This is a genomic window from Melioribacter sp. Ez-97, assembly GCF_051488665.1.
GTDB lineage: Bacteria > Bacteroidota > Ignavibacteria > Ignavibacteriales > Melioribacteraceae > Melioribacter.
In genome coordinates, this window is sequence record NZ_JBPSEG010000009.1 from 1 (window position 1) to 115,343 (window position 115,343).

98 protein-coding genes, 2 tRNA genes and 1 pseudogene (1 of these 101 running past the window's edge) are annotated in these 115,343 nt (G+C 40.6%); 43 read left to right on the plus strand and 58 right to left on the minus strand.

Annotated elements, in window-relative coordinates; genetic code table 11:
- Window positions 1-326 precede the first annotated feature (326 nt).
- From ACSSWA_RS10565 to ACSSWA_RS10585, 5 genes are read right to left on the minus strand one after another with little or no spacing between them, the layout of a single operon-like run.
- A complete protein-coding gene (locus tag ACSSWA_RS10565) occupies window positions 327-1,577 on the minus strand; it encodes an asparagine synthetase B (protein WP_437356548.1) in 1,251 nt (416 codons plus the stop codon).
- 38 nt (window positions 1,578-1,615) lie between these two features.
- Entirely contained in the window at window positions 1,616-2,869 is a 1,254-nt protein-coding gene (clpX, locus tag ACSSWA_RS10570) for an ATP-dependent Clp protease ATP-binding subunit ClpX (RefSeq protein WP_437356549.1), read from the minus strand.
- A complete protein-coding gene (locus ACSSWA_RS10575; RefSeq protein WP_437356550.1) occupies window positions 2,862-4,709 on the minus strand; it encodes a tetratricopeptide repeat protein in 1,848 nt (615 codons plus the stop codon). Before ACSSWA_RS10575 ends, clpX begins: the two co-directional genes overlap by 8 nt.
- Window positions 4,687-6,156, minus strand: a complete 1,470-nt coding sequence (locus ACSSWA_RS10580; protein WP_437356551.1) for an FAD-binding oxidoreductase — start codon at window positions 6,154-6,156, stop codon at window positions 4,687-4,689. Before ACSSWA_RS10580 ends, ACSSWA_RS10575 begins: the two co-directional genes overlap by 23 nt.
- Window positions 6,157-6,173: 17 nt before the next feature.
- The gene (locus tag ACSSWA_RS10585) at window positions 6,174-6,389 is read right to left on the minus strand and encodes a Trm112 family protein (protein WP_437356552.1); all 216 of its coding nucleotides are present in this window, start codon (window positions 6,387-6,389) and stop codon (window positions 6,174-6,176) included.
- Window positions 6,390-6,473: 84 nt separating this feature from the next.
- On the opposite strand from ACSSWA_RS10585, the gene ACSSWA_RS10590 reads away from it, so the two are divergent.
- Window positions 6,474-7,208 carry a class I SAM-dependent methyltransferase gene (locus ACSSWA_RS10590; RefSeq protein ID WP_437356553.1) on the plus strand — a complete coding sequence of 245 codons (735 nt, stop codon included), beginning with the start codon at window positions 6,474-6,476 and terminating at the stop codon, window positions 7,206-7,208.
- Between the two features lies 1 nt (window position 7,209).
- Here ACSSWA_RS10590 and ACSSWA_RS10595 read toward each other — a convergent pair whose 3' ends face one another.
- The 4 genes and pseudogenes from ACSSWA_RS10595 to ACSSWA_RS10610 all read right to left on the minus strand — a co-directional run bounded on the left by ACSSWA_RS10595 (window position 7,210) and on the right by ACSSWA_RS10610 (window position 9,638).
- Entirely contained in the window at window positions 7,210-7,641 is a 432-nt protein-coding gene (locus ACSSWA_RS10595) for an RrF2 family transcriptional regulator (protein WP_437356554.1), read from the minus strand.
- The gene (locus ACSSWA_RS10600) at window positions 7,638-8,705 is read right to left on the minus strand and encodes a mechanosensitive ion channel family protein (RefSeq protein ID WP_437356555.1); all 1,068 of its coding nucleotides are present in this window, start codon (window positions 8,703-8,705) and stop codon (window positions 7,638-7,640) included. The genes ACSSWA_RS10595 and ACSSWA_RS10600 overlap by 4 nt, the downstream gene beginning before the upstream one ends.
- Window positions 8,706-8,793: 88 nt before the next feature.
- A pseudogene (locus ACSSWA_RS10605) lies at window positions 8,794-9,105 on the minus strand (septal ring lytic transglycosylase RlpA family protein); the annotation flags it as partial.
- A gap of 242 nt (window positions 9,106-9,347) precedes the next feature.
- Window positions 9,348-9,638 carry a hypothetical protein gene (locus ACSSWA_RS10610; protein WP_437356556.1) on the minus strand — a complete coding sequence of 97 codons (291 nt, stop codon included), beginning with the start codon at window positions 9,636-9,638 and terminating at the stop codon, window positions 9,348-9,350.
- Between the two features lie 178 nt (window positions 9,639-9,816).
- Here ACSSWA_RS10610 and ACSSWA_RS10615 point away from each other — a divergent pair, with 178 nt between their 5' ends.
- On the plus strand, window positions 9,817-11,298 hold the full coding sequence (locus tag ACSSWA_RS10615) for a glycosyltransferase family 2 protein (protein WP_437356557.1): 1,482 nt from the start codon (window positions 9,817-9,819) through the stop codon (window positions 11,296-11,298).
- Window positions 11,285-12,268: a DUF4922 domain-containing protein gene (locus ACSSWA_RS10620; protein ID WP_437356558.1), complete on the plus strand. Its 984-nt coding sequence runs from the start codon at window positions 11,285-11,287 to the stop codon at window positions 12,266-12,268. The genes ACSSWA_RS10615 and ACSSWA_RS10620 overlap by 14 nt, the downstream gene beginning before the upstream one ends.
- Here ACSSWA_RS10620 and ACSSWA_RS10625 read toward each other — a convergent pair.
- The 5 genes from ACSSWA_RS10625 to ACSSWA_RS10645 all read right to left on the minus strand — a co-directional run bounded on the left by ACSSWA_RS10625 (window position 12,265) and on the right by ACSSWA_RS10645 (window position 18,252).
- A complete protein-coding gene (locus tag ACSSWA_RS10625) occupies window positions 12,265-13,401 on the minus strand; it encodes a SpoIIE family protein phosphatase (RefSeq protein ID WP_437356559.1) in 1,137 nt (378 codons plus the stop codon). The two genes, ACSSWA_RS10620 and ACSSWA_RS10625, sit on opposite strands and share 4 nt — an antisense overlap.
- Before the next feature lie 16 nt (window positions 13,402-13,417).
- A complete protein-coding gene (locus ACSSWA_RS10630) occupies window positions 13,418-13,756 on the minus strand; it encodes an STAS domain-containing protein (RefSeq protein ID WP_437356560.1) in 339 nt (112 codons plus the stop codon).
- A gap of 12 nt (window positions 13,757-13,768) precedes the next feature.
- Window positions 13,769-15,148 carry a sigma-54-dependent transcriptional regulator gene (locus ACSSWA_RS10635; RefSeq protein ID WP_437356561.1) on the minus strand — a complete coding sequence of 460 codons (1,380 nt, stop codon included), beginning with the start codon at window positions 15,146-15,148 and terminating at the stop codon, window positions 13,769-13,771.
- Between the two features lie 3 nt (window positions 15,149-15,151).
- Complete coding sequence (locus ACSSWA_RS10640) at window positions 15,152-17,041, minus strand: PAS domain-containing sensor histidine kinase (protein ID WP_437356562.1); 1,890 nt, start codon at window positions 17,039-17,041, stop codon at window positions 15,152-15,154.
- 80 nt (window positions 17,042-17,121) lie between these two features.
- Entirely contained in the window at window positions 17,122-18,252 is a 1,131-nt protein-coding gene (locus ACSSWA_RS10645) for an MFS transporter (RefSeq protein WP_437356563.1), read from the minus strand.
- A 92-nt stretch (window positions 18,253-18,344) separates the two neighbouring features.
- On the opposite strand from ACSSWA_RS10645, the gene ACSSWA_RS10650 reads away from it, so the two are divergent.
- Window positions 18,345-19,556, plus strand: a complete 1,212-nt coding sequence (locus ACSSWA_RS10650) for a peptidase U32 family protein (RefSeq protein ID WP_437356564.1) — start codon at window positions 18,345-18,347, stop codon at window positions 19,554-19,556.
- Here the strand turns inward: ACSSWA_RS10650 and ACSSWA_RS10655 are convergent.
- From ACSSWA_RS10655 to ACSSWA_RS10690, 8 genes are all read right to left on the minus strand, one after another.
- Window positions 19,549-19,923, minus strand: a complete 375-nt coding sequence (locus ACSSWA_RS10655; protein ID WP_437356565.1) for an STAS domain-containing protein — start codon at window positions 19,921-19,923, stop codon at window positions 19,549-19,551. The genes ACSSWA_RS10650 and ACSSWA_RS10655 overlap by 8 nt on opposite strands.
- Before the next feature lie 265 nt (window positions 19,924-20,188).
- Window positions 20,189-20,986, minus strand: coding sequence for a hypothetical protein (locus tag ACSSWA_RS10660; protein WP_437356566.1), 798 nt, complete (start codon window positions 20,984-20,986; stop codon window positions 20,189-20,191).
- On the minus strand, window positions 20,983-22,269 hold the full coding sequence (locus ACSSWA_RS10665; RefSeq protein ID WP_437356567.1) for a T9SS type A sorting domain-containing protein: 1,287 nt from the start codon (window positions 22,267-22,269) through the stop codon (window positions 20,983-20,985). Before ACSSWA_RS10665 ends, ACSSWA_RS10660 begins: the two co-directional genes overlap by 4 nt.
- Before the next feature lie 43 nt (window positions 22,270-22,312).
- Entirely contained in the window at window positions 22,313-23,878 is a 1,566-nt protein-coding gene (locus tag ACSSWA_RS10670) for a serine/threonine-protein kinase (protein WP_437356568.1), read from the minus strand.
- Window positions 23,868-25,367 carry a sigma-54 interaction domain-containing protein gene (locus ACSSWA_RS10675; RefSeq protein WP_437356569.1) on the minus strand — a complete coding sequence of 500 codons (1,500 nt, stop codon included), beginning with the start codon at window positions 25,365-25,367 and terminating at the stop codon, window positions 23,868-23,870. Before ACSSWA_RS10675 ends, ACSSWA_RS10670 begins: the two co-directional genes overlap by 11 nt.
- 1 nt (window position 25,368) lies before the next feature.
- Window positions 25,369-27,321 (minus strand): hypothetical protein, encoded by a 1,953-nt coding sequence (locus ACSSWA_RS10680; protein ID WP_437356570.1) that lies wholly within the window; start codon window positions 27,319-27,321, stop codon window positions 25,369-25,371.
- Window positions 27,322-27,407: 86 nt separating this feature from the next.
- The gene (locus ACSSWA_RS10685) at window positions 27,408-28,190 is read right to left on the minus strand and encodes a PhzF family phenazine biosynthesis protein (protein ID WP_437356571.1); all 783 of its coding nucleotides are present in this window, start codon (window positions 28,188-28,190) and stop codon (window positions 27,408-27,410) included.
- Window positions 28,191-28,202: 12 nt separating this feature from the next.
- Window positions 28,203-28,715, minus strand: coding sequence for a hypothetical protein (locus tag ACSSWA_RS10690; protein WP_437356572.1), 513 nt, complete (start codon window positions 28,713-28,715; stop codon window positions 28,203-28,205).
- 133 nt (window positions 28,716-28,848) lie between these two features.
- Between ACSSWA_RS10690 and ACSSWA_RS10695 the strand changes: the two genes are divergently transcribed.
- The 3 genes from ACSSWA_RS10695 (at window position 28,849) to ACSSWA_RS10705 (ending at window position 31,898) form a co-directional block, all read left to right on the plus strand.
- Window positions 28,849-28,920, plus strand: a tRNA-Arg gene (locus tag ACSSWA_RS10695).
- A gap of 30 nt (window positions 28,921-28,950) precedes the next feature.
- Window positions 28,951-30,240 carry an MFS transporter gene (locus tag ACSSWA_RS10700; RefSeq protein WP_437356573.1) on the plus strand — a complete coding sequence of 430 codons (1,290 nt, stop codon included), beginning with the start codon at window positions 28,951-28,953 and terminating at the stop codon, window positions 30,238-30,240.
- A 5-nt stretch (window positions 30,241-30,245) separates the two neighbouring features.
- Window positions 30,246-31,898, plus strand: a complete 1,653-nt coding sequence (locus ACSSWA_RS10705) for a hypothetical protein (RefSeq protein WP_437356574.1) — start codon at window positions 30,246-30,248, stop codon at window positions 31,896-31,898.
- Between the two features lie 201 nt (window positions 31,899-32,099).
- Here the strand turns inward: ACSSWA_RS10705 and ACSSWA_RS10710 are convergent, their stop codons facing one another.
- The 4 genes from ACSSWA_RS10710 to ACSSWA_RS10725 form a co-directional block, all read right to left on the minus strand.
- Window positions 32,100-32,492, minus strand: coding sequence for a hypothetical protein (locus tag ACSSWA_RS10710; protein ID WP_437356575.1), 393 nt, complete (start codon window positions 32,490-32,492; stop codon window positions 32,100-32,102).
- A 108-nt stretch (window positions 32,493-32,600) separates the two neighbouring features.
- A complete protein-coding gene (locus ACSSWA_RS10715; protein WP_437356576.1) occupies window positions 32,601-32,975 on the minus strand; it encodes a response regulator transcription factor in 375 nt (124 codons plus the stop codon).
- Between the two features lie 115 nt (window positions 32,976-33,090).
- Entirely contained in the window at window positions 33,091-33,726 is a 636-nt protein-coding gene (locus tag ACSSWA_RS10720) for a response regulator (protein ID WP_437356577.1), read from the minus strand.
- 69 nt (window positions 33,727-33,795) lie between these two features.
- A complete protein-coding gene (locus ACSSWA_RS10725; RefSeq protein WP_437356578.1) occupies window positions 33,796-36,630 on the minus strand; it encodes a PAS domain-containing sensor histidine kinase in 2,835 nt (944 codons plus the stop codon).
- A 123-nt stretch (window positions 36,631-36,753) separates the two neighbouring features.
- On the opposite strand from ACSSWA_RS10725, the gene ACSSWA_RS10730 reads away from it, so the two are divergent.
- Complete coding sequence (locus ACSSWA_RS10730; protein ID WP_437356579.1) at window positions 36,754-38,079, plus strand: M16 family metallopeptidase; 1,326 nt, start codon at window positions 36,754-36,756, stop codon at window positions 38,077-38,079.
- Window positions 38,080-38,099: 20 nt separating this feature from the next.
- Complete coding sequence (locus ACSSWA_RS10735) at window positions 38,100-40,169, plus strand: insulinase family protein (RefSeq protein WP_437356580.1); 2,070 nt, start codon at window positions 38,100-38,102, stop codon at window positions 40,167-40,169.
- A gap of 50 nt (window positions 40,170-40,219) precedes the next feature.
- On the opposite strand, the gene ACSSWA_RS10740 is transcribed toward ACSSWA_RS10735, so the two are convergent.
- Both ACSSWA_RS10740 and ACSSWA_RS10745 read right to left on the minus strand, forming a co-directional pair.
- A complete protein-coding gene (locus ACSSWA_RS10740; RefSeq protein WP_014855920.1) occupies window positions 40,220-40,432 on the minus strand; it encodes a cold-shock protein in 213 nt (70 codons plus the stop codon).
- Between the two features lie 257 nt (window positions 40,433-40,689).
- Window positions 40,690-40,899, minus strand: a complete 210-nt coding sequence (locus ACSSWA_RS10745) for a cold-shock protein (RefSeq protein ID WP_437356581.1) — start codon at window positions 40,897-40,899, stop codon at window positions 40,690-40,692.
- A gap of 384 nt (window positions 40,900-41,283) precedes the next feature.
- Between ACSSWA_RS10745 and ACSSWA_RS10750 the strand changes: the two genes are divergently transcribed.
- From ACSSWA_RS10750 to ACSSWA_RS10850, 21 genes are read left to right on the plus strand one after another with little or no spacing between them, the layout of a single operon-like run.
- Window positions 41,284-41,904, plus strand: a complete 621-nt coding sequence (locus tag ACSSWA_RS10750) for a TetR/AcrR family transcriptional regulator (RefSeq protein ID WP_437356582.1) — start codon at window positions 41,284-41,286, stop codon at window positions 41,902-41,904.
- Window positions 41,905-41,931: 27 nt separating this feature from the next.
- Window positions 41,932-43,269 (plus strand): TolC family protein, encoded by a 1,338-nt coding sequence (locus ACSSWA_RS10755; RefSeq protein ID WP_437356583.1) that lies wholly within the window; start codon window positions 41,932-41,934, stop codon window positions 43,267-43,269.
- Between the two features lie 2 nt (window positions 43,270-43,271).
- Window positions 43,272-44,309 (plus strand): efflux RND transporter periplasmic adaptor subunit, encoded by a 1,038-nt coding sequence (locus tag ACSSWA_RS10760; RefSeq protein ID WP_437356584.1) that lies wholly within the window; start codon window positions 43,272-43,274, stop codon window positions 44,307-44,309.
- A 12-nt stretch (window positions 44,310-44,321) separates the two neighbouring features.
- On the plus strand, window positions 44,322-47,435 hold the full coding sequence (locus ACSSWA_RS10765; protein ID WP_437356585.1) for an efflux RND transporter permease subunit: 3,114 nt from the start codon (window positions 44,322-44,324) through the stop codon (window positions 47,433-47,435).
- Between the two features lie 10 nt (window positions 47,436-47,445).
- Complete coding sequence (locus ACSSWA_RS10770) at window positions 47,446-47,739, plus strand: PG0541 family transporter-associated protein (protein WP_437356586.1); 294 nt, start codon at window positions 47,446-47,448, stop codon at window positions 47,737-47,739.
- 12 nt (window positions 47,740-47,751) lie between these two features.
- Window positions 47,752-48,462, plus strand: coding sequence for a sugar phosphate nucleotidyltransferase (locus tag ACSSWA_RS10775; protein ID WP_437356587.1), 711 nt, complete (start codon window positions 47,752-47,754; stop codon window positions 48,460-48,462).
- Between the two features lie 7 nt (window positions 48,463-48,469).
- Window positions 48,470-49,225 carry an MlaE family ABC transporter permease gene (locus tag ACSSWA_RS10780; RefSeq protein ID WP_437356588.1) on the plus strand — a complete coding sequence of 252 codons (756 nt, stop codon included), beginning with the start codon at window positions 48,470-48,472 and terminating at the stop codon, window positions 49,223-49,225.
- Window positions 49,226-49,227: 2 nt separating this feature from the next.
- Entirely contained in the window at window positions 49,228-49,983 is a 756-nt protein-coding gene (locus ACSSWA_RS10785; protein WP_437356589.1) for an ABC transporter ATP-binding protein, read from the plus strand.
- A gap of 3 nt (window positions 49,984-49,986) precedes the next feature.
- Entirely contained in the window at window positions 49,987-50,946 is a 960-nt protein-coding gene (locus ACSSWA_RS10790; protein WP_437356590.1) for an MlaD family protein, read from the plus strand.
- Between the two features lie 17 nt (window positions 50,947-50,963).
- A complete protein-coding gene (locus ACSSWA_RS10795) occupies window positions 50,964-51,797 on the plus strand; it encodes a hypothetical protein (protein ID WP_437356591.1) in 834 nt (277 codons plus the stop codon).
- Window positions 51,794-52,633: a hypothetical protein gene (locus ACSSWA_RS10800; RefSeq protein WP_437356592.1), complete on the plus strand. Its 840-nt coding sequence runs from the start codon at window positions 51,794-51,796 to the stop codon at window positions 52,631-52,633. Before ACSSWA_RS10795 ends, ACSSWA_RS10800 begins: the two co-directional genes overlap by 4 nt.
- The gene (locus tag ACSSWA_RS10805) at window positions 52,620-53,975 is read left to right on the plus strand and encodes an aspartate aminotransferase family protein (RefSeq protein WP_437356593.1); all 1,356 of its coding nucleotides are present in this window, start codon (window positions 52,620-52,622) and stop codon (window positions 53,973-53,975) included. Before ACSSWA_RS10800 ends, ACSSWA_RS10805 begins: the two co-directional genes overlap by 14 nt.
- Entirely contained in the window at window positions 53,950-54,861 is a 912-nt protein-coding gene (locus tag ACSSWA_RS10810) for a CDP-alcohol phosphatidyltransferase family protein (RefSeq protein ID WP_041355947.1), read from the plus strand. The genes ACSSWA_RS10805 and ACSSWA_RS10810 overlap by 26 nt, the downstream gene beginning before the upstream one ends.
- Before the next feature lie 4 nt (window positions 54,862-54,865).
- A complete protein-coding gene (locus ACSSWA_RS10815) occupies window positions 54,866-55,888 on the plus strand; it encodes a Gfo/Idh/MocA family protein (protein ID WP_437356594.1) in 1,023 nt (340 codons plus the stop codon).
- Window positions 55,881-56,888 (plus strand): lysylphosphatidylglycerol synthase transmembrane domain-containing protein, encoded by a 1,008-nt coding sequence (locus ACSSWA_RS10820; protein WP_437356595.1) that lies wholly within the window; start codon window positions 55,881-55,883, stop codon window positions 56,886-56,888. Before ACSSWA_RS10815 ends, ACSSWA_RS10820 begins: the two co-directional genes overlap by 8 nt.
- Window positions 56,885-57,583, plus strand: a complete 699-nt coding sequence (locus ACSSWA_RS10825; RefSeq protein ID WP_437356596.1) for an HAD family hydrolase — start codon at window positions 56,885-56,887, stop codon at window positions 57,581-57,583. Before ACSSWA_RS10820 ends, ACSSWA_RS10825 begins: the two co-directional genes overlap by 4 nt.
- 29 nt (window positions 57,584-57,612) lie before the next feature.
- Window positions 57,613-58,950 carry an inositol-3-phosphate synthase gene (locus ACSSWA_RS10830; RefSeq protein ID WP_437356597.1) on the plus strand — a complete coding sequence of 446 codons (1,338 nt, stop codon included), beginning with the start codon at window positions 57,613-57,615 and terminating at the stop codon, window positions 58,948-58,950.
- Between the two features lie 46 nt (window positions 58,951-58,996).
- Entirely contained in the window at window positions 58,997-59,674 is a 678-nt protein-coding gene (locus ACSSWA_RS10835; RefSeq protein WP_437356598.1) for a DUF4956 domain-containing protein, read from the plus strand.
- Window positions 59,667-60,653 (plus strand): porin, encoded by a 987-nt coding sequence (locus ACSSWA_RS10840; protein WP_437356599.1) that lies wholly within the window; start codon window positions 59,667-59,669, stop codon window positions 60,651-60,653. The genes ACSSWA_RS10835 and ACSSWA_RS10840 overlap by 8 nt, the downstream gene beginning before the upstream one ends.
- Entirely contained in the window at window positions 60,647-61,783 is a 1,137-nt protein-coding gene (locus tag ACSSWA_RS10845) for a CotH kinase family protein (RefSeq protein ID WP_437356600.1), read from the plus strand. The genes ACSSWA_RS10840 and ACSSWA_RS10845 overlap by 7 nt, the downstream gene beginning before the upstream one ends.
- Before the next feature lie 43 nt (window positions 61,784-61,826).
- The gene (locus ACSSWA_RS10850) at window positions 61,827-62,447 is read left to right on the plus strand and encodes an HAD family hydrolase (protein ID WP_437356601.1); all 621 of its coding nucleotides are present in this window, start codon (window positions 61,827-61,829) and stop codon (window positions 62,445-62,447) included.
- On the opposite strand, the gene ACSSWA_RS10855 is transcribed toward ACSSWA_RS10850, so the two are convergent.
- Window positions 62,439-62,777, minus strand: coding sequence for an arsenate reductase family protein (locus tag ACSSWA_RS10855; protein ID WP_437356602.1), 339 nt, complete (start codon window positions 62,775-62,777; stop codon window positions 62,439-62,441). The two genes, ACSSWA_RS10850 and ACSSWA_RS10855, sit on opposite strands and share 9 nt — an antisense overlap.
- A gap of 86 nt (window positions 62,778-62,863) precedes the next feature.
- On the opposite strand from ACSSWA_RS10855, the gene ACSSWA_RS10860 reads away from it, so the two are divergent.
- On the plus strand, window positions 62,864-64,900 hold the full coding sequence (locus tag ACSSWA_RS10860) for a dipeptidyl-peptidase 3 family protein (RefSeq protein ID WP_437356603.1): 2,037 nt from the start codon (window positions 62,864-62,866) through the stop codon (window positions 64,898-64,900).
- Between the two features lie 54 nt (window positions 64,901-64,954).
- Here ACSSWA_RS10860 and ACSSWA_RS10865 read toward each other — a convergent pair whose 3' ends face one another.
- Window positions 64,955-67,105 carry a VIT domain-containing protein gene (locus ACSSWA_RS10865; RefSeq protein WP_437356604.1) on the minus strand — a complete coding sequence of 717 codons (2,151 nt, stop codon included), beginning with the start codon at window positions 67,103-67,105 and terminating at the stop codon, window positions 64,955-64,957.
- Between the two features lie 181 nt (window positions 67,106-67,286).
- On the opposite strand from ACSSWA_RS10865, the gene ACSSWA_RS10870 reads away from it, so the two are divergent.
- Genes ACSSWA_RS10870 through ACSSWA_RS10885 form a run of 4 tightly spaced genes read left to right on the plus strand, consistent with a single transcriptional unit; the run spans window position 67,287 to window position 70,168 of the window.
- Window positions 67,287-67,934 carry an HAD family hydrolase gene (locus ACSSWA_RS10870; protein WP_437356605.1) on the plus strand — a complete coding sequence of 216 codons (648 nt, stop codon included), beginning with the start codon at window positions 67,287-67,289 and terminating at the stop codon, window positions 67,932-67,934.
- Window position 67,935: 1 nt separating this feature from the next.
- Complete coding sequence (locus ACSSWA_RS10875) at window positions 67,936-68,682, plus strand: Mut7-C RNAse domain-containing protein (protein WP_437356606.1); 747 nt, start codon at window positions 67,936-67,938, stop codon at window positions 68,680-68,682.
- 49 nt (window positions 68,683-68,731) lie between these two features.
- Complete coding sequence (locus ACSSWA_RS10880) at window positions 68,732-69,538, plus strand: MOSC domain-containing protein (RefSeq protein WP_437356607.1); 807 nt, start codon at window positions 68,732-68,734, stop codon at window positions 69,536-69,538.
- Window positions 69,539-69,559: 21 nt separating this feature from the next.
- Window positions 69,560-70,168, plus strand: a complete 609-nt coding sequence (locus ACSSWA_RS10885; protein WP_437356608.1) for a DUF502 domain-containing protein — start codon at window positions 69,560-69,562, stop codon at window positions 70,166-70,168.
- Here ACSSWA_RS10885 and ACSSWA_RS10890 read toward each other — a convergent pair.
- Both ACSSWA_RS10890 and proB read right to left on the minus strand, forming a co-directional pair.
- Window positions 70,163-71,425 carry a glutamate-5-semialdehyde dehydrogenase gene (locus ACSSWA_RS10890; RefSeq protein ID WP_437356609.1) on the minus strand — a complete coding sequence of 421 codons (1,263 nt, stop codon included), beginning with the start codon at window positions 71,423-71,425 and terminating at the stop codon, window positions 70,163-70,165. The two genes, ACSSWA_RS10885 and ACSSWA_RS10890, sit on opposite strands and share 6 nt — an antisense overlap.
- Before the next feature lie 11 nt (window positions 71,426-71,436).
- A complete protein-coding gene (proB, locus tag ACSSWA_RS10895) occupies window positions 71,437-72,570 on the minus strand; it encodes a glutamate 5-kinase (RefSeq protein ID WP_437356610.1) in 1,134 nt (377 codons plus the stop codon).
- A gap of 212 nt (window positions 72,571-72,782) precedes the next feature.
- Between proB and ACSSWA_RS10900 the strand changes: the two genes are divergently transcribed.
- Both ACSSWA_RS10900 and ACSSWA_RS10905 read left to right on the plus strand, forming a co-directional pair.
- Entirely contained in the window at window positions 72,783-73,244 is a 462-nt protein-coding gene (locus ACSSWA_RS10900) for a DUF302 domain-containing protein (RefSeq protein ID WP_437356611.1), read from the plus strand.
- Window positions 73,245-73,534: 290 nt separating this feature from the next.
- A complete protein-coding gene (locus ACSSWA_RS10905; RefSeq protein ID WP_437356612.1) occupies window positions 73,535-76,159 on the plus strand; it encodes a valine--tRNA ligase in 2,625 nt (874 codons plus the stop codon).
- Window positions 76,160-76,223: 64 nt separating this feature from the next.
- On the opposite strand, the gene ACSSWA_RS10910 is transcribed toward ACSSWA_RS10905, so the two are convergent.
- From ACSSWA_RS10910 to ACSSWA_RS10965, 12 genes are all read right to left on the minus strand, one after another.
- A complete protein-coding gene (locus ACSSWA_RS10910; protein WP_437356613.1) occupies window positions 76,224-78,407 on the minus strand; it encodes a Tex family protein in 2,184 nt (727 codons plus the stop codon).
- Between the two features lie 98 nt (window positions 78,408-78,505).
- Complete coding sequence (locus ACSSWA_RS10915) at window positions 78,506-81,829, minus strand: type I restriction endonuclease subunit R (protein ID WP_437356614.1); 3,324 nt, start codon at window positions 81,827-81,829, stop codon at window positions 78,506-78,508.
- Between the two features lie 116 nt (window positions 81,830-81,945).
- Complete coding sequence (gene tnpA, locus ACSSWA_RS10920) at window positions 81,946-82,407, minus strand: IS200/IS605 family transposase (protein ID WP_437356615.1); 462 nt, start codon at window positions 82,405-82,407, stop codon at window positions 81,946-81,948.
- Window positions 82,408-82,997: 590 nt separating this feature from the next.
- Window positions 82,998-84,227: a hypothetical protein gene (locus ACSSWA_RS10925; RefSeq protein ID WP_437356616.1), complete on the minus strand. Its 1,230-nt coding sequence runs from the start codon at window positions 84,225-84,227 to the stop codon at window positions 82,998-83,000.
- Window positions 84,228-84,474: 247 nt separating this feature from the next.
- Window positions 84,475-85,974: an RNA-directed DNA polymerase gene (locus ACSSWA_RS10930; protein WP_437356617.1), complete on the minus strand. Its 1,500-nt coding sequence runs from the start codon at window positions 85,972-85,974 to the stop codon at window positions 84,475-84,477.
- Between the two features lie 9 nt (window positions 85,975-85,983).
- Entirely contained in the window at window positions 85,984-86,154 is a 171-nt protein-coding gene (locus ACSSWA_RS10935; RefSeq protein ID WP_437356649.1) for a hypothetical protein, read from the minus strand.
- Window positions 86,155-86,395: 241 nt separating this feature from the next.
- The gene (locus ACSSWA_RS10940) at window positions 86,396-87,553 is read right to left on the minus strand and encodes a restriction endonuclease subunit S (protein WP_437356618.1); all 1,158 of its coding nucleotides are present in this window, start codon (window positions 87,551-87,553) and stop codon (window positions 86,396-86,398) included.
- A complete protein-coding gene (locus tag ACSSWA_RS10945) occupies window positions 87,550-88,365 on the minus strand; it encodes a DUF1828 domain-containing protein (protein WP_437356619.1) in 816 nt (271 codons plus the stop codon). Before ACSSWA_RS10945 ends, ACSSWA_RS10940 begins: the two co-directional genes overlap by 4 nt.
- Window positions 88,362-88,883, minus strand: coding sequence for a DUF6978 family protein (locus tag ACSSWA_RS10950; protein ID WP_437356620.1), 522 nt, complete (start codon window positions 88,881-88,883; stop codon window positions 88,362-88,364). The genes ACSSWA_RS10945 and ACSSWA_RS10950 overlap by 4 nt, the downstream gene beginning before the upstream one ends.
- 88 nt (window positions 88,884-88,971) lie before the next feature.
- Window positions 88,972-89,235 carry a DUF1016 N-terminal domain-containing protein gene (locus ACSSWA_RS10955; protein ID WP_437356621.1) on the minus strand — a complete coding sequence of 88 codons (264 nt, stop codon included), beginning with the start codon at window positions 89,233-89,235 and terminating at the stop codon, window positions 88,972-88,974.
- Window positions 89,232-90,773 carry an N-6 DNA methylase gene (locus ACSSWA_RS10960; RefSeq protein ID WP_437356622.1) on the minus strand — a complete coding sequence of 514 codons (1,542 nt, stop codon included), beginning with the start codon at window positions 90,771-90,773 and terminating at the stop codon, window positions 89,232-89,234. The genes ACSSWA_RS10955 and ACSSWA_RS10960 overlap by 4 nt, the downstream gene beginning before the upstream one ends.
- Window positions 90,774-91,070: 297 nt before the next feature.
- The gene (locus tag ACSSWA_RS10965; protein WP_437356623.1) at window positions 91,071-92,117 is read right to left on the minus strand and encodes a CNNM domain-containing protein; all 1,047 of its coding nucleotides are present in this window, start codon (window positions 92,115-92,117) and stop codon (window positions 91,071-91,073) included.
- 335 nt (window positions 92,118-92,452) lie between these two features.
- Between ACSSWA_RS10965 and ACSSWA_RS10970 the strand changes: the two genes are divergently transcribed.
- The gene (locus tag ACSSWA_RS10970) at window positions 92,453-93,742 is read left to right on the plus strand and encodes a T9SS type A sorting domain-containing protein (RefSeq protein ID WP_437356624.1); all 1,290 of its coding nucleotides are present in this window, start codon (window positions 92,453-92,455) and stop codon (window positions 93,740-93,742) included.
- 300 nt (window positions 93,743-94,042) lie between these two features.
- Here ACSSWA_RS10970 and ACSSWA_RS10975 read toward each other — a convergent pair whose 3' ends face one another.
- From ACSSWA_RS10975 to ACSSWA_RS11015, 9 genes are all read right to left on the minus strand, one after another.
- Window positions 94,043-94,495, minus strand: a complete 453-nt coding sequence (locus tag ACSSWA_RS10975; protein ID WP_437356625.1) for a GNAT family N-acetyltransferase — start codon at window positions 94,493-94,495, stop codon at window positions 94,043-94,045.
- 387 nt (window positions 94,496-94,882) lie between these two features.
- Window positions 94,883-95,413, minus strand: a complete 531-nt coding sequence (locus ACSSWA_RS10980; protein ID WP_437356626.1) for an NAD(P)H-binding protein — start codon at window positions 95,411-95,413, stop codon at window positions 94,883-94,885.
- 509 nt (window positions 95,414-95,922) lie between these two features.
- Complete coding sequence (gene tnpA / locus ACSSWA_RS10985) at window positions 95,923-96,375, minus strand: IS200/IS605 family transposase (RefSeq protein WP_437356627.1); 453 nt, start codon at window positions 96,373-96,375, stop codon at window positions 95,923-95,925.
- 331 nt (window positions 96,376-96,706) lie between these two features.
- Complete coding sequence (locus ACSSWA_RS10990) at window positions 96,707-97,264, minus strand: hypothetical protein (RefSeq protein ID WP_437356628.1); 558 nt, start codon at window positions 97,262-97,264, stop codon at window positions 96,707-96,709.
- 653 nt (window positions 97,265-97,917) lie between these two features.
- A complete protein-coding gene (locus ACSSWA_RS10995; protein WP_437356629.1) occupies window positions 97,918-98,325 on the minus strand; it encodes a very short patch repair endonuclease in 408 nt (135 codons plus the stop codon).
- 6 nt (window positions 98,326-98,331) lie between these two features.
- Window positions 98,332-99,315: a restriction endonuclease PLD domain-containing protein gene (locus ACSSWA_RS11000; protein WP_437356630.1), complete on the minus strand. Its 984-nt coding sequence runs from the start codon at window positions 99,313-99,315 to the stop codon at window positions 98,332-98,334.
- Window positions 99,316-99,329: 14 nt separating this feature from the next.
- Window positions 99,330-100,496, minus strand: a complete 1,167-nt coding sequence (locus ACSSWA_RS11005) for a DNA cytosine methyltransferase (protein ID WP_437356631.1) — start codon at window positions 100,494-100,496, stop codon at window positions 99,330-99,332.
- A 530-nt stretch (window positions 100,497-101,026) separates the two neighbouring features.
- The gene (locus ACSSWA_RS11010; RefSeq protein WP_437356632.1) at window positions 101,027-101,494 is read right to left on the minus strand and encodes a hydrogenase; all 468 of its coding nucleotides are present in this window, start codon (window positions 101,492-101,494) and stop codon (window positions 101,027-101,029) included.
- A 332-nt stretch (window positions 101,495-101,826) separates the two neighbouring features.
- Window positions 101,827-101,899: transfer RNA gene (locus tag ACSSWA_RS11015), tRNA-Lys, on the minus strand.
- A 75-nt stretch (window positions 101,900-101,974) separates the two neighbouring features.
- Between ACSSWA_RS11015 and ACSSWA_RS11020 the strand changes: the two genes are divergently transcribed.
- A complete protein-coding gene (locus ACSSWA_RS11020; RefSeq protein WP_437356633.1) occupies window positions 101,975-102,898 on the plus strand; it encodes an ABC transporter substrate-binding protein in 924 nt (307 codons plus the stop codon).
- On the opposite strand, the gene ACSSWA_RS11025 is transcribed toward ACSSWA_RS11020, so the two are convergent.
- Window positions 102,852-103,082 (minus strand): hypothetical protein, encoded by a 231-nt coding sequence (locus ACSSWA_RS11025; RefSeq protein ID WP_437356634.1) that lies wholly within the window; start codon window positions 103,080-103,082, stop codon window positions 102,852-102,854. The genes ACSSWA_RS11020 and ACSSWA_RS11025 overlap by 47 nt on opposite strands.
- Entirely contained in the window at window positions 103,066-103,398 is a 333-nt protein-coding gene (locus ACSSWA_RS11030) for a hypothetical protein (RefSeq protein ID WP_437356635.1), read from the minus strand. Before ACSSWA_RS11030 ends, ACSSWA_RS11025 begins: the two co-directional genes overlap by 17 nt.
- Before the next feature lie 133 nt (window positions 103,399-103,531).
- Here ACSSWA_RS11030 and ACSSWA_RS11035 point away from each other — a divergent pair, with 133 nt between their 5' ends.
- Complete coding sequence (locus tag ACSSWA_RS11035; RefSeq protein WP_437356636.1) at window positions 103,532-104,575, plus strand: glycosyltransferase family 2 protein; 1,044 nt, start codon at window positions 103,532-103,534, stop codon at window positions 104,573-104,575.
- 1 nt (window position 104,576) lies between these two features.
- On the opposite strand, the gene ACSSWA_RS11040 is transcribed toward ACSSWA_RS11035, so the two are convergent.
- Window positions 104,577-106,010: a DUF5723 family protein gene (locus ACSSWA_RS11040; protein WP_437356637.1), complete on the minus strand. Its 1,434-nt coding sequence runs from the start codon at window positions 106,008-106,010 to the stop codon at window positions 104,577-104,579.
- Between the two features lie 3 nt (window positions 106,011-106,013).
- The gene (locus tag ACSSWA_RS11045; RefSeq protein ID WP_437356638.1) at window positions 106,014-108,050 is read right to left on the minus strand and encodes a hypothetical protein; all 2,037 of its coding nucleotides are present in this window, start codon (window positions 108,048-108,050) and stop codon (window positions 106,014-106,016) included.
- 239 nt (window positions 108,051-108,289) lie between these two features.
- Here ACSSWA_RS11045 and ACSSWA_RS11050 point away from each other — a divergent pair, with 239 nt between their 5' ends.
- The 3 genes from ACSSWA_RS11050 to ACSSWA_RS11060 all read left to right on the plus strand — a co-directional run bounded on the left by ACSSWA_RS11050 (window position 108,290) and on the right by ACSSWA_RS11060 (window position 115,004).
- On the plus strand, window positions 108,290-109,258 hold the full coding sequence (locus tag ACSSWA_RS11050; protein ID WP_437356639.1) for an isoaspartyl peptidase/L-asparaginase family protein: 969 nt from the start codon (window positions 108,290-108,292) through the stop codon (window positions 109,256-109,258).
- An 8-nt stretch (window positions 109,259-109,266) separates the two neighbouring features.
- A complete protein-coding gene (locus ACSSWA_RS11055) occupies window positions 109,267-109,683 on the plus strand; it encodes a DUF1761 domain-containing protein (RefSeq protein ID WP_437356640.1) in 417 nt (138 codons plus the stop codon).
- 158 nt (window positions 109,684-109,841) lie between these two features.
- The gene (locus ACSSWA_RS11060; RefSeq protein WP_437356641.1) at window positions 109,842-115,004 is read left to right on the plus strand and encodes an SdrD B-like domain-containing protein; all 5,163 of its coding nucleotides are present in this window, start codon (window positions 109,842-109,844) and stop codon (window positions 115,002-115,004) included.
- 81 nt (window positions 115,005-115,085) lie between these two features.
- On the opposite strand, the gene ACSSWA_RS11065 is transcribed toward ACSSWA_RS11060, so the two are convergent.
- Window positions 115,086-115,343: the end of a M28 family metallopeptidase gene (locus tag ACSSWA_RS11065; RefSeq protein ID WP_437356642.1), read on the minus strand. The gene runs 1,332 nt beyond the window's last position; the window shows 258 of its 1,590 coding nt (coding positions 1,333-1,590); its start codon lies off the right edge, out of view; the stop codon is at window positions 115,086-115,088.

Here is a 115,343-nt window from a genome sequence, read left to right on the forward strand (position 1 = left end):
TGTCTTTCTGAACCCGCCAACGGCGGGTGAAGAATCTCGAAAATCTGCAATGCAGATTCTTCGTCGTCCCGCTATCAGCGGGACTCCTCAGAAAGACAGATTACTCCATGAGTTTCACTAAATGCATTTGGATAATGCTGTAGTGTCTTTCTGAACACCGCCATCGGCTGGTGAAGCAAACTCTTATGAATACCAGTGAGATTACTTCGCTCCGCTGAAAGCGGGGCTCGTAATGACAAATAGCCAATAGAAATCGCCGGCTACGGAAAAAACAAACTCTAATTAACCGCAGAGATCGCTTTGAGGGAAGAAAAATAATAATTTCTTTATGTCTTCTGTTTTTTCTTTTTAGCTGCGGGGAAGAGAATGTTATTGAGGATTAAACGGTACCCCGGCGAGTTTTTATGAAAACTCAAATCCGTCGGCGGATCTCCCACCGCGTGCTGGTAATCTTCCGGGTCGTGTCCCCCGTAAAACGTAAATGTGCCCCTGCCGTAATTTCCGTGTATATATTTAACCTGGTCGGCGCCTTCGCGTTCGGCTAATATATAAACGGACTTTTTAATTAGACTTTTTCGAAACATTGTCGTCTGTCCCATAAATCCGTGAATCACGTTGACGTGATTTTGCGTGAGCATTGTCGGAACGGGGTCGTATTTGGCGGAGAAATCGAAGAGGGTAAAATAATCGTTCTGTTCGGGACCGACTTCCGCGGGTTGTATGTCGATGTCGCTGTACTCGTAAATCAACGGATTCATCTCGAGTTTAAAATTTTCGAAAGCGAGAGTTTCCGAAAAATCGAGCTTGTTCTGAGCGTCGGGATCGGGAGGGTCGCCGTCGTAAATTCTGTCTACTATATCGACCCGAAGAGCCGCAAGCGCAATATCGTATGAATCGGTAGCCGAACACATTGCAAACAGAAAACCGCCGCGCGCAATATAATTCCGGATTTCAAGAACCACGGCTTTTTCCATGTCGGATACTTTTTTGAAACCGAGTTTTCGCGCTTCCGATTCGTAAAGTCGCTGTTGTTCGATATACCACGGAGCGCCGCTGAACGAAGCGTAAAACTTGCCGTATTGACCCGTAAAATCTTCGTGATGTAGGTGCAGCCAGTCGTATTTATCGAGCGCTCCTCCGAGTATTTCGGCAATCCAGATTTTATCGTAAGGCACTTCGGCATAATCGAGCGCCAGAGTAACGGCGTCGTCCCAGGGCTTGAAATTCGGCGGAACATAAACCGCAATTTTCGGCGCTTTTTCGAGCCGGACTACGTCCATGTTTTGATCGGGACTCTGAACAAACGCATAAATCGAAACGGCTTCCTGAGAAGATATTTTTTCGAACGCCACGCCTTTTAATCTGCAGCGCAACGCCAATTCCTCGCTGTAATCGAACATGAACGAACCGCCTCTGTAATTCAAAAGCCAATCGCCCTGATAACCCTGTTCGAGTGCGTTGAATGCAATTCCGTAAGCTTTCAAATGGTCGGTCTGCGCGTTGTCCATATAGATTAAGATTTTCGGCTGGGCTGAAATCTGTAGCGAGACGATAAAAATTAAAAGCAGTTTTTTCATTTTATAAGAGAGGCTGTTCAAAGAACAGCCCGTTAAATCTATGCGGTTTTTCTGTCGGATTCGATATAAATCGGCTTTTCGCCTTTGAGCACCACGTCTTCGGTAATAAGGCATTTGTCGATATTGTCTAAGCCCGGCAGTTCGTACATAACGTCGAGCAAAATGCTTTCGACTATCGAACGCAATCCTCTGGCGCCGGTTTTTCTTTCGAGAGCTTTATTAACAATTGCGTCGAGTGCGCGCGGGTCGAATTCGAGTTCGACTCCTTCGAGCGCAAACAGTTTTTTATATTGCTTAATGATAGCGTTTTTCGGTTCCGTCAGGATATTTTTGAGAGCTTCGGCGCTCAATGCGTGCAATGGAGCTATAATCGGAATTCTGCCAACGAGTTCCGGTATCATACCGTATTTAATAAGATCCTCGGGCTGAACTTTTTCAACGAGATTGTCCCGGTCGAGTTCTTCGTTGCTTTCGATATTGGCGTCGAATCCGATAACGTTTCTGTTGATTCGCGACGCAATAATATTTTCGATTCCTTCGAAAGCGCCGCCGCAGATGAAAAGGATATTTTTTGTATTAACGTTGATGAGGCTTTGTTCGGGGTGTTTTCTGCCGCCTCTCGGCGGAACGCCTGCAATTGTGCCTTCCAGAATTTTGAGCAATGCCTGCTGAACGCCTTCGCCCGAAACGTCGCGCGTAATCGAAACGCTTTCGCTTTTGCGCGCAATCTTATCGATTTCGTCGATATAAACGATTCCTTTCTGTGCTTTTTCGAGGTTGTAATCGGCAGCCTGAAGAAGCCGCACCAGAACCGTTTCGACGTCGTCCCCGACATATCCGGCTTCGGTTATTGTCGTTGCGTCGGCTATTGCAAACGGAACGTCGAGTATTCTTGCCAACGTTTGCGCCAGGAGCGTTTTCCCGACGCCTGTCGGTCCGATTAACAATATATTGCTCTTTTCGATTTCGACGTCGTCAACATCGAAGAACGAAGCCGGCGCGTTTATTCTTTTATAATGATTATAAACGGCTACTGCTAAAATCTTTTTGGCTTTTTCCTGGTCGATTACGTATTCGTCGAGATTTTTTTTGATCAATTCCGGAGTAATCGACAGATTAACCGTTTCTTTCTTGTTGAAATTCGAAAGATTATTCTTCAGTATTTCAACGCTTGTTTTGATGCAGATATCGCAAATATAAACATCGGGTCCGGCAACCATACTCGATACTTCGCTTCCGTCCCTTCCGCAGAATGAACATTTAATCGTTTTGGGTTCTCTTTTGTTAGCCATCTTTGCCTTTTTTTGTTTGTATATAATTTAAATTTTGTATTGCCGTTTCAAGATATAATGAATCGGGATATTTCTCAAGAAAATTTTTGTATAAATCGCCGGCTCTGCTCTCGTCTTTCAAACCGTACTGATAAATTTGCGCCGTAAGTAAAAGAGCTTTGTCGCTTAAAATTCCGCTTTCCGATTTACCGGTCAATTCGTTCAAGTAGTCTATCGCTTCTCCGTATCTTTTCGTATAAATATGGATTTCGGCAAGTCTGTATAATGCAAAATCCTTTAAAATAAACAGATTATCGCGATTAATTAAATCTTTTAATAAAGCGACCGCTTCTTCGTACTTTTTTTGAAACGCAAATAAATCACTTTTTGCATAAATAGCAAGATTTAAAGAATCCCGTTTTAAAGCGGAAATCAGAGCCGAAAGCTCAATAGCGTCGTTGGCAAAAGCGGTCGACAGGTCCCCGGAAGCCGTTTTCAAATTCGATAGAGCGGATTCGAAATTATTCTGCCAGAAATCGATTTTGGCTTTCCGGTAATAAGCTTCGGCTTTTAAATCCGCCGCGGATTTGTTATTCAACAATATATTATCGAAAAAAGTTTTGGCTTGTTCAAGGTTACCGGAAAAAACAGCAATTAAACCCCGCTTGACGAAAGCTTTTGCTGAATATTCGGTTCCCGGAGCTCTCAGATTTATAATAGTGAAAATCGAATCGGCAAGGCGGTAATTTCGAAGGTATTCGAATTCAATTTCCGCTCTCGAATAGAGGGCTTGAATATAAATATTGCTGCCGGCATATTCTCCCGCAATCTTTTTATATTCTTCCGAGAGGCGTTTATATTCCGCGGTATCCGTATTTTCCGAATACGGCCAAATATCGTTTTTATGAGTTTCGGTCAGTCGGGAACGAAGCGCTTCAACATACGATAATTTTGCAATCGGAACTATATTCGAACCGGGGAAATTATCGATTATATATTTATAGCCTGTCAATGCCGCGTCGTAAGCTTTGCTTCTCAACGCGTTTTGAGACATCGAATAGATCGCCGCGCCGTTGCTGTTTATTATTTTTTCATATTCGATAGTATACTTTAAAGCCGAATCGTAATTGCCGTTGAGCATGTTGCAGTAGGAAATCAAATCGAGATAAATCGGCTGCGGGTTGTCTTTGTAATACGATTCGAGAGTGGCGATAATTTCGTCGAGCGCCTTCTTGTTGCCCGAATACGAATTGAATTTGGTCTTGATCAATCCGATCTGATCGGGTTTTAATGACAGAAGATAGCAATATTCAAGAGTCGCTTCTTTGTAACGCAGAGTTAAGGAATAAATGTTAGCCAGGTCGAGAGTGAAGATCGATTTATCGCTCGACAATTCCCGTCCCATTTTCAAATACTCGAGCGCGCGATCGAGCGCCCTGCTTTCGATAGCGTAATTTGCAATTATTCTGTAAGTTGAAATCGAAGCCGGATTTGTCTCGATTCCTTTATCCCAGTAAAAATATGCAGAATCGGACATCTCTTTCATAAAAAAGACCGACCCCATTAAACCGTAAAGCGAAGGATCGTTCGGAGAATATTTAAGCCGCGCGGATATTATATCGACAGCTTCGTCGTATTTCTTTTGTTTGATGTAGATATTGTAGAGAGCGTTGAAATAAGAGTAGTTCCACGGCTGCTGTTCGATCAGTTCGATTAAAAGGTTTTCGGCTTTTTCGAAATTGCCGGCGCTCTCGTAATTCTGTGCGAGTTTGAATTTAGTTTCGGCGTCCTGCCCTGAAATTACCGAACGTAAAACGAAAAAACTTACGAATAGGATTTTATATAAGATACTTCTCTTCAAAAATATTACCTATGTTTAATATGCGGTTCGGATCGAAAGCCAGTTTAATCAAAGCCATTTTCTTAATTACATTGTCGTCGTACATCAATTTGAGATACTCGCGTTTGAGTTTTCCGATGCCGTGCTCTGCGGATACAGTGCCTTTGAGTTTAACCGCATTGCCGCAGATTTCCCTGTAGATTTCCAAAGCCCGTTTGTGTTGCCCGGCGTCGTCCGGCAGCATATTCAAATGGATGTGCGAATCGCCCGCGTGTCCGTAAACAACGTAATTGAGTCCTGCGTCGGAAACCAATTTAATTGTGTCGAAATAAAATTTTTTGAACGAATCGAACGGAACGGCTACGTCGGTGCCGATTTTCTTGAGTCCTCTCTGCGACATATAGTCGTTAACTTTCAAAGCTATGGCGTGTCGGAAATCTTTGAATTTGTCCGTTTCTTTTCTGTCGTTTGCAATCCAGGAATCTTCTTCCATGCCGTTATGTCTTGAAATCAATTCCATCCATCCGGAAATTAACTCGTCTTCGTTGTCTTCGATTTCCTGTTCGAACCAGACGGCGGCTTCGGCATTTTCGGGAATATTGGAATAATCGCCGCGCAGAAATTTGAGCGTAAACTTGTCGAACAGTTCCAAACCGCGCGCCGAAATAATCGAATCGTCTTCAAAGCGCGAAAGCTTTGCCGCTTCTTCGATAAAGTTGAGAGCGTCTTCTTCCGATTCGAAGAATATTATACACGATAAAATATTTTTCGGAAGATCGATTAATTTCAACTTTATTTCGGTAATAATGCCGAGCGTTCCTTCGGAGCCGATGAAAAGGTCGATTAAGTCCATCTTTTCTTTGCAGTAGTATCCGGCTGCGTTTTTTGTAGACGGCATATCGTAACGCGGCAATTCGAATGAAATAATCGAGCCGTCTTCCGCCGGGAGGATTGCGTGCAAACCGTCCGCTATATGCTGTCCCCGTTCGATATTCAATTTTCTCCCGTCGGGCAGTACGATTTTTAGCCCGAGAACATAAGAACGTGTGGGACCGTATTTGAATGTTCTGGCTCCTGAGGCGTTGGTTGCGACTGTCCCGCCGATATAACAATTCCGCTCAGTCGGATCGGGCGGATAAAACAGGTCTTTGCTTTCCACTTCGTGTTGGAATTCGTTCAGTATTACGGCGGGTTGAACTACGGCGTATTTGTCCGTTGAATTTATCTCAATTATTTTATTCAGTTTTTCCATCGAAATAAGAATGCCTTCTTCGGGAACGCGCGCTCCCGTCAATCCGGTGCCGTTTCCCGCAACTGTAATCTTTGTTTTACCGGCGTTACACTTTTGGATTATTTCCGGAATTTCTTCTTCCGATTCGGGTATATAAACTGCGTCGCATTTTCCCGAATAATTTGAAGCGTCCGAAAGATAGTTCTGTATTTCGTCCGGATTCGATTTGATGATCATGCTGAAAATTCCCTCGTTTAATCGACAGATTTGCCGTGTCTTTCCATTATTTCTTTCCAGGTTTCGTAATCGAGCTGCTCGGATTCCTCGATTAGTAAAACCGGTATGTCGTTTTCAATTCGATAGCGTCTTCTGGTCTCTTTATCGGTCGAAACCAAAAATTCGCCGTCGAGAATCAAATCGGCTTTCGATTCCGGGCAGCAGATAATTTCTAATAATTCCTTGGAAATCATTTTTCCTCCAATGCTGGGAAACAGGTATGCAAAGATACGAAACTTAAGCGAAATCGTTATATTTGGAAATCCAAAGGGAACAATATGAAGACGGAAAAATTTTACGACGGCGTTTCTTCTTTCTACGACGATATGATTTCTTTCGAATCGAATTTAGCCAGGAGAGAAGATTTCTATAAAAAAATATTTAACGCAAGAGGAAAAACAGCCGACCTCGGATGCGGCAGCGGACTCGATTCGATAGCTCTGGCTAAATCGGGTTTTGACGTCACGGCGTTCGATCCTTCGGAAAAGATGATTGAATCTTTGAATAGGAAAGCGGAGTTGTACGGACTTGATATCGAAAGCCGAAAATGCAGAATGGAAAACATACCGGCAGAGTTCGACGGTAGTTTCGATTATGCGGTTTCGATGGGAAATACGATCACGCATCTGAACAAGAAAAATCTTAAAGAAGGAATAAAACGGGCTTATGAAATATTAAAGCCCAGAGGAATTTTCTTTTTGCATCAGCTCAATTACGATTACTTCATAAAAAATTCAATCAGAATAAACAGCATTAAAACGGGCGCGAGAATAATCGTGCGTTTTTATGATTTCAGCAGAAAAAAAGCGCGTTTTAATATTCTTGAATTCGCACCGGAGAAGCCGAAAGATTACAGGCTTTATTCGGTAACTCATTACATTCATAATCACGAAGAAATTAAGGCTGTCCTTTTTAAAGCGGGATTTAACGAGATAGCGTTTTATGCCGACATGAATTTGACGCCGTTCGAGAGGGAGTTTTCAAAAGAAATGTTTATCCTTTGCAGAAAGTAAATTAAAGGCTCAGAATTTTTCTTACGGTTTTTTCTTTCAACTGCGCCAGACTTTCTTTTGCAAACATTTTATAAGCTTCGTCTCTGAGCCGTCCCCATTTATCGTGAACAGGACAGGGATTATCATTGGAACATCCGGGAAATCCGAGCACGCAGCTTTTGAAAATTTTATCGCCGTCGATGGCTTCGATGATGTCGATGAGATAAACGTTGTTAGGGTTTTTTGCCAGATAAAACCCGCCGTTTTTGCCTTTCTTGGAACCGACAATTCCTTTGTATGTAAGAGTTTGCAAAACTTTCGATACAAACTCCTTCGGCACTTTCAATTCTTTCGATATTTCCTCGGCGTTGAAAACTACTTTTTCTTTTTTGATTGAAAGAAAAAGAACAGCCTGAATGCCTAATTCGCATGCTTTCGAAAAGAAGACGGTCATTGCCCGGTTCCCGAATCTGTGTTGTTTTCCTGATTGACGAATATTGTTTGAGTGGGATAAGCGAATTCGATTCTTTCCCGCTCGAAGAGTTTATAAATTTCTAGATTTATGCTTTGTTGTATGTCGAGATAAGTAACCATTTCCGGCGACAGAACAAAGTAGACAAATTCGAAATTGAGGCTGAAGTCACCGTAACTAACAAAATGTCCTCTGTCGTATTGAACAAGCTCGTGTCGCGTAATTATTTCTTTTACCATGTCCGGAATAGCTTTTAATTTTTCGTGAGGAGTTTGATAAACGACTCCGATTCTTAGAACGGCTCTCCTTTTTTCCATCCGTTTGAAATTGTGAACAGTTGCGGTTGTAAGCCGGGAATTGTTGACTATTAATTGTTCTCCGGAAAGCGCTCTTATTTTCGTAGTCTTAAGACCGATTTTTTCAATATTGCCCAATTGACCTTCGAAATTGACAAAGTCGCCGACTTCAAAAGGTTTGTCGAAGAATAGAACAAAATAACTAAAAAGGTCGCCGAGAATAGCCTGCGCCGCCAGAGCCACTGCCACGCCGGATATGCCGAGTCCCGTTACTACGGCGGAAACCTGAAAGCCGAAATTGTCGAGTAAAAATATTACGCCAACCGACCACACGATCAAATCGACCAGTCCAAGCAACGGTTGAATGCGGTTGTAATCGGATTCGCGGTCGCGCTGAATAAAATAACGTTCTATAAAATACTTGATGATAACAACCGTAAAGCGCACGACGAAATAAGTAATTAATACGGAATAGACGGCGACAACTATCTTTTCCGTTTCTTCGCTTAATTTAAGACGCTCTATTATCAGATAAAGTATGCCGAGATAAATTGCGGGAACAAAAAATTTATTTATGCTTTTGTTCAGGAAGTTGTATTTCGATATATAGCTCGACTCAAAACGTTCCTTCAGTCTTTGAAGTACGAATTTTTTAATAATCTTTATCAATATAAATACGGCGAGAAAAACTCCCAACGCCAGCAGGTAATCTTCGATTGTGTTGCCTAAAAATTCTTTCTTTAAAAACATTAATTCCTCTTCAAAATGGCGCAGATAAATATAAAAAAACCCGCATTAAAAAATGCGGGTTATATCTAAATTGTCAGATGCGTTCTTATTAATTCAGAGCGTAGACCGGCAAGACCTCTTCGCTCGGTTTTAGCTTTTCGATTCGCACTTTAATGACGCCCGGATGAATCATGCCGAGAGCCATCGCTGCGCCTTTCGATAAATCGATATCGCGGCCGTCGATATAAGGACCGCGGTCGTTAATTTTAACAACAACGCTTTTTCCGTTTCGTAAATTGGTTACGCGGAGATATGTGCCGAACGGCAATTCTTTATGCGCCGCAGTCAATGCCATCTGGTCGTAGATCTCGCCGTTTGCCGTTAGCCTGCCGTGGAATCCCGGACCGTACCAGGACGCTACCCAGTTGCCTACTGGTTCGTATTCCACAGCCGCTATTGCGGGACTTGAATCTATGCTTAGTATTACTTTCGAATCCTCGTCATTAACGCTTGCAGACGAGCTTCCGATGTCTACCAGCCCTATTACCAATGCAGCTGTCGTTATTATAAGTGTCGTTTTAATTATACGCAAATATTACCTCTGTTTGTTATACATAACTGTTAATTGAATGAGAATAAATCAGAATAGTAAAATCGGGGATACTATATTTTCAGGTTTCTTCTGAGCGCTCTTTGAGCCTCGTCTTTGTGAATGGAGTTGTTGAAGATGTTATTGACGTTTTGAGCTGTATGGATTGTTAACTCCGGTTTGAAGTCTGAGCATGCAATTCCGGACGAAACGGTATGAACGGTTTCGTCTGTAATTATATTTTCAATTACCGTCGTCGCAGAATTATTTTGAATCGCGTGTTGATGGGATGTAATTCCCGAATGATACGCGAATAATAAACCGGCAAAAGCTATAAAACTATATTTCCTGAATTTCGTTTTCATTATAGCCTACAAATATATGGCGTAAAGGGCAAAGAATCAACCATTGGTTAAAAATTAAATAATTTAACTGTGTTTTCGATTAATCTTTGCCGTTATAGTGACATATACGTTTCTCGCAATTTTATTTTATTTTGTATCTCTAAATTTATTTGAACTATTCAACAAAATAACGGGGCGTATGGTTTCAGTAATTTTTCAAAGCCTGTCGGAATCCGCAATAAGAAGTCTGATAAACGATTTCAGAAAATTAAACGTTGAGACTGAATTTATTTCCCTCGGCGCGACTTTTAACGACGAAAATGTAATAAACGTAACGGAAGCCGAACCGCTATCCTCTAAAGCGATAAAAAAAATTGCCGAAATAATTTCGAATAAATATGTAGTGTGGATCAGCCGGTACGAGAATAAGGAAATAAAAAGAATAGATTTTCGCGAAGGAGCCTTGCAAAAATTGATTGATGTTTTTTCAAAACAAAATCCGGCAATGGCATACTCGAACTTTGCGGAATATGATTCTTCTACCGGCAAGAAGCTTGAGCACCCGCTTATTCCTTATCAAATCGGGAGCATAAGAGACGATTTCGATTTCGGTATGGCAATTATGTTGAACGGCGGATTAATTAAAAAAGTAGCTGCAGAAATGAATGAGGATTATTCGTTCGGAGGTTTTTACGATTTGCGTCTGAGGCTTTCCGAAATCTCGGATTTGGTTCATATAGACGAGTATCTTTATTCCGCCGAGATAGAACGAAAAACCGAAAAGATGGAAGAACATTTTAAATATGTGTCCGCGGAAAAGAGAACAGTGCAAGTCGAATTCGAAAAAGCAGCCACAGAACACCTGAAAAGAATAGGAGCGTATATTAAACCCGGCAGAATATTGATCGATTTCGAAAAAATTAAAGTGAGTTTTCCTGTCGAAGCTTCCGTTATAATACCAGTTAAGAACAGAGTAAAGACGATCGAATCGGCGGTGAATTCCGCATTGTCGCAAAAAACCGACTTTGATTTTAACGTTATTGTTGTCGACAACCATTCCGACGACGGGACAACGGAGGTATTGGCAAAGATTGCCTCTTCAAATGACAAACTTATACATCTGATTCCGGAAGAAAAAAATCTGCTAATAGGCGGCTGCTGGAAATACGCTGTCAATAGCGTTAATTGCGGCAGGTTTGCTGTCCAGCTCGACAGCGACGACCTTTATTACGACACAAACACGCTGACAAAAATAATTAACAAGTTCTACGATGAAAATTCGGCGATGGTAATCGGATCATACAAATTGACCGATTTTAATCTCAACGAAATTCCGCCCGGCATTGTAGACCACCGCGAATGGACTGAAGACAACGGCGCCAACAATGCGCTGCGAATAAACGGACTGGGCGCGCCGCGTGCTTTTTATACGCCTCTTCTGAGGCAAATTGATATTCCGAACGTAAGCTACGGAGAGGATTATTATCTCGGCATTACTATCTCGAGGAATTATAAAATATCAAGAATTTATGAACCGGTATACATATGTCGCAGGTGGGAGGGCAATTCCGACGCCAATCTTTCTCAAGAGAAAATCAACAAGAATAATTACTATAAAGATTCGCTGAGAACAAAAGAAATTATCGAAAGACAAAAGATGAATAAACATGCTGACCAATAAAACCGAGAAAAACGATTTCAAATTAGCCGGGCAGGCAATCGAGCTGCTGGAGAAGCAGCTGGCAGAATGGGAATTTTTAAAAGAAAATTACGAAAAGCTCTCCGGTATTGTTTCCAAAGAAATTCGTTACGAAGATTATAAGTTTATCGCGCTGCATAATCCGGGAAGGATTAAATCGACCGCTGCGGATGTTTCGGATTCGGGCATCAAAAACAGAAAATGCTTCCTTTGCAAAGAAAACCTTCCGGAAAAACAAAGGGGAATCGTATACAATAAAAAATATAATTTGCTCTGCAATCCTTATCCCGTAGCAGGAAAACATTATACGATAGTTAAGCTGAAACACATGCCGCAGCAGATTGTGGGCAATATTGAGGATTTGCTCGATTTGACTAGGCAGATGAGCAAATATTTCACTCTCTTTTACAACGGTCCGAAATGCGGAGCCTCGGCGCCCGACCATATGCATTTTCAGGCGGTCGAAAAAATGAAAATGCCGTTGGAAAATGATTATAAAAAACTAATTAACGATTCGAGAAATTTCAGGATCGATAAATCCCGCATTTCAATTACCGCCGCCGAGACTTATCCGGCTAAGCCGGTTATCGTGGAGTCGGAGCATAAAGGGGAAATTCTGAAAGCGTTCAGAACAATTCTCAATGCATTAAAAAAAATATACGAACCGAAAGAAGAGCCAATGATTAATATAGTGTCCACGTACGAAGGGAATAAATGGAGTTTGTTTATTTTTCCGCGGAAGGAACATCGTCCGAAGGAATTTTATTCCGGCGAATTGATTGTAAGTCCCGCAGCTCTTGATATGGCTGGTTTGTTTGTGTTTCCACGCAAAGAAGATTTCGATAAAATCGACCGGGATAAATTGATCGATATTTACAAACAGGTTTCCTTTACGAAGGAATATTACGAATTCCTGAAGAAAAAGCTCTTCGAAAAATATATAGGCGTTTAGAGTATTTTTATTGAAATCACACTTACGTCGTCTTCCAGTTCGCCGCCTGTAAATTCCAATAATTTTTCGCGCAGCAAATCGACGGTATTGTCTTCCGGTTTGATGTTCCCGATAAAATCAAGCAGCCGCCGGTTGCCGAATAATTCTCCTTCCTTATTTCTTGATTCCGTTATGCCGTCGGTAAAAAGGATTATTTCGTCGCCGCTTTTAATATCGATAATCTTGTTCGAATATTGACCGTCCGGATTGAAGCCGAGAAGAAGTCCGGCTGATTCGATAAACTCCGCATTATTTCCGGTGCGATAAATAATGGGCAGGTCGCCCGCGCCGGAATATTTTGCAGTTTTATTTTTTGTGTCGATTATTACTACAGAAAGAGTAATGAATACTTCCGAAATGCGTTCGTCTCTGTAAACCGATTCGTTAATGCGTTGAAGTATAATATCCGGATTTAATTCGGCGGCTGATTCAAGCACGATTCTTGCGGCTGTTCTTACGTAGCCGGCGTACGCAACCGCAAAGTACCATGCGCCCCAACGTTTCCCCATTACGTCGCCCAGGATAACCGCTATGCTGTCGTCGTTGATTTTAATATAATCGATAAAATCTCCGCCGGGCACGTTTTTGTACGGAGCGTGCCATTGCAGAATTTTTAATCCTTTAAATTGAGGAGGCGATTCGGGAACCACTTTTGCCGCCATCGAATCCGCGGCTTTCTGCACTTCGTCCACAACCTTTTCTCTCTCTTTTTCGAGACTTTTGAGTATGGCTGATACTTTTGCTATTACAATTTTAGGACTGGACGTTTTTACGATATAATCTTCAATTTCAAGGTCGTAACCCAGAAGCATGTCCTCCTCTCCGCTTTTGGCGGTAAGGAATACAAACGGTATCGATTTATGTTCGGGATTGTTCAGCAATTCTTTTCTGAATTCGAAGCCGTCCATAACCGGCATCATAATATCGCTTATGATTAACGCGGGTTGAACTTCGTCGATTATTTCGAGCGCCGTTTTGCCGTTCTCGGCGTGAACGCATTCAAATCCCGCCTTTGTTAAATTGTGAATAAATAGCCTGGCGATATTCGGTTCGTCTTCTACGAGCAAGATTTTATTTGCAGATGAAGTTGCCATGTTTCCCGCGTTCCGATTATTTGAAACTGTTGATTGCAGAATTTATATCCGTATATACTTCGAATACTCTTTGAAGCCGCGTAAGTTCGAACATAGCGCGCACGTTCGGTCTCAAGCCGACGAGTTTTAGATCGCCGCCCTGATTGATGGTTCTTTTTAATGCGCTTACAAGCACGCCGAGAAAAGTAGAATCGATAAAGTCGACTTTGCTCAGGTCGATAATTACTTTTTTAAATCCCTGTTCAATTTTTGCGTAGATCATTTTTTTTAGCTGCTCCGCGTCTTTTATTGTGGCTCTGTCGATGTCGAGTTTGATCGATATTATATCGTCGAAAGTTCTTTCCTGAATATTCATGACTTACTCCGATTATTTTTTATAATCGATATTGTATTTTTCCATTAGCCTGTAAAGCGTGGCGCGTCCGATTTTTAATTTTTTCGACGCTTCGACTATATTGCCGTCGGTAACTTTAAGAGCGTGTTTTATGGCTTCTTCTTTCAATTTCTCGAGCGGAATTATCGGAGAATTGTCGTCGAATAAGATTCCGTTGGAAGGCAAAGAGGCTGTGACTTCGCCCGATGTTATCGAAGGCGGCAGAACATCGGTGTCAATTAAATCGCCGTCTGTGAGTATAATGCATCTTTCAATTGTATTTTCGAGTTCTCGCACGTTGCCCGGCCAGTCGTAATCGTATAGAAGTTTTAGCGCTTTTTTCGTTACGCCTTTTACATTTTTCCCGAGTTTCTCGTTGTTCTTTTTGATGAAGTGGTCTATCAATACCACTATGTCGCCTCTTCTTTCCCTGAGAGGAGGTATTGTGATTGGGAATGAGCTGAGGCGATAGTAAAGGTCTTCCCTGAATAATTTTTTTTCGACGCATTCGCGCAAGTCGCGGTTTGTAGCGGAAATGATTCTGACGTCGGTTTTGATAATTTCGTTGCCGCCGACGCGTTCGAATTCCTTTTCTTGAATTACGCGCAGAATTTTTGCCTGCAATGCAATATCCATTTCGCCGATTTCGTCGAGGAAAATCGTTCCGCCGTTGGCAAGTTCGAATTTCCCGATTTTTCTTTGGTGCGCGCCTGTAAAGGCTCCTTTTTCGTGACCGAAGAGTTCGCTTTCGAGCAATTCTCTCGGTATCGATGCGCAGTTGACAACTACAAAAGGAGCGTCTTTTCTGCTGCCGTTGTAATGAATTGCGCGCGCAATCAATTCCTTACCGGTTCCGCTTTCGCCCTGAATCAAGACGGTTATGTCGTTGTGCAGGACTTTCGAAACCATACGGAATGCTTCCTGCATTTTTTTATCTGCGGAGATTATGTTGTCGAAACTGAATTCTTTTCGGATGTCTTCTTTAAGATTTTTAAGCTCGCGCTCGAGGTCGTAATTTTTAATTGCGTTCCGGATGGCTGATTCAAGCCGGTTTTTGTCGATCGGCTTCGGAAAATAGTCGAAAGCTCCCAGGCGGATTGATTCGAGCGCCACTTCCACGCTGCCCTGAGCCGACAACATTATTACGGGCAAACTCGGTTCGTGCGCTTTCACTTTGGAAAGAATCTCGTTGCCGTTTATATCGGGCAACATTATGTCGAGCAGAACCAAATCCGGATTTTCATTTAAAGATTTCAAAAAATCCGTGCCGTTCGTAAATGTTTTTACATTGTAGCCCCACTGGTTTTTACACCAGTGCGTCAGCATCTTCAATATCGATTCTTCGTCGTCTACAATATAAATTGTTTTTTCCATAGTTCAATCTTTCTTCTTTGGAAGTCGTATTATAAAAGTGGAGCCTTTGTTTTCCTGACTGATTACTCGAATAACGCCTTTGTGAAGGTCGACGATTTGTTTTACGAGCGCAAGACCGAAGCCCGCTCCCGGCTGGAGCGCGCCCTGACGGTAAATTTTTGAAAACTTCTGGAACAATTTTGGAATTTCTTTTTCGGGAATCCCGATGCCCGTGTCGTTAACTGCAATTTCAATTTCCCTGTCGAAGTTTTCCACGATAACGGATATTCTGCCGTTGGGCGGCGTAAATTTAATCGCGTTCGATATCAAATTTCCTATAGCCTGCATAATCCGGCTTTTATCGGCATAGATTACAATTTTTTCTTCCGGGAATTGGACGGACAGGCTCAATTCTTTTGCTTTTATTTGCCCGCTGTAGGAATCGAGTAGTTCGTTTAGGGCGTCCGCCAGATCGAATTCTTCTTTTAATAATTTTTCTTCTCCCGATTCGAGCTTCGAGAAATCGAGCACGTCGTTTATCAACTTGGCTAATCTTTTGCCTTCGGTAAGGATAATATTGCTGAACTCCCTGATTGTTTCGGGAGGCAGTTCGTTGTCCGTGGATATCGTTTCGGCAAAACCTACAATCGAAGCCAGAGGAGTTCTGAGTTCGTGAGATATGTTCGATATGAATTCGCTCTTAAGTTTGCTTACTTCTTCGAGCACGTTGATTTTTTGTTTTGCCCTTTCTCGTTCGATTGAAATTATTCTGTTGGCTTCGATCAATTTTGAATTGAGTTCTTTAATTTTCTTTTCGTCGGCTTTGCGGGCTGAAATATTTCTTCCCACGCACACAATGCCAGTTACCTCGTCGTCGATTATCAACGGTTTCGCATGAACCTCGAATATGATTGGATTGCCGTGTTTGTCCATGAATTCCACTTCGAAAAATACTTTGTCGCGCGAATCGATAAGTTTCGAAAATGCGTCGGCTACGATGAATTCGTTGTCTTTGTTGACAAATTCGAGTATATGCTTGCCGGTCATTTCCTGAGGATTAAAACCGAGCGTTTTCGAGCCGTTTTTATTGATCGTGCTGATATATCCGAAACCGTTCAAGATGAATATCAAATCGTCGGCGGTGTCGACCAGAACCCTCAATTTCTCTTCGGAGTTTTCGAGCTTTAGCTGGTTTATCTTTTCTTCGGTAATGTCGATTATCATGCCGATTATTTTTACGACCTTCCCGTTTCGAATTATCGGAATTCCGTTGTGCCGTACCCAATGCTCTTTGCCGTAACGGTCTTTCATCTGATATTCAACGCAAGCCGTGTCGCCGCCGCGCAGCGTATCGATAAATTCTTTGAATCTGCCGAAATGTTCCTTCTTGATCGTCCTCAAAATCAAAAATTTGTTTTCATAGATTTCCCGGGGCGTAAAACCGAAAATCATTCTAACGGCGTCGCTTATATAATAATATTCGCTTCCGTCGTAATTGGTGGAGAATACAACCGCATTGAGGTTGTCGACCGTTTCCCGCAGGTTGTCGTCCCCGTGCGATTTTTCAGCGTCTCTGAAAATTGTCAGTAGTCGGGGTGAACCTTTGCCGCCCAGAAAAATCGAATCGACGTAAAAGGATTTTTCAATTTTTCCGTTTTTGTATCTTAAATACGAATTCAATGCGCTTTTGCCGCTTTTGAAAGCTTTAATAAAAGGCAGTTTGTCGAAAGAAATTTTTTCCCCGTTGTCGTCGTAAAACAGATCCGATTGAAAAAATTCTTTTGTCGGTTCCTTGCGAATTCCCAAAAGGCTTTTGAGTTTTTTTGACACGTATAAATTATCCGCGCTTTCAATAATCTCCAAAGCCGGTAAATTTAAGGTCTCGGTATATTTTTCGACTTTTGCTTTTGTCATTAACTGTTTGAAAAAATTATTATGAATGGTATAAAATAAATCTATTTTTGTTTAAAAACACATTTTTTGATGCGTCGAAGTCAAATTGCCGCTGCCTTCTTTTTGTTAAGACGCAAAATAAGAAGGAAGAATAAACAAAGGAGCGATGCAAAAATCCAGTAAGCGCTTCTTGCGTTGACGTCGATCATTAAAGAACCAACTACAGGTCCCGCAATAGTGCCTATGCCGTAAAACATTACATAATATCCGTTCGCTTCGGCAATGAAATGCTTGTCAACTTTTTCCATCGTATAATTAAGTCCCAAAGTATAATACGCAGGCACTATTCCTCCGATTAAAAAAAACAAAACGACCAGGAAAACAAAGTCCGTATGAAAAAGAGGAAACATGAATAGCGCGGCTAATATTAAAGATACGGCAGAGAGAAGATCGCTTTTGTTAGTCTTTTCCGCCATGTAACCGATCAGATAGAGCAGTATAATGCCTCCGACTACAAACGACGTCAAAAAAGAAGACACTTCCGTTGTATCGTAGAGACTTCTCAAACCGTAAATCGGAATAACTACCACAAGCGAAGATTCCATTGTGCCGTACACGGCAGACGAGACTAAACCGATGAAAGGCATGTCCGTCAGCCGCATTTTACGGTTGTTTGAATCCTCGCGCGCGAAGCGAAAATCTTCAAAGAACAAAAAATATAAAATCCAGACAATGAACATGACCGCAGAACCGATAAGAAAAGGCGCCCAATCGGAAATTTCCAATGTCCAGATTAAAAGGGTTCCCAGCGCTATTCCGATCGATAAAAGAACTACGTAAATGCCCGTATTTTTTCCGCGGTTTGTGTCGTCGCTGTAGTAATTAATAATGAATTCGGTCGAAACGAAAATAAGCGTGCCGCCGACTCCCATAATAAATTTAACCGTTAGCAAAACCGGATAATTGTACCAGTATATATGAGCAAGAGCTCCTGTTGTCCAGATAAAAAATCCGATTAAACCAATTTTTCTGATGCTGTATTTTTTGATCAACTTCCCTGCAAGCGGAGAAAAAATAACAATACTAACATATCCTGCTGTAGTTACAAAGCCGGTTAACAAAGCCGGAGTCTCTGCTTTTTCGAGAAGAATTACCGTAACCGGATTGATTAAGCCGAATCCGATGCCTCCTATTGCAATTCCGACGAGCGCCAGGTAGAAATTTTTGTGCATAAACGAATCCAATTTCCCCGGCAAAAATACGAAGAATAGATTAATGGATAATAATTATATAATTTTGTACGAACAGATTGAAAGGATGGTTAATGACCGATAAAAAACCGGAATTACTGGCGCCTGCGGGCAACTGGAGTATGTTAAATGCGGCAATCAAAGCCGGGGCGGACGCCGTCTATCTTGGCGTGGAAAGATTGAATATGCGAGCCCTTGCAAAAAATTTCGAACTGGACGAGCTGCCGGAAATAGTAAAGCATTGCAAGGACAAAGGCGTTGACGTTCATTTGACATTAAATACAATTGTATATGAAAACGAACTTAGCGAACTCGAGGAAATAATAAAAAAAGCTAAATCCGCCGGAGTAGACCTTATAATCGGATGGGACTTCTCGGTAATCCAGCTGTGTAAAAAATATAACGTTCCGTTTTGTATCAGTACTCAAGCCTCGGTGTCCAATTCCGTAAGCGCGGAATTCTTCCGCCGGCTCGGCGCCAAGCGAATTGTGCTAGCGCGCGAATGCTCGCTCGAACAAATCAAAGAAATAAAAAATAAAGTGGACGTTGAAATCGAGGCGTTTGTTCACGGCGCTATGTGTATTGCCGTAAGCGGACGCTGTTTTATGAGTCACGAAGTATTTAATAAAAGCGCCAACCGCGGCGAGTGCCTGCAGCCCTGCAGAAGAGAATACGAAATTAAAGACAGCGACGAAAAGTTTTCCATGATTCTCGGAGAAAATTACGTCCTCTCTCCTAAAGATTTGTGCACTATCGATTTTATTGAACTCCTGATTGAAGCGGGTATCGACTCTTTTAAAATCGAAGGCAGAAAAAGAAGCCCGGAATATATCTATAACGTAGTCTCCGTATACAGAAAAGCAATCGACCTTTATTATGAAAATAAATTGAACAGTGAAATTAAAGCGGAATTGAAAAACAAATTGTCCGAAGTGTATAACCGCGGATTTTCTGCCGGGTTTTATCTGGGCGCTCCCGGGCAAAAAGATTATGCGGAAGCATACGGCAGTTTAGCCGCTACCCGGAAAAGATTTATTGGCAGAGTGATTAATTATTATAAGAAGAACAAAGTGGCGCACATTGTTGTCGACGCCGACCGACTCGAAACAGGCGATCAACTCTACATTATCGGCAATACCACGGGCGTGGTGGAACTGAAGGTAAATTCCATGCTGAAAGACGACGAACCGAAAAACAAAGCGGTCAAAGGCGACGATGTTACGATTTATTGCGAAGAAAAAGTTAGAGAAAACGACAAAGTCTACAAAATAATCAAAGTTAATTAACCCAGTCGAGTCCGGGCTTCGACCTTTTAATTCCGAAACTGTCGAGAGCCTCGTCGAGCGTGTCGAAGATTTTGAACACTTTATCCATTCGTGTAATTACAAAAACAAGCGAAGGAGCTTCTTTGTTGTAAACCAATCGCAAGTCTCCCTGAATCGAATTGATTTTTTTCAATAACGAAACCATTGCTCCCAAAAATGTGGAATCGATATATTCGCAAATAGTCAGATCGATTATAACTTTGTGGCTCCCCTGATCAATTAATTCCATAACGAATTCTTTGAATTTTACCGCCTTGGCAAGCGTGGCTCTTTTGAGATAAACGTACACTACTGTGACGTCTTCGAACTTTTCGGATTTAAATTCCATAGTGTCAGACTTAATAATTTATTGCGCTAAATATAATGAAATTTATGTTAAGTGAGTAGAGTTAAAATTTATGTAATAAAAAAGGTGAAGGCAAGAAACCTTCACCTATTAAGGACGGAGCCCAATTTGCATTGGGTAAGTTTGTTTGTGTGCAATAAATTAATTGCAAATTTTATGCCGTCGGTAATTAAAGTTATTCGGGACGTTTATTTCGAAAGTCGGTGCGAAAAAAATGCGCACCTCGAGAAAAATATGCAGGGGGGATTTATAAACCGAAACTTATTCCCAGATGGACTGTGTTTGTATTAACATCGTAAGAGATCTCTTTATTGAAAGTCTCTTCTTCGTTATCGAAGATTAGCATGTCGATCTGGCTGTAAATCCAGAGAGCCGCGTATGATATTATTAGAGCGTTTCTGATTTTATATGCATTGTTGTAATCGTTGTAGCGCGCCGGAATTAAATTTTTGTTGGTTTCGTTTAGATATCTTTTTTCTTTTTGATTGGTGTCGTAAATAAAGTAAATCATCCCGGCAAGGTTCAACAACGATGCGGAACTCATAACAATTCCTTTGGCGGAGAACTCTTTGGAAAGGCGTCCCCAACCGGGCAATATCAGGTTTTTTAATCGGGCTGTATTTTGCGAATGTTTTATATCCGTTAATTCTTCGCCGCGCTTTATTGATGTTGAATCGGATTTTGCCGTTTGCTTCGGCGTAAAATTCAGTTTAACTTGATTGAAAAGCGATATTAATTTCGGGGAAATTATTAACGGGTCGGGTGAATAATCGGGATTAATATTTAAGATTTCCTCGAAGTTTTTTGCAGCCGAGTCTTCCCTCGCCGTAGAATAATAAGAAACCGCTCTCATCAAGTAGATGTCGATTATCAGCGAATCTGGAATGTCGTTATTGCTTTTCAATAAAGAATCGGAAAGCTGTATTACTTTTTCATATTCAAATGAATTGAACTCTTTTTTGACTGTTTCGTAGGAAATAACTTGGGCAAACAGCGACGACCGAGCGAAAATCAGCAATATGATAAAAAAGAATTTTTGTTTCATTTCATAAGAACGATTTTTCTGGATAATTGAAAATCTTCACCCGTTAATTTCAGCAAATAAATGCCTGAGCCTACTTTGTTTCCGAACCGGTCTGTTCCGCTCCAGATTAAATTATGTTGACCGGCATTCAATTCGCCCTTTTTCAAATTTATTACAAGCTCGCCTGTAGGAGAATAAATGTCGAGTGAAATATACGAACTTTTTCCAAGTTCAAACGTGATATTTGTTTCCGGGTTAAACGGGTTGGGATAATTTTGATACAGCGTGTTTTTATACGGTATTACTTCTTCGTCCTGATTCAGCGTAGTCGGACTGTTTACGAGTTTTTCGATTTGAGGAACTATATTGCCTTGAGCGTCGATTCCTCCGAAGACCAAAATGGTACCGTAGTAATTTACAGCCATCGGATAACGGCGCGGAATTCTCAGCGAAGCAAATTGGGAAATAAGAATCGAACCGCCGCTTAGAAATTCGACCGCTTCTACTTTGCCGAGTGCCGGTTCGGATTCGTTGTATCCTCCGATGATCAAGGCTTTTTTCAAAAAGCTGTTGTATATTGCGACGCCTCCGGCGCGGGGCGTTTGTAAAACGTTGTCGAGTTTTACGAATTCTTTTGTTTCCAAATCGAGTCTGTTTATTTGGTTTAATGCCCCGTGAAGTATTCCGCCGAAGATGTAGATGTATTTCTTGTAAAGAACAGTCATCTGCTGTTCGGGCAGGTTTGAGCTGATTGTGCCGTAGGTAAAATTAATTTCTTTGTTTTTCAAATCGTAGCCTACTATATAAGGCATTTCTGCGTCGATACCCGTAACGGGATTTCCGCCAATTATATAAAGTTCGTCGTCTTTAATATGACCCGTCGAGTAGCGCCGGGCAAAAATTAACGAAGTGTCATAAATTTCCGGTTCCGAAGGGTACGACTTGAAATTCCACGCTCCGATATTGTTTTTAATCAGCGACGTGTCGGTTACTCCTCCGAAATAATAGATGGAACTTCCCCAAATGTCGGCTACAAATTCCGAGCGCGGCTGATCCATGTTTCCGGCTATTTTCCATATTCCGTTTATAACGTCGTATTCCTGGATCCAATCGACCGGCTGATTCGAAGCGTCGCGTCCGCCGAGAAGATAAAAATATTGATTGTTCTTTGATGTGGTGTCGAAGACCACCTGTCCTCCCGAAACGGGGTAGGGCATATTGTGTCCGGGAATTATCTGCCACTGATAATATTGACTAAATAGCGGTTGCGTGACTAATATTAAAAAAAGTATCGTTTTTTTCATTTGCTGCTCGTGTTTTAAATTTTTCAATCAATTATTATACCAGTCATTTTTTATCAAGTATGAATTTTAATCCGAGAGTATCTCCCTGTTTCAAATAGACAGTTGTGTCGATATCGTTAAAATTAGGATTTGTAATTTTTAATCTGACGAAACCGGGATTTACCTTAATGTAATCCTTAAACGGAGTTTGACCTTTGTAGTTTCCGTTTACATAAACGTTTCCCCATGGATTAACTTTAATATCCAGGAAACCGAGAAGCGACTCCAACGAAATTTTCAAATTAGTAAGTTTATTGCTCTCAATCTTCAGTATATCGGAATAAATCGGATAATCCGGATGCACCAGCTTCAGAGTATGCTCGCCGGCAGACAGAGTCAACGGCTTTTTCAACGGAGTTGTTTCGATTTTCTCGCCGTCTATGTAAATATCAGCCCAGGGATAACATTCGATAAAAAGTCCGCCTTCTCCCGCATCTGCTGTTGCCTGCCGCGGTTCTTCTTCTGCCGGATTGTTTGCTTCTTCGGTATTATTGGTTGTGTTCTTTTCGGGCGAACTGATTCCGTCCGCTTGATTTTGTTCCGGCTCTCCATTTTCAGTCGGATTATTTTCTTTGACGGAATTGTTTAACTGCGATGCCATTTCTTTCCCGGGCTTGTTAAGTTCGGGCTTTTTTTCTTCTTTAACTATAATTGTGACCGCAATAATTATAACAAGCAGAGCAATTAATGGCGCTATTATGCCGTATTTTCTCTTCAATAGTACGGGTTTTGCCTGCTTCTCGATTTCGACGGGTTCGTCTTTTACATTGAGTTTATTAAGAACTTCTTCCGCCGATTCAAACCGCGCCGCCGGTTTTTTCTTCAAAAGATTTGTAAGAATTTCTTTAATGTCTTCGTCTAATTCCTCGAGGTTTTTTTTAACCGCCTCTTCGTTGAAAGACATTATTTCGTTCAACGTCAGAGTAACGTTTTCTTTCAGAAACGGGTTTTTCCCGGTGTACAATTCATAAATAACAACTCCGGCTGAAAATAAATCGCTCTTGTGCGTCAATTGCGATCCCGATACCTGTTCCGGCGACATGTAGCTCGGCGTTCCGACTATTGAATACGGACTCGTAACAAAATTGTCTTCGGCTGAAAGCGCAAGTCCGAAATCCCCGAGTTTGAGATTAAGATTTTTGTCGACGAATATATTTTCCGGTTTGATATCGCGGTGAATTATTCGATTTGCGTGAGCAAAGTTTAGCGCTTTAAAAAGCTGGATTGTCAGCCGTCGTTTTTCGTCTTTGCTTAAGTCTGATTCCTGTAAAATATTTCGCAGACTTTTGCCTTCGATATATTCGAAAGAGATATAAAAGAATTCTTTTGAAGTGCCGAAGTCGAGGACTTTTATAATGTTCGGATGGTCAAGCCTCGCAAGCAGCTTGGCTTCCCGCTTGAATCGCTCGAGCAGTGAAGGGTCGGAAATCTTGGCTGTGTTTAAAACTTTGAGTATGATTTTTTTGCTCAAATAAATATGATTGGCGAGGTAGACTCCCGCGTGGTCGTCTTTTTTGAGCACTTCCAGAATTTCGAACTTCTCGAACATTATTTCCGGTTTACCGCTCATCGGCTTTTTGTTCCATCTCTTTCAGTTTCATTTGAATCCAGCGCACCGAAACCCCGAGAGATTTTGCGGTTAGGGTTCTGTTTCCGTTGAATTCTTCGAGTCGCTTTTTCAGCAGCATCATTTCGAAATCGCGCAGCGTGCCTTTGAAATCCATCAGTTCCTGAGTGCCTTCGAGAATAATATGATCGGCTGTGATTTTTTCGGAATCGCATAAAATAACCGCGCGCTGAATTACGTTAATCAATTGACGAATGTTGCCCGGCCAATAATAATTTTCGAGTTTCTTTACTGCAGCGGGTTCAATCGGAATGTTTTTACCCGCAATCTTTTTTATAAAGTGGTTAGCCAAAAGGGGAATGTCTTCCCGCCGTTCTCTAAGAGGAGGCATTACAATCGGGAATACATTGAGCCTGTAAAAAAGGTCTTCGCGAAATTTACCTTCTTTGACGAGCGCGGATAAATCTTTGTTTGTTGCCGCTATAATCCGTACGTTTACTTTTTTTACTTTAGTGTCGCCCAGTCTGATAATTTCCTTGTTCTCCAGAACTCTCAGCAATTTTGCCTGAAGGGCGGTTGAGATATCGGCGATTTCGTCGAGAAAAAATGTGCCGTTATCCGCCGCTTCGAGCAGACCCTGCTTATCGGCGGTTGCCCCGGTGAAAGCCCCTTTTTTATAACCGAAGAGTTCGCTTTCGAGAAGGCTGTCGGGTATCGAACCGCAGAACTGAGCAAGAAACGGAAAGTCTTTTCTTTTGCTGAGTTGGTGAATTGCTTTTGCGGCAATTTCTTTTCCCGTGCCGCTTTCGCCCGTTATCAAAACTGTGGCGTCGGTCTGAGCTACTTTATGAATTACCTGAGTCAGATTTTTCATTACCACGCTTTGACCGACCATCTCCGGTATCTCTTCTACCGATTCGAGTTTGTTTATCAGGATTCTGTTTTCGCGTTCAAGTTCTTCCAGTTTTAATATTCTGTCGAGCGCCAGCGACAATAGATTCGAAAAGAAATTTAGAAATATCAAATTCTCTTCGGTAAATTCCTGCCGGTTTTTTGTGCTGTCGGCAATTATTACTCCCCACACTTTATCGTCTCTGATAATCGGCACGCCGATTACCGATTTTATACTGTGAATCTGAACGCTTGCGAATTGCGACAGATTCGGGTCGCCCATAACGTCGTGATAAAGCAAAGGTCTTTTTTCCGAAATTACTTTTTGTAAAATGCCCGAAGAAAATTGATTCAAATCGGTTATCGATTCATTTGAAATCTTGCGCGCGCTTATAATCGAGAAATTATTTTCATCTTCGTTGTACTTTACAAAAAGACCGCGTTCGGCGTTTATTATATTAATTACTATATCCATTGCGTCTTCAATCAGAGAATCCTGTCCCGGCGACGAATTTAAAATCTGACTGAATTGAAAAAGCGCTTCGAATTCTTCCTTGTCGAGATTTTTTATGTGATTGATATTTTGGGGAATAAATTTCATTTCACTTTACCGTAAATGTTCCGGGTTTTGAAATCGAATTGTTGCTGTAATCGTCGATGCACCAGATAACCCAATAATAATCGCCTGCAGGCAGCGAGGTCTCGCATATCTGTTCCGTGGCGTCTTTCGAAATGTTGTCTTTTTCCCAAACGAGAATCGGAGAAAGCTCGTCCGTATAAACTTGTATCTTGAACCGGAATTTGAAGCCCGGCGTAAAGCGTTTCCATTTAAATGTCGGGCTGGCGCCGCTTTCGGCTTTGTTGACCGGGCTTTCTATCGAAATTTCCTGATTGATTATTCTTTTAATGTTAGATTTGCCAACGTTAAACTCTCTGGCGAATTTATCTTTTACAAGAATGCCGAAATCGTATCCGATTACGTCTTCGAGAGAAGCGACTTTCAGATCGGTCGTGCGGAATGTGTTTTCAAAATATCCGTTGTCGGTATTAAAGACCAATCGTTTTTTGAATCCGAGCGAATTGTTTACTACGAATACCGTGTCGATGTCGTTTTCGTTGTCGGTTAGAGCTGCCTGTACTATCATTCTGTAATTTTTTACGTCCGGATATTTGTTCTGTACACTCGAATAGATATTCAGATTTTGCAAAACGGGAATCGAGTTGAGGTATTTGTCGTCTGCTAATTTAGAAGAAGAAGTTGAAAACTCGACATAAAGCGAATCGTCGCTGTAACCCTCTTTTTCAAAATAGAGCCATCCGTTTTGCGGTTCGATGTCTCTGAACTCGTAAAATCCGGAGGAATTTGTTTGAGTAATAATCGATTTGTTTTTCCATAATACGGTTGTCCCCGGTATCGGTTTGCGAGGCAGGGAAAGGGTTCTAACGTAACCGTAAAGGCGAACTTTTGTGTAATTAAGAATTTTTTCCTGTGCCCGTATATTGTTGCTGCCGTTCCATTCAACATAAACCGAATCCGGGCTCAAACCGTCTTTTTCGAATTTTATCCATCCGTCTTTTATTGTGACGCCGGATAATTTATAATAGCCGAGAGAATTTGAATATGTGATTATATTCTGATTTTTCCAGATTACCCTAACGTTAGAAGCGGGATTGCGGGGCGCGGAATAGACAAAACCGTCAATGGAGCCGAGCGAAGGCGAAAGGAATATGTTTTCGAGGTGCTTAATGTTTTCGCCGCTCCAAATAACATAAACGGAATCGGCAAAGTATCCGTCCTTCTCAAAAATCAACCAGCCGTCTTCAAGCGAAATTTCGTTGAATTTATAGAAACCGTTAGCGTTTGTGAATACGAGTAAATTTTGATTTTTCCAATAAACTTTTACGTTTGAAAGCTCGCCGCCGGAACTTGAGTAAACATAACCGTCAAGCTGACCGACTGTGGGAAACAGCACCAGATTTTCTATCCGCGCCTTGTTTCGATTGTTCCAGTTTAAGTAAACAGAATCGGTCGCATAACCTTTTTTTTCAAAATAAATCCACCCGTCTTCCATTTGCACGTCGTCAATGCTGTAATATCCTTCTTCGTCGGTTAACGAAAATTTATTCTGATTTTTCCAATAAACTTTTGCGTTAGCCAGACGCTGATTGTTTATGGTATAAACATAACCGTCGAAAGAACCGATTCTGTAAGTAAGCTGAAATTCCAGATTTTCGATATGTTTGCCCGAATTCCAATTGATAAAAATCGAATCTTTCGTCATGCCGTCTTTTTCTGCAAAGAGCCATCCTTCCGCCAAAGCCAGGTTTTCGATTCTGAATTTCCCCGTTGAATCGGAAACAGCAAAAACATTTTGATTCGACCAGGTGACTTTAGCGTTTGCAACCGGAAGTTTGGATTCGCCCGACAAAAAAACCGTTCCTTCAACCGAACCGAGATTATTGTCCGGATTTTCGGGGTCAAAGGGATTCAAATGCGGAGCGTCGCACGAAACAAACGCCGCCAAAACCAAAAGAAATAATATCTGCTTTTTCATCTAATTGATTAAAATTGACTCTATTAAGATATGATATTTGCGCAAAATTTTCGCAATGCGAAAATTTTTTTGGGTGGTAATTTTTTTTAGCAATAAATTTTGCCTTTCAGATAAAGGATTGCGCTGCCTTTGATCCTGGTTCGTTCTCCCGCGTAGTCGCAAATCAATTCGCCCCCCCGCTTCGAAACCTGGCGGGCGCTTAATGTTTTTTTGTTTAATTTTTCGGACCAATAAGGAGCAAGAACCGTATGAGCCGAACCTGTAACCGGGTCTTCGTCGATTCCTTCGTTGGGAACAAATACCCTCGAAACGATATCGACTTCTTTTCCCCTCGAGGAAATTATAACGGCGTGTTTGTGCAATTTTTTGATCGCTTCGATGTTCGGAATATAATTACGAATAAAATCCTCGTCGTCGAAAATCAGCAGCAGGAAAAAGCCGTCTTCGAGAGATTCGATCGGTTCTCTGCCGAAGCATTCGACCGCGCCTTCAGGCATTATAACCGGTTCGGGTTTGTTCGAAGGGAAATCGAGCGTTAAAAATTCATTGTCTCTCGATACGGAAAGAAGTCCGCTTTTCGAAATGAAGTTTAAAACGCCGGCGTCCTTTTCGATAAAATTAAAAATTACAAAAGCGGCGGCAAGCGTTGCATGACCGCAAAGCGGAACTTCCGAAACGGGCGTCATCCATCTGATTCTGTAGTTGTTTCCCTCTTTGACAAAAAATGCGGTTTCCGAAAGATTATTTTCCGCCGCGATTTTTTGCATTAAATTATCGTCGAGCCATTTCTCGAGCGGCACTACGGCTGCAGGATTGCCCTTGAATAATTCTGACGTAAAAGCGTCCACCTGATAAATATCGAGTTCCATTTATATTCCGGTTTAGTAAAGATCGTCGTCTTCTTCGAAATCGTCGCCGAATAAATCGTCGATATCGATATCCTCGTCGTTTAGATCGACGTCATCGATGTCGCCCAGGGGAGGTTCGTCTTCCGAATCCCCGTTTTCATCTTCATCGCCGGATACGTACTCTTCATCTTCGCTGAAAAAAGTATCCCGCTTCGAATAATTCTCGTCCATGCTGTCCATTACCTGCCCGATCAATTCGTCGGTAATGTCGCTTTTCATTTGTTTTACGGAAGGCTTCGCTTCGATCAAGTCTTCGGCTGCGGGAGTCGACTTCCACAATTCTTCGATGTTTTTCTTGTCGAGTTTGGTGAGAAGTTTGTCGATTTCTTTTTCAATCGTATGTATATGTTTTTGATCCCACTCGCCTTCTTCGGTTAACTGGCTTTTCATGAAGTCCCAGAAAGAGCCGCTCTTTTTGCCGGGCTCCGGGAGCTTCTTTAAAGACGTAATTACATCGTCGACTAATTTTTTCATTGTCTTGGACATAAATTCCTCTCGTTTAAAATAATGTCATAAAAAATAGTTTTACTGACAAAGGATAATATATATATAGAAAAGAAATAATGAAAATATAATTTCCGTTATGCGCAAATTTATTATTTTCGAAGAAGAAAAAAATGCCCCTGTAGTTCAAAGGATAGAACGCGAGCCTCCGGAGCTCGAGATGTGGGTTCGATTCCCGCCGGGGGTACAGTTTTTCCCCATATTGTAAGGATACTTTATGTCGTTCAAAAAAACTCTCGCTCAATTCCCCCGCAATTTCTGGACAGTCATTACAATGGAATTTTTCGAGCGCGGCTCGTATTACGGCGTTATGTCTGTCCTGTCGGTTTATCTGGTCATCAGCCAAAACGAAGGCGGTCTCGGATTTTCAAAAGAAAGCGTGGGAATAATCAAAAGCACAATTACTCCGCTTCTTTATTTTTTGCCTATTCTCTCCGGCGCAATAGCCGACAGATTCGGCTACAAAAAAACACTGATGTTTGCATTCGTTCTTATGAGCAGCGGATATTTTCTTACGTCTCTCTTTACTTCTTACGGACTGGTCTTTGCAAGTTTGATTCTTATGGCAATCGGAGCGGGTTTTTTTAAGCCCGTTATATCCGGCACGATAGCGCGCAGCACGGACAAATCGAATTCAACGCTTGCTTTCGGAATATTTTATTGGACGATTAATCTCGGCGCGTTTTTATTTCCCCTTATTCTTGTTCCGACCTTAAAACAAATTTCGTGGTCGTATATTTTCATTATGGCTGCCGTGGGCACAGGATGGCTTCTTCTGCTAAATATATTTGTCTATAAGGAACCGGAAAAGCCGAGCAATACAAAATCATTGGCGCAGGTTCTCATCGATATGGTGAAAGTACTTGGGGATTTCCGATTCGTTATTATGATTGTTATTTATTCGGGTTTCTGGATTCTCTATTTTCAGCAGTTCGACACTGTGCTCTGGTATGTGCGTGAATATGTGGATACTACTCCGGTTAATAATCTTGTAAATTCGGCGCTCGGTTTATTCGTTTCGAATCCGAACTGGAAATTCGACGTCGAACATGTAACGGTTATTAATGCAGGCACAATCATTTTACTGCAGATATTTATTTCGAATCTGGTAAAAAACAAAAAAGCTTTGCCTACAATGATTACAGGCATCGCTCTCGGAACTGTCGGAATGGGGATACTTGCCATTTCGACTCATCCGTACGTATTTATTCTCGGTATTTTTATTTTTTCCGTAGGCGAAATGACCGCGCATCCCAAATTTATAAGCTACGTTGGACTTATCGCTCCCGAGGATAAAAAAGCTCTCTATCTGGGTTATGCGTTTCTTTACGGCGTAATCGGCAGCGGAATCGGAGGCGTTCTGGGCGCTAATCTGTATGTTCATTTTGTAGACAATCTTAAAAATCCTCAAATCCTATGGTTGATTTTCAGTTCAATCGGACTTGCAACCATTGCGGGTCTGCTTTTATATAACAGATTCTTGCGTCCAAAAACAGAAGATGTGTAAAAATTATGAAGCGTAAAATTATTTGGCTCTTATTATTTTTTATTGCGGCGCCTGTTTTATCTCAGCAGGAAAACGTACCGTTAGACCATCCGGTCTATATCTTCTTGAAAGAAATGAAAGTCAAAGGCATTCTTGACAATATTTATGAGGATAATCCCAATTTATCGCGCAAGGAAGTCTGGAACTTTCTGGAGGAAATACGAAAGAACGGTAAAAAGCTTTCGGAAACCGAAACGGGACTGCTCAATAAATTTGCGGATGAATTCGACCCGAAGCAATCGAATGTAATTAACCTGATAGGCGGAGAGGGCTTGCGCGGTCTTTTTGAAGACAAAGTCAAAAACGCGTTTTCGTATAAAGACAAAAACGCGAATCTTTATTTCGAAATACTGGGACGCGCCATGCACGGGCAGATAATAAAGCCCGAAATAAATAATTCCGAATTGCTCGACATTGGTTTCAGAGTGCGCGGAACGCTGTTCGGAAAGTTGGGGTACAGCATGACGGTTCAGAAAGGCGGAGTTTGGGGCTCTTCGGGCAAAGCTCCGGTTTTCGACCCGCGGTTGAATTACAATTTCAAGTTCTACGAGAACATCGAGAATGTTTCAAATTACGATTTTACGGAAGGATATTTGCGTTACGATACAGAGCCTGCAGAAGGGATGGACCTTGCTTTTCAAATCGGGAGGGAAAAAATAAAACTCGGCTACGGCTACGGCGAACCGCTGGCGCTCACGGGCAACCATCCGTATATCGATTTTATCAGAATGAATTTTCGCTACGGCATATTAAACTTTTATTCTTTGCACGGTTCTACTGTAGGTGAATTTCATGAAGACCGCTCTCTCAATTACACAAAATATATCGCTTACAATAAATTTACATTCTCGTTTCCCGAATTGTTCAATGCTGGTATAGGCGAAGCGGTTATCTATACGGGCAGGAGTCTCGACCTGGCTTATTTAAATCCGTTTGCTTTCTATAAATTCGAAGAGATGTCGTTGCAGGATCGCGATAACGGAGTGCTTTTCCTGGATCTGCAGACAAAATTCTTGAAGAATCTCGAATTGCAGGGAACGTTTTTCCTCGATGAAAATATCCTTTCGCATCTGCAGGAACTGAATTTATATTCGAATAAAACGGCTTACCAAATAGGCGCATTCTGGTATTCGCCGGTCGGGTTGGATGATTTATCGTTGATTGCGGAATATACTAAAATTAGACCGTATGTTTATTCTCATATCACTTTGAAGAATTCGTATACGGCTCACAGTCAGCTGCTGGGGCACAGAATAGGACCGAATTCGGACGAACTTCTTTTCAAAGCGGCTTATAATGTAAACGAAAAATTGAGATTGGAAGGTGAGTACAGATACGTTAGAAACGGCGAAAATATTTACGACGCGCTTGGCAATCTGGTATTCAATGCCGGCGGCGATCCGCTTGTATCTCATCGTCAGGGCGTCGATCCCGAATATATCGATTTTCTGGACGGGATAAGATTCGGCAGCGACATAATATTGCTAACAATAAAATACGAGCCTGTGCGGGATTTCCACATAGAAGTTTCCTGCTTTTATCAATCCACAAAAAACATAACGGAAAATCGCCGGAATGATAATCGGCATTTTTACATTAAAATGTATTTCGATTTATAATTGGATTTTAATTTAGGAAGGGGATAGAGGGAAGCGGAGGAAAGAGATGTCGAGGGCAAAACATCTCTCTGAGCATGCTCCCCTCTATATAGTAGTTGAGGGTGTTTTAAACTTTTTTTGCTTTTGAGTCAGTAAGAATTTACTAAGACAAATATAAAAAGAACAAAATAAAAAGCCACAAAAAAAAATCAAGAAAAATTTTTACACTGCTTTGTTTTTCTCTTTTTCGTCGATATCCGTAATAACGGTTCTCAATATTTTCAAAAAACTGTCGAATTCTGTCAACTTGTCGAAATTGTAATTTATGCCAAGATCAAAAAATCTTTTCCTCAGTATCGGAATATCGTACGACGTCAGAAGAATAATAACGGCGTCTTTATTTTTCGAGCGCGTAAGCTCTATGACTTTTTTCAACTCGCCTTCGGTGCTGTCGCCGTCTATTATAACAATATCAAAAGAACTTTTCGATAATTCTTTAACCGTTCCGTAAAGATTTCTGATTAAAATAACATCCGCGCCTGAATTAATCAACTCAATTTGTTTGGAAATGATTTTTCTTACGTCGTTAGAATATTCGAAAACAAGCAATCTCATAAATCAACATTAATTTTAAGAGCAACTTAAAGAACAAATACAAACTGTCAAATAGTAAAAAAGTTATTTTTGCGTCGTAAATCAACCGGAAACTAAGTAGTAAAATTACTACCCGGACGTTCCGTTGCCGCCCAACTTTTTCAGCGTCGATATCAGTTTATCGATTTCTGTTGACTTATCGAAAAAATATTCTGCTTCTTTGGCGGCTTTCCTGAAAATAGGATCGGTATAGTTAGTAAACATTATGACTATCGGTTTGGAATTTAACCGGTTCTTGATTTTGTACAAAATATCAATGCCGCTTTTTTCGCCGAGATTGATGTCGAGTATAAGGATGTCGGGCGTTTCGTTTACAATTTTATCGATGGCAGATTGATAATCTTCGGCTTCGTCGTAGAGTTCGATTCCTTCGATCGAGTCGATAATCTTTTTAAGATTGTGCCTTACAATGTAAGAATCGTCCACTATCAGGACTTTTTTCATTATCGATTCTGCCGTTTGTGATAAATAAATTAAGTCGTAAATAAATATAAAACTCAAGTCCTAAGAAAAAAGTAGCAAAATCAATTAAAGTGGTGTAGTAAAATTACGACGCGGTCTATTCGTTTATGTTATGCTGAATTGCAAACCGGATAAGATCCGCGGTCGATTTGAGATCGAGTTTTTCGAGAATACGGCTTCGATACGTATTGACTGTCGAAACGCTCAGATTCAGATCGCGGGCAATGTCGGTTTGCGATTTCCCTGCGGAAATTAATTTCAAAATTTGCATTTCCCTGTCGGATAAAAGTTCCAAGGGCTCTTTGTCGGCTTTATCTTCTTCGAGGTCTTCGGCAAGTTTTTCTGCAAGGCTCTGCGAAATATATTTTCTGCCGGACGAAATTTTGCGTATAGCGTTGATTATTTCGTCGACGGCGGAATCCTTCGTAATATATCCCGATGCGCCTGCTTTTAAAGTTCTTTTGGCGAATTGGTCTTCGGGCATCATTGTCATTACAAGAACTTTTGATTCGGGCAGGAGCGTTTTAATATCCTTCAACACGTCGAGTCCGCTTCTGCCGGGCATCGACAGATCGAGTATTATCAGGTCGGGTTTTAATTTTATAACGTCGTCTATAATATCGAGAGGGTTTCCGGTTTCTCCGATCACCTTCATGTCGGATTCGTGTTTGATTAAATTCTTAATGCCCTCTCTTATCAAAGAGTGATCGTCGGCTATATATATAGTTAACATAACTAACCTTAATTATGGTTATAATCTAAGGTTATTTTATGTAAAAAATAAAAAAATATGTGATATCCGTCATAATTTTAATTTAATGACGGTTCCCTTCCCTTTTTTGCTTTCGATATTGAACGATGCGCCTATCGAAGAGGCGCGCTCCTGCATTCCCATTAATCCGAATGTCTTTTTGTCTTCCAGCGCTTTATTATCGAAACCTATACCGTTGTCTTTAATAGTTAAACTTACAGAGTTTCCTTCTTTTATTAATGAGACGTTTACTTTCGTGGCTTTTGAATGCCTGCCTATGTTCGTCAACGCTTCCTGAATGATTCTGAAAATAACCAGTTCTTTATCGGAGTCGAGATGTATCGATTCGTGAGAGTATTTATAAGCGCAGTCTATTTTAGAGGTCTTCTTGAAATTTTCCACAAGCCATTCAATTGCGGGAACCAATCCGAGTTTATCGAGAACTTCGGGTCTCAATTCCGTAATCATTTTACGAACTCCTTTAACCGCGCGGTCGATAAGCCCCGACATCGAATCCAGCTCGCCGACGATTGCATTCAAATCTTTAATCTGGTTTTCGTTTATATCCTTTTTAATTATCGAAAGATTCATTTTCAAAGAAGTCAGTAATTGCCCCAATTCGTCGTGCATTTCGCGGGCTATGGCGGCGCGCTCTGATTCCCTCAAAGTCTGCATATGCAATACCAGCTGTCTGTAGCGTTCTCTCGATTCGTTCAGGCTTTCTTCCGCCTTCTTCATCTCGGTAATGTCAAACGCAGTTCCGATGACTGCCGGTTTGTTTTTGAATGTAATAGTTCCGGCGGAAAAGTCGATCCATCGTTCTTTGCCGTCTTTGGTAATTATTTTGAACGAATATCTGCTCGGTACGGATTTTCCTTCCAGCCGCGCTATTCCCATTTTCATAACTTCTTCCCGAAAATCGGGATGTATAATATCCCAGATTTCCATTCCCATCAATTCTTCTTTCGAATAGCCGGACATAATTTCGGTATATGGATTGAGATAAACGAATTTATTATCCTGATAAATAAAGATGGCGCTCGACGTCGTCTCGGTTAAAATGCGAAATTTTTCTTCGTTTTCCTGAAGCGCTTTTTCAGCCAGGAACTGGTCGGTTATGTCGATTGCCATTACGAGCCGGTAATTTCCACCGAGCGTATAGGGGAGAGCGTGCGAACTGATTTCGACATATATGATTGTGCCGTCTTTCTTGCGATGACGCCATCCGCGATGTCTCTGAGTGGGTTCGGTATCTTCGCGCACGCTTTTTACCAGATAGGGAATGTCTTCTTCCGGTCTGATATCCGCAAGAGTCATATTGAGAAATTCTTCTTTTGTGTAGCCGTAGTGAAAAACTGCGGAGTCGTTCACTTCGATAAATTTCATAGTATCGACGTCGTAAATCCACATCGGGTGGGGATGGTCCATAAATAAAATTCTGAATTTTTTTTCGCTCTCTTTAAGCGCGTTTTCAATTTTATAGCGTTCCGTAATGTCTTCAATAGTACAAACGACTCCTTCGAATTTATTGTCCGGATTTTTTAACGGCGTTGAATTTACCGACAATATTTTAAATCCTTCGGAGCTTTTGTAACCGTAAAGACTATTTCTTATTAAGTCGCCCTTGGTCTTTACTATATAAAACGGCAATTCGGACTCGGACAGCTTTTCTCCTTCAACGGTATAGAAAACAAGTTCGTCCGAATGGCAGTTTTTATTTGCCAAATTATCTTTCTTAACCGAAAGGATGCTCTGGGCGGCTTTGTTTGCAAAGGTAATAATGCCGTTTTGATCGACGGATATTATACCGACGGGACTTGTTTCAAGTATTTGGTTCAGCAATTCCCTGCTGCGCGCTATCTCTTCCTCTTTTCTTTTTATATCCGTTACATCTACTACCATCGACATCAGTCCGTCGTATTCTCCGTTTGAATCGTAAAGCGCCGTGTCGTGCCATTCGCAGAGAATTATCTTTCCGTCTTTGGTTATATTCTGTTCGATCGATTTATGGGTTTCCTTGTGCCTGATCAATTCCCGTATTTGTTTGGCGACCGCCGAACGTTCTTCCGGAAGCGTTATCAAATCATGGATTTTCTTATTTACTACTTCTTCTTTTTTATAACCGAAGATTTTTTCGGCTGCGGGATTCCAGTCTTTTACCGTGAAGTCGGGATTGAGGAGTATCATGCCGATCGGCATTCTTTCGAATTCCAGCTGAAGCTGATTGAGCAGGTACTCTTTTTCCTCTTTCAGTTTTTTTAATTCCGTAATATCGGTATGAGTGCCGATCATACGGAGCGGTTTGCCGTCTTTATCCCGCTCGAATATTTTACCGCGGTCCAATATCCATTTGTAAGAACCGTATTTTGTTCTAAGCCTGCTTTCCACGGAATATACATCCGACCTGCCTTCCAGGTAGTCGTTCAGTTTTTTCAGAACAATTTCTTTATCTTCGGGGTGAAGACGTCTTTCCCATTCTAAATAATCATGCTCGATTTCATCCTCGTTGTAACCGAGCATCGTTTTCCAGTTTTTTGAAAAAAAGACTTCGTTTGTTTTAATGTTCCAATCCCACACGCCGTCGCCAGCTCCTTCGAATGCATAATTCCATCTCTTTTCCTTCTCAATCAGTTCGTCGTTTTGCTGGAGTATTTGCTTCGTGTCGTACTGGAGCAAATAATAAAGAATCAGCGCGGTAAGAAGTATATACGCGACGGCTTGTGTAATTGCGGCGGCTTTTAATGTTTCCGGATCCGTCTCTATATTGAAGGTGAGCAATATTGAAATGACCGTGAAAGCTGAACTTGCAATAAAATAAACCAAAGCGATTTTCAGCGGTCTTTTCTTCAAAAAATTTGTAAATTTATTAGGACTGTTGTTATCCATTTAGCCACCAAGGGCAAATTAGGGTTATTTTTTTGTTTAATATAAATAAAAATTTGTTTTATTTTTCAGTAGCGACGCTCTCAAAATGAATTATTATTATCCCAATTTATTTATGGAGAACCAATGAAAAAACATGTCTTTATTCTATTCCTTTTTCTTATATCCGGTTTGATGACGGCTCAAACCAAGAAAATCGAGTTTGTCCATTATAAACTCGATAACGGTTTGAATGTCATTTTACACCAGGATAACTCGACTCCGATCGTTGCAGTTACCGTGCTGTATCACGTCGGAAGTAAAAACGAAGACCCGGAACGTACGGGCTTTGCGCATTTTTTCGAACACCTGATGTTCGAGGGCTCGCCCAATATCGGCAGGGGAGAATATTTTAAAATTGTGGAATCTGCGGGAGGGCAGTTGAACGCCAACACGTCGTTCGACAGAACTTTTTATTACGAAATACTCCCGTCGAACCAGCTTGAACTGGGGCTCTATCTTGAATCCGAAAGAATGCTTCATCTTAAAATCGACAGCATCGGCGTGGAAACCCAGAGAAAAGTGGTTAAAGAAGAAAGAAAACAGAGCTACGAAAATCGTCCTTACGGTTCGCTGCTCGAAAAAATATTCAGTAACGCATATAAAGTGCATCCGTACAGATGGATTCCGATCGGAAGCGCCCAATATATCGACCAGGCAAAACTCGAAGAATTCATCGAATTCTATAAAACATTTTATGTGCCTGAAAATGCAACGCTTTCGATAGCGGGCGATATCGATATCGAAGAGACAAAAAAACTTGTCGAAAAATACTTCGGCGAAATTCCGAGAGGAAATAAACCGATTCCGAGACCCGACGTTGTCGAACCGCCTCAGCAAAAAGAAATCAGGGAAACAGTCTACGACAACGTTCAACTTCCGATGGTGGTGTTTGCCTATCATATACCCGAACAGGGAACGCCCGATTATTACGCACTGCGTTTGCTGACAACGTTGTTGTCGGGAGGAGAAAGCGCTCGTCTTCAAAAAGAAATAAAGGATAAAAAGCAGATGGCTCTGGCTGTCGGGTCAATTCCTCTGTCTCTCGAAGACCCCGGTCTTTTTATCGTCTACGGACTTACGAATGTAGGAGTAAAAGCGGAAGATCTGGAGAAAGCGATCGAATCTGAAATCGATAATGTAAAAAAAGAATTGATTAGCGAATACGAATTTCAAAAAGTGCGAAATCAAATTGAATCGGATTTTGTCAATCAAAATTCGAGAGTCGCAGGCATTGCGGAAAATCTTGCCGATTACCTGGTTTATTTCGGCGATCCGAATTTGATTAACACGGAAATCGAACGATACATGAAAGTTACCCGCGAAGATATTAAACGCGTAGCCAATAAATATTTCACGAAAGAAAACAGAGTCGTTCTTTATTATTTGCCAAAATCAATGGAAAAGAAATAAAAATTTAACGGAGCATAGAAATGTTTAAAAAAATAATTTCACTTTTATTAATTGCGGGTTTGATTCCCGCACTGGCTCAGGTAGACCGGAGCCGGCTGCCCGAACCGGGACCCGCGCCCGAAATTAAGCTCGGTGAGTACGAATCGTTCGAACTGCCGAACGGTCTCAAAGTTTTCGTGGTGGAAAATCACAAACTGCCGAAAGTTACTTTCTATCTGCAAGTCGACTCCGATCCGGTTCTTCAGAAAGAGCAGACCGGATATGTGGAAGCCGTTGGCGAACTGCTGCGTACAGGCACAAAGAAAAGAACCAAAGACAAACTCGACGAAGAAATCGATTTTCTGGGCGCTTCGTTTTCAACATCGGCCGACAATATAACGGCGTCGGCTCTCTCGAAATATAAAGACAAGATATTCGAGATTATGGCTGACGTTATTATGAATTCGGAGTTCAAACAGGAAGAGCTCGACAAGGTCAAAAAACAAATGATTTCCTCTCTTGCGGCATCGAAAGACGAGCCGAACGCAATCGCAAGACGAGTTCGTTCGGTGTTGATGTTCGGTAAAGATCATCCGTACGGAGAACTCGAAACGGAAGAAACAGTGAATGCGATCAGTCTGGATGCATGTAAAAATTACTATCAAACATATTTCAAACCCAACATTTCTTATCTGGCAATTGTCGGGGATATTACGCTTGAAGAAGCAAAACAACTTGTGGAAAAATATCTCGGCGGCTGGCAAAAGGGAAACGTTCCGGAACATAAGTATAACACGCCCAAGCCTCCTCTTATTACGAAAGTTGCAATGGTGGACAGGGCAAATTCCGTCCAATCCGTTATATCGGTTTGTTATCCGGTAGAATTGCCCGTAGGATCGGAAGACGCTATCAAAGCTTCCGTCGCCAATCTTATATTGGGAGGAAGCGCAACGGGAAGATTGTTTATGAATCTCCGCGAAGATAAGGCTTATACCTATGGCGCTTATTCCGTGCTGCGACCGGATCCGATAGTTGGAACTTATTTTGCTTTTGCGCAGGTGCGCAATAGCGTTACGGACAGCGCCGTAACAGAAATTTTGAAAGAGATGAAAAGAATACGCAGCGAAAAAGTATCGGAAGAAGAATTGGCAAAAGCCAAAAATTATTTGACGGGCAATTTCATTCGCGACCTCGAAAATCCCGCTACCATTGCCCGTTTTGCAGTGAACACTGCCCGTTACAATCTTCCCAAAGATTATTACAAAAATTACCTGAAAAATCTCGCGGCTGTAACTGCAGACGACGTGTTTAATACGGCGAAAAAATATATCAAGCCGAACAATTCATATATTCTTGTAGTCGGAAGCGCCGATGAAGTAGCCGGCAAACTGACGAAATTTACCGTTACTAATAAAATCGAATATTACGACGTCAACGGCAATCCGTACGACCCGTCAATGAAGAAAATACCCGAAGGCATGACCGCAGAGCAGGTGATCAAGAATTATATCGAAGCAATCGGAGGGGCAGAAAAGCTTGCAGCCGTTAAAGACAGAACCGTTAAAATGAACGGTTCGATGCAGGGTATGAATGTAAACGTTACGCTTTATCAAAAGTACCCCAACAAGTTGTACCAGGAAGTCGACGCCGGAGTCTTCAAACAAAAGACCGTCTTCGACGGCGAGAAAGGATATGTGGAAGCTATGGGTCAGAAGCAGGAGCTTCAGGGCGATCAACTCGAGTCGCTTAAAAACGAAGCGCTCGACGCCATGCTCGACTATTCGAAATACGGAATAACGCCGGAATTGACTGGCATGGAAAATATCAACGGGAAAGACGCCTACCGGATTGTATTGACATCCGCCGGAGGAAAGAAAACCACTCAGTACTACGACCCCGACACATGGCTTTTGATAAGGAGCGTATCGTCGATTTCGACTCCTCAGGGCAGTTTTACTCAAACGATGGATATGAGCGATTATAAGGAAGTTAACGGCGTTAAATATCCGTTCAAATATGTTCAAAGCTTCGGACCGCAGTCGATTGAATTAAACGTAAGCGCTATTGAAATTAATACGGGTTTGCCGGATTCGTTGTTTGAGGTTAAATAGAGAGGAAATAAAAAAGCCCCCGTTGAAACGGGGGCTTTCGGTTTATTTGCTTATTGAATTACTTTCACTTCGGATGCTTGAAGACCTTTCGGACCCTGAGTAACGCTGAATTCAACTTTGTCGTTTTCATTCAGCGTCTTGTAGCCTTCGCCTACAATCGACTGATAATGAACAAAAACGTCTTCGCCGTTTTCTTGTGAAATAAATCCGTAACCTTTTGAACTGTTAAACCATTTAACAGATCCTGTTTTGCGCTCTGCCATAACAGATGCTCCTTAAAATAAATTTGTAAATACGTTTATTTTTCGACAGAGGTTAAGAACTACTGAGGGTTCGAGCGGGATGCTTCTACTACTTCGTATACTTCTAAAACAACTGTCTTACGCATGCTAACATAAGGAATTATTCTTTTACTTCCAAATGAATTAATAAAATACGGAAACAGCGGTTTGTGTGCAGCTGATTTTTGGGGGTAGATTAATAAAAAAAGCCCCGTCGGACGGGGCTTTTGTGTAGTTTTTTATATCACTTTCACTTCGGAAGCCTGAAGACCTTTCGGGCCCTGAGTTACGCTGTACTCGACTCTGTCGTTTTCGTCAAGCGTTTTGAATCCCTGGCTTACGATTGCCTGGTAATGAACAAAAACGTCTTCGCCGTTTTCCTGTGAAATGAATCCGTAACCTTTTGAGCTGTTAAACCATTTAACAGTTCCTGTTTTGCGCTCTGCCATAAGTGCGCTCCTTTTTTAATAAGTTGTTAATGTTATTTATGACAGGTGCTATGGAACTACTACTGAGGGTTTAAGCGGTATGCTATTACTTCTTTAGTAAACTTCTATATCAACTGTCTTTCAAAACAAACATACGGAAATAATAATTAAGTTCCTAATGGAAAATTAAAATAAATTCAGAACGGCTAAAAGCCTCAGCTTTCTGATATTTTACCGGCCGAAACAGAATGTTTGCCGAATTGCCGTTTTAGAAGACCCGATAATATTTCAATTTTATTATCCCTATTTTAAAAATATTCTTGACAGAACAAAAAAGAGGTTATATATTTAAGGAAACGATTTATACAAATTTCGTTTACATAGAATAGGATTAGAGGTGTTATTTTGAATGAAAATTTAGAATTACGGGATCGTATTTTAGCCTTGGCTGAAGAGAAATTCCAAAAATACGGCTTCGGCAAAGTTACGATGGAAGAAATTGCCGCCGACCTTGGCATCAGCAAAAAAACTCTCTACAAACATTTTTCGAACAAAGAGCATATTCTCCGCGAGGTTATTAGGAAAATTAAAGTCGATTTCGAAACATTTTTTGACGAGCTCTTTAATAACGAAAGCCTCGACTTTTTCGAAAAGCTGAAACAGTTGACGGATTACTTTACCAAAAATTCCGCCCGTTTTGAAGGCAATATGATCAAAGACCTTGCGCACAATCATCCGGCTCTCTGGGCGGAGCTGAAAGAATATCGAAAAGAACAAGCGCGAAGCCGCATTGCCAGGATACTCGACGAAGGAACCAAAAGCGGCTTTTTCAGAAACGATATTCTGAGCGAACTGGTCGCCGTGATGATTTCTTCGGTTCACAATATTATTACTCCCGAAGTTATCAAAGAACTTCCGATTACCGAAAAGAATGCCCACATCTGTTTCTCGCGCATAATATTCGAAGGCATTCTTACCGAAGAAGGAAGGAAAAAATTAAAAGAGCTGGATTTGCCGAATAAATAAGTTTAATAAACAAAAGCGAGGATAAAAGTGAAAAAAATCTGGATGTTAATCGTAGTATCGGCGGGACTTGTTTTCGGTCAAACAAACGAAAGACTCGTCCTCGATATCGATACGGCTATTAAATTAGCCCTCGAGAACAATCCGAATGTTAAAATTGCGCGCATGGAAGTTAACAAGTCGGAGGAAAAATTCCGGGAAACCGTCAGCGGTTACTACCCGAAAATCGACGCAAGCGCGCAGTATCAAAGATATATCAATAAACCGGTTATTTTTCTGCCTCCCGGTTCGCCTTTCGGAACCACGCTCGAAATAGGATCGGACAATTCATACAATGCGGCTGTAAGTTTGAGCCTTCCGATTTTTTCACTATCGCTGATTGAAGGCACAAAAACGGCGTCCCTCGGCGTCGATATGGCAAAAGTCAATTTACGCAACACCGAAATCAAAACCGTAACTAACGTAAAAAAATCGTTTTTAGGCGTTCTGCTGGCGCGCGAATATAAAACAGTTATGCAGCAAAGCTTGAAAAACGCGCAGGACAATCTTGAAAACATTAAGAAATTAAATGCTCAGGGATTAATGTCGGATTACGACCTGCTGCGCGCCGAGGTTCAGGTGGAAAATTTAAAACCTGCGGTTTTGCAAGCCGAGAACAACTATAAACTGACTCTCGACGGCTTAAAAGTTACAATCGGGCTCGACGCTTCGAAGAATATCGACGTCAAGGGCGAACTTAAGTACGACGAGAATTTTGTTGTTCCTGAATATGATGAAACGCTCTCGGAAGTTTTGAAAAACAATCCCCAGATCGAATTGCTCGACAAACAGGTTGAAATAAGCCAAAAAAGCGTGTCGCTTCAGAAAGCGGCATATTATCCGTCGCTTGCGGCGTTCAGCAATTACCAGTATCAGACCCAATCGAATGACTTCAAATTTCAGGATTATAAATGGGTAAAAACTTTTCTTGTGGGCGTTCAGGTACAACTTCCGATATTCAACGGTTTTAAAACAAACGCTCTGGTTGAGCAAGCGGAAATTTCGCTCAATCAGGCAGTCGAACAAAAGGAAGGATTCTTAAAGGCTGTTAAAACCCAGATTAGCAGCGTTATTTATAATATATCTCAGGCGGTAAAAAGAATAGAAGCTCAGTCGAAAACCGTTGAACAGGCGCAAAAGGGATACGAAATAGCCAAAACGCGACTCGAAAACGGATTGAGCACTCAGCTCGAAGTTAACGACGCCGAGCTTGCGCTTCGACAGGCTAAACTGAATCGTCTGCAGGCTGTTTACGATTTCCATTCGGCGCTTGCCGACCTTCACGAATTAACGGGCAAAAGTTTTAATTATGAAATCAAGGAGAACTAAAAATGAAATCGAATAGAATTTTTGCGGCTCTATTGCTTCTCTTGTTTGTCGGCTTTGCCGGTTGTTCTTCCAAAAAAGAAGAAGTTAAAGAGAATAAGCCGATTCCGGTTGAAGTAACCAGAGTTGAAACGACCAGCATTGAAAGGGAAATTGAACTCGTCGGCACTTTGCAGCCCTGGAAAGAAGCCAATCTGGGCGCGCAGACAACCGGAAGAGTCGAAAAGATTTTCGTCGAAGAAGGAACTTACGTTAAAGAAGGCGATCTTCTTTTCCAGATGGACGACACTCAATTGATTCAGGCTAAACTTCAATATCAATTGGCAAAAGACAATTACGAAAGAATGAAACCGCTTTACGAAAGCGGATCGATTTCACAGTCTCAGTTCGATCAGGTGAAAGCTAACTACGAATCCGCAGAGAAATCGTATAATCTTTTGCTTACAAACACTCAATTCAGAGCTCCGTTTTCCGGAGTTGTAACGGCAAAAAAATTAAACGAAGGTGAAATCTTTTTGCTTGCGCCCACAGGAGGCGCGCCTTCAATTATAACCATAATGCAATTAAATCCTCTTAAACTGACGCTCGGCATTAGCGAGTCCGATTTTAATTCCGTGAAAACAGGACAAACTGTTGTCGTTAAGTCCGATATTTATCCCGACCGGGAATTCAAGGGAGTGATTAACAGAATAAATCCCGCAATCAATCCGGCAACCCGAACATTCCAGGCTGAGGTTAAAGTGCCGAATGACAATAATCTTTTGCGACCGGGAATGTTCGTAAGAGCTTCCGTAAAAATCGGAAGCAAGGAAGGTATTATTGTAAACCGCTCGGCTGCATTAAAACAGCTCGGTTCCGACGCTTACTACGGGTTCATCGTAAAAAACAATACGGCAAAACGCGTGGAGTTAAAATTGGGCAAGGAATTTAATTCTGTTGTGGAAATAGTAAGCGGATTGTCGGAAGGAGATTACCTCGTGACCAAAGGTCAGGGACTTTTGAAAGACGGTTCCGCCGTTGAAATCAAAGCTAAAGCAGAGTAAAAGGAGAGGGAAATGAATCTACCAGAAATTTCAGTCAGAAGGCCGATAACAACTATAATGCTGTTTATAGCGATAGTTATAATCGGATTGGTTTCCTTTCAGAGACTGCCTATCGATCTGTTCCCGGAAATCGATCCGCCATACATTAGCGTTTTGACTCAATATCCGGGAGCAAGCGCTCAGGACGTTGAAATAAACGTAAGCAAGAAAATAGAAAGCGGTTTGAGCTCCGTTACGAACCTAAAAAAGATTTCATCGGTGTCAATCGATAATATTTCGGTTGTTCAGCTTGAATTCGAATACGGCACAAATCTCGACGAAGCTTCGAACGACATCCGTTCGGCTCTCGAATTTGCAAAACGAAATCTTCCGGACGACGCCGAAGACCCGATTATCTTTAAATTCAGCACGAATATTTTTCCGATTCTCTATATTGCGGTTCAGGCTGATGAAAGTTATATCGGACTCAATAAACTGGTCGAAAAAGAAATTATCGACCCTCTAAAACGCGTTAACGGAGTGGGTACGGTACAGGCTTTCGGCGGTCCGGTAAGACAAATTTTAATTAACGTTGACGCAAAGAAACTCGAAGCTTACAATATTTCGCCGGCTCAGATATCCCAGATTTTACAGGCGGAAAACGTCAACCTTCCTTCCGGATCAATCAAAGTCGGGGATATGGAATACAATCTCAGAGTGCCCGGCGAATTTACCGATGTCAACGAAATAAAAAATATTGTAGTATCCCAATCGGCGGGCAAATTGGTCTATCTCAAAGACGTTGCCGCAGTAAAAGACAGTTTGAAGGACAGAACAATAGACGTTCGCCTTAACGGAGGCAGAGGTCTGTTCATTATAGTTCAAAAACAGTCGGGCGCCAATACGGTGCAGGTAGCCGAAGATGTAAAAGCTAAAATCGAAGAACTCAAAAAGAATTTGCCTTCGGACGTTAAAATCGATATTACTCAGGATTCATCCGAATTTATTATCCAATCGGTGAATAACCTTGCAGAAGCGGTGCTGCTTGGCGGCGTATTCGTAACAATTGTAGTTCTTCTGTTCCTAAGAAAATGGAGAGCCACGTTTATTATCGCATTGACGTTGCCCGTCTCGTTAATCGGAGCGTTTATTTATCTCTATTTTTCGGGCAATACGATAAATATCATTTCGCTTTCGTCGCTGTCGATTGCCGTTGGATTGGTAGTGGACGACGCGATAGTTATACTGGAAAACATAACGCGACACGTAGAACGGGGAGCGCGACCGCGAGAAGCGGCGGTTTTCGGATCATCCGAAGTAGGACTTGCAGTTGCCGCCGCCACATTTACGATTGTCGCGGTATTTTTCCCGTTGGTATTTATTTCTGGAATTGCCGGCATCCTTTTTAATCAGCTCGGATTTCTTGTTACTGTAATGATTCTGGTTTCGCTGCTGGCTGCATTAACTCTCATTCCGATGCTTTCTTCTAAACTGCTGAAATCGCGCAAGGAAGAAAAACCGATTAAGAATCCGTTTCTTAAGAAGATTGACGGCGGTTTATCGTCCGCTCTCGACAGCGTCGATAACTTTTACACAAGAGTTCTCAACTGGGCTTTGGATCATCGCAAAACGGTAGTGTTGACAGCGTTGCTGATATTTGCCCCATCCATTATGTTGTTGGGAACATTGGGAACCGAATTTATACCGAAGTCGGATTCTTCGCAATTCCAGCTCACTTTGGAAATTGAACCCGGAAAAAAACTCGAAGAAACAGTCGAATACGTCAAAGAAATAGAGCGTATTGTAAAAGAAGATTTTCCGGAAGTCACGTATATGACAGCCCGCTCGGGCGTTAACGACCAGGGCTTTTCTTCGGTGCTTTTCGGTCAGAGCGAAGGCACGAACATAGCCACATTCCAATTCAAAACAACAAAAATAAACGAGAGAAACCGTTCCGTATTTGAAATGGCTGACGCGCTTAGGGAACGTCTCAATTCTTTTGTGGGGATTAAAAGCATAAGCGTAAATACTGCGGGAGCCGGCGCGTTTTTAACCGGCGCCACCGGCGCTCCCGTTGAAGTCGATATTATCGGTCCTGACCTCGATGAATCGTATAAAATTGCCAACAGCATTAAAGAATATATGAATTCAATCGAAGGCACGAGAGACGTTCGTATCGACATAGGCGACCCGCGTCCCGAACTGCAGGTAGTATTGCAACGCGACAAAATGGCGACGAGCGGATTAAACACCGCCATGGTAGGCAACGCTCTGAGAAGTCATTATTACGGAATTACTTCGACTACGTACAGAGAATTGGGAGACGAGTACGATATCTTTATCAGTCTTCCGCCCGAAAAGAAAACCAGCATTGACGACATCGAAAATCTGCCTGTTAAAACCCTGCTAGGGACGACTGTAAGATTGAAAGACGTCGGCAAGGTAGTTCAGGCGTATTCGCCTCCTACAATTAAAAGAAGAGAACAGGAGCGGGTTATTGCCGTGCTCTCCGACGTCGAAGGCAGATCCCTCGGCGAGGTTACTTCGGATATTCAAAACTTTGTAGCCGGCATCGAATTGCCTCCGAATACAACTATCGAATACGGCGGACAAATCGAACAGCAGAGCGATACTTTCAAAGATCTGCTTTTGCTCCTGGCATTGAGCGTCATACTGGTTTATATGGTTATGGCGGCTCAGTTCGAATCGCTTCTCGATCCGTTCATAATAATGTTCTCGGTGCCGTTTGCTTTTACGGGCGTTTTCATCGCTCTCTTTATTACGGGAATTCCTTTCAGCGTAATAGCATTCCTCGGCAGCATTATGCTCGTCGGTATTGTAGTTAAGAACGCAATTGTGCTTGTCGACTTTACGAATATTACCCGAGCCCGCGGTTATGAATTACGCGAAGCGATTATTTATTCGGGCAGAAACAGGCTGCGTCCCGTTTTGATGACTACGTTTACAACTTTGCTCGGTCTGCTGCCGCTGGCAATCAGCACGGGCGAGGGTTCGGAAATATGGCAGCCGCTCGGCATTTCGACTATCGGCGGTCTCTTTTTCTCGACCTTGATTACGCTGATTCTCGTGCCCGTTCTCTATTCGTATTTCGAAACAAAAGTTAAACAGAAAAAAACTGTAGACTGAGAGGTGATAAATGAAAGCTGTAATGATTGTATATAATCACGGTATAACAGAGGAAGTGGACGAAGCTCTCGAAAAACTATCGATTCGAGGTTTTACGAGGTTTATTAATGTGCACGGTCAGGGCTCGGATAAAGGCGAGCCCCACCTCGGCACGCACATCTGGCCAAGCCAAAATGCCGTTGTGCTTACGGTTATCGACGACGATAAGGTAGAGCCTTTATTAGAAGAAGTGCGCAAAATTAATAAAGAAGCCGAAGAACAGGGTATCCACGCCTTTGTGTGGAATATCGAAAAGACGGTGTAGGAGCGGTTAATAATGAATTTCGGTATAATAGCGGCTGGAACGGGAGAACGATTAAAGGAAGAAGGCATAACCGCGCCCAAGCCGATGGTAGAGATAGCCGGGAAACCGCTGATTAGAATAATAATAGACGAAGCCCTCCGTAACGGCGCTTCGTCTATTTCAATTATTATTAATGAAGAGTCGAAAGAAGTTGAAAAGTATCTGAATAATTTGAAACTGAATATACCGTTAAATATAGTCGTAAAATCAACGCCTAGCTCGATGCATAGTTTGTTCGCATTAAAAAAATTTCTGGCAGACGAATCTTTTATACTCGCTACTACAGACTCCGTCTTCTTGCCGGATGAATTCCGAAGGTTTATAAAGTTTGTTAAGATCAATAAGGCTTACGATGGAATTTTATCGGTGACCGATTACGTGGAGGATGAAATGCCTCTCAGTGTTTCAGTGGATCGTAACATGATTATTCGTTCTTTTGACGATGGAATTAATAATAACAAGTACGTTACCGGAGGTCTCTATTATTTTTCGCCGGATATTTTCAAAGAGATGGATTTAGCCCTGGATTCAGGTATTAACCGACTTAGAAATTTTCTAAGGTTGCTTCTTTTCAGGGGATATCTTTTCAGGGCGTATCCATTTTCAATTATTATAGATGTGGACCATAAAGCTGATATTCAAAAAGCCAACCGTCTGTTGACCGAAGCAAAATTAAATTTATGAGTTATTAATGACGCGTTTTAAAAATATGATCGCCGGATTACAGGAATATTCTCTTTTAGTGAGAGATATTATCATCGGGTTCTCCAAAATAAAAGAAAACTGGGAAGAAACAATCCAGGAAATGTATTTGATCGGCACAAAATCATTTTATCTGATTTTCTTAGGAGGCTTATTTACAGGCGTTATACTTGCAATAGAAACGGGTCATCAACTTGAAACCTTTGGGGCTACGAGCTGGATTGCAAAGACCGTTTCCCTGGGAATGGTAAGGGAACTCGGCCCTGTAATTACCGGATTGCTTCTTGCCGCCAGAACTGGCGCTAAGAATACTTCCGAGTTGGGAGCCATGCAATTAAGCGAACAAATAGACGCATTGCGCGCTTTCGGCGTGAGTCCTGTTGAAAAACTTGTAATTCCCAGAACTGCCGCCGCGCTTGCTATGTTTTTGCCTCTTACGCTGATTGCAGATCTCGTCGGTATTGTCGGAGGAATGCTCGTCTCCAATCAGACGTTTAACAGCGACCTAAATACTTTCTGGCATACTGCGGTTATTTCTCTTAAAATGAAAGATTTATTTGTGGGTTTCTTAAAACCGTTCTTTTTTGGGTTCTTTATTGCTACCATAAGCAGTTATTACGGACTAACTACAAAAGGCGGCACTACGGGTCTTGGAAAAAATACAATCAATGCGGTCGTCTATTCCTCGGCTATTATTCTGGTCCTAGACTTTGTTTTTACAAAAGTGGTTTGGGAGCTATTGTAATTATGATCGAATTAAAGAATGTTACGATTGAAAAAAACGACAAAACAATTCTGAATAACGTTTCGTTGGAAATTGAAAAAGGCAAAAATACGATTATTATGGGACCCAGCGGCGCAGGTAAAAGCTCCATACTGAAAGTCATTCTTGGATTATGGATGCCCGACGAAGGAAACGTTCTGTTTGAAGGCAGGGATATCTGCAAAATGAATGATAATGAATTGCTGGAGTTAAGAAAAAATATCGGAATGGTATTCCAGGGAAATGCGCTTTTTGATTCTCTTACTGTAGCCGAGAACATACTTTATTTTCTGCCCGATAAAAGAAAATACTCGGAAGCAGAATTAAAAAAGAAGATTGACGAGTTGCTATCTTTTGTTAATCTCTCGGGCGCCGAAAATTTATATCCTGAAGAGTTAAGCGGCGGAATGAAAAAAAGAGTCGCTATTGCTCGCGCTCTTGCTTTTAATCCGAAAGTTATACTCTTCGATGAGCCGACTACCGGTCTCGATCCGATTAATACGGCTTCCGTCCTTGAATTAATAGATAAATTGAAAGTCAAAGGCTCCACATCTGTAATAGTTACGCATATTATTGACGATGCAATTGAAATAGGAGATAAGTTTATTGTTATTAATCAGGGCGAAGTGGCGGATTCGGGGAATCTGCAAAAAATATTGAATTCGAGTAATTCTTTTGTAAATCAATTCTTTTTGAAAAGAAAACAATTGTTATCCGAAAGATTATCATTTGGAGTTTGAAAAATGATTAGAAATGACAAGAAAAATTATAGCTTAAAAGTTGGATACACTGTCTTTACGGGACTCGTAATCTTTTTTCTGTTTATAATCCTTGTCGGGACGGAAGGTTATTATTTCTCGAAAACATATAACCTGAACATGTATGTTAAAAACACAAACGGACTGATAGAAGGCAGCAAGGTATACCTGGGCGGATTGAAAGTGGGCGCCATCGATAAAATAGAATTTACAACGGTGGGAGAGAACAACCTTGTGTTGCTACGCCTCGAAATCCTAGAAAAATATAAATCGCGTATAACGGTCAATTCTTACGCTAAAATAGAAACAAGCGGTTTATTGGGAGATAAACTAATTAATATCTCTCTCGGCGACCCTTCCGAAAAACCTCTAAATGAAAACGAATTTATTCCGGTTAAAGAGTCATTATCGTTCGATAATCTAACCGATAAAATTGATCCTATTGTTTATAGCATTGATAAAATAGCAAACAATATAGCCGCGATTACCGATTCCTTGAATGGCAAAAGTAAGCTTTCGGATATATTACTGGGCATGGAAACGTCGAACGACCTGAAGTCCACTATTAAACAACTGAATTCCCTTGCGTCGAAACTAAATAACGGCAACAATACATTTAGCCGCCTGATAAACGAAGACAGTTTGTATACTGGTGTGAAAACGCTCGTTGATAATCTGCAAAATATATCCGACACGTTGAAATCGGGTAAAGGCACAATCGGTAAATTAATCGGAAACGATTCGTTATATAATAATATAAACGAGATTACAAGGAATCTTGAAAAAGTTGCTTCGTCGTTAAATAACAATTCGACTTTAGCGGGTGGAATTCTGAATAATCCCGACGGTTATGAAAAGTTAGAGATTTTACTTGATCAACTTGCTAAGCTTATAGAAGATATTAAAACAAATCCGGAAAAATACTTTCATATATCGGTTTTTTAATAAAAAGGAAACACGCTATGAAAACAATAGCCGGAGTTAAAAGAAACAGGGATTACTCTCCCAACCATATAGAAAACGACTCCCTCATCTTTATGAAAACTGTTGAGGAAATCAAACAGCTGGGATTAGAAGTGAATGTATATGACGAAGAAGAATTGGAAAAGGAGATGAAAATCAAAGAAGATTTAATATTCTCAATGGCAAGGGGCGCATTAGCTTTAAGAAAGCTTTTGAAAGCGGAGTTGGAAGGTAAAATGGTAATCAATTCTCCGTTAACGGTACTCAAATGTCACAGAATCAATATGTCTAAATTGCTTAAAGAGGCCGGTGTGCCGTTCCCGTTTACTGTGTCCGGCACGCTAGATGTACTAACTGACTATAAGTTCGATAACTTTAACTCGACAATTGTTTGGGTTAAAAGAGGCGATATACACGCCATTCACAGAGAAGATGTGACGTTAGTATTCAGCGAAGAGGAGAAAAGAAATATCCTGAAAGAATTTGGCCATCGGGGAATTGCTTCGGCAGTATTACAAAAACATATTGAGGGAGAAGTGGTAAAATTTTATGCAATTAAAGACACCGGTTTTTTTGACTACTTTTTCTATAACAGGGATAAATCAATTCGTTTTGATGAAAACAAATTGAAACTTTATACGTCGAAAGCCGCCGAAGTATTAGGACTGGAAATTTACGGCGGCGACGCTATTATTTCCGAAAGCGGGGAAATAACGATAATCGATATGAACGATTGGCCGAGCTTTGCTCCTGTAAGGGATAAAGCGTCTAAATATATCGCGAAATATATTTATCGGAAACTTTTCGGCGCAGAAGAAAGGACTTTGATATGATTACTTTGGCCGGTATTAGAAGACAAACGACTTACTCGCCTAATCACGTTAGCAACGACGCAAAAATATTTTTAAGAACGGTAGAGCGTCTCAATAAAAAAGGCTTTCGAGTTAATATATACGACGAACACGATCTTGGTCTGGTGGATATTAAAGAGCGGTTAATCTTCTCTATGGCTCAAGGAATCGAAAGCACGATGTTTCTTAAAGAGCTCGAAAAAGAAGGCAAAGTAATTATAAATTCGCCGAAGGGCTCTATTAATAGCTATAGAATAAATATGGTTAAAATATTGCCTGAAAAGGGGCTCCCCTTCCCAAAAAGTATTGTGATAAATGTGGAAGAAAAAAACAAAATCAAGTTCGAGGATTTCAACGCCAGAAAAATCTGGATAAAAAGAGGCGACGTACACGCCGTACATCGCGAGGATGTGACCGTCGTATATTCGGAAGAAGAAAAGAATAACATTATTACGGAATTTGCCAGGCGCGGCATTCGGGATGTTGTTCTTCAGGAACATCTCGACGGCGACGTAATTAAATTTTATTCAGTCAGGAATACAAGTCTGTTCCACTGGTTTTATCTCAATGGAATTAATCACACTCCATTTGAAATCAAACTTCTCAAAGATTTAGGAAATAAAGCTGCAGACGCGCTCGGGCTGGAAGTATACGGCGGAGATGCAATAGTATCCGGCGACGGTAAGATATCGATTATCGACATTAATGATTGGCCGAGCTTTGCCCCCGTCAGAGAAGAAGCCAGCAAGGCAATTGCGGAATTAATTGCAAATAAGATAAACAATTTTGTATCGGGAGAAGAATATGAAAGTTATTAAGAAAAACAAACATACTCAAATAATAACGGAAATTCCGGGTCCGAAATCATTAAAACTGTTTGAAGAAGAACAATTTTATATAGCGCCCGGAATACAAACTATTGCGACGCGCTCAAAAATTGCTATCGACAGGGGAGAAGGTTGTTTTGTCTATGATGCGGACGGAAATCGCTACATCGATTTCTTTGTAGGAGTCGGCGTGGCAAGTCTTGGATATAATCATCCCGTTTATACGGAACTAATGAAAGAACAGCTAGAGAAAATTCATGTCGGCAGCTTTACTTCCGAAAACCGGGTCAGGTTGACTAAGTTATTATCCGAAATAGCAATCGGCGATTTAAAGCGAAGCCAGTTCTATAGCGGAGGGGCGGAAGCAGTAGAGGCGGCGCTCCGAATGGCTAAATCATATACAAAGAAAACGGAATTTATCGGCTTCTGGAACGGATTTCACGGTAAGACGGCAGGCGTTCTGGGACTATTGGGCGACAGTTTTAAGTTCGATTTGGGACCGCTGCCGGCAGGAATTTATACGAGTCCTTATGCCGACTGTCGTCACTGCGAATTCAACAGAAGTTTTCCCGGGTGTAATTGGGAATGCGTAGACCACATAAGAAAAAAAATACGATATGAAACCACGAATAATATCGCCGCAATTATTGTGGAACCGATTCAAGGAACGGCGGGGAATGTTGTGCCTGCTCCCGGCTTTTTGAAACAATTAAGAATTCTTGCCGACGAGATCGGAGCGTTGTTAATATGCGACGAAATGATTACGGGATTCGGTAGAACCGGTAAAATGTTCGGCTCGCAACACGAAGAAATTGTTCCCGACATTATTACTATAGGTAAAGGCTTTGGCGGCGGATTCCCCGTAACCGGCGTAATGTCGCGCGACGAAATTATTTTTGCAAAACCGTTTGGAAATCCGAGCGGCAGCTCCTCCAGTTACGGCGGTAATCCTATGGCGTCTACAGCGGCTTATGCCACTTTAAAAACTATTATCGAAGAAGGTCTGGTTGAAAACTCCGCAAATGTAGGCGCGTTTATGATAAACAAATTAAATGAATTAAAAAATCGAATCCCGATTATCGGAGATGTGCGAGGCAAGGGATTAATGATAGGCATTGAATTGGTTAAAGGGAAAAATTCAAAAGATAAGCTGGATAAAGTATACACGGAAATGTTTTTCAATGAATGTCTGAAACGAGGTCTGATAGTAATGGGATACAATGCGGATATTAGGGTTTATCCGCCGTTGATTATTAACAAAGAAATTGCCGAAGAAGGCATCTCTATTATGGAGGAGGCTTTTACATATGTCGCAGAAAAAATTAAATATTGAGTCTACCTATAAATCAAAAGATACGGAGGAATTTCTCGATAGGATTTTTTACCGTAGAGTCGGGTATGCAATGGCTCTGGCTGCCAGGTCGTTGGGTTTGACTCCAAACGCCGTAACGCTTATCAGCGTAATATTCGGCGTGGCGGCGGGACACTTGTTCTTTTATCAGAATACGACTGTCAATTGGATCGGAGTCTTGTTTCTGGTAATTGCGGAAGCCCTGGACGGCGCCGACGGTCAACTAGCGCGCATGACAAATACGCATTCACGATATGGCAGAATATTCGACGGTGTCGCCGGAAATCTTTGGTTTATTAGTATCTATTTACATATGTCTGCCCGCTTTGTTGCCGAAGGCGGTTCGCCGTATATATTTTTAATAGCGGTGCTTGCCGGGTTAAGCCATTCCTTCCAAAGCGCTATGGCTGACTTCTATAGGGTTTTTTATCTCTACTTTGTCCAGGGAAAAGATAAGGATATCGACGATATAAGCGAGGTTAAAAACACCTATTCCGGACTTTCGTGGTCGAAGTCTCCTTTTAAAAAATTTCTGTTGAGAGTTTATATTAACTATATACGCGAACAATACTTGCTTGCCAAAAAAGTAAGAGAGTTGTTTAGCTACGTTAAGGACAATTTGAGCGGCAGAGTGCCTGAATGGTTTCGTTCCGAGTACAGAAAGCTGAATAAACCAATGATTAAATATCAGAATATTTTAACCACTAACACGCGTATGATCGTCCTCTTTATTACCGTATTCCTCGGCAATATACTTCATTATTTCCTTTTTGAACTTATAATTCTTAATGCCGTGCTGGTCTATTTTGTAATTAAAGAAGAAGCGATTCATAATTATTTACTCGACGTTATTAAAAGGGGAAAATAATAAAATGTTACAAGGCGCTGTAATCGGATTTGGCGGAATAATACAGAAGAGCCATCTGCCTGCTTTTGCCGATTCTAAGTTGCGAACGAAATTAAAAATAAAAGCCGCTGTGGAATTGAATAAACGAAACAGAATCGAAAGCGGCAAAAAATACAGGGACTTGAATTTTTACGCTTCTTTTGAAGAAATGCTAGATAATGAAAAAATCGATTTCGTGGATATTGCAACTCCGCCGGTATATCACAAAGAATATATTGAAAAAGCTATATCTCGCAATCTCAATATCATTTGTGAAAAACCTTTCGTGCTAAATACAAAAGAAGCTCTCTATATATATGATAAACTATCCGGATATAATGGAACGTTCGTCGTATGTCATCAATATAAATACTCTCCTTTATGGCGGGAATTCAAGAAAGCAATAGACACAGCTCCTAAAACTAAAAAAATGTTTTTACAATTTAACGTAATACGTTCCAAAGCCGATAAAGGTATTGAAATGTTTCGTAACGTATGGCGAATCGATAAAAATATTAGCGGCGGAGGAATACTTGCCGATACTGGCATACATTACATTTATTTGTCTCTCTGGTTAATGGGTAAGCCCCGGTCGGTCTGGTCCTCGGCGAAGAACATTACTCATCATAATTATAAAGTTGAAGATACGGCTGTTGTGATATTGGAATTCGACAGAGGCATAGCTCAAATTAATTTAACATGGGGAGGCAACAGGAGACATAACAGCGCTTTTTTGAGCTCGGGAAATGTTTCGCTACAGTATTTGGGAGGACGAAAATTAATAAAATATATAAATGATAAAGAAGAGATTTTAGAAGTTCCCGACCCATCTGACAAAAACACATATATAGATTTGTACGTCGAACTGTTTAACGAATTCTACAATATGGCAACAAGAAAAAGTACTGATAAATCGGCGGCTGAAGAAGCATTGATGTCAATTAAAATTATGGAACTGGCCTATAAATCGTCAGAAAAAAATAAGACAATGGCAATAATAAATGAATAATAAAATACATAGCGCTTTCTTTATAGGCGGATTGATAATCTTTGTTATTCTCGTTTACAATTTTGGCGTGAATGAGATAATTGAAAATATATATAAAACGGGCGTTTGGTTTCTGCCTATTGTAGGAATCTGGGGATTTGTATATCTGATTAATACATGCGCCTGGTTTATTATTATAGACGGCTTTAATAGCCCTTTGAAATTTTCTAAAATCTTTTCGATAACGCTGAGCGGCTTTGCAATTAACTATATTACTCCCGTTGCTAGCATGGGCGGCGAGCCGTATAGAATTTACGCTCTTAAGAATTTTATAGGACTCGACAAATCTGTGTCGTCTACAATCCTATATACGATGATTCATTATACGTCGCATTTTTTGTTCTGGCTAACAGCCATTGCTTTGCTTGCTATTTATTCGCCCCTTTCCTTTACGCTAACGGTAATATTGATTGCTCTGGCTGCCGTTTTGATTCTATTAATTCTCTTTTTTATTTCAAGACACAAAAAGGGCGTCCTTGTATCTTTATACAGATTGCTCAATAAAATTTCTTTTTTCAATAAATATTTTGCTGAAAAATATTTCAAAGAAGACTCCATAATCAAAATCGATAAAGAAATAACGTCGTTTTATAATAAACGCAAAAAGGCGTTCTACTTATCGCTTATTCTTGACTACCTCGGGAGAATAGTAGCCTCAATCGAATTCCTTTTTATCCTAAAGTCAATTGGCGCCGACATTTCTTTTTTTGACGCCATATTTATAAGCGCGGCTTCATCTCTTATTATGAATATTATCTTTTTTGTTCCGATGGAGTTGGGAATAAGGGAAGGTTCCCTTATGCTCGTCATGAACGCTCTTAAGTACGGTAGTGGAATAGGTGTTTATATAGGATTGGTAAACAGGATACGCGAATTTTTCTGGATATTAGTCGGATTATTACTGATACAATTGAATAAATACGGCATCAAGAAGGGAAATATTATGGAAGACTTATTATGAACGAACAAAACATAACCGCATATCTTTTTGATTTTGGCGGCACGTTAGACATTAACGGAAAGCATTGGAGCGTTGAATTTTGGGAAGTATACGAAAGCCTCGGCGTGCCGGTTTCGTACGAAGAATTCAGGCAAGCTTATATCTTTGCCGAAGATCGCGCCGACCGCATAATTAATCAAGATTATTCTCTGTATAATACGCTCGAGACGAAAATTACATTGCAGTTCGACTATTTGAAAAAAAACAACGCTGATATAGACGACAAAACCGTAGAAGTCATAACTAAAAGATGCTATGCCGATATAATAAACAATATCCCCGAGACAAAAAGAATCTTGAAAAAGTTTAATTCGCTTTACAAAACAGCTCTGGTGTCAAATTACTACGGTAATCTCAAAACCGTATGCGAGGAATTAAATATCGATGAATATTTCGACGTGATCGTTGAGTCTTCAAAAATAAAGATATACAAGCCGGACCCCAGGATATTTGAAATTGCTTTACAGAAACTCGGAATAGAGCCTAGAGAAGCGGCGGTTGTGGGAGATTCATACGACAGGGATATTGTTCCCGCCAAGCGGATTGGATGCGCGACGATTTGGCTTAAAGGTAAGAGCTGGAAAGAAAAAAATGAATCGACAGCCGCCGATTTTATTATTACATCAATAGAAGAACTGGACAAATTTCTGTCATAAAATAACATGTTTAATTGGAGGAAATTTATATGAAACGAGAAATTGAAAATCCGAAAGGCAAACTCGGAATTCTAAGCGTTGGATTGAACGGAGCGGTAACTACAACTTTTTTGGCTGGTACGCTCGCGATACGCAAAGGGAAAAAAAAGCCAATCGGCTCTCTAACTCAGATGGGCACTATTCGCATCGGTAGAAGAATCGATAATAATTTCCCTTTAATTAAAGATTTTGTGCCCCTGGCAAATCTTAACGACCTTGTTTTTGGCGGGTGGGATATAAGGAATGAAAACGTTTATGAGAGCGCTATTAGCGCAAACGTGCTTGAGACGAACGATCTGGAAACGGTAAAAGATGAGATGAAGCGAATAAAACCAATGAAAGCGGTATTTGAAAAAAGGTTTGTAAAGAAACTGGACGGCGATTGGGTGAAAACCGGTTCCACAAAATACGAATTGATGGAGTCTCTACGAGAGGATATACGGAATTTTAAGAAAGAAAATAAGTTAGACCGCGTAGTGGTTATCTGGTCGGCTAGCACCGAGATATTTATAAGAGAGAGCGAAGTGCACAGCAGTTTGAAATTTTTTGAAGAAGGGATGAAAAAAAATCACCCGGATATATCTCCGAGTATGTTGTATGCTTATGCCGCCTTAGCCGAAGGAGCTCCTTTTGTAATGGGCGCTCCAAATCTTTCCGTAGAAATTCCGGCGCTCGTGGAATTATCGTTAAAAAATCAAGTGCCGATTGCAGGCAAGGATTATAAAACAGGCCAAACGCTGGTCAAAACTGTTATAGCTCCCATGTTAAAAGCCAGAATGCTCGGACTTCATGGTTGGTTTTCGACGAATATATTAGGAAACAGAGACGGAGAAGTGCTCGATGAACCGGATAATTTCAAGACCAAAGAAGAAAGTAAACTCTCCGTAATTGATACTATCCTTCAGCCGGAACTCTATCCTGATTTATATAATAAATATTATCATAAAGTAAGAATAAATTATTATCCGCCCCGAGGAGATAATAAAGAAGGTTGGGACAATATCGATATTTTTGGCTGGATGGGATATCCGATGCAATTGAAAATTAATTTCCTGTGCAGAGACTCTATACTGGCTGCGCCAATTGTATTGGACCTTGCTCTGTTTGCCGACCTTGCGCTACGCAGCGGTATGTATGGCATTCAAGAGTGGCTGTCGTTCTACTTTAAAAGCCCTATCCATAGTAAAGAAAAAGTTCCTGAACACGACCTCTTTATTCAGTTGATGAAATTAAAAAATACTTTGCGAAAATTAATGGGAGTTAACCCAATTACACATCTGGATTCCAATGGCATTGAAGAATCGGTAGAGGAGTATTATCCGGATTGAAGCAAATTACAACCGCGAATTATTATTTGAAAAGGAGAGCTAATATATGCATAGTGTTGAGACAATTAAATTGCTGGAATCATTTCGATTTGGAGTCAGAGAAGCGCTGCTGAGCCTTTCGGCTACGGCGGCTCTCTCGTTATTCGTTGCGTGGGTCTATCATATTACCCACAGAAAGAAAAAGTACAGTAAGGAATTTCTGCAAACTCTTGTATTTATCAGCGCGGTAGTGGCTTCGGTTATGCTCGTTATCGGCAACAACCTCGCCGGCGCTTTTGGTCTTATCGGAGCGGTGTCGATTATTCGGTTCCGCACAAAAGTTAAAAATCCTCAGGACACGGCTTATATCTTTTTCGTGATGGCTGTCGGAGTAGCGTGCGGGTTTAAGTATTATTACGTCGCTCTTGTATCGACTATCTTTATCGGAACAATGCTGATAATCTTTTCCAAACTCAATTTTACAGAAGAAGAGGTTTCGCGAAAATCTCACATACTCAGAATACTCGTAAACGACTTAAACGAAGGCAAAGCGGCGATTGAAAAACTGCTGGACGCCGAAGTCGAATGGTGGGATATTTATCAGCTCAAAACCGACAAGCACGATAAACTCGTTGTCGACTATATAATCAATTTGAAAACAAATACTCCCGTAAAAGTATTTCTCGATTTTGTGTTCAATAAAGCCGAAAGCTTTTTCACGGTTATGGAATTTAAGGATGCGTAGATTATTATTAGTTTTTTTGACAATCCAACTTTTACCCGTTCTTCTTTATTCGCAAAAGAAGGTAAGCTACGACGGTTATTTCGAAATTGGCGGCAAAGCCGAGTATAACGGCGTTTATATCGAAAGTTACTACAAAGCCAAAATGGAATTCGAATATAAAATCAATAAATACACCGAAGTCGAAATCGATATAAGAGGAAATTCCGAAGACAGGGAAATTATTCTCTATGAAGCGTCGGCTGAGTTCGAATTGTCGGACAATCTCGAAATTGAAGTCGGCGATTTAAAGAAAAGATTCGGTTACGAAGAATGGACTGCGAGAGAAAAACTGCCTACGATAAGACGGAGTATGGTTAACCGGTATTTAGAACCGCTCGGATACGTTAACCGGGAACCCGGAGTTCAGGTTGAATGGGAGCGAGAGGACTATTTGCTGACCGGCGGCGTGCATTATAACGAGTCGCATTCGGTAAGTTATATTATTAAAGCCGTAAAACGTTCGATCTCTTCGTTAGACGGCGTTTTTGCAAATCTTCAAATAATACGCACGCGCGATACGGAAATACCGAACGCCACGGCTTTCAATGCAGGCGTATTCGATACGGTTGCGGGTTTTGCTTCCGTTCTGGAATTCTACTACGGACTCGATCCCGTCGAATCACACTACAGCGCGCTCGAAGGCGGAGATAACGACGTTTACCTTGGAGCGGTCAGATTTATTACGTCTAAAATATTCCTGTTTGAAAACAAAATTATCTGCGGTTTCGAACCCGTCCTTTCGGGAGCCGTACTGGTAAATAATATGGATTATACCGACGTCAACAAGTTTCAGCTTATGTTAGGATTCAACTTTTATTTCAACGACAATGCGCGATTAATGATTAACGGCGACCTGGTGGCAAGTAATCGTCCCTTTAGCAAATCGAAAAGATCGTTAACCGACAGCAGCGCTCTAATTCAGCTGCAGGTAAGATGGTAAAGAAAACGATAAAATATCCGGGTCTTCTTTTTCTGGTGTTACTGATTGTTTCCTGCGACTTTATTGCCGACCCTCCCGCAGTAGAAAATTATAATCTCCCGGTCTGCAGTATTGAAATATCTGAAGAGAATTACGGGCTTCTGAAAAAGAACGCGTATTCGAATCTTAAAGTATCCGCGCGCCTGAACATTAACGGCGTGGAACATAAAATTAAAATAAGGCATCAGGGATTCAGTTCGCGCGGCAATTTTAAAAAGAACTTCCGCATTATTTACGAAGAGGGGAGCGATCCGTTTTTCGAAGGTTCGGAAGTCATATTAAATTCGCAGGCGATCGATCCTTCGATGATGAAATCTTTTCTCGCAATCGAAATATTTAAGCATACCGACCTCATTACTTTTAAGATTCAGCCGGTAGCTTTCTATATCAACGATACTTACGAAGGACTCTATTATTTAATTGAGCCGATTGACGAGACTTTTTTTGTCAAAAGAAATATTAAAACTTCGGAATTGTATAAAGCTTACAACGGATTCGCGTTCTTTAATTACGACGATTTGCCCGATGTACGGAAAGGATACGAAAAAAAATTTCCCGACGACGAAAATTATCATACGCTCGAAAAGTTGATTGCGGCAACAAGCGCAGACGGTGAAAATTTTCCGGAAGAACTCGAAAAGGAATTCGATACGGATAAATTCCTCCAGTATTGGGCGGTTACTGTGCTGATCTGCAATTGGGACGGTATAATTCATAATTTTTGTTTGAGACGGGATGCTTCGTCGAATAAATTCGAGATTGTGCCGTGGGACCTCGACAGAACATTCATGTGGGACGATTACAGAACCGCTTTTCCGGGAGATAATTATCTTGTTCGTAAGCTTATGAATTATCCCCAATACAGAAAAATCTATAAAGCTCACTTCGAGCGACTGCTCGAAGAAGTATTCAACGCTTCGGTTTTATTTCCCAAAATCGACTCGATGAAAACCGTGATCGGCAATGCATATAATAACGACCGTTGGCTGAAATCCAACGGTTACGACATCGAAACCGAATCGGAAAATATTAAACGGTTTATCGAAAGAAGAATCGATTATATCAAAAATCAATTGAAAAATTTCAACTGAAGCAGGAATGATTTATTTTTGCCAAATATATAAAGGGGATTAAATGAAATATTCGGTTATTGTTTTCGACCTTGGCAGCGTGCTGATTCCGTTCGACTATACTAAGGCGATTGAACGAATCAATAAAGCGGAAGAAGGGCTCGGTAATAAATTCGCCCGGCTCTACGCTGAGAATTACGAATTTCACAGAGATTTTGAACGCGGAAAAATCAGCAGAGAAAAGTTTCTGGATAAGATGTGCGAATGGCTCGAAGGCAAAGTCGACCGCGAAGAATTTTGCAGAATTTTTTCGGATATTTTTACTACAAACGACGACGTCATAAAACTGCTGCCTGTACTGAAAAAAAATTACAAACTCGTCCTACTTTCGAACACTAACGAGATTCACGAAGAATACGGATATTCGCATTACGAATTCCTGAAATATTTCGACAAACTTTTTCTTTCGCATAAAGTCGGAGCCGTTAAACCGGAAGAAAAAATTTATCGCGCGGTCGAATCGTACACGGGAATGCATTCGTCGGAACATTTTTTTATCGACGACGTTCAGGAATATGTGGACGGCGCAAGAAGATGCGGCTGGGACGCGGCTCGGTTCGTCGATTATAATACTTTAATACACGATTTGAAAATCAGAAGAATAAATCTCGACGGTCTATCCTGAAATCCATTTTTTCCAGACCTCGGGCTGATATCCTAAAGTTACTTCGTTTCCGTTTCTGACTATCGGAGTTTTTAATAGCAACGGATCGTTGAGCAGTTCTTCTTCTGTATCGTAAACCATATATTCGAGATTTCTCTTTTTGTATTGCCTGCCTTCTTTGTCGAGCAAATCGTCGAGATTGATTTTACGGGTTATATTATCGAGCTCGCCTTTTGTCAGCCCTTTTTCGTTCAAATCCTTGAAATGAAATTTAACGCCTCTTTCCTTAAAAAAGCGTTCCGCTTTCTTTGTGTCGTTGCATTTTCTGGTGCCGATTATTTGTATGTTCATGATAATTCCCCTTCGAATGGGTTTTGTTTGCCAGCCGGTAAAATTATATTTTAACAGCGCTAAAATAAATTAATGACGGAGAAGTAATGAATCTTAAAAAATTTTTTCTAATCAGCATAATAGGAATTTCACTCATGAATTGCACTACCGAAAAGCAAGACGATTTCAAATATGTGGCGGAGCAATTTGCCGACTTAAGAATACAAAGGTATAAAATCGACAATTTTGACAAACTAACGCTTCAACAGAAAAAACTAGTTTATTATCTCTATCAGGCGGCGCTTGCCGGGAGAGATATTATTTGGGATCAGAATTACAAACACAATCTTTACATCAGAAGAACGCTCGAAGGAATTGTAAAAACCTATAACGGCGACAGAAACGAACCTCAGTTTGCAAAATTTATGGAATATACAAAACGAGTCTGGTTTTCCAACGGCATTCATCATCATTATTCCAATAAAAAATTCCAGCCGGAATTTTCAAAAGAATATTTTGCAAATCTTGTCAGAGGTTCGGACGAATGGGAGCTGCCGCTGCAAAACAACGAAACCACGGACGACCTTATTAACAAACTGACTCCCATTTTATTCGATCCCAACGTCGATCCGGTAAAGGTAAATCAGGACCCGAACGCCGACCTGATTAAAACATCGGCTGTCAATTTTTACGAAGGAGTAACTCAAAAAGAAGCCGAAGACTTTTACAACAGTCTTGCCGACCCGAAAGATACCAGACCGGTATCGTACGGACTGAATTCCAAACTCGTTAAAGAAAACGGCAAGATATTCGAACGCACCTGGCGGTATAAAGGAATGTACCACCTGGCTATCGACAAAATAACATACTGGCTCGAAAAAGCGATGACAGTGGCGGAAAACGAACAACAGAAAAAAGCTCTCGATTTGTTGGTTAAATATTATGTCACGGGAAATCTCAAATTGTGGGATCAATACAATATAGAATGGATTAAAGACACGAATTCCGTCGTCGACGTTATTAACGGATTTATCGAAACGTATAACGACCCGCTCGGATACAAAGCAAATTTCGAATCGGTCGTTTCGTTCAAAGATTTCGAAGCCACAAAGAGAATCAAAACCATAAGCGACAACGCGCAATGGTTCGAGGACAATTCTCCCATAATGCCCGAGCATAAAAAGCAAAACGTTAAGGGAATTTCGGCTAAAGTAATAACCGTCGTCGTTGAATCGGGAGACGCTTCGCCCTCGACTCCGATAGGCATAAATCTGCCGAATGCAAATTGGATACGAAAAGAATACGGATCGAAATCGGTTAACTTGGGAAACATAGTTCATTCTTACAATAAAGCTTCGGAAAGCAGCGGACTGATTGAAGAATTCGCATACTCGCAGGAAGAAATAGAACGCGCAAAAAAATACTGGGCGCTGGCAAGCGATCTTCATACCGACATGCACGAAGTGATAGGACACGCGTCGGGACAGTTGAATCCGGGCGTCGGTCAGCCGAATGAAACTCTCAAAAATTACGCATCCGTGCTGGAAGAAGCGCGCGCCGATCTGGTGGCTCTCTATTTCATTATGGATCCCAAACTTGTCGATCTGGGAGTTATGCCTTCCCTCGAAGTCGGTAAAGCAGAATACGACGGTTATATCAGAAACGGTTTGATGACTCAGCTTGCCCGCGTTGAATTGGGAGACGATATCGAACAAGCGCATATGAGAAACCGGCAGCTCGTCTCCGGTTGGGTCTATGAAAAAGGCATGAACGACAATGTAATCGAAAAGAAAGTTAGAGACGGAAAAACTTTTTTTGTAATTAACGATTATCGGAAATTACGCGATTTGTTCGGAGAACTTCTCAGAGAAATTCAAAGAATTAAATCGGAAGGCGACTACGAAGCCGGTAAAAATCTGGTGGAAAACTACGGCGTTAAAGTCGACAGGGAACTTCATGCGGAAGTTCTAGAACGTTATAAAAAACTTAATATCGCTCCGTATGCCGGCTTTATAAATCCCGTACTTGTCCCGGTTATGAACGGCGACGAAATTATTGACGTAAAAATTGAATATCCCGAAGACTTTACCGAACAGATGCTCTATTACGCAAAAGAATATTCGTTTTTGCCGACATATAATTAATCTTATAAAAAAAGAGAGGGAGATGATTGATATCTCCCCCTCTTTGCCCTCGGATTATTTCATGTAAACGAGTTTGATCGATTTCTTGAACGCGCCTCCCGAGACCGTAAAGATATAAACGCCCGAAGAAAGCTGTTCACCTTCGTCGTTTTTTCCGTCCCAGAAAAGATTTATAATATTTGAACTGTTCGGCGTATACTCGAATGTTTTAACTTCCTGTCCGAGTAAATTATAAATTTTGATTTTGATGTTTTCCTTAGCTGCCTCTGCCGGCAAAGTAACGGTAATGTTTACCTGCGAATTGAACGGATTCGGATAAGCTTTAACGTCGAATTCCGTCGGAACCTCATTCTCTTCGTCGACCGATATTATGGCTCCTCCGTCGTCCCAGCCCCTTTGCTGTTCCTGAACGCATTCTATACAAACCGTGTCCCCGGGCTCCAGGCACAGGAATGAAGTATAAGTAGACAATACTCGGTAGCGAGCGCTCAAATCGATCAGTTCAATTATTTCTTTGTTTGTTAAATACCCTTTTTCGAGATTGCTTATATACCATCCCGTCCACATTTGAGCTGTCGTGCTGTCTGCGTTGGCTATTTCGTTTTCATAGATATTCAAAGTCGACGTGAACGGTTTCGAGTCGTAAATTCCTGAGGCTTTTATCGTAAAGGGAAAACTACCGATATACTTACCGATCTGTACAATCGGCTCGCCGATATTGATGGAGGCTTCAATACTTTTTAAGCTCTGTCTGCTAAAACAAAAACCGGCTTCGAGAGTAGTATAGAGATCGAACGAAGTTATTAATCCGCTTATTTGTCCGAAGAGTTCGTTCATTGTTGCAAGCGGCGAATTGTTTAATCTTTTATAGTCACCGCCCGTCAATCTCGCAAGATTTGTGTAAAAATATTCGTTGCCCAGATACGATCTGTTGCCGAAATAATAATAGTAATAATTATTGTTGTTGAAGTCGAAAATGTATGTGGGCGGCAAAGGGGAGTAATAAGTTTGCAGGTCGTTTATCAATTGATTTGCCTGTTCGAAGCTGCCGAATTGATCGGAAGAAGCCATCAGATAAACCACGGCGCTGTCCCCGTCGTTCTGTAGATATTCGTAACCGTCGTTCAATAATGTAGCCAAATTGCTGTAGGAAGACAGATGGGCGCCTTTGAAGTTTTCCAGTACGGCGTTAATTGAATTGGTGTCGGCGTTAATCCAACTCTCGCTCAGTCGTTGGGTGCCGAGCATCGAATAAAAAATGTTGAATCGGTCGTCTTCTTCCAAATTCGTTTTTATCAGCGTCTTAAGATTTGAGACTACGTCGTCTTTTGATAGAGTAGTTTTTCTTACGTCGTAATCAATGAGAAATAAAATTTTGTTCTTCTTTTTATCGATGATAGTATTGCCCGGGAAGAGAGCCATTTGATAGTATCCCGTTTCTCCGTCGTCATACTTTTTCAGGTAGACTCCGTTTATCATCGGATTGGGATATTCAACCGCCAAGTTCGACGGCAGACTTGAAACATTCGTGAATGAAACATATTCGTAGTCGGCGGGATATTCCGTTCCGGAGGCGTTAACAAACTCGCCGTCCTTGCCGGCTAATACGGGATTTTTCCATTCGTTAAAGTTCAATGCGGCTATTTCAAGATTCGCTACGGGTTTGTTTGCGGCATTCAAAATGTAGTAGGGTAACGGAACCAGAGCTTTTTCACTGTACCAATTGTTAGGCGTCAAATACTGAATTTTAAATTTCCTGAAGGATTTGGGAAAAAGCGGATAAACGCGTAGTTCATAATTGTTGGTAGACCGTTTGTACAATACCGCAGGGTCGCGTCTTCGGCTGACGATATTTTCATAAATAGTAGACGCAGTCCATGTATCGAGCAGAAGTCCTTTGCTGATTTCGTCTCCTACCCAGAGCCACAGATCAGTTACCACGCTTCCTTCCGGCAAAGAAAAATTAAGCACAATCTCGAGCTGCTTATCGTCGCTTAAATATGTGTCGGTAGTCGCTACTTCGAGTATGAGATCGATTTTGCTGAAAACTCCCTCCGGCTTTACAATAACCTGGGCTTTATTAATTACGGGCGTGTAATTGCCCCATCCATGCGGGTCGTTAATCGACAGGTAAGCGTATTGCTGAGCCTTAATACTAAAAACCAGGGCAAAAAGAATTAGAAAAAAAGCGTATCTTTTTAACATAGAAGCCCCCTTTTAATAATGAATATTTAAAATAATTTTACTCAAAAATTATTCCAAATTCTATATATAATAATACGGTACAGTTTCAAACTTTTTTATTAACACATGCGAAATATTTTCGCGCCGGAGTAAATTTTTCGTTTAAAAAGATTATTTTGGGATTAATTGCTATTTTATATACATGAATTTGAAACTGGTAGTATTCGACCTGGACGGTACGCTTGTAAGTTCGCACAAAACAATTTACGCGGCTACAATAGAAACTTTTAACCGTCTCGGCATTGAGCATAATTTGACGGAAGATGAATTCTATTCCCGGATCGGTCTTCATTTCGAAGATATTTTTGAAGAATTCGGAATAAAAGTCCCTGATTTCAAAGAATTTATCGAGTTGTATAAGTCGATTTATTTTGACTTTATTAAATACTCCGAACTTTACGAAGGCGTCCAGGAGATATTAGAGGATTTAAAGAGGAATAAAATCAAGCGCGCTCTTTTGACTACCAAGTCGCAAGAGCAGGCTGAATTGATTTTGAAACATTTCGGCATCGATCCCGAATTCGATTTTATAATGGGGAGGCGTCCTGGGTTCGAGCATAAACCTTCGCCACAGCCGCTCCTTTTTATTTGTGAAAGTTTAAATGTTATTCCGGCCGATACTTTAATGGTCGGCGATACCGAGCTCGACGTTCTTTGCGCCAAAAATGCAAACGCAAAATCGTGCGCAGTTACGTACGGATATCGAACAGCCAATGATTTAATAAAACTCGATCCCGATCTGATTGTAGGGTCGCTCGATGAACTGAGATTGAGATTCAACGGAAAATAAAATGAAATCCGCCACTCTTCGTTTCTACGAAGAATTAAACGATTTCCTTCCGCCTGCAAAAAGAAAAGTCCCGTTTCAATACCGGTTTTACGGAAGTCCTTCGGTTAAAGACGTAATCGAATCGTGCGGAGCGCCTCATACGGAAGTCGACCTGATAATTGTAAACGGGAATTCCGTCGGATTCGATTACCGGATAAAAGAAGGCGATTATATTTCGGTTTATCCGGAATTCGAGTCGATCGATATAACTCCCGTACAGAAATTAAGACCCTCGCCGCTCAGAAATCCGCGTTTCATTCTCGACGTCCACCTGGGAAGGCTTGCGCGCTATTTGAGAATCTGCGGTTTCGATTCTCTCTACAGAAACGATTTTTCCGACGAAGAAATTATCGATATTTCTGTAAATGAAAAAAGATGCATCCTTACGCGCGACGTCGGCATCTTGAAAAATAACAAAGTAGTCAGAGGCTACTGGATTAGAAATCAGTCGCCTGTAAAACAGCTTAGAGAAGTTGTCGGCAGATTCGATCTCGCCGGCGCCGTACAACCGTTTTCTCTTTGCATCGAATGCAATGTAAAACTAAATAAAACCGAGAAAGAGAAAGTGGAAAACCTTTTGCCTCCGAAAGTAAAAAAAATAAATACCGAATTTTACAGATGCCCAAATTGTAAAAAAGTCTATTGGAAAGGAACGCATTACAAAAAAATGATTGAACTGATTCGAACGATTCAACATGAAGGGCGTTAATGATTATCTGTTTCTAAAATTATATATTATATCAAAGGGTTAAACGATTATGGAATACAGACTGAGCGAAATATATATCTATCCTTTCAAATCTTTAGGAGGGATATCGTTAAAGCGCGCCGAGGCAACAGACCGCGGACTTAAGTACGACAGGCGATTCATGCTTGTAGACGGCCAAGGCAATTTCCTGACGCAAAGGAAGTTTCCCGTTATGGCTTTAATAAAACCGGAAATAACGGACGAAGGTTTTCGCCTCCGATATTCAAAAGACAACAGGATAATTGAAATACCGTTTAGACCGGAATCCGACGTCAGAGCAAAAGTTAAAATATGGGACGACGAAGTCGAAGCCCTGCTTGTTTCGGAAGAAGCCGATAAATGGTTCGAAGAGATATTGAAAATAAAATGCCGTCTCGTATTTATGGAAGACGACGTTAAGAGATACGCAGATAAGAAATACGCGTTAAATAATGAGCTGGTTAGTTTTGCAGACGGATTTCCTTTTTTAATTATCGGCGAAGAGTCGCTCAAAGACCTTAATTCCCGTCTGAATGTAAAAATTCCAATGAATCGTTTTCGTCCCAACCTTGTTTTTAAGGGGGGGCGTCCCTTCGACGAGGATAAATGGGAATCTTTCGTACTGAACGGAATTAAATTTCGGGTTGTAAAACCGTGCGCGCGTTGCGTGATAACGACTGTCGATCAGACAAACGCCCGGAAAAGCGAAGAGCCCCTCAAAACTCTTTCTCTTTATCGGAAGGAGGGAAATAAAATATTATTCGGACAAAATTTGCTGCACGAAGGAGCCGGATTAATCGAAACGGATTCGTTAATAACAGTAACACAATGGAAATAATATTTTGTAAACGGAGCGATTATGGAAAGATTAAAAGCCTTTTTAAGAACCACATTCCTCGGCGGATTTTTGATTGTGCTGCCGATTATCCTTTTGATATTCGTGCTCGATTGGTTCTTCAACTTTTTGACGGACAAAATAAGACCGGTTACGAATATCCTGGTGGAAACCGCCCGGTTGAACGAACTGGTCGCTTCGGTTGCCGCCGTAATTATAATTCTGCTCCTCTTTTTTATTGTCGGATTGATAGTGAGAACAAGTCTTGGCAGTTATATAATCGGATTTCTGGAAGAAAAAATTTTAAGGCGCGTGCCGCTTTATAAAATCATTAAAGATACGGTTATACATCTGTTCGGCGACGAGAAATTGATTTTCAAAGGAGTGGCGCTGGTAAAACCGTTTGGCAACGATACGATGGTCACCGCTTTTATTACGGACGAAAGCTTCGACGGATACACAACCGTTTTCATTCCTTCGGCACCGGCTCCGACGGGTGGATACATTTATCATATCAAAAACGAATTCGTAATTAAACTCGATTACCCGGTGGAAGAGGCAATGCGAACGGTTCTTAGTCTCGGAGGCGGCTCCGGAAAACTCCTTAATACGATGAATGAGAAAAAATCATAATTCGACTTTGTGACGCGTTTGACCTTCGCCGAAAACTATGAATTTCTTAGTGGTCAACGCTTCCAATCCCATCGGTCCGTATGCATGTAATTTGGAAGTCGAAATTCCGATTTCCGCGCCCAATCCCAATTCGCCGCCGTCGGCAAAACGCGAAGACGCATTGACCATTACTGATGAAGAATCGACGTCTCTGATAAATTTTTGCGCGGTAAAAATATTCCCCGTTGCAATTACGTCTGTATGATTTGAGCCGTATTTAGCTATATGTTCCACTGCTTCTTCGTAACCGCTTACAATTTTTACGGCTATTATCAGATCGAGATACTCGGCGTAGTAATCTTCTTCCGCAGCGGCTTTCGCATCGGGAATTAATTCTATTGTTCCGCTGCAACCCCGTATTTCGACATTCTTTTTTTTCAGAGCGGATGCGGCTGCCGGCAGAAATTTCGGAGCTATCTCTTTGTGAACGAGTAACGTTTCGAGCGCGTTACAAACCGCCGGCCGCGACGTTTTTCCGTCAATCAACAGTTTGATTGCAAGTTCGGCGTCGGCGTCTTTATCCACGTAAAGATGACAAACGCCTTTGTAATGCTTTATAACGGGAATTCTGCTGTTTTCGGTTACGAACCGGATTAGTCCCTCGCCTCCTCGCGGAATTACAAGGTCGATATATTCCTCGAGTTTAAGAAGATCGACCATTGCATTGCGGTCGGTCGTCGGAATAAAAGTGAGAATGTCCGGACTAACCCCGGATTCTTCAATGCCCGATTTGAGAGCTTCGACTATTGCGACATTCGAATTAAAAGCTTCGGAGCCTCCGCGAAGTATCACTCCGTTGCCGCTTTTGATGCAAAGCGCCGCGGCGTCGGATGTTACGTTGGGACGCGCTTCGTAAATGATTGCAATCACTCCGAGCGGTATGCGCATCGTTCCTACGCGTATTCCGTTTGGGCGCGTTTTTATATTCTCGATAATACCGACGGGATCGTCGAGCTGAACGATTTCCTTTATCGCTTTTATCATCGAATCGATTCGATCGTCGTTCAATCTTAGACGGTCGACGAGCGCTCCGCTCAATCCCTTTTCTTCTGCGGCTTTCAAGTCGGTTTCGTTGGCTTCGATTATTTTTGTTCTGAACTGATCCAAACTTTCCGCCATCGAAGTCAACAATTTATTTTTTGAATTGGCGTCGAGCGAGGCAAGTTTACGTGAAGCGTATTTACATTTTTGCGCAAGTTTTATCAAATCTTTTTCCAATTTGCATACCCCTATTTAGTTGCCGTTATAATTAATTCGTCGCGGTGAATCGCTTCTTCGGTAATAACAAAACCGAGCGTCTTTTCTATCTCGGCGCTCTTGCGTCCTTTAATTTTCGAAAGATCGGAGGAATTGTACTGAGTAATTCCTTTGGCAATCGGTTTTAATAAATTGCTTCCTTCATTGTAAATATCGACGGCGTCGCCCTGTTTGAATTCTCCTTCGATTCTTGTAATGCCGGAAGGCAATAACGAAGCGCCGCGATTCAGTATTGCGGAGGCGGCGCCTTTATCGATATAAATTTTGCCTTTCGATTCGACCGCGTGAAGCAGCCAGTGCTTGCGCGCGTTAACGGGCGACGCGGCTTTTTTGAACAGAGTGCCCGCCACTTTGCCTTTGGCAAGGTCGTCGAATACTTCTTTTTTTGTGGCGTTAATAATAATTGTATCGATTCCTATATTCGTCGCCTTTTGAGCCGCTTCAATTTTGGTTTTCATTCCGCCGGTGGCAACGGGATTGTTCGATTTCCCGGCGAGACTGAAAATTTCATCCGTAATTTTAGTTACTACGGGAATCAATTTGACGTCGTTTTTCCTTTTCGGATCCGCGTCGTATAATCCGTCGATATCCGTGCAGATTATTAATAAATCGGCTTCGGTCAGCATTGCCACGTAAGCGGCGAGATTGTCGTTGTCCCCTACTTTTAATTCTTCCGTTGCAACCGTGTCGTTTTCGTTAATGATCGGAAGCGTGCCCAGCTCTATTAATTTATTCAAAGTGTTTTTTGCATTTACAAACCGGCGGCGATTGTGAATGTCGTCGTAAGTCAATAATATTTGCGAACACGGGAAATCGAAAAAACGGCTCCATAACGAAATCAATATCGATTGTCCGATTGCGGCAAGCGCCTGCTTTTCGGGAATGGAACGATGATTTTTTTTCGATAACCCGGGCTGGGTGGTTAAACCCGCGGCTACCGCCCCCGACGAAACCAAAATAATTTCCTTGCCCGAATTAATCGATTCGGAAATGAAACCCGCAATGGGAAGCAAATAACGCGTCGAACATTTGCCTTCCGGCGCAATTATGCCGCTGCCTACTTTTATTACCGCCCTGTTCCAATCGCTTAATTTTATTTTTGACATAACCCGCTGAATTTTATGTATAAATATACGTGATTATGTATAATAATGCATTTATAAAAATCATCTTCGGCAATCATTCGTTATTCAACGGCGCGGAAAACGAGAATCAACGCCTTATTGCTGCCGTTATGAATCGAATTCGTCCGGCGCTCATCTAACTTTTTGCTGTTCGTATTATTGTCTCAATTTTAATAATAATGAAAGGTAAAATTATGAATAAATTATTCTTGGCAATCGTCGTTTTGTTTGCCCTAAATCTTTTTGCGCAAGATAAGGGCGCGCCGCAATTTCTGATAGAAAGCGAAAGTAAATATACTTTTGCGGAGACTATCGACAGTCTCAATAACCTTGGAAATAAAAACGGATGGAAACTGGTTGCGATACACGATATTCAAAAATCTCTCAAGAAAAACGGAAGAGAGGTTCTGCCGATAAATATCGTTGAATTCTGCAATCCCGAATATTCTTACGCGGTATTAAATGATGATGCGTCAAAGCAAGTATCGGCATTAATGCCCTGCAGAATTTCCGTATATGAAAAGCCGGACGGCAGGACGTACATTTCCCGTATCAATCCGGAATTTTTAGCCGCATCTTTCGGGAATCTAAAAAATTCTCCGATGGCAAAAGCAATTGGAGACGTTGAAAATATATTGAGCCGATTGCTCAAATAACGAACAAAATAACCATTGGCGTTGAATCCTTGATATTCAATCTTCGCGTTGTTAATTTTATTTCCGGATTCGGGATTAGAGGGCTATTCGTGTTTAATTCGTGCATTCGTGGTTATTTTTTGCCACGAATTCACGAATGGACAAGGGGCGCGTCAAACTATGACTGATATTTTATTCATAGACGTTCTAGAATTAGTGCATTGCCGCTTTCTCCCGCAGGTCAAAGTCCTATCTTAGCTCCATTTTATTTATATTTGTGTTCAATTTTTTACGGAAATTAAGAGCGAAAAATGAAACCCAAAAATTTGTCCGAAATTCCCAAAGCCTACAATCCTTCGGATGCCGAAGGCAAATGGTATAAGTATTGGTACGACCACAATCTGTATCATTCGGAAGTCGACGAAACAAAAATTCCCTATACAATTGTAATCCCTCCGCCGAATATTACCGGCATTCTTCATATCGGTCACATTCTCAATAATACGCTGCAGGACATTTACATCAGATACAAACGAATGATGGGTTTTAACGCATGCTGGGTTCCCGGCATCGACCATGCCTCAATTGCAACGGAAGCAAAAGTTGTGGCTATGCTGAAGGAACGGGGAATCGACAAGAAAGACCTGACGAGAGAAGAATTCTTAAAGTACTGCTACGAGTGGAAAGAGAAATACGGCGGAATAATTTTTCAGCAGCTTCGCAAGCTCGGCGTAAGCTGCGACTGGCAGCGCGAACGTTTTACGATGGACGAACATTATTACCGTAAAGTAATCGAAGCTTTCGTTAAACTTTACAAAGAAGGATATATCTACCGGGGATACAGAATGGTCAATTGGGACCCCGCGTCCAAATCGGCTATTTCCGACGAGGAAGTATTCTATAAAGAAGTTAAAGGAAATCTCTGGCATATTAAATATCCGGTTGAAGGCTCCGACGAATTTCTCGTTGTCGCAACCACTCGTCCGGAAACGATGCTGGGCGACACTGCCGTAGCCGTCAATCCGAACGACGAACGTTACAAACATTTGATCGGCAAAACCGTTAAACTTCCGATTGTCGGCAGGGAAATTCCCGTTATCGCAGACGAGTACGTCGATATGGAATTCGGAACCGGAGCCGTTAAAGTCACTCCGGCTCACGACGTTAACGACTATGAAATGGGATTGCGGCACAATCTCGAAATGATAAATATTTTTAACGAAGACGCCTCGACAAACGAAAACGTACCGGAAGAATTCAGAAATCTCGACAGATACGAAGTCCGCAAAAAAGTCGTAAAAACACTCGAAGAACTCGGAGTCCTCCTGAAAACAGAAGACTATACGCATAAAGTCGGATATTCCCAGCGCGGAAACGTTCCTATAGAACCTTATCTTTCGGAACAGTGGTTCATGAAAATGGACGAACTTGCCAAACCCGCGTTGGAGGTAGTGCTCGACGGCAAAATTAAATTTCATCCCGAACACTGGATTAAAACTTACGAACATTGGATGACAAACATCCGCGACTGGTGTATTTCGCGTCAATTGTGGTGGGGTCATCGCATTCCTGTCTGGTATCATAAAGAAACGGGCGAGATCTATTGCGAAGTCGATCCGCCGGCGGACATCGAAAACTGGACACAGGACGAGGACGTTCTCGACACATGGGCGTCGAGCTGGTTGTGGGCTCAGGACGTATTTACCAACGAACGTGATCAAAAATATTATTATCCGACAGACCTGCTGGTTACCGCTCCGGATATTATCTTCTTCTGGGTGGCTCGCATGATTATCGCCGGAATGCATTTTATGAAAGAGATTCCGTTTAAAGACGTCTATTTTACGAGCACAGTACGCGATACCCAGGGCAGAAAAATGAGTAAATCGCTCGGCAATTCGCCCGACCCTCTCGACTTGATCGAAGAATACGGCGCCGACGCGCTCAGGTTTACCATGACTTACATTTCTCCGCTCGGACAGGACGTCCACTTCAGCAACGAAATGGTCGAAATCGGCAGAAACTTTGCAAATAAAATATGGAATGCAGGAAGATTCCTTTTGATGAACGCTCAGAATATCGAAATTAAACCCGAGCTGGCGGATAAACATATCGACTTTACCGACAGATGGATTTTCTCGAAATTCAACCGTACGCTGAAAGAATTTGCAGAAGCAATCGACAATTTCGAAGTTAATGCGGCGTCGAAAATTTTGTATTCGTACGTCTGGAACGATTTCTGCGATTGGTATGTCGAACTTTCGAAAGAACGGCTCTACAAAGGCTCGGACGAAGAAAAATCCGCCGTACTTACCCGGGCTCTCAAGCTTTACGAAGAGATGCTCAAAATGGTTCATCCTTTTATGCCGTTCATTACGGAAGAAATTTGGCAATTGATAGACAACAGAAAAGACGGCGAAAGTATTTCGATCGAAAGATTCCCCGGATTCGACGAATCGAAAATCGACCCCGGAGCAGAAGCAGAAACCGGTTTCCTGCAGGATATCGTAACTGCAATCAGAAATATTAGGGGCGAATTGAACATTCCTCCTTCCAAAAACATTAATCTTTTGTTGAAGAGCGGCGAGGTAACAGAAGGACAGATCAGATATATCAAAGCGCTTGTTAAAGCCGATAAAATCGAAGCCGGCGCCAACCTGGTTAAACCGAAAGCCAGCGCTTCCTCGGTGGTTAAAGACTGCGAAATTTTTGTTCCGCTTGAAGGATTGATCGATCTGGACAAAGAAAGAATCCGCATCGAAAAAGAAATCGAAAGGATTTCCAAATCGCTTGAAGGAGTAAAGAAAAAATTGTCCAACGAAAATTTCGTTTCGAAAGCTCCAGCCGAAGTTGTCGAAAGGGAAAAGGCTAAACAAAAAGATTGGGAAACTGCTCTGGAAAAATTAGAATCGATTTATAACGATTTGAAGGACTGAAAATAAAGATAATTTAATTAACCGTCCCTGCTGCAGGGACGGTTAAAATATTAACTCGTAACTTTCAAATTTCCGCTGCGCTGCCAATCAGTTTGAGACTTATTCTTTCTTTTTCGATGTCGACATTCAGAATTTCAACTTCCACAATATCGCTTACGTTTATGATATCGAACGGATTTTTAACAAATCGATTGGACATCTGGGAAATATGAATCAAGCCGTCGTGTTTTACTCCTATGTCCACGAATGCGCCGAAGTCTACAATATTTCTTACTGTTCCTTTCAGACGCATTCCGATTTTCAAGTCTTCCATTTTAAGAACGTCGCTACGGAGAATCGGTTTTGGCAAATCCTCGCGCGGGTCTCTGCCCGGTTTTTTCAGATTTTCGATAATGTCTTGCAATGTTGGAACACCGACGCCGACTAGTTCAGCAATTTTATCGATCCCTTTCGATTTTACGTAAAGCTCAATCAAATTTCCTTTCTTGTTTATTTCGGCGGCGTTTACTCCCGCTAAGTCGAGCAGATTCCGGACAGCTCCGTACGATTCGGGATGAATGAAAGTATTGTCGAGAGGATTTTCGCCTCCGGGTATTTTTAAGAATCCCGCGGATTGCTCGAATACTTTTTCGCCGATACCCCGGATTTCTTTTAATTCCTCGCGGGTTTTGAATCTTCCGTTTTTTTCGCGGTAATCGACAATTCGTTTGGCTATCGGTTTGGATAAACCGGAAACGTACGAAAGCAGCGAAAGACTCGCCGTATTCAGATCGACTCCGACGTAGTTGACGCAGCTTACTACAACGTCGTCGAGTTTTTTGCTCAATTTCTTCTGATCCACATCGTGCTGATACAGACCGACTCCGATCGATTTCGGATCTATTTTAACGAGTTCAGCCAGCGGATCGAGAACCCGGCGAGCTATCGAAATGTTGCCTCTTTGAGCGGCTTCAAGATCGGGAAATTCGGATTTGGCAAGAACGGACGCCGAATAGACCGAAGCTCCCGCTTCGCTTACTATCAGATATTTCGTGTCGAGATTGTTTTCTTTTATTATTTCGGCGATTAACAATTCGGTTTCCCTGCTTGCCGTTCCGTTTCCGATTGCTATTAAATCGACCGAGTATTTTTTAATCAATTCGAGCGTTGTTTTCTTTGCCGCTTCGGTTTTCTTCTGAGGCTCGTGCGGATAAATCGTCGTACCTTCAAGATATTTGCCCGTCGTGTCGATAACCGCCACTTTACAGCCGGAAACGTATCCGGGATCTATTCCCATAATAATTTTTCCGGAGATGGGCGGCTGCAGCAAAAGCTGGCGTAAGTTGGTCGCAAACACTTCGATTGCGTGATTATCGGCTTCTTCGGTAAGATGATTTCTTATTTCTCTTTCGATAGAAGGGGATATCAGTCTCAGTAACGAGTCGCTCACGGTCTCCTTCAAAAATTCTTCGAATACCGTTCTGTCGTAAGGCAGGAATTTATCGTAAATTATTTTTTCGACTTCTTCGCGTTCGTACGATATCGACACTTTAAGAAATTTTTCGCGTTCGCCCCTGTTAACGGCAAGCGTTTGATACGGTTTTATTTTTTTTACCGGTATCGAAAACTGATGATAAACTTCGTAGACGTCCTTTTTGTTTTTGTCCCTTTCTTCGGGTTTAATCGCCGCTTTTTCGGAAACTATAAAAGAGTTTTCGAGCAGGTATTCCCTAACGGCGGCGCGCACTTCGGCGGTATCCGATATCCGTTCGGCAATAATGTCGCCTGCGCCTTTAATGGCTTCTTCGGCTGTCTCGACTCCTTTTTCCGGGTCGATATACTTCGAAGCTTCTTCTTCGAGGCTGCCGTCGAAAAGAGGATTGTCGAGAATAAAATCCGCAAGCGGTTCCAATCCTTTTGCTATTGCAATGGTGGCGCGGGTTTTACGTTTGGGTTTGTACGGCAGATAAAGGTCTTCCACGGTTTGAAGTTTGGTTGCGCTCCGGATTTTCTCTTCGAGTTCGGGAGTTAATTTTCCCTGTTCTTCGATGCTTTTAAGAACGGTTTGTTTCCGTTCTTCGAGCAGATTATAATAATTATATTTTTCTTCGATTGATCGCAGCTGAGTTTCGTCCAAGCCGCCTGTTTTTTCTTTGCGGTATCTCGCTATAAAAGGCACGGTAGCGCCTTCGTTGAAAAGATTAACCGCCGACGCGACCTGCTCTTTGCCGATGCCGATTTCGCGCGCTATTAGAAGAAAATAATCCATCAGTACCTCCGAAAATTAGAAACGTAAAACAAGAAGAATTATAATTTCTTTTCAACTTGATTTTTTACGGAAAAAATTTTTTTTGGTGAAAAGGGGAGTTAAGAAATAGGATTAGTCAGTTCATTTGCAATCATTTCGGCTTGCTTGAGGACAGTCTCGGTTGCCAGCTTTTGCATATCCGGCGGATAACCGTACTGTCGCAACGTTCTTTTTACTATAACTTTCAATTTAGCTTTTACGCTTTCTTTTAATGTCCAATCAATCGTAGCGTTTTTTCTGACTCTGTCATAAAGAACAATAGCCAATTCTCTTAACTTATCTTTCTTCATTACTTCTCTTGCGCTTTCATTGTTTGCAATTGCCGTATAGAAAGCGTATTCGAAATCCGAGAGACCCATTTCTTTAGGCTCTTTGTCTAAATTTTTAATCTCCTTACCCAGCGCAATTAGTTCCTCAATTACTTCAGCGGCTGTTAATATTTTGCTGTGATACTTTTTAATCGATTTTTCCAGCATCTCCATTAAAGTTTTACCCTGAACCAAGTTCGTTCTTATTCTTGATTTTATTTCATCATTCAATAATTTCCTTAAAGTTTCCAACGCTATGTTTTTATGCTGCATGTTTCTTACTTCCATCAGAAACTCTTCGGACAGAATAGAAATATCCGGTTTTTTAATTCCGGCGGCGTCGAAAATATCAATTACTCTATCGGTAACGAGAGCTTTGTCAATAACTTGCTTAATTGTTGTTTCAATTTCTTCGCTTGACTTTCCTGATGACGAAGAGTCAAATTTTAAAAGTCTTGCTTTTACTGCCTGAAAGAATGCGACTTCATCTTTTACGTCAAGCGCCTGTTCGTGCGGTATTGCGATTGCAAATGCTTTTGACAGTGCGGTGACCTCGTCAATGAATCTTTTCTTTCCGTTTTCGAGGCTTAAAATATGTTCTTCCGCAGCCAAAATAATATCGAGCTTGGTTTTTGCGTCGGCTGTAAAGTATTGCTCGTACAGTAATCCTTTATCTTTACCCAAATAGGGGACGGATGGATCTTTGACTAATTCTTCGTAATCTTTTGAGTAAGGTTTAACCGGTTTTTCAAGGAACATTCTGGATACAATTTCGAGTTTTTCTAACATCAATTGAACGGCTTTTTCCTGAGCGATTGCGGGATCGCCTTTGCCTCCGCTGTCCGAATAGAATGATAATGCCTCTTTCAGGTCGGATGCAATTCCCAGATAATCAACTATTAAACCGCCCGGTTTGTCTTTGTATACTCTGTTGACCCTTGCTATAGCTTGCATTAAAGTGTGACCTTGCATCGGTTTATCAATATAAAGCGTATGCAGACAGGGAACATCAAATCCGGTTAACCACATATCACGAACAATTACAATTTTTAATTCGTCTTCGGGATTTTTCATCCTGTCGGCTAAAACTCTGCGCTGATCTTTTGTGGTATGATGCTTCGCCAATTCGGGTCCGTCGGAAGATGCCGCCGTCATTACAACTTTAATTTTCCCTTTTTTCAAATCTTCACTGTGCCAATCGGGCCTGAGCTTAATAATTTCATCATAGAGTTTTACTGCGATACGACGGGACATAGCAACAATCATTGCTTTGCCTTCAAAAACTTTCTGTCGTTCTTCAAAATGATAGACAATATCCGCCGCAATCTGTTTTATTCTGTCTTCGCTTCCCACCAATGCTTCCAGCTGAGTCCATTTTGCTTTTACTCTTTGAGTGGAAGTTATATCTTCGCTATCGAGTTCGGCGTCAAGTTCTTTAATTAATTTTTTGCCTTCTTCGCTCAAGTTAATTTTTGCCAATCTGCCTTCGTAGAATATTCTGACAGTAGCGCCGTCTTCAACCGCCTGAGCAATATCGTAAATATCCACATAGTCGCCGAAAACTGCCGGTGTGTTTTTGTCCGTTTTTTCAATAGGCGTTCCTGTAAAACCGATGAACGTTGCATTAGGCAAGGCGTCTCTCAGATATTTAGCGAATCCATAAACAGTTTTTTTACCAATAAGATTTCCATTTTCATCTTTTTCATCTATTGTTCTTGCTTTGAAACCGTATTGTGTCCGGTGAGCTTCGTCTGCGATTACAATTATATTTTTTCTGTCGGAGAGCAATTCAAACTCTGATCCGGAATCTTCTGATGATGTGTTGTTATTTGTGAATGAATCATCCGGATAAAATTTCTGAATGGTTGTGAAAACAATTCCGCCCGAAGAAACTTTCAGCAATTCTTTCAGATGCTCTCTGTTTTCAGCTTGTACCGGTTCCTGTCTGAGCAATTGTTTTGAATCGGCAAAAGTATCAAAGAGCTGATCATCCAAATCGTTTCTGTCTGTAATTACAAGAATCGTTGGGTTATCCAACTTCAGAACAATTTTGCCTGCATAAAAAACCATTGTAAGCGATTTGCCGCTGCCTTGTGTGTGCCAGATAACGCCGCCTTTTCTGTTTCCGTTTTCTGAAGCGGCTTGCAAGGTTTTTTCTATTGCCTTATTAACCGCAAAGTACTGATGGTAACCCGCTAATTTTTTAGTTGTTTGAATAAATGTAAGATTTGATTCGGGGTCTTCCTTTTTGCTTTTTTCGAATACAATGAAATGTCTTATCAAATCAAGTAAAGTTTGTTTGTTCAGCATTCCTTTAATAAGAATTTCCAGTTGGCTTACGAGATGCGACGCTTCTTTTGTTCCGTCGATAGATTTCCACGCCATAAATCTTGAAAAGTCCGATGATATCGTCCCGGCTCTCGCTTCAAAACCGTCTGAAATTACTGCGAAGCCGTTATAAGTAAAAAGCTGAGGAATTGCTTGCTTATAGGTTTGTATTTGTTTGAATGCTGATTTTATAGTCGCTTCTTCGTCTACTGCGTTTTTAAGTTCTATTACAACAAGAGGAATTCCATTAATAAAAAGAATTACATCGGGTCTTTTAATTGCCGTTCCTGTTGATGAGTTTGTTGAAGTGACCGTGAATTGATTGACAACCGTAAATTCGTTGTTTTCGGGATTTTTAAAATCAATAAGCCAAACCAGATCGCCTCTTTGATTTCCGTCTTTGCGGTATGTTACATTTATTCCTTCGGTGAGCATTCTGTGGAATGTTTCGTTGTTTGCAATTAAATCGGGCGAGCTTATTCGCAGTATTTGTTTTATTGCGTCTTCTTTTGCTTCTGCAGGAATTGTCGGGTTAATTCTGTCAACGGCGTTCTTTAATTTGTTTATGAGAAGAACGTCGTCGAATGTTTGTCTTTCTGCGCTGGACGCTGAGCTGGAACTCTGAGCTTGTTGAAGAGTTGTCGAAGCGTCAGGAGAAATAGATGCAGGGCTCACATATTCGTAACCTAAATTTTCGAGAAGCTCGATGGTAAATTGTTCGATATCGGATTCAATCATCCTACTCATTGTCTGAACCGCCGGTTTTGTTGAATAAAGAATTTTGCCAAGATAGCAACGAAGTCGCGTTATCTTTGTAATAGAACGTAAGAAAACATAAGTAATAACAGCGTAGCTGTGAAATCTTAATCATTCGTATCAAATAAATATTTTGAATCATACTCAACTTTAAATTTTTCCAAAAGCTCTATGTACTCTTCCTTGAATGTTTTCTTTTTATGATGCACCGGTTGATTTAGAATATATTTTACAACAGCGTCTATTTGAGATTTGGCGTATGTAAAAGCGCCGAAACCATCTTGCCAATTAAATTTACCCGCAATCCATTTCTTTTCGTTAATGAATTTTGACGAGTTTGCTTTTATATCTCTGGCAATATCCGAAACCGAAACTGACGGATGAATTCCAATAAGTATGTGCGTATGATCCGGGTTGCAGTAAATAGCTAACGGTTTTGAATTTTTGTTAGTTATGATACCGCAAATGTACTTTTCCAATTCTTCGCGATGCTTTTCAGAAATTAGATTTTGTCTGCCTTTAACCGCGAAGATGATATGTACGTATAGTTGTGTGTAGGTATTTGCCATTTTACAAAGATATCGCTCCTACGGAGCTTTTGGTTATTCCTCATTTCACTTTTACAAAGATTACGCTCCTACGGAGCTTGTTTTATTTGTCTTGTAAAATTTCATCCTTATTGAATCTGTATCGCTATGCAGCGTAGCTGCAAAATCTTTGTAACAAATAGAAGCTGTAATAGAATAAAACAGCGTAGCTGTAAAATCTTACTCATGTCAATAAACAAAAAGATATCGCTCCTACGGAGCTTTTAGCTATTCCTCATTTCACTTTTACAAAGATTACGCTCCTACGGAGTTTGTTTTATTTGTCCTTACAAAATTTTCATCCTTAATGGATTTGTATCGCTATGCAGCGTAGCTGCAAAATCTTTGTAACAAATAAAAGATGTAATAGAATAAAACAGCATAGCTGTGAAATCTTACTCATTTCAATATACAAAAATATATCGCTCCTACGGAGCTTGTTTAATATTTCACCCGCACCTCGCCGCTAATAAGCTTTTGTAATGATTATTGCAAAGGGTTTTAGCATAATTCGCTTAAGTAAAATTAATTTTTGTTTTTATAGATTAATAAAATCGCCTTTAATATAGAAATTATGTAATAAAAGGGATATTAAATAACAATACAGTTAGAACTAATTCTCTTCCCTTGTCATCCCGATGATGGAAAAGAAATCTAAAACCAGTATCGCTACTATAATTTATTTGTTTAAGATAGTTAGGATGTTTTTTGACAATGTCTGGAATCTGCTTTATAACATTTGTAAAATCTTTGTTTTTATTAAATAAAAAAATTGCTGTTTTTGTGTCGCGCCAACTAACATATCTTAGTAACTGATCTATCGTACCTAATAATACTTTTTCTCCTTTCCAGATTTTACATTCACATATAAAAATATTTTTATTTTTTTCTCTGATTAAAATATCAGTCTTGCCTTCATAATTAAATGTTTCTCCGGTGGCGCCCCCTTCAAACTGAGAATTTAGGACCATAAGGAAATGGTCTCTTATTTCTTCTTCTGTGAGTTTTGCAAATGTTTTCGGACTCCTTTCCATCGTTAAAGACATATCAGTAATGGTCTTAAGTATTGATTCATAAGACTCATCACCTAAAACCGGTTCAGGAGGAATATTCTTTTGATTAACATCTGGTAATTTTGGGATAATTTTTTTCTTTATTTTAGGTACCGAATATGTTTGTGGGATATTATTTCTTTTACGAAGTGGGAAGCCTAGTCTATTAACCATTGAAATATTTTTATTGAGCTTCTCTTTTCTACTATTGATTAAAGCAATTACTTTACTCTTTAATGAATTATTGAAACCTGATATATCATTATTAACCCAAGAAATATATTGACTTATATTTTGTATAGTTCTTCTGTATATCTCATTAATTTTTTCCGGATTTTCTTCTAACGTATCAACTAAAATAATAATTTCATCGTCACTAATTTCACAGGTCGGCAAAATATATGAAGAAGTTGATGGGCGACAAAAGAATAATTCTTTTTCTCCCGTATATGGTACAAAATATTTTATCCTGTTTCCTTTGATGTATACTGGTTTACTTCTGTCGAGTATTGCTCTTGAAGGATCCTGACTGACATCAATGTTTACCTCAGATTGTTCAATTGTAACTTTTTCCAGATAAAGTATAATTGGAGGGATTGTATATTTATCTACGAAATATTTAATAAGCTCATCCTCGGTGGTATTAAAAAGGTAGTTTTGATTTAGATTACTTATCTCTCCTGCTAATTTTCTTTCTTGAGCAAGTATTACGCTTGAAAGATCGTATTTATTAAATAAATATTTTCTCATTTATACTACTCTCACCTCGCCGCTCATAAGTCTCGGCAGTAATGTATCCCGCAGCTTTTCGAGTGTGCGGGTTAAACCCGAAGGGTTGATATTCTTGTAATAAACTAACGTTATAGAGTTATAGAAACCCGGAACGGGTGATATAATATATCGTATCGCCTTTGGCATTCTTTATGTCACTCCTTTGGAGTTTGGCTTTTTATTTTGTCCATTTGTTATAATAATAACATCCCTTCGGGATTTTTATTTAATAATAATCTTTTCTAACTAAAATAGTCTTTATTTCATTTTTAGTAACAATTTTTTTTGTCTTATCCAATGACTTTCTATCTATAATGGCTGTTTCTTCTACAATTTTTTTCAGTGGGTCTTTTAGCCATTCAGAATTCCAAATTTTTGTTTCGACATCCATAACTTTTTTACTTAACAACTCATTATATGTTATTGTAGAATCTATTTTCAGATATAACCTTTGGAACCAAATTTCCAAGAGTGACGAATTGGGGAGTTGTAAAAACTTATTGTGAATTTTTTTTATGATTTTCTTTTGTTCGTCCTGACTTTTTATTTGTTTTAGAAAAAGACTCATAATAGCAATTGCCCTTGGTGCTACTCTTGGATTTCGGAATGCTATTTCAGAGATGATACTTATTAGTGTTTCAATGTTTTTGTCTTTTCTTTTATTTCTTTCAAGAAATAATAGAAAGTCATTTACCTGGGTATCTAAAACTCCACTGTTAGGGAACTGTTCGCCTAGCAAATAAAGTTGAATTAACCATTTTTGTTTATTGCCAGTTTTTCTTTGGTGCTGTATCCAATATAGTTTATCCGGTTTTACCGAACTTTTGATAACGTTATCCGTTACTTTAGTTTTTTCAGCGTTTAGTTTCATCCCGAGACTAGTTAATATTTCTGAGAGTAATTTTGCAATTACTTCTGCTTCAAAAGGATTATTTGTAAATACGCGGTAATCATCCCTATATCTAAGTATATGATATTCGGATATATTTTTTTCTTTAATTTTATCTGTTAACAATGAATCTATATAACCAAGAACCATTTCTGCTATTAAATCCATTAATGTGCTGCCTTGAGGAATACCGTTAGTTTGACCATAGTTCATATCTCTCAAATGCTGATCGATAATCACGCCAATTAATTTCTTATTGTTTCTGTTTTCTTTTTTCTTTGCCTCATCCTTTGTATGAAGCGCCCAAGGTATTGAATGGGTATAAATCGTACCATAACAATCCGTAATATCCGTATGTAATATATATTTATATTCGAGGGCAAACGCTAAAGATCTTTGCTCTATTTGCTGCCACCAAGTGTAGATTTGAATTTCTTTATCTGTCTTCTTCTTTTCTTCGGATACCATAGGAATACTGAAACATTCTATTTTAGGGTTTTCACGAAAGAATTTGAATCTTTCGCGAATTAATGACCAATTTTCTTTTTTTGTTATGTTTTGTACTAACGAAACATATAATGCAGGATGGATGATTTGAAACGGTCTCCAAGCATATTTCCCATCTTTATTTGAAAATAATTGATAATTAACATCTTCATAATCAGAAGCGCTTGATAAAGAAAAATCAGAAAGCTTTTTCCCATTTATCTTTTCATCTATTTTGGACAACACTTCCTTAAAAGTGAAGTAATGAGGAAGGCTATAATTGATATAGCTTTCTTCCTTAAGAAAAAAATTTTTTGCTTTGCTGGGCGTTAAATCGAGTACATTTTTCATTTTTATACCTTAAATTTTTACTCTCACCTCGCCGCTCATAAGTTTTGGCAGTAATGTAACCTGCAGTTTTTCGAGCGTGCGGATTAAACCCGAAGGGTTGATATTCTTGTAATAAACCAACGTTATAGAGTTATAGAAACCCGGAACGGGTGATATAATATATCGTATCGCCTTCGGCATCTTTTATGTCACTCCTTCGGAGTTTGGTTTATTTGTTCTTGCAAAAATTTCATCCTTATTGGATTTATATCGCTATGCAGCGTAGCTGCAAAATCTTTGTAACAAACAGAAGATGCAATAAAATAAAACAGCATAGCTGTGAAATCTTACTCATTTTAATAAATAAAAAGATATCGCTCCTACGGAGCTTTTGGTTATTTCTTGTTTTACTTTACAAATATGTCGCTCCTACGGAGCTTGTTTAATATTTCACCCGCACCTCGCCGCTCATAAGTCTCGGCAGCAACGTATTCCGTAGTTTTTCGAGTGTACGGATTTGTTTGTTATTTATTATAAGTTTTTCAATATATGGAGATATTATATTATCCATTTCTTTTAATTTATCTTCATCTGGTACTATTACCATAGAATTTGATAAATCTTCTCGCTTAATATGACCCATAGTTGTGGATTTACTTTCAGCTATCGAAATGAATTTTTCCAGATGATATTTTGTCCAAAAGTAATAGAACCATTTTGGGTATTCTTTTGATGTAACCTTGAAAAGATGTTGGTTCAAAATACATTTTTCGCCATCCCATATTTTTACCATCAAACTTCCAGACCAAGAAAAGATTACATCCCCATTTTCAATTATATATTCTGCAGGAATTTCAGTAGAGGCCCAATCAGAATTTTCTGTAAAACCGTTCCGCAATTCTTTTATCTTTAAAACTGGTAATTTGTCAATTTCATTTTTGGGAGGATATTTTTGGCAAGCTAATCCGTTGAGATAATCGGCAATTTTATCCAATGGCTTTTCTTCCCACTTTTCATCTGCCTCCTCCACAAACCACTGCATAAAGAGAGTTTCTGCCATTTCTTCGAGGGTTTTGTTCTGGCGGTGGAGTAAGTCTATTTTGTCATCCAGACTGCTAAGCACGCCGGCAATTGCTTTTTGCTCGGGAAGGGGAGGGAGGAGAATATCTAAATTTTCGATATCACTTGGTTTAATTGAAGGATAAGCGGAGGTTGAACCTTCTGCAATAACATCTAATAATTCTACTACATCGGAAGATGTTAAAAAATAATAGACAAACTTTGGGTCTGCTAATTCATTATTAGTTTCAATAACTGAAAATCCAGTTGAAACCACTAAGTTTTCTGGTGGATTTTCTATAAAACCAAAATGTTTTTGAATAGGTCTAACTGTTGAGTAAATAATATCGTTTTGTTTTACTAATCTTTTTGCCCTACTTGGAGCATCCTCTAATAAATAATTTTGAAATCCATCGATTTTACCTTCAGTTATTGATCCAGTATCTAAATACAAAATTTTTCTATAAGGATAATCAGAAGAAATGCTTCTGTTGTTAGATGAGATTACATCTCCAAGTTTACATTCTTTCCAGTTATTCATTGTAAAACACCGTTTTTCAACTTTGAAATATTATCAGGAGTGTGTCTTTGCGACCAAAGAATATAATCGGCGTTTTTACTTTTTAACGCATCCAAGTATTCCGGTTGTATTTGTTTTTCTTCATCATTAATTACAGCCAGTCCTACAACTTTTTTATTTGATATTTTTTCTCTCACAGTTTTTATATCTTCCCAAGTAAAAAGGAAATTTGGCAAATTTAGTTTGTTGACGATATTGAAAGATTTTATTACGATTTCTTTATATCTATACGCAATTTGAAAATCAAATGTGAATTCAAGACCGGTGCTGCCTTTAGAAATAAACTGCGGCGTATAAATTATTTGCTGTTCGTCGAGATATGATTTGACATCTTCTTTGAAGATGGATGCCACAGTATGCTTTGCCAGCATATACATATCGTTAATTTCTGAAATGGCAGAAATTAAATTGTGTTTTTTTTGAGCTACATTTGATTCGTTAGCTTCAACCATTAATTCATCATCTACAAGTTGTACCCCATAAGTTAAAAGAATTCTTTCTAACAAATCTTTTCTTTTGGGTGATCTTGAAATTAAAGAACCCACTAGCTCGAGATTTTTTAAAGTAACACCATCGTCAGAAAAAAGTATTTTGTCATTATCTTTCTTTACATACAGTTCTATTGTATCGTTAAACAATCCGATAAAAGGAGTGCTGATAACATTCCAATCCGTTCCGGTCTCGACAACCGACGTGGTTCTTCCTTTCAGAAAATCATAATATTTATCAATTAAATCGGTTACCCAATTACTGGTATTGATAGCATTATTCATAATAATTTCTCGCTAATATTAAATGTAGTTTTTAAATTTATTAATTCATTAAAATCATAAAATGCGTTTAAAACATCTTGATTATTTTTTATTTCTTTTACTGGAAAACTATCTTCTAGTAATGGAATTGCCCAATCCAAAGTCGTTCTATAACCTTCAACGTAGTAATGAATATGGTGTTCATTATAATCGAAATGTTTACCGGCATATTTATGAAATATAGTAGGAACGGTATCTTTTATGGCTATTGGATTATCGTGTTGACCATTGTAATCAACTCTAACCAAACCAATTTTAGTCTCGTCGTCCATCAAGTACAGCGTTAGTTTCAAAAGAAATTTTTTGCTCTGTTTTATGTCATAAAGAAAGGACACATTTTCGTTAGAATCAGATAATAAAATATATTTTTTTATAAATGGAATCGGTTGCTCAAATGTTAAAGCATTTTGAAGTATACCATCAATTTCGACTCTTTTTGGAAGTTTAATTAATTCTTGTGCTTCTTCATAAGAGAACATCTATATCCCTCTAATTGTTTTAAGTAAATATTTTATTAAATATATAAAATTATAAAACCTAATTTTTTTCGAACGTTCTTAGTCAGGCTCAGCATTCTTTTTCATAATTTTTTCTTAAACTATTACCATATTCCGCCGTTAAATGTCGTGACACCGTAACGACAATTTGTCTGCCGTATTCAGCTCTTTTGTTAAAAAGAATATCTTGATTAATGCGATTGCCAATTTTCCAGAAAAGCAGAGTCATCGATGAGTTAACAGTAAGAGCTACAAATCTTCTGCTTTCCTCTATTAGTTTTTTAAGATCGTCCAGAAGTTTATCATCATTTATTTTTTTTACAGCGTTTTTCATCGGATTATTTTATTCAGATTATCAAGAATTAATTTATTCAGTCTCTCTTCTTCTTTTAATTGTTCTTCAAACTCGGCTTTCAGTTTTGTAAACCTTTCGTTAAAATCGAAATCGTCTTCTTCGTCGGGCAAGCCCACATATCTTCCTGGAGTCAGAACATAATCCAATGCCGCAACTTCTTCGATTGTGGCGGATTTACAAAAACCTTTTATGTCTTCGTATTTTCCGTCGGGATTTCTCCAGTTATGAAATGTGCTTGCAATTTTTTGGATATCTTCTTCGGAAAATTCTCTTGTTCTTCTATTTATTAAATGCCCCATATTTCTGGCATCGATAAAAATTATTTCATCTTTTCTGTTTCTGTATTTTCCGTTTTCTTTATTTCTGTTGATGAACCATAAGCTCGCCGGTATTTGTGTATTAAGAAAAAGTTTGGAAGGAAGGTTAACGATGCAGTCGATTAATCTGGCTTCAACGAGCGCTTTTCTTATTTCGCCTTCGCCGGAAGTTTTGGATGTTAGAGCGCCTTTTGCAAGCACAAAGCCCGCTTGTCCGTTTGGCGCCAGATGATATATAAAGTGTTGTATCCAGGCATAGTTGGCGTTGTTAACCGGCGGAATTCCGTATTGCCAGCGAGCGTCTTTTCTTAAAAGTTCGCCGCTCCAGTCGCTGTCGTTAAACGGCGGATTTGCTATTACAAAATCCGCTTTCAAATCTTTGTGCGCATTGTTTAAGAATGAACCTTCGTTATTCCATTTAACCTGGGAACTGTCAATTCCGCGGATGGCAAGATTCATTTTGCACAAACGCCAGGTAGTTAAATTGCTTTCCTGACCGTAAATCGAAATGTCGTTTACGTTTCCTTGGTGGCTTTCCACGAATTTCTCGGATTGAACGAACATTCCTCCGGAACCGCAGCAGGGATCGAAAACGCGTCCTTTATAAGGTTCGAGCATTTCAACCAACAATTGAACCACGCTTCGCGGAGTATAGAACTGTCCGCCTTTCTTACCCTCCGCCAGCGCAAATTGCCCGAGAAAATATTCGAATACTTTTCCGAGAAAATCGCCGTCTTTTTGGGTAATCGAAATATTGCTTATTAAATCAATTAAGCCGCCGAGATTTGTCGGGTCTATGTTGCCGCGCGCATAAACTTTTGGAAGGACGTCTTTGAGCGAAGGGTTGTCTCTTTCAATGGCGTCCATTGCGGAATCGATGTCTTTTCCTATTTCAGGCAGCTTTGCCCGTTTTTGTAAATAAGACCATCTTGCGGACGGCGGAACGAAGAAGATATTTTCCGCTTTGTATTCGTCTCTGTCTTCAGGGTCGGCGCCTTCGTATTCACCCTCGCCTTTCTTCAGTAATTCATAATGTCTTTCAAATGAATCCGAAATGTATTTCAGAAAGATTAAACCGAGAACAATATGTTTATATTCCGCTGCGTCGATGTTTTTGCGAAGTTTATCCGCAGCTTTCCAGAGTTGTTTTTCGATAGGTTCATTATTTTTATCGCTAACCGCTTCTTTTCTTTTAGCCATGAGTTAAATTGCCCTTAAAATTATACAGGATTTTTGTTAACGGAATTAAAATCAGGTTATTAAAATGATTTAGAAAAAAATAAAGAACGTCTTGGTATTCTTATGCCTGTAAATATTATGGAGAAGTAAAAACATTTCTTAAAACTTTAGTGAATTTTTTTGAATGCCATTGATCAAGACATAGTTTTTCATTTGGAAATACAAATTAAATGCCCTTAAAAAATAATTAAATTAAAAATAATTGATGTCAAGTGTATTGTCAATAATAATGTGCGGAATAGCAGCCCCAGGGGTTTATTACTCGTCCCCGATATTTAGATTTTTCTTGCGCGCTTCCCATTTCTTTTTCGCGAGCAGTTGTAAATTGGCTTCGATGTCTTTTTCGTCCATTATTTCCAAACCGAGCATGGCTTCTATTATGTCTTCGAGAGTGATAATGCCGCGCGTGCCGCCGTGCTCGTCGACTACCAACGCTATATGTTCCTTTTTGAAAATTAATTCTTCGAAGGCTTTCGGTATCGAATAATTCTCGTAAAAAGTTAATATCGGTCGTTTTATTTCTTTGAGTTTTATTTCGTCGCTGTTTTCGGCAAGTTTTGCCAGTACGTCGGAATTGAGAATGTAGCCGGTAATGTTGTCGATATTTTCCGAATAAACCGGAATTCTGGAAAATCCCAGATATTCCTTTCGTTTAACGAATTCGCCCAGCAAAGTATCTTCGGGCGCGGATACAAGCACGGTGCGGGGCGTCATGATTGCGCTTACGCTCAGATCGTTGAGCTTCAATAAATTGTCGATTACTTTGCTCTCGTTTTCTTTTAATACTCCTTCTTTCTTACCGAGATGCGCCAATGCAACGACTTCGTCCCGGCTCATTGTTTGCGCTTTCTTATTCTTCGAAATCAATCGAGTAATGAATTCGGAAACTATTACAAACGGGTATGCTATATAGATCATCGCCATAATAATAATAGCCGAAGGCAATGCGAGTTTTCTCCAATAGACCGCGCCGATTGTTTTGGGAATGATTTCCGAAAAGAACAATATCATTATCGTGAGCGCCGCGGATATAATTCCGAAATAGACTTCGCCGAAGAGATAGACCGCCTGAGCTCCCACGCCTGCGGCTCCTACTGTATGAGCTATTGTGTTGACTGTTAATATTGCCGATAACGGTCTGTCGATTTTGCTTTTCAGATTTTTAAGATAAACTGCGGTTTTCTTCCCTTCCGTCTCTTTGGTTTTGATGAACGGGATCGAAACCGACAGGATTACCGCTTCCGCAATCGAACATAAAAACGAGACAACGAGCGCAAGGGTCAGATATATTAGTAATTCCGCCATTTTTCTTTCTTGAGTGTGTGATTGAATAAAAGCGCGTCGACTGATTATTTCAACCGGCCGAATTCAAAATCTACATTAAAGATATTTTTCTTAAGTAGCAAATTACGCGAATAAAAGAACAACGACACAAATAAATTCCCGGTATCTGCCGTCCGAAATGCCAATTGATAAGACCGCGCCTGCGGCAAAAGATATTGTTTGCCAATGCAAAAAATATGAGAAAGATATTTTAATGATAACTGAGAATTATTTTATAACTTGCAATTACTGTTATATCCTTCAGGGGAATTTATATATCGCCAAATAAATTACGCATTACGGATTCCGGAGGTATAATGAAAACCACATTTACGCTTATTGTTATTCTCGCATTTTCTTCCGTTTACGGACAATGGATTAAGTACGAAATCCCCGAACAAAAAGGTTCCCTCGCATTTGCTATCGACGCATACGATCAAAATCACGCGGCAATTACGTTCCACAAAGGAGAAAGCGCGGTTTATTATACGGAGGACGGAGGAGATAACTGGCGGGCGGTTTTGAGCATTGACGAAACAATAATCGATTTGTCGTTTATTGACGCGGCTGCCCTGGCTCTGGCAACCGATAAAGGCAAACTTTATAAGTACGACATTCCCGGCGGCGAATTGGAACTTTGCTTCGAAGACTCCGGCGTTACCGAATTTATTAATTATGTGGAATTCTTTAACGAACTCGAAGGCGTTGCAATGGGCGACGCGGTTTCGGGCAATGTTAATCCCGTTATACTCGTAACGAACGACGGCGGCGAGAATTGGGAATACCGCTCTTCGGGCGGCATCGGCGGCTTCTCCGGCGATATCTGGCGTCGCGTCGATTTTGTAGATAAATCAACCGGCTTTTTCTATTCCTCCGGTTTAATGCCGCAAAGGACTTACAAAACTACCGACTCCGGCAACAGCTGGAATGAATTGCCGCATGAAGACCCCGTACAACTTTTAAAATTTTACGATACCGAAAGAGGAATTACCGTTCATATAATGAACGACGAAGACGTTATTAATCTAAACGGCGACGGAGGAGCCAGCTGGACTAAAATCAATACCGGCATTGAAAAAGGATTCCCCAACGATTTAGAATATCTGCCGGAGAATCCTTCGTTTATACGTTATACGAATTACCGGGGACTTTATTACAGCGACGACGGAGGAATTACGTGGTATGAGGAAAAGATATCCGACACTACTTTAAACGCGCGCGACATCGAATTTGCTACCGCTGAGCGCGGCTGGATACTGTGCGATAACGGGGTCGTGTTTAAAACCCGGAACAACGGAAATGTATTGGCGGGCGTGGAAGAAAATCCGCTTCCGAACGAAAACAATCTTTTGAGGAACTATCCCAATCCCTTTAATCCCTCTACAATAATCCATTGGAGGCTGGCAAAACCATCGAGCGTTTCGGTAATTCTTTACGACGCGCTCGGAAGAAAAGTTGCGGATTTGCTGAAAGGAAAAGAGTATAACGCAGGCGAGCATTTTTTCAGACTCGACGCCGCTTCGTTCGGATTGACCTCGGGAATTTATTTTGTGGTTTTGAACACTAACGAACGGATTGAAACTTTGAAGATAGCATACATGAAATAGCGTCAAATCCGGCGCGCCTGTTCATTAACTTTATTATTCGGAAATCCCATTCTTCTCTTTGTTAATCCGGTCGGTTTAATGAATCTTCGCCAATATCTCTGCTCCCGCTGCAATTGCAAACGAAGCAATGATAATTATAATCATTATTAAAAAATTTATCTTCTTTAACGTCTAAAAAAAGTAATTAAATAAAGACAGAAAACGATGTATGGCGATAGTAGAAATAATTAGCCATGTTTTGTGCGTGTGCCTATTTTTGTTGAATGTCGAACTAAGAATGAATATGGGTTTCCCCGGACTTTAAATCATTGTTAAGACCATATAACAACGGTCGTCCGATGATTTTTCTGCTACTTCCTTAAATCCTAATTTTTTGTATAGTTTAACAGGAGCCGTATTGTTTCTATAGACATTTAAACTCACTCTACGGTAACCTAATTGTTCCGCAATATCGAGCAAGCTATTGCAAAATATTTTTCCGTATCCCAATCCTCTGCATAAGGGATTCACTATTATTCTTGCCATATGAATTATTTCGCCATTCTGAGGAAGAAGTTGTCCGAACGCCAAAATCGTATTCTCATCCTCCAGGCAGTACGAGTTATCCTTCGAGTATTCAACGTCAATCAGCAGATTCTCAATTTCTAAGGGAAAACGTACTTTACTTCCCGCCCAATTTTTACACTCGCATTCATCTTTTATCCATGACATTATATTATAAAAATCGGTTTTTTCAGCTTTTCTGATTTCCATATTTAAACCTTGGATTTATTATCACGCGACCATACTGCATAACGATGCCGGAACGCAATAAATTACCTCGAATAATAGACAATTTTATTTAACGGAACAATGCCCAAATTAAATTATAAAACTTGTATTAACCGTTAAATTCGGTTTTATGAGCATTATAAAAAAAGCCGGACTGAAACGTCTTTGGGCTAACTCTTAATTATCTTACTCAAATCCGATCGTTCAAGATCATTTATTCAAAACAATTGGTATTTTCTTGATAAATAAAGGACCTTATAAATGAACGAGTCGGCGTTTTCTCAAATCAACCGATTGGAATGGCAATAATTATTTACGGTATACAATAATATTACGTATGCTAATTTTTACGGTATGAATTTATAAGCCTTATTTGAGTTTCTGACAAATAAAGACCATGTGGTCTGCCGGATACCGATCTTTTCCCATCAAAGTGATTTTACAATTCATTCTTTCAATTATATCCAAGTATTCACGACAGCCAATTGTTCCATATTCAGATGGTACGCCTTCCAATTTGCCCTTCATTTTTGTGTAGAAGAAAATTGATTTCGACGAAGCGAGATCGGAAGAAACCAGAACGTAATTCCGAACGCCGTTTTCTGAGGCGGCTTTTGCAAACCGGTACTGATAGTCGTAGTCGACTTTCCATTGCGCTTTTTTGCCGCCTGCGTCTCTGCGAGTCGTTCCCAGACACGAAAACAGGACGTCGCCCGTAACGTTCTTTTCCCACTCGTCCGGCTTATCGAAATCAATCACGCGAACGGTCAACTTTTCGTTTGACAGACTTACGTTCCGTCTTACGAAAATATCCACTTTAGTAAAGTAGTCGTCTTTGAGAGCCATCCCGAGCAGATTTTTGCCCGTCGCTCCTGTTGCTCCGATAACGAGCGCTTTCATTTTTCAATTACTCTTTTGTTTAATGGAAATATAAACGAATGCCGGTATTCGGTCAATTTATTTATGGAAATTTCTAAGGGCAGGTTTTAAATGAAATTAAAAACGGCGTATGACGAGTTTCTGTGTATCGGAGGTAAAGTGTGCGGTAGTTATCCGGATGGTAAAGAATTTTGTCATATTCAGATTTGTGAATGAGTTTTGATTCGAAATCAATTCTCACGTCTTGAATGAATTTTTATAAATTTCCGCCTTATTCAAAAGATGAATAATGTTCTCTGTCCAGTTCGCTCAAAGCAGCCGTCAAAATGCTCCTTTATTTTTGTGCGTGTCATTAATCTCAGTCCGGAAATGTCCTGAAAGGACGATTGAAATAGCTTAGCAATTCAGTTCCAGGATACTAAGTCCCTAAACGAAATTAGTCCCGAAGGGACATCCGAGAATAATCCGGCAATTCATTGCCGGGAAATACGAGTCTCAAAACCAGAATAGTCCCGTAGGGACGATTGGAATTATCCCCAAACATATCTTTCATCGTATTCAATTTCATGTTTTTTCAAAAAAGCAATGTATTCTTCTTGAAATGTTTTAATCTTATGATGTTCTTTTTGTCGTTTAATATAGGCAACCGTATTTTCAATATGCGATGCACTCACGCTAAACGCCCCATAGCCTTCCTGCCACTTGAAATATTTGTGTTTTGGAAATGTATCGTGCACCCATTTTGACGAGCCCCCTTTGATCAACTGGATGGCTTTGGCAATCGACAAAGTCGGCGGTAATGAGATTAAAAGATGGACGTGGTCTTCAACGCCGCCGATGGCAAGCGCCTTCATATTATTTTCCCTGGCGATCCCTCCCATGTAAAGCCATAACCGTTCTTGCAATTCTTCGCTAATGATTTTTTCCCGGTTCTTTGTGCTGAAAATGAAATGAATTAATATGTTGGTGTATGAATGCGCCATTTTTTTCCATTACGACTTTGGCATCAATCGTCCTTACAGGACTTAACTTTAATCGGAACATATATTCCCATCAATAAATTGATGGGTTAATTTCATAAAATCCCTTGCTGGATTAGTTAATCTCCCCGATTTCACATTCTTTGCATTGTCGTCAAATCTCGTCATAGATGTGCATGCCGCCGTGCAGCTATGTTAGTCACTCAGTCGTAAATAAGAAATTTATATCGGATAAACAACGCAAACAAAAAAATTTTTATTATCATCCTACTTTATTAACTCAGTTCGACTGCGGGTTTGTATTGTCGGTTTTGGGCGGATTGTTAGTTTGCATTTACCATGAAAGATTAAATTTGTTTTTAATTTCCTGAATTTCTTTATATGAAAGATTTCCTTTCAGAAGAAAGCATTTTGCGCCCAGTTCATCTCGTTCATTTATTCGAACGCCGCTTTTATAAAGTTTCATTAATAATTCTATAAATTGTTCTCTCTGCTTATTTTTTACAAGAATTTTATATTCACTTACGATATTTTCTTTTTGTTCCACTTCTATTTTTATTACAAAACCTTTCACGACAAACCGCTTATAGAACGAATTAGTTTTCTGTCTGTCATAAATAAGATTAATTCTTACAATGTCATTTAGTAAAAAGGTTTGTGACTCGTTCCCTTTAGTATTAACCGATAATTGATTTTCGTTTAATTCAATTTCGCCAATATTTCGGTAAAGATAATACGGCGATATTAATAGCGGAATTAACGGTATGAAAGGTATGATTAAATAGGCAATCTTGTTTTCTACTAACCAAGTATAAAAAGCAAGTCCAATGAGAAACAGTATTAATATTCTGAAATAGAAGGTTTTTCTTTCTTTGATCAAGCTAAATTTCATTTTTTTTCTGATATTTGTTGCAGACTATTTATTCTGCTTGGAATACTTAGTCAAATAATAATATCCCTCTTATTTACAGGCAATATATTTGATTAGCCTGGTTTGTTAAATAGTTCTTCCTGATAACTTAGCGCTTATTATAACTTCAACGAAAATAACTTTATACTGATTTTTTGTCAATAGTAATTTGATAATAAAAGCCTTATACTCCCTGATTCATACGTGTGAAAAATAAAATTAAACGCAACCGTTAGAACGCTCGCTCTAAGTAATCAGAATAAATCTGTAGTGCATTTGCTTCACTAATTAACGCCATAATTCTGCTAATTAGTCGACTAATTTTAACCCCACGGCTTTAGTCGTGGATATGAACAACTAAATGCGCATGAAGCGATTTATAGGTTCCCGTCGCGAAGACCAATCTCTCTTCAAACTATTTATAACCTTTAGTAAAGCTAACCTTTCTATTATGCTCTTTTTATAGAAGCCAGTCAGATTTAAAATAAACGTTTGGGTATATATCAATAATGTCTATAATTATTAATGACGCCAAACAATAGACTAACCAGGGTGGAGTATACTTTAACAAACTTATATTTCCCGATTCAACGTATGCGTGATCGTGGTAGTGTTGAAGCTGGGGTGATGCGATGCTACCGAGATTCATATACTTTAAGAATTTTTGAAACACATTCTTCTAATTTATGTTTTATATCATATTCCCAAAAACGCAAAACTAACCACCCTTGTTCAGTTAATTTCTCATTTACAAGCTTATCACGTTTTTTATTACGTTTAATCTTTTCAGTCCAGTATTTAATATTTGTTTTGGGAGCTATAAAGCGGGTAGGGTGACCATGCCAAAAATCGGAATCAATAAAAATGACTATCTTTTTCCTGCGAAAAACAATGTCTGGTTTTCCATATATTTTTTTTACATGTTTTGCAAAATATATTTTTCGTTTTTTTAATTCCTTCATCAATATAAGTTCAGGTTTAGTACCTTCGGAACGAATATTACGCATATTCTTTCTACGCTGTTCTTTAGTAAGATTATCCATAAATCATCATACTGAAAAATCCATATAATAAGTTTCATCATCAATTTTATAGAATGTTACATCTGTTCTACCGTAATTTAATAAATCTTCCTTAGTAACAGGTGCACCAGAAGCTAAGCCAAGACGGTTTCTAAAATACTCGCCAATTAAGCTATTGTTATGTGGGGTATGAATTGCTTTGCCGTTTTCTTGAGCTCGGGAACAAATTAAAATCTTTGAGTCGTCTGTCAAGACGGTAAAATGTACTTTTCTTGGTGGGAAAAAATCAGAATTATATATTAAAGATGGTAAACGAATATAGGCTTGATTAGGTTCGCGTCCTTCCTCTGGCCTTTGTCCCCAATTTAAGCCTGATCTTGCTGGCAGATTCCCATTTTTATCTAGAAAAGAAATAGTTACAAAAGGTAAACCTGTAATATTTTCTACTATTCCTGCATCTTGAGTCTCAATATCTGGTAATAATTCTTTAACTCGTTTCTTATGAAGAAAAAATTTGTCATTGTATATTTGGACAAGATTTTCTGTGTCTTGATGAGTACAGTAGATTGTATAATCAATTAAACTATTATAATATTCATATGCTTCACTGGCATCACAAACGGCCATAATTTCTTTTCTTGATTGTGAGAATGCAGTTTGAGTATAATTTGCTGAGCCTAGAAATCCAATACAGGGTTTATCGTCAGTAAACCATGCATATACTTTAGAATGTACTGGAGGCATCTTAGTGATATAGCTGCATTTGAACCTTCCTTTATAATCTGATTCCATAATTTGTTGAAAACCACGATGATTACTGAGAGCTAAACCATCTGAAGGGCACATACCTACAATTAGCTCAATACTAATATTTTCACTGATCTGCATGACTTCTTCTAAATGATGAAAAGCCATTGCTGAAGTTGCATATCCAGAAACTATATACAATTTATTGCACCCTTCTTTAACGGGTTTTATCAATAATTCATTGAAAAGATCTTCTGAAATCATGAGAAATCCTATATTTAATAATTTATATTAGGTACTATATAGTTCTCTAAGTTATCAAATAACCTTATTTGAGTATTATTAGTATTATATAAATTTAAGTTTTCCGGATGTATCATAGGCGGTATATTAGGCTCAATAGCCGGATATTCGATTCCAGCAAAACTTTTTAAAACGGATTCTAGTATTATTTTAACACCACGTACAGGGACAGCCATTCCAATTTGTTTTCTAACACTTTCTTTTGAACCATAAAAAATAAAATTATCAGGAAATGTTTGTAAACGAGCCCTTTCTCTGTTTGTTAAAGCCCTAGGTTCTTCCCAATGATAAACATGTGTTCCACCGCCACCGCTTCCTGTAACAGTATAAGCGGGTTTATCAGGATCTAACCGTTTATATATCTGGCTTATTTTTGCTCCATTAACATTAAGCCTTAAATGGTCGGGTAAGTCAGCAGTAAATGCATTTTCACCTGGTTTTATATGTTTTAATCTTTCAATTACAATTTTTGATTGCTTAGTTAATTCATTATTTGGTGCATTAGGTGGAATGGGAGGATTCTCAATAGCGTTTTTACATGTTATATCAATCTCAGAAAATGGTTCCGGTGAAGGAATAGCAAATGGAATATTTAAATCTTTTCTTATTCCAATAATTATAATACGATGCCTTGCTTGTGGCACACCATATCTTTCGAATTTATATAAATGGGGGTATATGGAATATCCTGAATTAAATAATTCGTTAATAATTATTTTAAAAGCTTTACCTTCGTTAGAGTTTCTCAAGCCACTAACATTTTCTGCTAAAAACCATTTAGGTCTAAAAATATTAATAGCTTTAACACCATAAGTATACAATGGACCATATATACCATTAATACCTTTTTGTTCACCAACTACACTAAAATCATTACATGGAAAACCAAAAGCTAAAGCATCAATATCAGATATTTTTTTTAATATTTCAAAATCTAATTTTCTTATATCTTTACAAATGACCGTATTAGGCTTTTCCGGACATATATTATTACGATAAGTTTCACACGAATCTTTATCATAATCAGTTGCCCAAGCATGTTCGATTTTAAAGATTTCACCATTATGTTCGATTGAAGCAAGCTTTGCGGCTAACCCTATACCACCAGGCCCTGAAAATAATTCACCAAACTTAAATATCATTTTTAAACCTTCGTATTAAAAGAATTTTATTAAAAGTAATAATGTAATGTATCAAATACAAGTAAAACTTATTGTATTTATCATAAAGGCATAATGAAAAAGCTGTACGGCAACAGTATTATAGAGTTTTTAACGCCCATATGAACCTCTTGTTATACATTATTTTTTTTGCGGATAAAACTGAAAGTATTAATGAATTTCCACCCAGTACTAAATTTAAGATTAATTCTTGAAGTTACATGTTAATATAATCATAATTCGGTATCACTTGGGATTGCTCTAAGAAATTCATCCATTCCTTACTTACATTTTTGTTTGTGAAATAGTTTGTTTGTATTATATGAATTATAAAAGTGCCTTAAGAATATCTTTTTTGTGCCTGTATCATAGATAATAATAAACTTAACAATTATAGCAGTTTCATTTGATTTCAAACGAAATATGAATAACCCCCGCTTATTATAACTTCAACGAAAATAACTTTATACTGATTTTTTGTCAATAGAATATAGTTGCCGATACGTCACTGATTACAGATGGTTATTCTGGCGGTTGTCAACAGTTAACTTTTTCTTCAGTCCTAATAGTATTAATACGCTTACTATAATCATTGATATTGACAACGATATAAGCCCAAATTTGATAATGATTTCCTGGACGAGCGTTCCCTGCATAGAATTTCCGGCGATCGGCATCATTACCGAACCGGCGCCCCAAAACGCGGCTAATAAAGTTGTGAACCAATTTGCATAAGCCCCGAAAAGTGCAAGAATGTAACCGGTTTTCAGCATACCCGATTTCAATGACAGCTTGGGCCAGATTACTCCGAAAATCATTAATAACATTCCGTTTTGGACGCCTTCGAGATGACTCGATAATCCCATCCTGGGATTTTCCAAGCCGGGGATTAAGAATCCGGTTAATAACCCGATTAAGAATAAAAGCGCACCGTACTTTATTAATTTATGATCGTAATCCAAACGAATTTCGTCTTCCATAACTTGAGCCTCCGTCCTTTATATTATACTTCATAATAATGGAATTATTTTTCATTTACAATTAATATTGAATAATTCTGAATTAAGTTTAACCCGAAAGCCGTTGGAGTTTTAGGGACGCCGAACCCCTGTTTCTTCAGCGGTTTTTTCCTTTTAAAAAGAGCGTTCTTTGAAATAATTAGATATGAGTAACAGAACAGGCAAAAATAATATAAGACAAACTATCTATAATTGTATGCCAAACTGATTATTAAATTGCCTCTTTTTAGTGAAATGTAAAAAAAAAGCTGAAACCGGTTTTTTCGATTTCAGCTTAAAAGAGAAGCTTTTTGTGCTTCCTGGGGGACTCGAACCCCCGACCAATAGATTAAGAGTCTACTGCTCTACCAACTGAGCTAAGGAAGCGTCACAAAAATAATTAATTTTTGGTTCCCACTCAAAACTTCTTTTAATTTATAGTTCAAAAAAATCCGTTCTGTTATGAAAAGTTTATTTAAGAATGCGGCTTATTTCCTTTTGATACTTGCGATTCTTTCGTGCGCCGGAAAGCAGGAGCGGGAATTGCCCTCAGGCGCTGCGTTGATCGACGACCTGGGCAACCGGGTATCGATCGATTCGATTCCCGGCAGAATTATATCGTTGGCTCCGAATCTGACCGAAATAATTTTCGATTTGGGCGCGGGCGATAAACTCGCGGGCAATACGCTCTATTGCAATTACCCGCCCGAAGCGCGGAATGTGGAAAAAGTGGGCGACCTCCTTACCGTCGATTTCGAAAAAATCCTGTCGCTCAAACCGGACCTGATTTTTATAACCGTAGAAGGCAATCGCAAAGAAACTTTCGACAAATTCAAAAGTCTGGGACTTAAAGTCTTTGTGTCGAATCCGCGCAATTACGAAGGCGTCAAAAAATCGTACCTTGATATCGCGCGGATACTAGGCAGGGAAAAATACGCCGCTGAAAAAATAGAAATATGGGACGCTCTGCTCGATTCGATTCGAAGCAAATCCCGAAAATACAATCCCAAAACCGCAATGCTGCCGGTCGAATTGAAACCGATTATGCTGGCGGGCAAAAACACTTTTTTGAACGAATTTCTCGAATTGTGCGGACTCGAAAATATTGCAGACGATTCGTCAATCAACTATCCGGTTTTCAACCGCGAAGAAATTTTAAAGCGGAATCCCGACTATATTATTATCCTTTCGGACGGCAAATTGAAAACCGGAGATTTACTCGAACTCTATCCCGAATGGAAAGATTTGAAAGCGGTGCGGAACGGCAATGTGATTTTCGTCGACAGGGATTTGTACTCGCGTCCCGGTCCGAGATTTGCCGAAGCGGCTGCGGATTTATTTAATCGTCTTCATCCGGAAGAAAGTCTTCGATATCCTGAGCGATAAAAATCATAGCGCATTTGTCGCCTTTGAATTTCCCCGTTGCTCTGCAGTTTGCATGGCGTTCCCGGACTTTTTCGATATCGATTTCCGAATCGATTCCGAATTGGCTCAAATCCTCGCCGCATTCGGTGCAGAACAAAATATCGTCTTTAAGACTTCCGTCAATATTTTTAATTGGTTTTTTCATAAGATATTTCTTTCAGTTCCCAGTCGATGCCGTCGCAGGGCAGATACTCGAGCGTCGGGTGTTCGTCGTGTTTTGTGCAAAGAACCGCCGACTCGTCGAAATATCTGCAGCTCGAGCAGAGCGTGTCCTCTATTATTTGCTTGTTCTTTTCTTTGAACATACGGTACTGAATCGTAGCCGGATAGATTATAATACCGTAAATCGAGATTATCCCGAGCCACCACCAGTACCGATATTCCATCAACCCGTACAAAAACCAGAGAGCCGGAATTAATACCGCCGTCCTTACGATAGCCCAAAATATAATTCCGCCCATTGAATCGACTTTCTTTTTGACCTAAACTTAATTATAAAACGCTCAATTTTCAATTAATCTTCTTTCGAATTGATTTTCGTATCGCTATAATTTAACTTACATACAAACAATTTTTGTTTAAAAGGGATTCAACTTGAGCGAACAAAACAAACAGGAACAAACGGGAAACAAGAAAAAAAGAAGACATTATTACGGCAGAAAATTCCGTTACTATCAAAAGAAACTGAAAAACGGCGTAAAAAGTTTCTCATTTAAAAAAGTGTCGATTGTTGTGCCTCTTTATAACGAGGAAGAATCGCTTAGACCTCTTTATAACGAAATTAAAAAAGCGGTCAATTCGATTTCGTGCGACTACGAAATTATTTTTGTGGACGACGGCAGCACGGACAATTCGCTGAACGTAATCAAAGAACTGGCTCTCAAAGACAATAAAATTTTTTATTTCAGTTTCAAAAAGAATTACGGCAAATCGGCGGCTCTTCAAATCGGATTCAAAAATACCACAGGCGACGCAGTCATTACAATGGACGCCGACCTGCAGGACGACCCGGCGGAAATTCCGAATCTGCTCGCCAAACTCGACGAAGGCTACGACCTGGTTTCGGGCTGGAAGAAAAAACGGTTCGATCCGCTCATTAAAAAATATTCTTCGCGATTTTTCAATTTTGTAACCCGTCTCTTTTCGAAAGTTAAAATACACGATTTCAACTGCGGCTTGAAAGCTTACCGCAAAGAAGTAGTAAAGAACGTCAACATATACGGCGAACTCCACCGTTATATTCCGGTGCTGGCTGGTTGGAAAGGTTTTACGGTTACGGAAATTCCGGTTAAGCACCATCCCCGCAGATACGGCAGAACGAAATTCGGCATATCGCGATTTTTCAAAGGGTTTATCGATTTGATTACGGTAATTTTTACGACGCGATACGTTACGCGTCCGATGCACCTCTTCGGATTCATCGGTCTTCTGACAACGTTATTGGGAGTTTTGATAAGTCTCTGGCTTACTTACGAAAAGTTGTTTCTCGGAGTGGGAATTAACAACCGTCCGGTCTTCTTTCTCGGCATTCTGCTGATAATAGTGGGAGTTCAATTTTTTGCCATCGGATTGATCGGCGAATTGATGGTGCATAATTTTCAGAACGACCACGAATATATTATCAAAGAGAAAAAGTAGTTTAAAATTTCCAGCGCGAATCGACGGCAATCGAAATCATTTTGCCCGAAGAAGGCGAGGCGATATTCTGGAAGTTCGAAGTGCCGGCGTTCAATTCGAACAATCCGAAATCGAGTCCGATTCCCAAACCCCAACGGAATTTTGCCCAGCCTCCGAATGCCATTCCGCTGCGCAAACTGAAGACCGATTCGAACGGCATCCATTCGACTCCGATTGAAAATCTCGGCGAAGTCGTATTGCCCGGCATTTTATTTAAGCCCTGCGCGTATCCTGCGGCAATCATTAATTTGTTCTTTAGTTTAAGAAGATTTGCCAGGTCGATCGAAGCTCCGAACCGGAGAGCCGTGGCAAGAGGAGTGGAAAATTTATCGACGGATTTTCCTGCGCCGTCGGTCGAAAACAGATTAGTCAACGAATCCCTTTGAGCTTCTTCGGAAACGTCGTCAATATAAACGTTTCTGCTTACGTTGAATTGCGCCGCGCGTTTATTCCACTCAATTGCTCCGATGTCGGTTATTGCAAGCGCAAATGTAAATGCCCGGTTGTGTCTGTAGCTTAGTCCGAAGTCGGCTCCGAATCCCGTTCCCGCAGGCTCGGGAAATGCCGAGATGTTTTCTTCGTACGAGGATTGATTTTCAAAGTCGTATTCGACGCCGAAATTCGGCGAGAAGGCGGATTTTGCCGAATAGTTCGCTCTGCCGCGGATGTTTCCCAAACTGTCTGTGTGAATTTCGGAATCGATTTCGTCCAGACCTGCATAGAACAATCCGTTAATTAGATGCAGCGATATTCCCGCTCCGATCGATTTTTCTTCTGATATTCTGAATTCCCTCGAATACGAAAACGAGTATTTTCTGAGCCACCACGATTTGAATTCCGCATCGTTAAAATCGTAACGAGAATTCGGCGGATTCCCTTTGAACAGGAGTTCCGCAATTCCAGTCGGAATTTTGCCGTCAGCGGCAATCTGATCGGTAACTGAAAACGCCAGCGCGCCGAATGATTCCGAAGGAGTTACGGCAAGCGCAAAATAGCGTACGAATAAATTTACGCTGACTCCTCCGCCTTTTCCGAATAGGTCGATAAAGTTTTGCTTGTCTGCTTCGTTTAAGTAGCGTCCTCTTTTTTTGCCGTTTTCGTCGACCGTATATGTACCGAAATAATAATTGTAATCCGAAAGCGAGAAAAAGTTTGAACCGGCAACACTGCTGAAAGAAGGGAGGGGGAGCGGCATGATCAATTCGATTCCTTTTGACTTCGATAAATTTGCCGGATTAACGGCGATTGAATAGAGTCCTTCGGAAACGGCCGTATACGCGCCTGCCATCGAAGACGATCTTGCATCCGGCAATCCGACGCTGCCGCCGATTTGCGCGTTTATGGAAAGAGCAGCCGTTAATAAAATCGGAATAATATATTTGAAATTGTTTTTCATAACTCAATTATTCCCGGGTTCTATTTTGTATTCCGAAACGCCGAAGGCTTTGATTCGTATCGTATCGGTCGAACGAATTTTAACGGGCTTGTTGGCAGGAGCCGTAGAGAATCTCAATCTCACTTTCATATAAGCGGCGTCCGCTATTTTAGCCGAAACCGCGCTGTCTGCAATTACTTTGACGTACGATTCTTTTGGCGCAACGGCATAGCCGTTCAAGTCAGTTTCGGCTGCGCTTACTGAAATCAGAGTATCCTGAAATTCAGCCGGCGGAAAATAAGTAAGAAAATTGCCCGCCGCGTCATAGAGTCTGCCCGTAAAGGATAGATTAACCGGCAGTCCGTTTTCCAGATCCAAATTTGCTTCGAGATACTTTATGTCTCTCAACAAATCGCGGTCGTCGTCGGATAGTTCGATTTCGATCGAGTCCGTATATTCGGCGTGTTGAATTCCGAAGTCGAGCGGAATTTCGGCTTCGAGCTCTCCCTCGATATAATCGGTCGATTTGACGGATACGTATTCGAAATCCGGATTGACGGTTCCCGATAATTCGACAACTGCAGAGTCGGGAATTTCGTCGAGATTTTTTATGAACGCCGAAACGCTGTCGCCGTTAATATAAATCCGTTCGGTCGAAGGGGTAATCAAAACCGCGCTTAGTGTATTGCCGTTGAGATTGAAGTTCTTAACCGTTCCGTCCGGCATGAACAATTTCAATTTCCCGCCGATTAAAAATTTAATGTCGGCAGTCGATTTCAGCTTAATGGAAAATACCGGATTAGAAAGGAATAATTTGTCGAAATCGATTTTGTCTTTTTCGAAGTCGAAAGCAAAAGAAGTTTTTTCGGGTTCGAATTCGAACGGAGAAATATAGCCTTCGAACTCTTCGAAAGTTAATTCGGAAAATTCAAAATCGGCTTTTGCGTTGTCGCTGCTTTTAATTGTTTTATATTGATTGTCGCTTACGATTCTGTATTCGATAGCGTAATTCAGCTCTTCGAGTAGACCGCCTGCGGCTTCGACCGAATAACCTGAAAGCGATTTATTGTCGAACAAATTTTTCGATTCGCCGCCGGCTATAACAGCCGCTCCTTCGAATATATTGCCGTCTGCCGTTTTGATTTGCGGGAAACTGTATCGAATCTCCGCGTCCAATCCGGTGTTGTTTGTCAAACGTAAATCGAGCGCGCCGGACTTTATTGCGGCTCTGGCAATCCTTTCATTTTTATCGCCGATTTTAACCGTTCCGTTAATGGTAATAAAATCCTGTTCGGGAAATTTAGCCGTCGCTTCGGATACTTCGAGGTTTTTTGTAATTGCCGTCAAAGTCAGAAAATTATCGGGAATCCGGACTTCGTCTCCGCCGCTGCCCTGTGTTGAAAGGACGGCTTCTATTTTCAAACGGTTTTTGACGTATATTTCAGTGTTAATTTTGAGGTCGCTCACCAATACGGATTGAGAAGGTGGAATTGTAACGCTGCCGCCGTGCATAGCGATTACGCTTCCGTCATCCGAATTAACAAGCGAAATATTCGATACGGTAACGCTTACATCGCTAGTGAAATTGTTTCTTATAACGAGATCGAAGGAACCGCTTTTAAAACGCGCCTGCAGAAAATTACCGGGTTCGCTTAAATCCGAAGCAACTTTTTTGTCGTTTATCGGAGGAACGGCAATTCGAACTGCAGGATTCAAGCCCAGTTCCGTTGAACCGACATTGCCCTGAACCGTGTCGGATTCGATTTTCAACGCGCCGGCATTCTCGGTTATGCTTTCCGAAAATCCGTCTATCTTAAGCTTGTCTTCGAACGTGATTTTGTCGATTTGATATGAATCAGTAAAGTAGAGGACGTCTTTATTCGAGCCGTTATTATAATGAAACAAGTTCTCCGATTCGTCTTCCAGTATGTCGCTCATCAAATATTCTTTGTTGGCAATCGGGGCTGTTACTGAAACGTCCCATACAGGGGCTACGGGATCGTTTATATTGCATCCCGTTATTAACGCCGCCAGCGCAATCATCAACGATTTGTATTTCATTGAATTCCTTAAATACCGTTAATATTTTATTATCGACAATTTGCAACGGGAATTTAAACTTTTTTGTTTTCGTATTACAAACTAATGATGATTCCGGTCACAATCGGCAGGACAGACGCCCTGTTATCGTTTATAAGTTGTTAATAAACAAAAATAGCGAGTTAACAAACTGGCTCTGTTGCATTTAAGTAATATGCGGGTTAAATTCACTTTGATAATTTCCCAAACAGGATAAAGCGATGAAAAGATTAATCCTTCTGACCGGCTTGATCGTATGTCTTGCTTTAAATATCGATTATTACGGACAGGAAAAATTCGGGATAGTAATTCACGGAGGAGCGGGAGTAATTAAAGATTTGCCCGCCGGTCTGGAAAATCAGTACAAAACAAAGCTTTCGGAAGCGCTCGAAGAGGGATATAAAATACTGGAATCGGGCGGCTCTTCGCTCGACGCCGTTACTAAAGCCATAAATATAATGGAAGATTCGCCTTTATTTAACGCGGGCAAGGGCGCGGTATTGAACGACCTGGGATTCGCCGAACTCGACGCTTCGATAATGGACGGCGGCAATTTGAACGCCGGAGCGGTCGCCGGTATACGCCATATTAAAAACCCGATTAATTTAGCCCGCCTTGTTATGGAAAAATCTCCTCACGTAATGATGATCGGTCGAGGCGCCGAAGAATTTGCATTTCAAAACGGCTTTGAATACGTCGATTCGACCTACTTTATTACCGAACGCCGTTTCCGGCAATATATCAGAATGAAAAAATTACGCGACTCTCTCGAGGCTATAAAAGGCACCGTAGGAGCTGTCGCTCTCGATAAAAACGGAAATCTGGCTGCGGGGACTTCCACCGGCGGCATGGCGCTTAAAAAATTCGGAAGAGTTGGCGATTCGCCGATTATCGGAGCGGGAACATACGCAAATAATAAAACGTGCGCAGTTTCCGCTACCGGGCACGGCGAGTTCTTTATTCGACTCGGCGTGGCAAAAGATATCTCCGATTTAATGGAATACAAAAAAATGAGTTTATCGGAAGCCGCCGATTTTGTTATACACAAAAAACTTACGGAACTCGAAGCTGACGGCGGCGTTATTGCCATCGACGGAAAAGGGAATTATGCCATGCCGTTTAATACGCCGGGTATGTTCAGAGGAGTCAAAATAAGCGACGGCGTAAACGAGGTTAAAATCTATAAATAGGAGGCTGTATGGAGTTGTTACATCCGATTAATTATCTGGCAGTACTAATTTGCGGAATAATTGCAATGGGCATGGGCGCCCTTTATTACAGCCCTCTGCTGCTGGGCAAAATATGGCTTGCAACCGTCGATACTCCCGAAGAAGAATTAAAAAAGAATTTTAATCCGGTAAAAGTTTTTGGAATTGCATTCCTGTCGCATCTGATAATGGCGTATATGCTGGCCCGGCTGCTCGGTTATACCGGCGCGGCAACTCCGGAAGAAGGCATCCGTATTGCATTCATGATCTGGCTCGGATTTATTGCCACCACAATGATTATAAATCTTCAATTTCAGAGGAAATCGATTACTCAATTTTTTATCGACAGCGGATACCATTTCCTCGTATTAATTATAAACGGATTTATACTCGGATTATGGCTCTGACCGGATGAATCAATTTTTACCCGCCGTATCATTCTGATACACTCTCATTTTTCTAAACCATTCAAAACCTTCGATTTCAGCTCGTAATCGAAGGTTTTTTGTGGCACCATAGTTGACTCTTACCCCGTAATTAAAATTGTTAACGTCAGGAGGTAGGAGTGAAAAACTCTTTAATATTAAGTCTGGTCTTGTTACTGAGCATAACTTTGATTGACAATTCGCTTAGCGAGGCTCAATCGAAAGGAATCAAAAAGACGGCAAATTATACAAGTATAGCTAAGATTACCGGCACGGCCGAGGGAAAATCGATAAAATATACAAATCCTTATACAAACCAGCAGGCAAAACATTTTGCGGGAACTTTTAAAGGCACTCTTAACTCGCAAAACGAGAAATTTTATTGCGTCGATTTACAGCACGGTCTGGTTTACAATCAGGATTATTGGGACGAAAATTACACTCCTTCCGAAATTACTTATATATTGAATAATTACTATCCGTACAAAGCAAATTACCCCGGTAAATTGTCCGACAACAATAAAGAAGCCGCAGCAGTTCAGTTTGCCATTTGGCATTACAGCGACGGCGTTGACGCTAGCACAATATCGAACAATAATACGGTAAAGACTCGCGCGCTTGCAATAATTGCCGACGCTCAGGCAAATCATAACAATACGGCGCCTTTGCAGACTCTCGTAATTCTTCCGGCATCGCAATCGCTGGCGGAAAATACGCCTGCGCAATTCGATGTTTACGCCTACGATTTGAACGGCAATCCGGCGGCAAATGTGGATATTCAGATAAACTCTTCGATCGGAACCTTGAGCGCGACATCGGCAACTACCGATAATAACGGTCATGCCGGACCTTTTACTATTACTTATAACGGGGTCGGCGTCGCCAATTTGAGCGTCAGAGCCGAGGTCGATATACCTCAGGGCACGCGTTATGTTCACTCTGCTAATCCCGACGGAAAACAAAAACTCGTTCTGGCAACTCCCACTTTCGATACAAAAGAAGAATACGCTACAGTTGAATGGTATCAGTCGAGCGGATGCGATTTGAACGGTTATGTTACTTATACTCAGGGAGGATGGGGCAGCCCTTCAAACAGCGGTCCCGGAACATTGAGGGACGCTTATTTTAATTCTGTTTTTCCGAACGGCATGACTGTCGGCGGAAATTATAAAATTACTCTAACGTCGTCTTCGGCAATCAAAAATTATTTGCCCGACGGAGGCAGCGCAGACGCTTTGAATCAAAACTATACCAATCCTACTTCCAAAATTAACGTGCTTGCAGGACAAATAACCGCATTGAAATTAAACGTTTATTACAGCGCCGCAGGATATCTGGGAACCAATACTACTCCTCTGGGCGATTTGGTGATTACGGGCGGTCCGTTTGCGGGCTATTCCGTAAGCCAATTTCTTGCTTTTGCCGAATCGGCATTGGGCGGCGGCAGTTTGAACGGATTTACATATTCGGAAATTAACGACGCCGCTACTGCAATTAATGAAAATTTCGACAACGGCTCGGTCGATAAAGGATTTTTAACGTGTCAATTGCCTGCTTCGCTGGGCGACAAAGTGTGGGAAGATACAAACAAAAACGGTCTGCAGGATAACGGCGAAGACGGAGTTTCCGGTGTGACCGTTAAACTATATTCCTGCGACGACAATTTAATTGCCACAACTACCACTAACGCCCAGGGCGAATATTTGTTTGATAACCTTACCCCCGGCGATTATTACGTTAAATTCGTTCTTCCTCAGGGTTACGTATTTACAAATCAGGACAGCGGAAACGACGACGAAATCGATTCGGACGCAAATATTAATACGGGAAAAACGGTTTGCACTACTTTGACTTCGGGCGAAAACGACTTGTCGTGGGACGCCGGAATTTATGCGGAAACAGTGTGCATGAATCAAATCGGTAATTACGTATGGCACGATAAAAATGTCGACGGCATTCAAAATCAAAACGAAGAAGGCATTGAAGGCGTAATTGTAGAATTGTTGCAAAACAATCAAATCGTTGCTGTTGATACAACGGATTCGAACGGATATTATCTCTTCGAAAATTTACTCAACGGTTCCTATACGGTTAGACTTGCAGCTTCCAATTTTACCGCAGGCGGAGTTTTGGTAAGCGACGCGCAGGTTAAATGGTATTCGACAAAATTAAACGAAGGCGGAAACGACGAGTTGGACAGCGACGGAGGAATAAATCAACCGGTTAACGTTACTATCGATTGCGGCGACAATTTAACAGTCGATTTCGGGTTTTATAAAACATGCGTAAGCGTTTCCAAGACCGCCGACAAACAGACCGCAAAACCGGGCGACGTTATAACCTATACGTTCACGGTTGAAAATTGCGGCGACGTTACGCTCAGCGGCGGAGTCGATTTTTATGACGAGTTAATAAATCCGAACGGAGACCATAAAATCAAAAACATCTCGCCGGTTCATCCGGGCGAAGTCAAATCGTTCACAAAAACGTATACTGTAACCGAAGACGATTGCGGCATGCTCGTCAATGTGGTCAAAGCAGTGGGGCATCCGGTTGACGGTTCGGCTTCGGTCGAAGACGAAGACGACGCTACCGTGGAAATCGATTGTGAACTTTCGTGCGTAACCGACTGGAGCGTTCAGTTGGGTCCCGACTCGGCAATTTGCGAGCTCGACCCGATGCCGATAACGATAAACGGTTCCGTTTCGCTTACTCCGAATCCTTCGAAAGCTTATTTGCAACTTTCCTGGAGAATAGTCGAGCCTAACGACGGCAGCGTAGACAATTCGACTCATTACGAAACTATTTTAATTACACAGGACACTACATTCTCGATTACGGCTCAGTGGCCAGGAGTTCGTCCTGACGATCAGGTAGTCGAAATTCATTACGGCGTTAATATTCTCGATTGCGACGGCAATCCGATTAAAAACGGCGCGGGAAGAGATTTGTACTGGTATCCCTGGGTTTGTCCGCCTCCGCAGGAAAAACCAGCCGACGTCAGAATTGAAAAAACAGTCGATAATCCCGAACCGGAATGCAACGAGACTATAAATTATACAATAAAAGTTACAAACGACGGACCCAACAAAGCTACGGGCGTGCAGGTTACCGATATACTTCCGCAGGGATTGATTTACAATTACAGTTCCGCTTCTCAGGGTGCATACGATACAACTACGGGTCTGTGGAATGTTGGCGACCTCGATTCTGCGGGCATTGCCACGCTTACAATAAACGTAACGGCAAGCTGCGAGCAAATCAATAATTCGATTTTCGATCTCGGAGTTGCAAAAGACTATAATCTCTTCGTTATCTACGACGTCGAACAACCTTCTTCCGATACTCAGGGTAAAGTTGCCGTAGGACGCGACGCTTACTTTGCAAACTACAGCATTGGCGACCAATTGCCCGCAGGCAGCGGCGATGTATTGATTGTGGGCAGGGATTTGAATTTCATCAGCGGAGCCGTTTACGGCAGCGTTGCATACGGAAACAGTACCAATCTGCCTCAGAATTCCGTAAGCGTCAGCGGCGTTCTTCGCCAGGATAATCCGATTAACTTTGCGGCGGCTAAAACTTATCTCGAAAATCTCTCAACGACGCTTTCCGGTTATACGGTTACGGGAACCGTCGATTTTCAATACGGAGGTTTGACTCTTACCGGCAACGATCCGTTCCTTAACGTATTCGAAGTAAACGGCGCCGATTTATCGTCGGCAAATAATGTAACAATTAACGCGCCCAACGGTTCGGTAGTGCTTGTTAATATCGACGGCGTTAATGTGTCTTGGACTGGCGGTCTTAGCGTTAACGGCACGAGCATGACAAACGTTCTTTATAATTTCTACGAAGCTGAGGAATTGACGGTACAGGGAATCGACGTGCGCGGTTCGATACTTGCTCCTTTTGCCCATGTCGAATTTGTTTCAGGCGTGATAAACGGTCAAATGATTTGTAAATCTTTCTCGGGCGCAGGTCAGATGAATTACGCCCCGTTTATCGGAAACATTCCGTTTGAAAAAGAAATAGTAAATATTGCAGTAATTACTTCGACGATTTCTACCGATCCGAACGCCGGCAACAACAGTTCCAGCGTTGCTATTACCGTTTCGAATCAGTCGGATGATAATTCGCAGCAAGGAAACAACGGCAACAACAGCGGTCAAAACTGGCAGTATGTAAACGGTTTTTCGAACGGCGAAATTGTATACGCAATGGCTTATGATAATTCGGGAGCCATTTATGCGGGCACATGGGGCGGAAACGTATATCGCTCGGACGACGGCGGAAGCAACTGGACAAACATTAAAGCCAATTTGCAGGCGGGATATATCTGGGCGCTCATTTTGAACGACGGAGTATTATTCGCAGCTACGGAACAGGGCGTGTTCAAATACGACGGCTCTTCATGGAACGAAGCCGGTCTCGGCGGAATTGACGTGCACGATCTCGCCGTAAACAACGGACAATTATTCGCCGGCACTTGGGGATACGGCGTTTACGTTTCGAACGATAACGGCTTGACATGGAATGAAATAAACGCGGGTCTCGGATATAATTTGGTTATTCAATCTGTAACCGTTCACAACGGCAAGCTTTATGCAGCCAGCTACGGCGGCGGCGTATTTAAGTATGAAAATAATACATGGACAAAACTCAATGTAGGTTACGATTTCGTATGGTCGCTCTCGTCGAGTTCGAACGCTCTCTTTGCGGGCACTTACGGAGACGGACTCTACAAATCTACCGACGACGGCGCCACATGGGAAAAAGCGAACAATCTGCCCGCTCTCTATATCTATTCGATCGTAACGGATCTGAGCGGTACCGTATATGCGGCTTCATGGACAAGCGGAGTTTATAAATCTACTGACGACGGCGCAAACTGGAATTCGCTCGGACTTGGCGGATTGGGCGTAAGTTCTCTTATCGTAACTCAGAATTCTGACAACGTATTCGTGGGAACCAAAGAAGGAAAGATACTTTTGAGCAGACGCGAAAGCAATGTCACTTCGGTCGAATCGAACGACATCCCGACCGAATTCGAACTTAATCAGAATTACCCGAATCCGTTTAATCCGGTAACCACAATCAGATTCGGAGTTCCCGAAAGCGGAAATTATACGCTCAAAGTATATAACATTCTCGGACAGGAAGTAGCCACATTGTTCGACGACTTCATGAGCGCAGGATATCAGAAGATAACGTTTAACGGCGGTTCGTTTGCGTCCGGAATGTATATTTACAGACTGACCGGCAAGAACGTGAACATTACCAGGAAGATGGTGCTCGTCAAGTAACAGACGAATAAGTTCAAAAAAACCCGGCAGAGAAAGTTCCCTGTCGGGTTTTTTTTATTTAAAGCGATGACAGAAAAAATATTACCTTCGTAAAATTTTAGGACGGGCGCCGTCGTTCGAAAGCGTATAACCGATTTCGAATAATATTTTAATATCCTCTATTGCTCCTGAAAGATTCCAATCGTCGTTGTATTCGTCGCTTACTTTGTGATAGTGTTCTTTCGTCCAGCGGCGGGATAGTTCGGGTATATTCGTACGACCGTCTTCGGCGAGAATGCCGTGCCTCAAATAGAGAGAGGGAATTCCGGCTTTGACAAAGTTGTAATGATCGGAACGGTA

What these genes read in the sequence shown, in the direction of transcription:
- ACSSWA_RS10565 (WP_437356548.1), bottom strand. Translation starts at nt 1,577, where the DNA reads ATGAAAAAACTGCTTTTAATTTTTATCGTCTCGCTACAGATTTCAGCC.
- clpX (WP_437356549.1), bottom strand. Translation starts at nt 2,869, where the DNA reads ATGGCTAACAAAAGAGAACCCAAAACGATTAAATGTTCATTCTGCGGA.
- ACSSWA_RS10580 (WP_437356551.1), bottom strand. Translation starts at nt 6,156, where the DNA reads ATGATCATCAAATCGAATCCGGACGAAATACAGAACTATCTTTCGGAC.
- ACSSWA_RS10585 (WP_437356552.1), bottom strand. Translation starts at nt 6,389, where the DNA reads ATGATTTCCAAGGAATTATTAGAAATTATCTGCTGCCCGGAATCGAAA.
- ACSSWA_RS10590 (WP_437356553.1), top strand. Translation starts at nt 6,474, where the DNA reads ATGAAGACGGAAAAATTTTACGACGGCGTTTCTTCTTTCTACGACGAT.
- ACSSWA_RS10595 (WP_437356554.1), bottom strand. Translation starts at nt 7,641, where the DNA reads ATGACCGTCTTCTTTTCGAAAGCATGCGAATTAGGCATTCAGGCTGTT.
- ACSSWA_RS10600 (WP_437356555.1), bottom strand. Translation starts at nt 8,705, where the DNA reads ATGTTTTTAAAGAAAGAATTTTTAGGCAACACAATCGAAGATTACCTG.
- ACSSWA_RS10610 (WP_437356556.1), bottom strand. Translation starts at nt 9,638, where the DNA reads ATGAAAACGAAATTCAGGAAATATAGTTTTATAGCTTTTGCCGGTTTA.
- ACSSWA_RS10615 (WP_437356557.1), top strand. Translation starts at nt 9,817, where the DNA reads ATGGTTTCAGTAATTTTTCAAAGCCTGTCGGAATCCGCAATAAGAAGT.
- ACSSWA_RS10620 (WP_437356558.1), top strand. Translation starts at nt 11,285, where the DNA reads ATGCTGACCAATAAAACCGAGAAAAACGATTTCAAATTAGCCGGGCAG.
- ACSSWA_RS10625 (WP_437356559.1), bottom strand. Translation starts at nt 13,401, where the DNA reads ATGGCAACTTCATCTGCAAATAAAATCTTGCTCGTAGAAGACGAACCG.
- ACSSWA_RS10630 (WP_437356560.1), bottom strand. Translation starts at nt 13,756, where the DNA reads ATGAATATTCAGGAAAGAACTTTCGACGATATAATATCGATCAAACTC.
- ACSSWA_RS10635 (WP_437356561.1), bottom strand. Translation starts at nt 15,148, where the DNA reads ATGGAAAAAACAATTTATATTGTAGACGACGAAGAATCGATATTGAAG.
- ACSSWA_RS10640 (WP_437356562.1), bottom strand. Translation starts at nt 17,041, where the DNA reads ATGACAAAAGCAAAAGTCGAAAAATATACCGAGACCTTAAATTTACCG.
- ACSSWA_RS10645 (WP_437356563.1), bottom strand. Translation starts at nt 18,252, where the DNA reads ATGCACAAAAATTTCTACCTGGCGCTCGTCGGAATTGCAATAGGAGGC.
- ACSSWA_RS10650 (WP_437356564.1), top strand. Translation starts at nt 18,345, where the DNA reads ATGACCGATAAAAAACCGGAATTACTGGCGCCTGCGGGCAACTGGAGT.
- ACSSWA_RS10655 (WP_437356565.1), bottom strand. Translation starts at nt 19,923, where the DNA reads ATGGAATTTAAATCCGAAAAGTTCGAAGACGTCACAGTAGTGTACGTT.
- ACSSWA_RS10660 (WP_437356566.1), bottom strand. Translation starts at nt 20,986, where the DNA reads ATGAAACAAAAATTCTTTTTTATCATATTGCTGATTTTCGCTCGGTCG.
- ACSSWA_RS10665 (WP_437356567.1), bottom strand. Translation starts at nt 22,269, where the DNA reads ATGAAAAAAACGATACTTTTTTTAATATTAGTCACGCAACCGCTATTT.
- ACSSWA_RS10670 (WP_437356568.1), bottom strand. Translation starts at nt 23,878, where the DNA reads ATGAGCGGTAAACCGGAAATAATGTTCGAGAAGTTCGAAATTCTGGAA.
- ACSSWA_RS10675 (WP_437356569.1), bottom strand. Translation starts at nt 25,367, where the DNA reads ATGAAATTTATTCCCCAAAATATCAATCACATAAAAAATCTCGACAAG.
- ACSSWA_RS10680 (WP_437356570.1), bottom strand. Translation starts at nt 27,321, where the DNA reads ATGAAAAAGCAGATATTATTTCTTTTGGTTTTGGCGGCGTTTGTTTCG.
- ACSSWA_RS10685 (WP_437356571.1), bottom strand. Translation starts at nt 28,190, where the DNA reads ATGGAACTCGATATTTATCAGGTGGACGCTTTTACGTCAGAATTATTC.
- ACSSWA_RS10690 (WP_437356572.1), bottom strand. Translation starts at nt 28,715, where the DNA reads ATGTCCAAGACAATGAAAAAATTAGTCGACGATGTAATTACGTCTTTA.
- ACSSWA_RS10700 (WP_437356573.1), top strand. Translation starts at nt 28,951, where the DNA reads ATGTCGTTCAAAAAAACTCTCGCTCAATTCCCCCGCAATTTCTGGACA.
- ACSSWA_RS10705 (WP_437356574.1), top strand. Translation starts at nt 30,246, where the DNA reads ATGAAGCGTAAAATTATTTGGCTCTTATTATTTTTTATTGCGGCGCCT.
- ACSSWA_RS10710 (WP_437356575.1), bottom strand. Translation starts at nt 32,492, where the DNA reads ATGAGATTGCTTGTTTTCGAATATTCTAACGACGTAAGAAAAATCATT.
- ACSSWA_RS10715 (WP_437356576.1), bottom strand. Translation starts at nt 32,975, where the DNA reads ATGAAAAAAGTCCTGATAGTGGACGATTCTTACATTGTAAGGCACAAT.
- ACSSWA_RS10720 (WP_437356577.1), bottom strand. Translation starts at nt 33,726, where the DNA reads ATGTTAACTATATATATAGCCGACGATCACTCTTTGATAAGAGAGGGC.
- ACSSWA_RS10725 (WP_437356578.1), bottom strand. Translation starts at nt 36,630, where the DNA reads ATGGATAACAACAGTCCTAATAAATTTACAAATTTTTTGAAGAAAAGA.
- ACSSWA_RS10730 (WP_437356579.1), top strand. Translation starts at nt 36,754, where the DNA reads ATGAAAAAACATGTCTTTATTCTATTCCTTTTTCTTATATCCGGTTTG.
- ACSSWA_RS10735 (WP_437356580.1), top strand. Translation starts at nt 38,100, where the DNA reads ATGTTTAAAAAAATAATTTCACTTTTATTAATTGCGGGTTTGATTCCC.
- ACSSWA_RS10740 (WP_014855920.1), bottom strand. Translation starts at nt 40,432, where the DNA reads ATGGCAGAGCGCAAAACAGGATCTGTTAAATGGTTTAACAGTTCAAAA.
- ACSSWA_RS10745 (WP_437356581.1), bottom strand. Translation starts at nt 40,899, where the DNA reads ATGGCAGAGCGCAAAACAGGAACTGTTAAATGGTTTAACAGCTCAAAA.
- ACSSWA_RS10760 (WP_437356584.1), top strand. Translation starts at nt 43,272, where the DNA reads ATGAAATCGAATAGAATTTTTGCGGCTCTATTGCTTCTCTTGTTTGTC.
- ACSSWA_RS10765 (WP_437356585.1), top strand. Translation starts at nt 44,322, where the DNA reads ATGAATCTACCAGAAATTTCAGTCAGAAGGCCGATAACAACTATAATG.
- ACSSWA_RS10770 (WP_437356586.1), top strand. Translation starts at nt 47,446, where the DNA reads ATGAAAGCTGTAATGATTGTATATAATCACGGTATAACAGAGGAAGTG.
- ACSSWA_RS10775 (WP_437356587.1), top strand. Translation starts at nt 47,752, where the DNA reads ATGAATTTCGGTATAATAGCGGCTGGAACGGGAGAACGATTAAAGGAA.
- ACSSWA_RS10780 (WP_437356588.1), top strand. Translation starts at nt 48,470, where the DNA reads ATGACGCGTTTTAAAAATATGATCGCCGGATTACAGGAATATTCTCTT.
- ACSSWA_RS10785 (WP_437356589.1), top strand. Translation starts at nt 49,228, where the DNA reads ATGATCGAATTAAAGAATGTTACGATTGAAAAAAACGACAAAACAATT.
- ACSSWA_RS10790 (WP_437356590.1), top strand. Translation starts at nt 49,987, where the DNA reads ATGATTAGAAATGACAAGAAAAATTATAGCTTAAAAGTTGGATACACT.
- ACSSWA_RS10795 (WP_437356591.1), top strand. Translation starts at nt 50,964, where the DNA reads ATGAAAACAATAGCCGGAGTTAAAAGAAACAGGGATTACTCTCCCAAC.
- ACSSWA_RS10800 (WP_437356592.1), top strand. Translation starts at nt 51,794, where the DNA reads ATGATTACTTTGGCCGGTATTAGAAGACAAACGACTTACTCGCCTAAT.
- ACSSWA_RS10805 (WP_437356593.1), top strand. Translation starts at nt 52,620, where the DNA reads ATGAAAGTTATTAAGAAAAACAAACATACTCAAATAATAACGGAAATT.
- ACSSWA_RS10810 (WP_041355947.1), top strand. Translation starts at nt 53,950, where the DNA reads ATGTCGCAGAAAAAATTAAATATTGAGTCTACCTATAAATCAAAAGAT.
- ACSSWA_RS10815 (WP_437356594.1), top strand. Translation starts at nt 54,866, where the DNA reads ATGTTACAAGGCGCTGTAATCGGATTTGGCGGAATAATACAGAAGAGC.
- ACSSWA_RS10820 (WP_437356595.1), top strand. Translation starts at nt 55,881, where the DNA reads ATGAATAATAAAATACATAGCGCTTTCTTTATAGGCGGATTGATAATC.
- ACSSWA_RS10825 (WP_437356596.1), top strand. Translation starts at nt 56,885, where the DNA reads ATGAACGAACAAAACATAACCGCATATCTTTTTGATTTTGGCGGCACG.
- ACSSWA_RS10830 (WP_437356597.1), top strand. Translation starts at nt 57,613, where the DNA reads ATGAAACGAGAAATTGAAAATCCGAAAGGCAAACTCGGAATTCTAAGC.
- ACSSWA_RS10835 (WP_437356598.1), top strand. Translation starts at nt 58,997, where the DNA reads ATGCATAGTGTTGAGACAATTAAATTGCTGGAATCATTTCGATTTGGA.
- ACSSWA_RS10840 (WP_437356599.1), top strand. Translation starts at nt 59,667, where the DNA reads ATGCGTAGATTATTATTAGTTTTTTTGACAATCCAACTTTTACCCGTT.
- ACSSWA_RS10845 (WP_437356600.1), top strand. Translation starts at nt 60,647, where the DNA reads ATGGTAAAGAAAACGATAAAATATCCGGGTCTTCTTTTTCTGGTGTTA.
- ACSSWA_RS10850 (WP_437356601.1), top strand. Translation starts at nt 61,827, where the DNA reads ATGAAATATTCGGTTATTGTTTTCGACCTTGGCAGCGTGCTGATTCCG.
- ACSSWA_RS10855 (WP_437356602.1), bottom strand. Translation starts at nt 62,777, where the DNA reads ATGAACATACAAATAATCGGCACCAGAAAATGCAACGACACAAAGAAA.
- ACSSWA_RS10860 (WP_437356603.1), top strand. Translation starts at nt 62,864, where the DNA reads ATGAATCTTAAAAAATTTTTTCTAATCAGCATAATAGGAATTTCACTC.
- ACSSWA_RS10865 (WP_437356604.1), bottom strand. Translation starts at nt 67,105, where the DNA reads ATGTTAAAAAGATACGCTTTTTTTCTAATTCTTTTTGCCCTGGTTTTT.
- ACSSWA_RS10870 (WP_437356605.1), top strand. Translation starts at nt 67,287, where the DNA reads ATGAATTTGAAACTGGTAGTATTCGACCTGGACGGTACGCTTGTAAGT.
- ACSSWA_RS10875 (WP_437356606.1), top strand. Translation starts at nt 67,936, where the DNA reads ATGAAATCCGCCACTCTTCGTTTCTACGAAGAATTAAACGATTTCCTT.
- ACSSWA_RS10880 (WP_437356607.1), top strand. Translation starts at nt 68,732, where the DNA reads ATGGAATACAGACTGAGCGAAATATATATCTATCCTTTCAAATCTTTA.
- ACSSWA_RS10885 (WP_437356608.1), top strand. Translation starts at nt 69,560, where the DNA reads ATGGAAAGATTAAAAGCCTTTTTAAGAACCACATTCCTCGGCGGATTT.
- proB (WP_437356610.1), bottom strand. Translation starts at nt 72,570, where the DNA reads ATGTCAAAAATAAAATTAAGCGATTGGAACAGGGCGGTAATAAAAGTA.
- ACSSWA_RS10900 (WP_437356611.1), top strand. Translation starts at nt 72,783, where the DNA reads ATGAATAAATTATTCTTGGCAATCGTCGTTTTGTTTGCCCTAAATCTT.
- ACSSWA_RS10905 (WP_437356612.1), top strand. Translation starts at nt 73,535, where the DNA reads ATGAAACCCAAAAATTTGTCCGAAATTCCCAAAGCCTACAATCCTTCG.
- ACSSWA_RS10910 (WP_437356613.1), bottom strand. Translation starts at nt 78,407, where the DNA reads ATGGATTATTTTCTTCTAATAGCGCGCGAAATCGGCATCGGCAAAGAG.
- ACSSWA_RS10915 (WP_437356614.1), bottom strand. Translation starts at nt 81,829, where the DNA reads ATGAGTAGGATGATTGAATCCGATATCGAACAATTTACCATCGAGCTT.
- tnpA (WP_437356615.1), bottom strand. Translation starts at nt 82,407, where the DNA reads ATGGCAAATACCTACACACAACTATACGTACATATCATCTTCGCGGTT.
- ACSSWA_RS10925 (WP_437356616.1), bottom strand. Translation starts at nt 84,227, where the DNA reads ATGAGAAAATATTTATTTAATAAATACGATCTTTCAAGCGTAATACTT.
- ACSSWA_RS10930 (WP_437356617.1), bottom strand. Translation starts at nt 85,974, where the DNA reads ATGAAAAATGTACTCGATTTAACGCCCAGCAAAGCAAAAAATTTTTTT.
- ACSSWA_RS10935 (WP_437356649.1), bottom strand. Translation starts at nt 86,154, where the DNA reads ATGCCGAAGGCGATACGATATATTATATCACCCGTTCCGGGTTTCTAT.
- ACSSWA_RS10940 (WP_437356618.1), bottom strand. Translation starts at nt 87,553, where the DNA reads ATGAATAACTGGAAAGAATGTAAACTTGGAGATGTAATCTCATCTAAC.
- ACSSWA_RS10945 (WP_437356619.1), bottom strand. Translation starts at nt 88,365, where the DNA reads ATGAATAATGCTATCAATACCAGTAATTGGGTAACCGATTTAATTGAT.
- ACSSWA_RS10950 (WP_437356620.1), bottom strand. Translation starts at nt 88,883, where the DNA reads ATGTTCTCTTATGAAGAAGCACAAGAATTAATTAAACTTCCAAAAAGA.
- ACSSWA_RS10955 (WP_437356621.1), bottom strand. Translation starts at nt 89,235, where the DNA reads ATGAAAAACGCTGTAAAAAAAATAAATGATGATAAACTTCTGGACGAT.
- ACSSWA_RS10960 (WP_437356622.1), bottom strand. Translation starts at nt 90,773, where the DNA reads ATGGCTAAAAGAAAAGAAGCGGTTAGCGATAAAAATAATGAACCTATC.
- ACSSWA_RS10965 (WP_437356623.1), bottom strand. Translation starts at nt 92,117, where the DNA reads ATGGCGGAATTACTAATATATCTGACCCTTGCGCTCGTTGTCTCGTTT.
- ACSSWA_RS10970 (WP_437356624.1), top strand. Translation starts at nt 92,453, where the DNA reads ATGAAAACCACATTTACGCTTATTGTTATTCTCGCATTTTCTTCCGTT.
- ACSSWA_RS10975 (WP_437356625.1), bottom strand. Translation starts at nt 94,495, where the DNA reads ATGGAAATCAGAAAAGCTGAAAAAACCGATTTTTATAATATAATGTCA.
- ACSSWA_RS10980 (WP_437356626.1), bottom strand. Translation starts at nt 95,413, where the DNA reads ATGAAAGCGCTCGTTATCGGAGCAACAGGAGCGACGGGCAAAAATCTG.
- tnpA (WP_437356627.1), bottom strand. Translation starts at nt 96,375, where the DNA reads ATGGCGCATTCATACACCAACATATTAATTCATTTCATTTTCAGCACA.
- ACSSWA_RS10990 (WP_437356628.1), bottom strand. Translation starts at nt 97,264, where the DNA reads ATGAAATTTAGCTTGATCAAAGAAAGAAAAACCTTCTATTTCAGAATA.
- ACSSWA_RS10995 (WP_437356629.1), bottom strand. Translation starts at nt 98,325, where the DNA reads ATGGATAATCTTACTAAAGAACAGCGTAGAAAGAATATGCGTAATATT.
- ACSSWA_RS11000 (WP_437356630.1), bottom strand. Translation starts at nt 99,315, where the DNA reads ATGATTTCAGAAGATCTTTTCAATGAATTATTGATAAAACCCGTTAAA.
- ACSSWA_RS11005 (WP_437356631.1), bottom strand. Translation starts at nt 100,496, where the DNA reads ATGATATTTAAGTTTGGTGAATTATTTTCAGGGCCTGGTGGTATAGGG.
- ACSSWA_RS11010 (WP_437356632.1), bottom strand. Translation starts at nt 101,494, where the DNA reads ATGGAAGACGAAATTCGTTTGGATTACGATCATAAATTAATAAAGTAC.
- ACSSWA_RS11020 (WP_437356633.1), top strand. Translation starts at nt 101,975, where the DNA reads ATGAAAAGTTTATTTAAGAATGCGGCTTATTTCCTTTTGATACTTGCG.
- ACSSWA_RS11025 (WP_437356634.1), bottom strand. Translation starts at nt 103,082, where the DNA reads ATGAAAAAACCAATTAAAAATATTGACGGAAGTCTTAAAGACGATATT.
- ACSSWA_RS11030 (WP_437356635.1), bottom strand. Translation starts at nt 103,398, where the DNA reads ATGGGCGGAATTATATTTTGGGCTATCGTAAGGACGGCGGTATTAATT.
- ACSSWA_RS11040 (WP_437356637.1), bottom strand. Translation starts at nt 106,010, where the DNA reads ATGAAAAACAATTTCAAATATATTATTCCGATTTTATTAACGGCTGCT.
- ACSSWA_RS11045 (WP_437356638.1), bottom strand. Translation starts at nt 108,050, where the DNA reads ATGAAATACAAATCGTTGATGATTGCGCTGGCGGCGTTAATAACGGGA.
- ACSSWA_RS11050 (WP_437356639.1), top strand. Translation starts at nt 108,290, where the DNA reads ATGAAAAGATTAATCCTTCTGACCGGCTTGATCGTATGTCTTGCTTTA.
- ACSSWA_RS11055 (WP_437356640.1), top strand. Translation starts at nt 109,267, where the DNA reads ATGGAGTTGTTACATCCGATTAATTATCTGGCAGTACTAATTTGCGGA.